Annotated in this window: 119 protein-coding genes, 1 tRNA gene and 1 pseudogene (2 of these 121 cut by a window edge); 49 read left to right on the top strand and 72 right to left on the bottom strand. The window is 67.5% G+C overall.

Annotation, left to right across the window (positions count from 1 at the left end; all coding sequences use genetic code 11):
- The 17 genes from recO to DEH84_RS07415 all read right to left on the bottom strand — a co-directional run.
- Positions 1-8, bottom strand: the 5' portion of a protein-coding gene (gene recO, locus DEH84_RS07495) for a DNA repair protein RecO (protein ID WP_109036186.1). It extends 823 nt beyond the left edge of the window; only the first 8 of its 831 coding nucleotides appear in the window; the start codon lies at positions 6-8; its stop codon lies beyond the left edge, outside the window.
- Between the two features lie 3 nt (positions 9-11).
- Positions 12-1,061: a GTPase Era gene (era, locus tag DEH84_RS07490; RefSeq protein WP_109036184.1), complete on the bottom strand. Its 1,050-nt coding sequence runs from the start codon at positions 1,059-1,061 to the stop codon at positions 12-14.
- A 57-nt stretch (positions 1,062-1,118) separates the two neighbouring features.
- Entirely contained in the window at positions 1,119-1,934 is an 816-nt protein-coding gene (gene rnc / locus DEH84_RS07485) for a ribonuclease III (protein ID WP_109036182.1), read from the bottom strand.
- 64 nt (positions 1,935-1,998) lie between these two features.
- Positions 1,999-2,376: a DUF4845 domain-containing protein gene (locus DEH84_RS07480; RefSeq protein ID WP_109036180.1), complete on the bottom strand. Its 378-nt coding sequence runs from the start codon at positions 2,374-2,376 to the stop codon at positions 1,999-2,001.
- Positions 2,377-2,387: 11 nt separating this feature from the next.
- Positions 2,388-3,359, bottom strand: a complete 972-nt coding sequence (gene lepB, locus DEH84_RS07475) for a signal peptidase I (protein WP_109036178.1) — start codon at positions 3,357-3,359, stop codon at positions 2,388-2,390.
- Positions 3,360-3,398: 39 nt separating this feature from the next.
- Positions 3,399-5,207: a translation elongation factor 4 gene (gene lepA, locus DEH84_RS07470; RefSeq protein ID WP_109036176.1), complete on the bottom strand. Its 1,809-nt coding sequence runs from the start codon at positions 5,205-5,207 to the stop codon at positions 3,399-3,401.
- Positions 5,208-5,563: 356 nt separating this feature from the next.
- Entirely contained in the window at positions 5,564-7,087 is a 1,524-nt protein-coding gene (locus DEH84_RS07465) for a DegQ family serine endoprotease (RefSeq protein WP_109036174.1), read from the bottom strand.
- A 206-nt stretch (positions 7,088-7,293) separates the two neighbouring features.
- Positions 7,294-7,980 carry a sigma-E factor negative regulatory protein gene (locus DEH84_RS07460; protein ID WP_109036172.1) on the bottom strand — a complete coding sequence of 229 codons (687 nt, stop codon included), beginning with the start codon at positions 7,978-7,980 and terminating at the stop codon, positions 7,294-7,296.
- A 130-nt stretch (positions 7,981-8,110) separates the two neighbouring features.
- Positions 8,111-8,767 (bottom strand): RNA polymerase sigma factor RpoE, encoded by a 657-nt coding sequence (rpoE, locus tag DEH84_RS07455; RefSeq protein ID WP_508607930.1) that lies wholly within the window; start codon positions 8,765-8,767, stop codon positions 8,111-8,113.
- 852 nt (positions 8,768-9,619) lie between these two features.
- Entirely contained in the window at positions 9,620-10,864 is a 1,245-nt protein-coding gene (gene fabF / locus DEH84_RS07450; protein ID WP_109036168.1) for a beta-ketoacyl-ACP synthase II, read from the bottom strand.
- Between the two features lie 78 nt (positions 10,865-10,942).
- Positions 10,943-11,182 carry an acyl carrier protein gene (gene acpP, locus DEH84_RS07445; protein WP_109036166.1) on the bottom strand — a complete coding sequence of 80 codons (240 nt, stop codon included), beginning with the start codon at positions 11,180-11,182 and terminating at the stop codon, positions 10,943-10,945.
- 111 nt (positions 11,183-11,293) lie between these two features.
- Positions 11,294-12,040: a 3-oxoacyl-ACP reductase FabG gene (gene fabG, locus DEH84_RS07440; RefSeq protein ID WP_109036164.1), complete on the bottom strand. Its 747-nt coding sequence runs from the start codon at positions 12,038-12,040 to the stop codon at positions 11,294-11,296.
- Positions 12,037-12,984: an ACP S-malonyltransferase gene (gene fabD, locus DEH84_RS07435; RefSeq protein ID WP_109036162.1), complete on the bottom strand. Its 948-nt coding sequence runs from the start codon at positions 12,982-12,984 to the stop codon at positions 12,037-12,039. Before fabD ends, fabG begins: the two co-directional genes overlap by 4 nt.
- 38 nt (positions 12,985-13,022) lie before the next feature.
- Complete coding sequence (locus DEH84_RS07430) at positions 13,023-14,054, bottom strand: beta-ketoacyl-ACP synthase III (protein WP_109036160.1); 1,032 nt, start codon at positions 14,052-14,054, stop codon at positions 13,023-13,025.
- Positions 14,055-14,065: 11 nt separating this feature from the next.
- Positions 14,066-15,109 (bottom strand): phosphate acyltransferase PlsX, encoded by a 1,044-nt coding sequence (gene plsX / locus DEH84_RS07425; protein WP_245932756.1) that lies wholly within the window; start codon positions 15,107-15,109, stop codon positions 14,066-14,068.
- A gap of 254 nt (positions 15,110-15,363) precedes the next feature.
- Entirely contained in the window at positions 15,364-15,546 is a 183-nt protein-coding gene (gene rpmF, locus DEH84_RS07420) for a 50S ribosomal protein L32 (protein WP_109036156.1), read from the bottom strand.
- 233 nt (positions 15,547-15,779) lie between these two features.
- A complete protein-coding gene (locus DEH84_RS07415; protein WP_109036154.1) occupies positions 15,780-16,358 on the bottom strand; it encodes a YceD family protein in 579 nt (192 codons plus the stop codon).
- A 58-nt stretch (positions 16,359-16,416) separates the two neighbouring features.
- Between DEH84_RS07415 and DEH84_RS07410 the strand changes: the two genes are divergently transcribed.
- From DEH84_RS07410 to DEH84_RS07390, 5 genes are all read left to right on the top strand, one after another.
- Entirely contained in the window at positions 16,417-17,040 is a 624-nt protein-coding gene (locus tag DEH84_RS07410) for a Maf family nucleotide pyrophosphatase (protein ID WP_109036152.1), read from the top strand.
- Positions 17,041-17,088: 48 nt separating this feature from the next.
- Positions 17,089-17,889, top strand: coding sequence for an SAM-dependent methyltransferase (locus DEH84_RS07405; RefSeq protein ID WP_109036150.1), 801 nt, complete (start codon positions 17,089-17,091; stop codon positions 17,887-17,889).
- Positions 17,890-17,987: 98 nt separating this feature from the next.
- On the top strand, positions 17,988-18,494 hold the full coding sequence (locus DEH84_RS07400; RefSeq protein WP_245932708.1) for a DUF3429 domain-containing protein: 507 nt from the start codon (positions 17,988-17,990) through the stop codon (positions 18,492-18,494).
- A 7-nt stretch (positions 18,495-18,501) separates the two neighbouring features.
- A complete protein-coding gene (locus tag DEH84_RS07395) occupies positions 18,502-20,301 on the top strand; it encodes a M61 family metallopeptidase (protein ID WP_109036149.1) in 1,800 nt (599 codons plus the stop codon).
- Positions 20,301-21,539, top strand: a complete 1,239-nt coding sequence (locus DEH84_RS07390; RefSeq protein ID WP_109036147.1) for a DUF3108 domain-containing protein — start codon at positions 20,301-20,303, stop codon at positions 21,537-21,539. Before DEH84_RS07395 ends, DEH84_RS07390 begins: the two co-directional genes overlap by 1 nt.
- 3 nt (positions 21,540-21,542) lie before the next feature.
- Here the strand turns inward: DEH84_RS07390 and DEH84_RS07385 are convergent, their stop codons facing one another.
- Positions 21,543-22,310 (bottom strand): DsbC family protein, encoded by a 768-nt coding sequence (locus DEH84_RS07385; RefSeq protein ID WP_109038267.1) that lies wholly within the window; start codon positions 22,308-22,310, stop codon positions 21,543-21,545.
- 38 nt (positions 22,311-22,348) lie between these two features.
- The gene (locus DEH84_RS07380; RefSeq protein ID WP_109036145.1) at positions 22,349-23,506 is read right to left on the bottom strand and encodes an FAD-dependent monooxygenase; all 1,158 of its coding nucleotides are present in this window, start codon (positions 23,504-23,506) and stop codon (positions 22,349-22,351) included.
- 132 nt (positions 23,507-23,638) lie between these two features.
- On the opposite strand from DEH84_RS07380, the gene DEH84_RS07375 reads away from it, so the two are divergent.
- The 4 genes from DEH84_RS07375 to DEH84_RS07360 all read left to right on the top strand — a co-directional run bounded on the left by DEH84_RS07375 (position 23,639) and on the right by DEH84_RS07360 (position 29,123).
- The gene (locus DEH84_RS07375; protein WP_159098901.1) at positions 23,639-25,510 is read left to right on the top strand and encodes an ATP-binding protein; all 1,872 of its coding nucleotides are present in this window, start codon (positions 23,639-23,641) and stop codon (positions 25,508-25,510) included.
- Between the two features lie 91 nt (positions 25,511-25,601).
- Positions 25,602-26,696 (top strand): redox-regulated ATPase YchF, encoded by a 1,095-nt coding sequence (gene ychF / locus DEH84_RS07370; RefSeq protein ID WP_109036141.1) that lies wholly within the window; start codon positions 25,602-25,604, stop codon positions 26,694-26,696.
- A gap of 150 nt (positions 26,697-26,846) precedes the next feature.
- Entirely contained in the window at positions 26,847-28,403 is a 1,557-nt protein-coding gene (locus tag DEH84_RS07365; protein ID WP_109036139.1) for a methyl-accepting chemotaxis protein, read from the top strand.
- Positions 28,404-28,526: 123 nt separating this feature from the next.
- Positions 28,527-29,123, top strand: coding sequence for a chemotaxis protein CheW (locus DEH84_RS07360; RefSeq protein WP_109038266.1), 597 nt, complete (start codon positions 28,527-28,529; stop codon positions 29,121-29,123).
- A gap of 78 nt (positions 29,124-29,201) precedes the next feature.
- On the opposite strand, the gene DEH84_RS07355 is transcribed toward DEH84_RS07360, so the two are convergent.
- Entirely contained in the window at positions 29,202-31,829 is a 2,628-nt protein-coding gene (locus DEH84_RS07355) for an ABC transporter permease (protein WP_109036136.1), read from the bottom strand.
- Between the two features lie 68 nt (positions 31,830-31,897).
- Between DEH84_RS07355 and DEH84_RS07350 the strand changes: the two genes are divergently transcribed.
- The gene (locus DEH84_RS07350) at positions 31,898-32,626 is read left to right on the top strand and encodes a YoaK family protein (RefSeq protein ID WP_109036134.1); all 729 of its coding nucleotides are present in this window, start codon (positions 31,898-31,900) and stop codon (positions 32,624-32,626) included.
- Between the two features lies 1 nt (position 32,627).
- Here the strand turns inward: DEH84_RS07350 and DEH84_RS07345 are convergent, their stop codons facing one another.
- Entirely contained in the window at positions 32,628-33,683 is a 1,056-nt protein-coding gene (locus DEH84_RS07345; RefSeq protein ID WP_109036132.1) for an adenosine deaminase, read from the bottom strand.
- 213 nt (positions 33,684-33,896) lie between these two features.
- Here DEH84_RS07345 and DEH84_RS07340 point away from each other — a divergent pair, with 213 nt between their 5' ends.
- Complete coding sequence (locus DEH84_RS07340; RefSeq protein WP_109036130.1) at positions 33,897-34,616, top strand: hypothetical protein; 720 nt, start codon at positions 33,897-33,899, stop codon at positions 34,614-34,616.
- Here DEH84_RS07340 and DEH84_RS07335 read toward each other — a convergent pair.
- From DEH84_RS07335 to DEH84_RS07310, 6 genes are read right to left on the bottom strand one after another with little or no spacing between them, the layout of a single operon-like run.
- Complete coding sequence (locus DEH84_RS07335; RefSeq protein WP_109036128.1) at positions 34,605-35,768, bottom strand: BMP family ABC transporter substrate-binding protein; 1,164 nt, start codon at positions 35,766-35,768, stop codon at positions 34,605-34,607. The genes DEH84_RS07340 and DEH84_RS07335 overlap by 12 nt on opposite strands.
- A 59-nt stretch (positions 35,769-35,827) precedes the next feature.
- Positions 35,828-36,763: an ABC transporter permease gene (locus tag DEH84_RS07330; protein WP_109036126.1), complete on the bottom strand. Its 936-nt coding sequence runs from the start codon at positions 36,761-36,763 to the stop codon at positions 35,828-35,830.
- A complete protein-coding gene (locus tag DEH84_RS07325) occupies positions 36,760-37,821 on the bottom strand; it encodes an ABC transporter permease (RefSeq protein ID WP_109036124.1) in 1,062 nt (353 codons plus the stop codon). Before DEH84_RS07325 ends, DEH84_RS07330 begins: the two co-directional genes overlap by 4 nt.
- Complete coding sequence (locus tag DEH84_RS07320; protein WP_109036122.1) at positions 37,808-39,358, bottom strand: ABC transporter ATP-binding protein; 1,551 nt, start codon at positions 39,356-39,358, stop codon at positions 37,808-37,810. Before DEH84_RS07320 ends, DEH84_RS07325 begins: the two co-directional genes overlap by 14 nt.
- Positions 39,359-39,396: 38 nt before the next feature.
- Entirely contained in the window at positions 39,397-40,752 is a 1,356-nt protein-coding gene (gene guaD, locus DEH84_RS07315) for a guanine deaminase (RefSeq protein ID WP_109036120.1), read from the bottom strand.
- Between the two features lie 25 nt (positions 40,753-40,777).
- A complete protein-coding gene (locus DEH84_RS07310; protein WP_109036118.1) occupies positions 40,778-41,803 on the bottom strand; it encodes a LysR family transcriptional regulator in 1,026 nt (341 codons plus the stop codon).
- A 126-nt stretch (positions 41,804-41,929) separates the two neighbouring features.
- On the opposite strand from DEH84_RS07310, the gene xdhA reads away from it, so the two are divergent.
- From xdhA to DEH84_RS19740, 5 genes and pseudogenes are all read left to right on the top strand, one after another.
- On the top strand, positions 41,930-43,459 hold the full coding sequence (xdhA, locus tag DEH84_RS07305; protein ID WP_109036116.1) for a xanthine dehydrogenase small subunit: 1,530 nt from the start codon (positions 41,930-41,932) through the stop codon (positions 43,457-43,459).
- A 16-nt stretch (positions 43,460-43,475) separates the two neighbouring features.
- Complete coding sequence (xdhB, locus tag DEH84_RS07300) at positions 43,476-45,845, top strand: xanthine dehydrogenase molybdopterin binding subunit (RefSeq protein ID WP_109036114.1); 2,370 nt, start codon at positions 43,476-43,478, stop codon at positions 45,843-45,845.
- Between the two features lie 6 nt (positions 45,846-45,851).
- The gene (gene xdhC, locus DEH84_RS07295) at positions 45,852-46,781 is read left to right on the top strand and encodes a xanthine dehydrogenase accessory protein XdhC (protein ID WP_245932707.1); all 930 of its coding nucleotides are present in this window, start codon (positions 45,852-45,854) and stop codon (positions 46,779-46,781) included.
- 290 nt (positions 46,782-47,071) lie between these two features.
- On the top strand, positions 47,072-48,655 hold the full coding sequence (locus tag DEH84_RS07290) for a methyl-accepting chemotaxis protein (RefSeq protein WP_109036112.1): 1,584 nt from the start codon (positions 47,072-47,074) through the stop codon (positions 48,653-48,655).
- A gap of 197 nt (positions 48,656-48,852) precedes the next feature.
- A pseudogene (locus tag DEH84_RS19740) lies at positions 48,853-48,960 on the top strand (PEP-CTERM sorting domain-containing protein); the annotation flags it as partial.
- Between the two features lie 48 nt (positions 48,961-49,008).
- Here the strand turns inward: DEH84_RS19740 and DEH84_RS07280 are convergent.
- On the bottom strand, positions 49,009-50,235 hold the full coding sequence (locus DEH84_RS07280) for a urate hydroxylase PuuD (RefSeq protein WP_425428994.1): 1,227 nt from the start codon (positions 50,233-50,235) through the stop codon (positions 49,009-49,011).
- Positions 50,236-50,238: 3 nt separating this feature from the next.
- Positions 50,239-50,637 carry a hydroxyisourate hydrolase gene (gene uraH, locus DEH84_RS07275; protein WP_109038263.1) on the bottom strand — a complete coding sequence of 133 codons (399 nt, stop codon included), beginning with the start codon at positions 50,635-50,637 and terminating at the stop codon, positions 50,239-50,241.
- A 243-nt stretch (positions 50,638-50,880) separates the two neighbouring features.
- Between uraH and DEH84_RS07270 the strand changes: the two genes are divergently transcribed.
- The 5 genes from DEH84_RS07270 (at position 50,881) to DEH84_RS07250 (ending at position 56,574) form a co-directional block, all read left to right on the top strand.
- Positions 50,881-51,570, top strand: coding sequence for a GntR family transcriptional regulator (locus tag DEH84_RS07270; protein WP_109038262.1), 690 nt, complete (start codon positions 50,881-50,883; stop codon positions 51,568-51,570).
- A 26-nt stretch (positions 51,571-51,596) separates the two neighbouring features.
- Positions 51,597-52,544, top strand: coding sequence for an allantoinase PuuE (gene puuE / locus DEH84_RS07265; protein WP_109036108.1), 948 nt, complete (start codon positions 51,597-51,599; stop codon positions 52,542-52,544).
- On the top strand, positions 52,541-54,349 hold the full coding sequence (uraD, locus tag DEH84_RS07260) for a 2-oxo-4-hydroxy-4-carboxy-5-ureidoimidazoline decarboxylase (protein WP_109036106.1): 1,809 nt from the start codon (positions 52,541-52,543) through the stop codon (positions 54,347-54,349). Before puuE ends, uraD begins: the two co-directional genes overlap by 4 nt.
- A 31-nt stretch (positions 54,350-54,380) precedes the next feature.
- Positions 54,381-55,634 carry a M20 family metallopeptidase gene (locus DEH84_RS07255; RefSeq protein WP_109036104.1) on the top strand — a complete coding sequence of 418 codons (1,254 nt, stop codon included), beginning with the start codon at positions 54,381-54,383 and terminating at the stop codon, positions 55,632-55,634.
- A 76-nt stretch (positions 55,635-55,710) separates the two neighbouring features.
- The gene (locus DEH84_RS07250) at positions 55,711-56,574 is read left to right on the top strand and encodes a CHAD domain-containing protein (RefSeq protein ID WP_109036102.1); all 864 of its coding nucleotides are present in this window, start codon (positions 55,711-55,713) and stop codon (positions 56,572-56,574) included.
- 21 nt (positions 56,575-56,595) lie between these two features.
- Here DEH84_RS07250 and DEH84_RS07245 read toward each other — a convergent pair whose 3' ends face one another.
- Genes DEH84_RS07245 through DEH84_RS07235 form a run of 3 tightly spaced genes read right to left on the bottom strand, consistent with a single transcriptional unit; the run spans position 56,596 to position 59,973 of the window.
- Positions 56,596-57,363 (bottom strand): hypothetical protein, encoded by a 768-nt coding sequence (locus DEH84_RS07245; RefSeq protein WP_109036100.1) that lies wholly within the window; start codon positions 57,361-57,363, stop codon positions 56,596-56,598.
- Positions 57,364-57,375: 12 nt separating this feature from the next.
- Positions 57,376-58,212 carry a PEP-CTERM sorting domain-containing protein gene (locus tag DEH84_RS07240; protein WP_109036098.1) on the bottom strand — a complete coding sequence of 279 codons (837 nt, stop codon included), beginning with the start codon at positions 58,210-58,212 and terminating at the stop codon, positions 57,376-57,378.
- 42 nt (positions 58,213-58,254) lie between these two features.
- Positions 58,255-59,973, bottom strand: a complete 1,719-nt coding sequence (locus tag DEH84_RS07235; RefSeq protein ID WP_245932706.1) for an alkaline phosphatase D family protein — start codon at positions 59,971-59,973, stop codon at positions 58,255-58,257.
- Positions 59,974-60,070: 97 nt separating this feature from the next.
- On the opposite strand from DEH84_RS07235, the gene trhO reads away from it, so the two are divergent.
- Together trhO and DEH84_RS07225 are read left to right on the top strand one after the other, a co-directional pair.
- Positions 60,071-60,949 (top strand): oxygen-dependent tRNA uridine(34) hydroxylase TrhO, encoded by an 879-nt coding sequence (gene trhO, locus DEH84_RS07230; protein WP_109036094.1) that lies wholly within the window; start codon positions 60,071-60,073, stop codon positions 60,947-60,949.
- Complete coding sequence (locus tag DEH84_RS07225; RefSeq protein ID WP_109036092.1) at positions 60,946-61,875, top strand: pseudouridine synthase; 930 nt, start codon at positions 60,946-60,948, stop codon at positions 61,873-61,875. Before trhO ends, DEH84_RS07225 begins: the two co-directional genes overlap by 4 nt.
- 10 nt (positions 61,876-61,885) lie before the next feature.
- Here DEH84_RS07225 and DEH84_RS07220 read toward each other — a convergent pair whose 3' ends face one another.
- Together DEH84_RS07220 and asd are read right to left on the bottom strand one after the other, a co-directional pair.
- A complete protein-coding gene (locus DEH84_RS07220; RefSeq protein WP_109036090.1) occupies positions 61,886-62,620 on the bottom strand; it encodes a c-type heme family protein in 735 nt (244 codons plus the stop codon).
- A 275-nt stretch (positions 62,621-62,895) separates the two neighbouring features.
- Positions 62,896-63,735 (bottom strand): archaetidylserine decarboxylase, encoded by an 840-nt coding sequence (asd, locus tag DEH84_RS07215; protein ID WP_109038261.1) that lies wholly within the window; start codon positions 63,733-63,735, stop codon positions 62,896-62,898.
- A gap of 180 nt (positions 63,736-63,915) precedes the next feature.
- On the opposite strand from asd, the gene DEH84_RS07210 reads away from it, so the two are divergent.
- From DEH84_RS07210 to DEH84_RS07170, 9 genes are read left to right on the top strand one after another with little or no spacing between them, the layout of a single operon-like run.
- Positions 63,916-64,971, top strand: a complete 1,056-nt coding sequence (locus DEH84_RS07210) for an ABC transporter substrate-binding protein (RefSeq protein WP_109036088.1) — start codon at positions 63,916-63,918, stop codon at positions 64,969-64,971.
- A 33-nt stretch (positions 64,972-65,004) separates the two neighbouring features.
- Positions 65,005-65,832 (top strand): ABC transporter ATP-binding protein, encoded by an 828-nt coding sequence (locus tag DEH84_RS07205; RefSeq protein WP_109036086.1) that lies wholly within the window; start codon positions 65,005-65,007, stop codon positions 65,830-65,832.
- Positions 65,829-66,602, top strand: a complete 774-nt coding sequence (locus DEH84_RS07200; RefSeq protein ID WP_109036084.1) for an ABC transporter permease — start codon at positions 65,829-65,831, stop codon at positions 66,600-66,602. Before DEH84_RS07205 ends, DEH84_RS07200 begins: the two co-directional genes overlap by 4 nt.
- A gap of 56 nt (positions 66,603-66,658) precedes the next feature.
- Positions 66,659-67,660, top strand: coding sequence for an ABC transporter substrate-binding protein (locus tag DEH84_RS07195; RefSeq protein WP_109036082.1), 1,002 nt, complete (start codon positions 66,659-66,661; stop codon positions 67,658-67,660).
- A gap of 21 nt (positions 67,661-67,681) precedes the next feature.
- Positions 67,682-68,623, top strand: a complete 942-nt coding sequence (locus DEH84_RS07190; protein WP_109036080.1) for an isopenicillin N synthase family dioxygenase — start codon at positions 67,682-67,684, stop codon at positions 68,621-68,623.
- The gene (locus DEH84_RS07185) at positions 68,598-69,377 is read left to right on the top strand and encodes an ABC transporter ATP-binding protein (RefSeq protein ID WP_109036078.1); all 780 of its coding nucleotides are present in this window, start codon (positions 68,598-68,600) and stop codon (positions 69,375-69,377) included. The genes DEH84_RS07190 and DEH84_RS07185 overlap by 26 nt, the downstream gene beginning before the upstream one ends.
- Positions 69,374-70,171, top strand: coding sequence for an ABC transporter permease (locus tag DEH84_RS07180; protein ID WP_218929770.1), 798 nt, complete (start codon positions 69,374-69,376; stop codon positions 70,169-70,171). The genes DEH84_RS07185 and DEH84_RS07180 overlap by 4 nt, the downstream gene beginning before the upstream one ends.
- A complete protein-coding gene (locus tag DEH84_RS07175) occupies positions 70,168-71,559 on the top strand; it encodes an amidohydrolase family protein (protein ID WP_109036076.1) in 1,392 nt (463 codons plus the stop codon). The genes DEH84_RS07180 and DEH84_RS07175 overlap by 4 nt, the downstream gene beginning before the upstream one ends.
- A 14-nt stretch (positions 71,560-71,573) precedes the next feature.
- Positions 71,574-72,098 carry a nucleoside deaminase gene (locus DEH84_RS07170; RefSeq protein WP_109036074.1) on the top strand — a complete coding sequence of 175 codons (525 nt, stop codon included), beginning with the start codon at positions 71,574-71,576 and terminating at the stop codon, positions 72,096-72,098.
- A gap of 12 nt (positions 72,099-72,110) precedes the next feature.
- Here DEH84_RS07170 and DEH84_RS07165 read toward each other — a convergent pair whose 3' ends face one another.
- Positions 72,111-72,494, bottom strand: coding sequence for a hypothetical protein (locus DEH84_RS07165; RefSeq protein WP_109036072.1), 384 nt, complete (start codon positions 72,492-72,494; stop codon positions 72,111-72,113).
- A 305-nt stretch (positions 72,495-72,799) separates the two neighbouring features.
- Entirely contained in the window at positions 72,800-73,051 is a 252-nt protein-coding gene (locus DEH84_RS07160; protein ID WP_109036070.1) for a hypothetical protein, read from the bottom strand.
- A gap of 128 nt (positions 73,052-73,179) precedes the next feature.
- Here DEH84_RS07160 and DEH84_RS07155 point away from each other — a divergent pair, with 128 nt between their 5' ends.
- Positions 73,180-73,563 (top strand): CopD family protein, encoded by a 384-nt coding sequence (locus DEH84_RS07155; protein WP_159098900.1) that lies wholly within the window; start codon positions 73,180-73,182, stop codon positions 73,561-73,563.
- A gap of 33 nt (positions 73,564-73,596) precedes the next feature.
- On the opposite strand, the gene DEH84_RS07150 is transcribed toward DEH84_RS07155, so the two are convergent.
- Entirely contained in the window at positions 73,597-74,079 is a 483-nt protein-coding gene (locus tag DEH84_RS07150; RefSeq protein WP_109036066.1) for a DUF2231 domain-containing protein, read from the bottom strand.
- Between the two features lie 33 nt (positions 74,080-74,112).
- Here DEH84_RS07150 and coxB point away from each other — a divergent pair, with 33 nt between their 5' ends.
- From coxB to DEH84_RS07125, 6 genes are all read left to right on the top strand, one after another.
- Positions 74,113-74,781, top strand: coding sequence for a cytochrome c oxidase subunit II (gene coxB, locus DEH84_RS07145; protein WP_109036064.1), 669 nt, complete (start codon positions 74,113-74,115; stop codon positions 74,779-74,781).
- Positions 74,778-77,333 carry a cytochrome c oxidase subunit I gene (gene ctaD / locus DEH84_RS07140; protein WP_109036062.1) on the top strand — a complete coding sequence of 852 codons (2,556 nt, stop codon included), beginning with the start codon at positions 74,778-74,780 and terminating at the stop codon, positions 77,331-77,333. The genes coxB and ctaD overlap by 4 nt, the downstream gene beginning before the upstream one ends.
- Complete coding sequence (locus DEH84_RS07135) at positions 77,330-77,680, top strand: hypothetical protein (RefSeq protein ID WP_109036059.1); 351 nt, start codon at positions 77,330-77,332, stop codon at positions 77,678-77,680. Before ctaD ends, DEH84_RS07135 begins: the two co-directional genes overlap by 4 nt.
- Positions 77,671-78,528 (top strand): cytochrome c oxidase assembly protein, encoded by an 858-nt coding sequence (locus DEH84_RS07130; RefSeq protein WP_218929769.1) that lies wholly within the window; start codon positions 77,671-77,673, stop codon positions 78,526-78,528. The genes DEH84_RS07135 and DEH84_RS07130 overlap by 10 nt, the downstream gene beginning before the upstream one ends.
- Before the next feature lie 75 nt (positions 78,529-78,603).
- Positions 78,604-78,732, top strand: coding sequence for a hypothetical protein (locus DEH84_RS19630; protein ID WP_281262566.1), 129 nt, complete (start codon positions 78,604-78,606; stop codon positions 78,730-78,732).
- Entirely contained in the window at positions 78,729-79,148 is a 420-nt protein-coding gene (locus DEH84_RS07125; protein ID WP_109036057.1) for a VOC family protein, read from the top strand. Before DEH84_RS19630 ends, DEH84_RS07125 begins: the two co-directional genes overlap by 4 nt.
- Positions 79,149-79,414: 266 nt before the next feature.
- On the opposite strand, the gene DEH84_RS07115 is transcribed toward DEH84_RS07125, so the two are convergent.
- The 13 genes from DEH84_RS07115 to DEH84_RS07055 form a co-directional block, all read right to left on the bottom strand.
- Positions 79,415-79,654, bottom strand: a complete 240-nt coding sequence (locus DEH84_RS07115; protein WP_109036055.1) for a hypothetical protein — start codon at positions 79,652-79,654, stop codon at positions 79,415-79,417.
- A gap of 198 nt (positions 79,655-79,852) precedes the next feature.
- The gene (locus DEH84_RS07110; RefSeq protein ID WP_109036053.1) at positions 79,853-80,494 is read right to left on the bottom strand and encodes a glycoside hydrolase family 19 protein; all 642 of its coding nucleotides are present in this window, start codon (positions 80,492-80,494) and stop codon (positions 79,853-79,855) included.
- The gene (locus tag DEH84_RS07105) at positions 80,479-81,234 is read right to left on the bottom strand and encodes a hypothetical protein (protein ID WP_109036051.1); all 756 of its coding nucleotides are present in this window, start codon (positions 81,232-81,234) and stop codon (positions 80,479-80,481) included. Before DEH84_RS07105 ends, DEH84_RS07110 begins: the two co-directional genes overlap by 16 nt.
- Complete coding sequence (locus tag DEH84_RS07100; RefSeq protein WP_109036049.1) at positions 81,234-81,638, bottom strand: hypothetical protein; 405 nt, start codon at positions 81,636-81,638, stop codon at positions 81,234-81,236. Before DEH84_RS07100 ends, DEH84_RS07105 begins: the two co-directional genes overlap by 1 nt.
- A gap of 63 nt (positions 81,639-81,701) precedes the next feature.
- Complete coding sequence (locus DEH84_RS07095) at positions 81,702-81,950, bottom strand: hypothetical protein (protein ID WP_109036047.1); 249 nt, start codon at positions 81,948-81,950, stop codon at positions 81,702-81,704.
- Positions 81,951-81,973: 23 nt separating this feature from the next.
- Positions 81,974-83,713, bottom strand: coding sequence for a hypothetical protein (locus DEH84_RS07090; RefSeq protein ID WP_109036045.1), 1,740 nt, complete (start codon positions 83,711-83,713; stop codon positions 81,974-81,976).
- Positions 83,714-83,751: 38 nt separating this feature from the next.
- Positions 83,752-84,411, bottom strand: coding sequence for a UCP028438 family phage-derived protein (locus tag DEH84_RS07085; protein ID WP_245932705.1), 660 nt, complete (start codon positions 84,409-84,411; stop codon positions 83,752-83,754).
- A gap of 10 nt (positions 84,412-84,421) precedes the next feature.
- Positions 84,422-85,432 carry a baseplate J/gp47 family protein gene (locus DEH84_RS07080; protein ID WP_245932704.1) on the bottom strand — a complete coding sequence of 337 codons (1,011 nt, stop codon included), beginning with the start codon at positions 85,430-85,432 and terminating at the stop codon, positions 84,422-84,424.
- Between the two features lie 84 nt (positions 85,433-85,516).
- On the bottom strand, positions 85,517-85,882 hold the full coding sequence (locus DEH84_RS07075) for a phage tail protein (protein ID WP_109036041.1): 366 nt from the start codon (positions 85,880-85,882) through the stop codon (positions 85,517-85,519).
- Entirely contained in the window at positions 85,879-86,553 is a 675-nt protein-coding gene (locus tag DEH84_RS07070) for a phage baseplate assembly protein V (protein WP_159098899.1), read from the bottom strand. Before DEH84_RS07070 ends, DEH84_RS07075 begins: the two co-directional genes overlap by 4 nt.
- On the bottom strand, positions 86,550-87,656 hold the full coding sequence (locus DEH84_RS07065; RefSeq protein ID WP_109036037.1) for a phage late control D family protein: 1,107 nt from the start codon (positions 87,654-87,656) through the stop codon (positions 86,550-86,552). The genes DEH84_RS07070 and DEH84_RS07065 overlap by 4 nt, the downstream gene beginning before the upstream one ends.
- On the bottom strand, positions 87,649-88,605 hold the full coding sequence (locus tag DEH84_RS07060) for a LysM peptidoglycan-binding domain-containing protein (RefSeq protein WP_109036035.1): 957 nt from the start codon (positions 88,603-88,605) through the stop codon (positions 87,649-87,651). The genes DEH84_RS07065 and DEH84_RS07060 overlap by 8 nt, the downstream gene beginning before the upstream one ends.
- 3 nt (positions 88,606-88,608) lie before the next feature.
- Positions 88,609-90,456: a phage tail tape measure protein gene (locus DEH84_RS07055; RefSeq protein ID WP_109036033.1), complete on the bottom strand. Its 1,848-nt coding sequence runs from the start codon at positions 90,454-90,456 to the stop codon at positions 88,609-88,611.
- Between the two features lie 11 nt (positions 90,457-90,467).
- Between DEH84_RS07055 and DEH84_RS07050 the strand changes: the two genes are divergently transcribed.
- Positions 90,468-90,710: a hypothetical protein gene (locus DEH84_RS07050; protein ID WP_159098898.1), complete on the top strand. Its 243-nt coding sequence runs from the start codon at positions 90,468-90,470 to the stop codon at positions 90,708-90,710.
- On the opposite strand, the gene DEH84_RS07045 is transcribed toward DEH84_RS07050, so the two are convergent.
- From DEH84_RS07045 to DEH84_RS06955, 22 genes are all read right to left on the bottom strand, one after another.
- Positions 90,707-91,231: a phage virion morphogenesis protein gene (locus tag DEH84_RS07045; RefSeq protein ID WP_109036029.1), complete on the bottom strand. Its 525-nt coding sequence runs from the start codon at positions 91,229-91,231 to the stop codon at positions 90,707-90,709. The genes DEH84_RS07050 and DEH84_RS07045 overlap by 4 nt on opposite strands.
- A complete protein-coding gene (locus DEH84_RS19625; protein ID WP_281262565.1) occupies positions 91,231-91,362 on the bottom strand; it encodes a hypothetical protein in 132 nt (43 codons plus the stop codon). The genes DEH84_RS07045 and DEH84_RS19625 overlap by 1 nt, the downstream gene beginning before the upstream one ends.
- 17 nt (positions 91,363-91,379) lie before the next feature.
- Positions 91,380-91,763 carry a hypothetical protein gene (locus tag DEH84_RS07040; protein WP_109036027.1) on the bottom strand — a complete coding sequence of 128 codons (384 nt, stop codon included), beginning with the start codon at positions 91,761-91,763 and terminating at the stop codon, positions 91,380-91,382.
- A gap of 15 nt (positions 91,764-91,778) precedes the next feature.
- On the bottom strand, positions 91,779-92,210 hold the full coding sequence (locus DEH84_RS07035) for a hypothetical protein (RefSeq protein ID WP_109036025.1): 432 nt from the start codon (positions 92,208-92,210) through the stop codon (positions 91,779-91,781).
- A 93-nt stretch (positions 92,211-92,303) separates the two neighbouring features.
- Positions 92,304-93,833 (bottom strand): phage tail protein, encoded by a 1,530-nt coding sequence (locus DEH84_RS07030; RefSeq protein ID WP_109036023.1) that lies wholly within the window; start codon positions 93,831-93,833, stop codon positions 92,304-92,306.
- A 67-nt stretch (positions 93,834-93,900) separates the two neighbouring features.
- The gene (locus tag DEH84_RS19100; protein ID WP_159098897.1) at positions 93,901-94,053 is read right to left on the bottom strand and encodes a hypothetical protein; all 153 of its coding nucleotides are present in this window, start codon (positions 94,051-94,053) and stop codon (positions 93,901-93,903) included.
- Positions 94,054-94,057: 4 nt separating this feature from the next.
- Positions 94,058-94,918, bottom strand: coding sequence for a hypothetical protein (locus DEH84_RS07025; RefSeq protein WP_109036021.1), 861 nt, complete (start codon positions 94,916-94,918; stop codon positions 94,058-94,060).
- The gene (locus DEH84_RS07020; protein WP_109036019.1) at positions 94,918-95,583 is read right to left on the bottom strand and encodes a hypothetical protein; all 666 of its coding nucleotides are present in this window, start codon (positions 95,581-95,583) and stop codon (positions 94,918-94,920) included. Before DEH84_RS07020 ends, DEH84_RS07025 begins: the two co-directional genes overlap by 1 nt.
- Position 95,584: 1 nt before the next feature.
- Positions 95,585-95,965: a hypothetical protein gene (locus tag DEH84_RS07015; RefSeq protein WP_109036017.1), complete on the bottom strand. Its 381-nt coding sequence runs from the start codon at positions 95,963-95,965 to the stop codon at positions 95,585-95,587.
- Positions 95,965-96,198, bottom strand: a complete 234-nt coding sequence (locus DEH84_RS07010; protein ID WP_159098896.1) for a hypothetical protein — start codon at positions 96,196-96,198, stop codon at positions 95,965-95,967. Before DEH84_RS07010 ends, DEH84_RS07015 begins: the two co-directional genes overlap by 1 nt.
- Positions 96,199-96,266: 68 nt before the next feature.
- Positions 96,267-97,616, bottom strand: coding sequence for a DUF4043 domain-containing protein (locus DEH84_RS07005; RefSeq protein ID WP_109036013.1), 1,350 nt, complete (start codon positions 97,614-97,616; stop codon positions 96,267-96,269).
- Positions 97,617-97,785: 169 nt separating this feature from the next.
- Positions 97,786-98,397, bottom strand: a complete 612-nt coding sequence (locus tag DEH84_RS07000; RefSeq protein WP_109036011.1) for a phage scaffolding protein — start codon at positions 98,395-98,397, stop codon at positions 97,786-97,788.
- A 6-nt stretch (positions 98,398-98,403) separates the two neighbouring features.
- Positions 98,404-98,700, bottom strand: a complete 297-nt coding sequence (locus tag DEH84_RS06995) for a hypothetical protein (protein WP_109036009.1) — start codon at positions 98,698-98,700, stop codon at positions 98,404-98,406.
- Positions 98,701-98,782: 82 nt separating this feature from the next.
- Positions 98,783-99,211 (bottom strand): hypothetical protein, encoded by a 429-nt coding sequence (locus DEH84_RS06990; protein ID WP_109036007.1) that lies wholly within the window; start codon positions 99,209-99,211, stop codon positions 98,783-98,785.
- 9 nt (positions 99,212-99,220) lie between these two features.
- The gene (locus DEH84_RS06985; RefSeq protein ID WP_109036006.1) at positions 99,221-99,850 is read right to left on the bottom strand and encodes a hypothetical protein; all 630 of its coding nucleotides are present in this window, start codon (positions 99,848-99,850) and stop codon (positions 99,221-99,223) included.
- Positions 99,850-101,331, bottom strand: coding sequence for a phage portal protein (locus tag DEH84_RS06980; protein ID WP_109036004.1), 1,482 nt, complete (start codon positions 101,329-101,331; stop codon positions 99,850-99,852). Before DEH84_RS06980 ends, DEH84_RS06985 begins: the two co-directional genes overlap by 1 nt.
- A 12-nt stretch (positions 101,332-101,343) precedes the next feature.
- Positions 101,344-102,603: a PBSX family phage terminase large subunit gene (locus tag DEH84_RS06975; RefSeq protein ID WP_218929768.1), complete on the bottom strand. Its 1,260-nt coding sequence runs from the start codon at positions 102,601-102,603 to the stop codon at positions 101,344-101,346.
- Positions 102,603-103,133 (bottom strand): hypothetical protein, encoded by a 531-nt coding sequence (locus DEH84_RS19095; RefSeq protein ID WP_159098895.1) that lies wholly within the window; start codon positions 103,131-103,133, stop codon positions 102,603-102,605. Before DEH84_RS19095 ends, DEH84_RS06975 begins: the two co-directional genes overlap by 1 nt.
- A gap of 465 nt (positions 103,134-103,598) precedes the next feature.
- Positions 103,599-103,674: transfer RNA gene (locus tag DEH84_RS06965), tRNA-Trp, on the bottom strand.
- A 147-nt stretch (positions 103,675-103,821) separates the two neighbouring features.
- A complete protein-coding gene (locus tag DEH84_RS19090; RefSeq protein ID WP_159098894.1) occupies positions 103,822-103,968 on the bottom strand; it encodes a hypothetical protein in 147 nt (48 codons plus the stop codon).
- Between the two features lie 93 nt (positions 103,969-104,061).
- Positions 104,062-104,526: a hypothetical protein gene (locus DEH84_RS06960; RefSeq protein ID WP_109036000.1), complete on the bottom strand. Its 465-nt coding sequence runs from the start codon at positions 104,524-104,526 to the stop codon at positions 104,062-104,064.
- Positions 104,523-105,266 (bottom strand): phosphoadenosine phosphosulfate reductase, encoded by a 744-nt coding sequence (locus DEH84_RS06955; protein WP_245932703.1) that lies wholly within the window; start codon positions 105,264-105,266, stop codon positions 104,523-104,525. The genes DEH84_RS06960 and DEH84_RS06955 overlap by 4 nt, the downstream gene beginning before the upstream one ends.
- A gap of 485 nt (positions 105,267-105,751) precedes the next feature.
- On the opposite strand from DEH84_RS06955, the gene DEH84_RS06950 reads away from it, so the two are divergent.
- The 9 genes from DEH84_RS06950 to DEH84_RS06910 form a co-directional block, all read left to right on the top strand.
- Entirely contained in the window at positions 105,752-106,999 is a 1,248-nt protein-coding gene (locus tag DEH84_RS06950) for an AAA family ATPase (RefSeq protein WP_109035998.1), read from the top strand.
- Between the two features lie 50 nt (positions 107,000-107,049).
- Positions 107,050-107,865: a DUF7192 family protein gene (locus tag DEH84_RS06945; protein ID WP_109035996.1), complete on the top strand. Its 816-nt coding sequence runs from the start codon at positions 107,050-107,052 to the stop codon at positions 107,863-107,865.
- A 131-nt stretch (positions 107,866-107,996) separates the two neighbouring features.
- Positions 107,997-108,482, top strand: a complete 486-nt coding sequence (locus DEH84_RS06940; RefSeq protein WP_109035994.1) for a hypothetical protein — start codon at positions 107,997-107,999, stop codon at positions 108,480-108,482.
- A 9-nt stretch (positions 108,483-108,491) separates the two neighbouring features.
- Positions 108,492-108,737, top strand: coding sequence for a hypothetical protein (locus DEH84_RS06935; RefSeq protein ID WP_109035992.1), 246 nt, complete (start codon positions 108,492-108,494; stop codon positions 108,735-108,737).
- Positions 108,734-108,952, top strand: a complete 219-nt coding sequence (locus DEH84_RS06930) for a hypothetical protein (protein WP_109035990.1) — start codon at positions 108,734-108,736, stop codon at positions 108,950-108,952. The genes DEH84_RS06935 and DEH84_RS06930 overlap by 4 nt, the downstream gene beginning before the upstream one ends.
- Positions 108,949-109,137, top strand: a complete 189-nt coding sequence (locus tag DEH84_RS06925; protein WP_109035988.1) for a hypothetical protein — start codon at positions 108,949-108,951, stop codon at positions 109,135-109,137. Before DEH84_RS06930 ends, DEH84_RS06925 begins: the two co-directional genes overlap by 4 nt.
- Positions 109,138-109,148: 11 nt before the next feature.
- On the top strand, positions 109,149-109,493 hold the full coding sequence (locus tag DEH84_RS06920) for a hypothetical protein (RefSeq protein WP_109035986.1): 345 nt from the start codon (positions 109,149-109,151) through the stop codon (positions 109,491-109,493).
- Positions 109,486-109,782 (top strand): hypothetical protein, encoded by a 297-nt coding sequence (locus DEH84_RS06915; protein ID WP_159098893.1) that lies wholly within the window; start codon positions 109,486-109,488, stop codon positions 109,780-109,782. The genes DEH84_RS06920 and DEH84_RS06915 overlap by 8 nt, the downstream gene beginning before the upstream one ends.
- 2 nt (positions 109,783-109,784) lie before the next feature.
- Positions 109,785-109,947: the 5' portion of a hypothetical protein gene (locus DEH84_RS06910; protein ID WP_159098892.1), read on the top strand. The gene runs 143 nt beyond the window's last position; 163 of the gene's 306 nt are visible here — the first part of the coding sequence; the start codon lies at positions 109,785-109,787; its stop codon lies beyond the right edge, outside the window.

The following is a 109,947-nucleotide window of genomic DNA, read 5'->3' as shown; positions in this document are numbered from 1 at the left end:
CGTGCCACCGCTTATTCGTAGCCGTAGGTGCGCAGGCGGGTTTCGTCGTCGGCCCAGCCCGAGCGCACCTTCACCCAGACCTCCAGGAAGACCTTCACGCCGAGCAGGCGCTCCAGCTCCGTACGGGCCTCGGTGCCGATGCGCTTGAGGCGCTCGCCCTTGTCACCGATCACCATGCCCTTGTGCTGTTCGCGCTCGACGATGATGGTCGCGGCGATGCGGGTCAGGCCCTTGGCACGCGGCTTGTCGGGCGGCGGCGGCTCTTCGGCGTAGGCGTCGATGACCACGGTGGAGGTGTAAGGCAGTTCGTCGCCGGTGAGGCGGAATAGCTTCTCGCGGATGATCTCGCTGGCCAGGAAGCGGTCCGTGCGGTCTGTCAGCGCCTCGGCGTCGTACCACCAGCCCTGCTCGGGCAGATAGGGGCGGACGATGCCCAGCAGACGGCGGGTGTCCGCCTCCTTCTGGGCCGACAGCGGCACGAACTCGGCGAACGGGTGGTGGGCCTGCATGGACTGCAGCCACGGGAACAGGTCTTCGCGGCGGTGCACCAGATCCAGCTTGTTGGCCACCAGAATCACCGGCTTGTCCTTGGGCAGCAGGGCCACCACCTTGGCATCGTCCGGACCATAACGGCCGGCTTCCACCAGGTACAGCACCACGTCCACGTCCGACAGCGTCGACTGCACCGTCTTGTTCAGGTTGCGGTTCAGCGCCGCGGTGCCCCGCACGGTGTGGCGCGTCTGAAAGCCCGGCGTGTCAACGAAGACGAACTGGGTGTCGTCCTGGGTGCAGATGCCGGTGATGCGATGCCGTGTCGTCTGCGCCTTGCGCGAGGTGATCGACACCTTCTGGCCCACCATCGCGTTCATCAGCGTCGATTTGCCAACGTTCGGGCGACCGACGATGGCGACCAGACCGCAACGCTGGCTGCCCGAGGCAGCGGCCTCCCCGCCCCCCTGGCGAGCCAGGGCCATGCCGGAGAGCATGGCCTCCAAGTCCGGGTTGACGGCGTCGGTCTGGGGGCTCGGTGTGTCGGGGGTAGAAGCAGGCTTGCGGGGCATGGGGGGTGTTCAGGCGGGGCACGGCGGCCCACAGAAATAAACGGGGACGAAGCGGGGTCAGCCAGCTGCGCCTTCATCATCGGGTGTGCACGTCGGGCGAGCGCGCGCCTTGCGCACCACCACTGTCGGTGCAACGCGGGCCGGCTTGGGCAGATCCCGTGCGGGCGTGGCCTGCAGGCGGGTCAGCACCGCCTGGGCGGCAGCCTGCTCGGCTGCACGACGCGACAGGCCCTCGCCGGTCTCGCTCATTTCCATGGCGGGCAACTCGCAGGCCACCACGAACACCTGCTCGTGCGCGCGCCCCCGGGTCGAATCGATGCGGTAGGTGGGCACGGCCATCTTGCGCGCCTGCAGCCATTCCTGCAAGGCGGTCTTGGCATCCTTGCTCCAGCCTTCCATGGTGGTCTCGGCCACCAGGGGCTCGAACAGCCGCAGGACCAGGTCACGCGCGGCCTCAAAACCGGCATCGAGGTAGACCGCCCCGATGATCGCCTCCAGGGCGTCGGCGAGAATGGAGGGGCGCTGTGCGCCGCCGCCCTTGGCCTCGCCCTCGCTCAGGCGCATCACGTCCGGCAGGCCCAGTTGGACGGCCAGGCGGTGCAGCATGTCCTGGCGCACCAGGTGAGCGCGCACGCGGGTCAGGTCGCCTTCATCACTGCGGTCGAAGCGCCGGTACAACAGGCCCGACACCCCCAGGCTCAGCACCGCGTCTCCGAGGAACTCGAGCCGCTCGTAGTGCTCGGCCCCGAAACTCTTGTGCGTGACGGCACGCGCCAGCAGGCGGGGATCGGCAAAAACGTGCCCCAGCCTCGCCTGCAGCGCCTGCAGGGGGGGCGGCACCGAGGTGCCACGGGACGGGTCAACAGCAGCCATCAAAACAAAGCGGGCCTGAAGCCAGGCCCGGTGCAGAAAGAGAAGCCCACACGGGGCGAACAGATCACTTCGACTGACCTTCGAACTTGATCAGCAGGTAGACCGGCGAGATCAGTTCGATTTCCCGGTCGTAAGCAAAACGCACCACCACGGTCTCACCTTCCTTGGTGATCTCGAGATCCCGGCCGGTCAGTGACGTGACGCCGTACTCGACCTGGCGCGAGCGCTCGAACGACGCGCGGATCTCGGGCACGGTGCTGCCCCCCTCCTTCGCCACCTTGTTCACCATCGAGACGATGGTCCGGTACTCCGTCACTGCCGGGATGACCTTCATGATCACCAGGGCCGCCGAGCACAACAGCACTGCCCAGAAAAGCAGACCGATCAGCGTCACGCCCTGCTGGGCGCGGGAGGAAGGAACGGAACAGGACGTCGAATGCATGCTGCGAGTGGTCAGTTGAAGAAGCCGATCCGCTTGAAGTCGCCGAAGTTCATCCAGATCACGAAGGCCTTGCCGACGATGGCATCGTCCGGCACGAAGCCCCAGAAGCGGGAATCCTGCGAGTTGTCGCGGTTGTCGCCCATCATGAAGTAGTGGCCCGCGGGCACCTTGCAGACCACACCCTCACCACTGTAGCGGCAGAGTTCCTTGTTCGGGAAGTCGAACACGGCCTGCGGAGGCACGAACGGCGGGCGGTCCTTGTCGACCAGGATGCGATGCTCGACCTGGCCCAGCTTCTCGCTGTACTGGTCGAAATAGCGCAGGGTGTCCTCGTCGTAGAACTGGGGCAGTTGCGATTGCTCGACCGGCTTGCCGTTGACCGTGAGCTTCTTGTTGATGTAGGCCACCTCGTCACCCGGCAAGGCGACCACACGCTTGATGTAGTCCAGGCTCGGGTCCACCGGGTAGCGGAACACCATGACGTCGCCACGCTGCGGCTCGTTGTTCGAGATGATCTTCTTGTTGATCACCGGCAGGCGGATGCCGTAGTGAAACTTGTTCACCAGAATCAGGTCGCCGACCAGCAGCGTCGGGATCATGGACCCCGACGGGATCTTGAAGGGCTCGAACAGAAACGAGCGCATCAGGAACACCGCACAGATCACCGGGAACAGGCCCGCGGTCCAGTCCAGCCACCAGGGCTGCATCAGCAGGCGTTCACGTGCCTGGGTGATGTCGGTGTCGACCTGCGTGATGCCCTGCGCGGCCAGCTGGGCACGCCGAGCGTCGTTCTGCTGCGCCAGCTGGGTCGCCGCGGCCTCGCGGGCCGGCTTGAAGCGGTAACGCTCGGCCAGCCAGTAGCCCAGCGTCACCACCGTCAGCACGAACAACAGCAGGGAAAAGTTTCCATGCCACCGACCGGTATACCAGCCCCCCAGATACACGGCCAGCGCCGCGTACAGCAATCCGGTGATCAGACTCATTGATGCATTTCTCGTTGTTGTCTCGTGCCGCGCGCGGGATCAGTCGTCGACCTGCAGAATGGCCAGGAAGGCTTCCTGCGGAACCTCGACCGAGCCGATCTGCTTCATGCGCTTCTTGCCGGCCTTCTGCTTCTCCAGCAGCTTGCGTTTGCGTGACACGTCGCCGCCATAGCATTTTGCCAGCACGTTCTTGCGCAGCGCCTTGATGTTCTCGCGGGCGATGATGTTGCCGCCGATGGCCGCCTGGATGGCCACGTCGTACATCTGGCGCGGAATCTGTTCGCGCATCTTGGCGGCCACGGCACGGCCGCGGTAGGCGCTCTGCGCGCGGTGCACGATGATGGACAGCGCATCGACGCGGTCGCCGTTGATCAGCAGGTCGACCTTCACCACGTCGGAGGCGCGGTACTCCTTGAACTCGTAATCCATCGAGGCATACCCGCGCGACACCGACTTCAGCTTGTCGAAGAAGTCCAGCACGATTTCGGCCAGCGGCATTTCGTAAGTCAGCATGACCTGACGACCGTGGTAGGCCATGTTCAACTGCACGCCACGCTTCTGGTTGGCCAGCGTCATGACGGGGCCGACGTAGTCCTGCGGCATGTACAGGTGCACGGTGACGATGGGCTCGCGGATCTCCTTGATGCGCGCCACTTCCGGCATCTTCGAGGGGTTCTCCACCTCGATGACGTCGCCGCCGTTGAGTTCGACCTCGTAGACCACGCTCGGCGCGGTCGTGATCAGGTCCTGATCGAATTCGCGCTCCAGGCGCTCCTGCACGATCTCCATGTGCAGCAGGCCCAGGAAGCCGCAGCGGAAGCCGAAGCCCAGCGCCTGCGACACCTCGGGCTCATAGCGCAGCGAGCTGTCGTTGAGCTTGAGCTTTTCCAGTGCGTCGCGCAGCTGGTCATACTCGCTCGCTTCGGTCGGGTAGAGACCGGCGAACACCTGGGGCTGGATTTCCTTGAAGCCGGGCAAGGCCTCGGTGGCCGGGCCGGCGTTGTTGGGCAGCTTCTTCTCAAGGGTGACCGTGTCGCCGACCTTGGCGGCGGCCAGCTCCTTGATGCCCGCGATGATGAAGCCCACCTCGCCCGCGCGCAACTCGTCACGCGGCGTCGACTTGGGCGTGAACACGCCCAGGTGCTCCGCCGGGTAGACGGTGTTGGTGGCCATCATCCGGATGCGCTCGCCCTTCTTGAGCACGCCGTCGACCACGCGCACCAGCATCACGACGCCCACATAGTTGTCGAACCAGGCGTCAATGATCATGGCACGCAGCGGCCCATCGGCATTGCCTTTCGGGGGCGGCATGCGCTTGACCACGGCCTCCAGAATCTCGTCGATGCCCATGCCGGTCTTGGCCGAACACGGGATCCCGTCGGTGGCATCGATGCCGATGACGTCCTCGATCTCTTCCTTGGCGCGCTCGGGGTCGGCCTGCGGCAGGTCCATCTTGTTCAGGACGGGCACCACCTCGACGCCCAGGTCGAGCGCGGTGTAGCAGTTGGCCACCGTCTGGGCCTCCACGCCCTGGCTGGCGTCCACCACCAGCAGTGCCCCCTCGCAAGCCGACAGCGACCGGCTGACTTCATACGAGAAGTCGACGTGCCCCGGCGTGTCGATGAGGTTCAGGTTGTAGACCTGGCCGTCCTGCGCCTTGTACTGCAGGGATGCCGTCTGGGCCTTGATGGTGATGCCGCGCTCTTTCTCGATGTCCATCGAGTCCAGAACCTGGGCTTCCATCTCGCGGTCGCTCAGGCCACCACAGCGCTGAATGATGCGGTCGGCCAGGGTGGACTTGCCATGGTCGATGTGCGCAATGATCGAGAAATTACGGATGTGGTTCATAAAAAAAAGGCACGTCAAAAGGAGTGACGCGCCTTCCAACAAAAACGTATGGCAACTGCTTGTTGGACTTTCATTGTATCGAAAAGCCCTTCCAGGCAAGCCGCGTCCGTGCCGTACCCGGGGTCGTTGCGACCCGCCAACATGAAAGTTGCCCACACTTTATCCACAAATCCTGTTGTCAATTTGTGGACAAGAAGGCTCTCCTCCCTCGGAGGTTGGCGGGGGCGAAGCGGCCGATTGTATCGGCATTCCGCTGGTGTCAGCGGGCCCGTTTCACGGCCCCCCGCTCGCGCCAGCAAAGGTACAAGACCCTTTGGGGCGCCGGGTTATCGCACCGATTGCCCGGCGTCGCCCGGTCAGCGCGCCTGCGGGCGGATCACCACGTACTGCGCCCACTCTCCACGGCGCACCAGCACGCTCAGGGGCCGGGTCTTGTCGACCTTGGCGAGCATGCCTTCGAACTGGCGGGTGTCGGCCACCTGCACATTGGCGACCGCCAGGATGACGTCGCCCTGGCGCAAGCCCGCGCGGGCAGCCGGCCCCGTGGCGGCCTCCACCATCACGCCGCCGTTCAACCGCAGGTCGCGTTTCTGCGCCGCGGTGAGGTCGGCCAGCGACAGCCCCAGCGAGTCTGCGGCCAGCTTGGCGGGCGCCTGGCTTTCGGCCTTCGGCTGCTGAGCCGCATCCAGTTCAGCCACGGTGATCGACAGGTCCTTGTAGGCCCCGCGGCGGAACACCTGCAGCGTGGTGCGGGTGCCGGGCTTCGTGCCTGCGACCAGGCGCGGCAGATCCTGGGCTTTCTCGATCGTCTGCCCGTTGAACTTGGTGATGATGTCACCGGCCTCGAGCCCGGCCTTGTCTGCCGGCGTGCCCGCCTCGACACCCTGAACCAGCGCGCCTGCCGGTTTGCCCAGGCCAATCGACTCGGCGACTTCCTTGGTGACCGGCGCGATCGACACCCCGATGCGGCCCCGGATCACCTTGCCACCTGAGCGCAGCTGCTCGGCCACCTTGACGGCGTCGTCGATCGGGATGGACAGCGAAATGCCCATGAAGCCCCCCGAGCGGCTCAGGATCTGGGAGTTGATGCCCACCACTTCGCCACGCATGTTGATCAGCGGCCCGCCCGAGTTGCCCGGGTTCACGGCCACGTCGGACTGGATGAAGCGGATCTCTTCACCCGTGTCACGCGCCTTGGCGCTCACGATGCCAGCGGTGACGGTGTTCTCCAGGCCGAACGGCGTGCCGATGGCCATCACCCACTCACCGACCTTCAGGCGCCCAACGTCACCGACCGTGACCGCAGGCAGGCCCTTGGCTTCGATCTTGAGCACGGCCACGTCGGTGCGCTTGTCTGCACCCACCACCTTGGCCTTGAACTCCCGCTTGTCCGTCAGGTGGACGTAGACCTCGTCTGCGCCGTCGACGACATGCGCGTTCGTCATCACATAGCCGTCGCCGCTGAGGATGAAGCCGGAGCCCACGCCGCGCGGCCGCTCCTCGCCCGGCTGGTTGCCAGGCTGGGCGCGCTTCGGTTGGCTGGGCAACGGGGTGCCGAAGAAGCGGCGGAAGAACTCCCGCATCTGGGCGTCGGCCTCGTCACTGCCATCATCGGAGTCCGTGACACGCTGCGTGGTCCGGATGCTGACCACCGACGGGCCGACCCGGTCGACCAGCTCGGTGAAGTCCGGCAGGCCCTTGACCAGCGTGGGCGCGTTCGGCGCGGCCGGGATACCCAGCGCGGCGGCCGGCTGCTGGGCCTGCGAGGCATGGGGAAACAGGCTGGAGCTCAGAACCAAGCCGACGGCCGATACCACGGCACCCACAACCAGGGTGCGACGGATGACCGAAGGGGTGCCAGGCTGAGAAGAAAACGTCATGCAGTAGACCTCGTGAAACGAACAAGGAATGAAACCACAACGTTGGAGACAGATCACCCGATGACAGTTCTCGGGCAACGTTCGCTGTGACGGTAAATGCTCGTAAAGGAGCGCAATGCAAACAGGGCGGCATCATGCCACCCTGTTCGTGAACTGCAAGTCGGTGAGGCGGTGCGCGCACCGTCCGACCGATGCCGGCCGGCGTCTCAGGGCGCGGTGTAAACCGCCTGGCGCGCCAGGCCGCCCGTCGACGAGAAGGTGACGGCCCCGCCTTCGACGCTGCGGGCAGAAACCGGCTCTTCGGCGCGTGGATCGCGCAGAACGTGCACGGGGGTGACCGCACCGCCGGCATCAGGGCGCGAGAAGCTGGGTGCCCGCTCAAGGCTGGCGCCGGCCACAGGCCAGGCACCGGCGCCCTGCCCGGCATTCAGCGACAAGGTGCCACCCTGACCACTGGAAGCCATGTCGACACGGCCATCGCCCAGATCCACCCCGGTGTTGAGCAAGGCCGCAACCACCGCAACAAAGCTGGCGGCAACGGAAATCGGGCCGGCCCAGCGGCGGCGATGCAGGGCCAGCGGCGCCGCCATGTCCGGCCGCGGATCCTGAACCGGTGCTGCGGCCGCCACGCGCCCTGGAGCCAGCACGACGGGCTCGGCGGCGAGCCGCTCACGGAAGCGCGCGAGGAAAGCGTCGCCGCGCGCCTGCGCCCCCAACTCTTCGGAGCGCATCACGTCGCCGATCAGCTGGTACTCGGCCCAACGGGCGCGCTGGTCGGCGTCGTGGGCCCAGCGCGAGCAGGCGTCAGCGACTTCTGCGCTGGTCGCCTGCCCGTCCACCAGGGCGGACAAGGCTTCGGATCGGGCGGCGTCAGATGGAATGCGGTCGGTCATGGAACGGGCTCCGGCTTCGCGGTGAGAACGAAGGTGCCGCAATCAGACCTGCTCAATGCAACAGTGCGGCGTCTCTTGTCCGATGGACCACCGAGCGCCACAAAAGTTCACCGGGCGTTTCACAAAAACTTCACCATCTTTCGCCCTGTTTCGTGTCCAGCAGAGGGCGAAGGCGCTGTGCGATGGTTTCGCGGGCCCGGAAGATCCGCGACCGCACGGTGCCGATCGGGCAGTTCATCAACTCTGCGATCTCGTCGTAGCTGAGGCCCTCGATCTCTCGCAGCACGATGGCCTGCCGAAGGTCTTCCGACAGCGACTCGATCGCCTCATTGACGGCCTCGGCCACCTGCCGACTGGCCATCACGGACTCGGGCGTTTCGCCATCGCTGAGTTCATTTTCGACGCGGGAGCCATCGGCATCCTCCTCATCCAGCGAGGCCAGCGCGGACTCGGTCATCACCGGGTCGCGCTGCAGACCGATGATCGCCTTCTTGGCCGTGTTGACCGCGATGCGGTAGAGCCAGGTGTAGAACGCGCTCTCACCGCGGAAGTTCGGCAGGGCCCGATAGGCGCGGATGAAGGTTTCCTGCGCAATGTCTTCCACCAGATCGGTGTCCCGCACCATGCGGGCGATCAGGCGTTCGATGCGGCGCTGGTATTTCACCACCAGCATCTCGAATGCACGCTGGTCCCCTCGCTGCACCCGCTCGACCAGCGCCGCATCGACGTCCGGCGTCACGGGGCCGGTGCGACCGAGGTCCGCCACATCGGGCGCAATCGGTTGCACGGCCGGAGCCTCCGCCGGCGGCGGAACATCACGCGGCATCACCGCCCCCTCCGATCCGACTCGATCTCGGTGGGCGGAAAGAGCGACGAGGGCGAGAACCCGCGCTGACCGTGCGACTTCCCTGGCGTCGCGCGACCTGAGTCGGCGCCACGAAAGCGCCTGAAGGCTTGAATCATGTGTTGGCGTGCAGTCGGAGAGGCCGGCAACCCGGCCACCGGCAGTGATGATGCCATCATCCTCCCCGCTTCGCCCTCCCCGATTGGTGTCGAGGTGCGTCGGGAGGCGCCCCGCGCCGAGAGCGACAGCAGGACCCTTAGCCGATGCACTGCAGAGCCTTGTCGATCAGGAACCAAGCACCAGATCGGGCGCCGCGCTGGAGCAGACCGCGGCGTGACTTTCAGAAGCATCCACTGCTGCAGGTCCAGTATCCGCTCCACCTCGGCGTCGACGCCGCAATCGGGCAGCCGCCATGGCGACGAGCTCGCGTCGCTCGAAGCTGGATCGGCGGATGCAACGGCGGACCATTGCAGCAACACGGTTTCGGTCTTGCCGCCTCGAAGGGCTCGCCACACAGGGCGGACCACCGTCCACGCCCATGCCAGCATCCCAAGGGTGGTCAGTGCCATCCAGACACCATGCGGTCCCTGCCCTCGACGCCACCCTTCCAGGGTCGACCACCACCAGGCACAGGCCAGCGCAATGAGGCTCAGGACGCAGAGACGGGCGGCCCGGCGCCATCCCGGCGCCGCCGACAGCCCGACCGGCAGATGCCATTCAGCGGGCTGGGCCAGCTCGGCAGGCAGGCGGGACATGATCAAGCTCGCGCCTGTCAACCCGACCTGCCGGGCGCGATCACGCGCGCTTGAAGACCAGCGAGCCGTTGGTGCCGCCGAAACCGAAGTTGTTCTTCAGGGCGGCGTCGATCTTCATCTCGCGTGCGGTGTTGGCGCAGTAGTCCAGGTCGCACTCGGGATCCTGGTGGAAGATGTTGATCGTGGGCGGCGAGATCTGGTTGTGGATGGCCAGCACGGTGAACACCGACTCGATGCCACCCGCGCCACCCAGGAGGTGGCCGGTCATGGACTTGGTCGAGTTGACCACCAGCTTCTTGGCGTGGTCGCCGAAAGCGAGCTTGATCGCGTTCGTTTCGTTGACGTCGCCCAGCGGGGTCGAAGTGCCGTGCGCGTTCAGGTACTGCACCTCGTCGGCGTTCAGGCCGGCGTTGCGCAGCGCATTCAGCATCGAACGCTTGGGGCCGTCCACGTCGGGCGCGGTCATGTGGTAGGCATCGGCGCTCATGCCGAAGCCCGCCAGTTCGGCGTAGATCTTGGCGCCACGGGCCTTGGCGTGCTCGTACTCTTCCAGCACCATGACACCGGCGCCCTCGCCCAGCACGAAGCCGTCTCGGTCCTTGTCCCAGGGGCGCGAGGCCGTCTTGGGGTCGTCGTTGCGGGTGGAGAGTGCACGGGCCGAGGCGAAGCCGCCAATGCCCAGCGGCGACACGGTCGATTCGGCGCCGCCGGCCACCATGACGTCGGCATCGCCGTACTCGATCATGCGGGCGGCCTGGCCAATGGCGTGCAGGCCGGTCGTGCAGGCGGTGACGACGGCCAGGTTCGGGCCCTTGAAGCCATACTGGATCGACACGTGGCCCGAGATCATGTTGATGATCGAGGCGGGCACAAAGAACGGCGAAATGCGACGCGGACCGCGGTCGGTGTAGTCCTTGTGGGTGGCTTCGATCATCGGCAGACCGCCGATGCCGGAACCCACGAGCACACCGATGCGCTCGGCCTGTTCAGGCGTCAGGGCCTCGCCCGTGGGCAGGCCCGCATCACGGACGGCCTGCATGGAGGCTGCCAGTCCGTAATGGATGAATGTGTCCATATGACGGGCCTCCTTCGCGGGGATGTAATCCTCGATGGAGAAGCCCTTGACCTCGCCAGCAAACGTGCAGGCGAGCGCCGAAGCGTCAAATTTGGTGACGGTGTCGATACCGGACTGGCCGGCGATCAGATTGGTCCATGCATCCTGCACGGTGTTACCGACAGGCGTGATCAGGCCCAGGCCTGTGACAACGACGCGACGACGGGTCATGCTTGACTGTGTGCTAAGTATTCGGTTGTGAACAAGGCCCCGCCTCGTGGCGGAAGCCTTGTCACGGACACGCGAAGGTCAGGCCTTGGCGTGGGCCTTTGCGTAGTCGATCGCCAGCTGAACAGTGGTGATCTTCTCGGCTTCTTCGTCGGGGATCTCGATGCCGAACTCGTCTTCGAGGGCCATCACCAGCTCGACGGTGTCCAGGGAGTCTGCGCCCAGGTCGGCCACGAAGGCCTTTTCGTTGGTGACTTCAGACTCGGCCACACCGAGTTGTTCGGCAATGATCTTCTTGACGCGTGCTTCGATATCGCTCATGACTCCTCCAGGAGGTGGTGCAAACAAACCAGGGATTTTAGCTGCTCAGCGTGTCAAATCGCTGAAGCCGCTTTGGAAACGAAATTGAGATTCCCCAGAAACATCTCAAATTCAATTCATGAACATGCCGCCATTGACATGCAGTTCGGTGCCGGTAATGTAACCAGCCTGGGGCGAAGCCAGGAAAGCCACCGCTTCGGCGATGTCTTCCGGCTGCCCGAGGCGACCCAGCGGAATCTGTGCCTTCAGGGCAGTGTGCTGCTCGTCCGACAGGGACTTGGTCATGTCGGTGTCGATGAAACCCGGGGCGACGCAGTTGACCGTGATGCCACGGCTGCCCAGTTCGCGGGCGAGCGCGCGGGTCATGCCGGCCACACCGGCCTTGGCGGCTGCGTAGTTGGCCTGTCCAGGGTTGCCGCTGGCACCCACCACCGAGGTGATGTTGACGATGCGGCCGTAACGCTGCTTCATCATCGGGCGCATCACCGCGCGGCTCATGCGGAAGACGGCCTTGAGGTTGGTGTCGATCACCGCGTCCCAGTCGTCGTCCTTCATGCGCATCGCGAGCGTGTCGCGGGTGATGCCGGCGTTGTTGACGAGCACGTGCAGCGCGCCGTGTTCCTTGACGATGGCGTCCAGGGTGGCGTCGACCGCCGCAGCGTCGGTCACGTTCAGCACGAGGCCCTTGCAGCCCTCGAACGCCGACAGCCCCTCGGTGATGGCCTGTGCGCCGGATTCGGTGGTGGCGGTGCCGTACACCTTCACCCCGCGCTGGGCGAGGGCCACGGCAATGGCGCGGCCGATGCCGCGGCTGGCGCCGGTCACCAGCGCGATCTGTCCTGTGTACTCGTTGCTCATGCTGCGTTGCTCAGTAGGGCCTGGGCCTCGGCCAGCGAGGCCGGGTCGAAGATGGTGGTGGTGACGAGGTCGCCGTCGATGCGCTTGACCATGCCGGCCAGCACCTTGCCCGGCCCACACTCGATCACGTGCGTGAGACCTCGGGCCTTAAGGGCCTGGATGGCCTCGACCCAGCGAACCGGACCGAAAGCCTGACGGTACAGCGCATCGCGCAGGGCGTCGGCTTCATTGACCACGGCCACATCGATGTTGTTGATCACCGGCACACCCGGTGCGGCGAAGGCGGTGGCGGCCAGCTTTTCCTTCAGGCGCTCTGCGGCCGGCTTCATCAGGCTGGAGTGGAACGGTGCGGAAACGGGCAGCGAGAGCGCCCGCTTGGCGCCCGCGGCCTTCAGCACTTCACAGGCTTTCTCGACACCTGCCTTGGTACCGGCGATGACGATCTGCCTGGGATCGTTGAAGTTCACGGCCTCGACAGCCTCCCCCACCTCGGTAGCAGCCTGGGCGCAGCCGGCCTTCACGGCTTCGGCGTCCAGCCCCAGGATGGCGGCCATGCCGCCCGTGCCGACGGGCACGGCTTCCTGCATGGCCTGGGCACGGAAGCGCACCAGTGGCAGCGCGTCCTTCAGGCTCAGGGCACCGGCTGCCACCAGCGCGGTGTACTCGCCCAGCGAGTGGCCGGCGACGGCGGCCGGCGTCAGGCCAGTCTCGGCGAGCCAGGCGCGCCAGCAGGCCACGCCCGCGGTCAGCATCACGGGCTGGGTGTTGGTGGTCAGGTCCAGGGCTTCCTTCGGGCCTTCGGCAATCAGCTTGCCGATGTCTTCGCCAAGGGCCTCGGAGGCCTCGGCCAGCGTCTCGCGCACGGCGGCGTGGTCGCCCCAGGCGTTGAGCATGCCGACGGCCTGCGAGCCCTGGCCCGGAAACACGAATGCAAATGCGGTCATGGATGTCCTCGTTCTTGTTACTGCTTGGCGGCCGTTGCTCAGAAATCGATGAGCGCCGCGCCCCAGGTGAACCCGCCACCGACGCCCTCGAGCAGCAGGGTCTGACCACGCCGGATCTGGCCGGTGCGCACACCATGGTCGAGCGCCAGCGGCACCGACGCAGCGGACGTGTTGCCATGCTGGTCGACGGTGACGATGACCTTGTCGCTGGACAGCTTCAGCTTCCTGGCGGTGCCCTGCATGATGCGCAGGTTGGCCTGGTGAGGAATGAGCCAGTCGATGCACGACGCATCGCGACCAGCCTTGTCAAGGACCTCGTGGGCAGCCTTGTCCAGCACATTGACCGCGAGCTTGAACACGGCCTGTCCGTCCATTTTAAGGGTGGCATCGCCCAGGATTTCGCCACCGCTGACGTTGCCAGGCACATTGAGGATGCCGATGTGCTGACCGTCGGCATGCAGACAGGTTGAGACGATGCCCGGGGTGTCGGAGGCCTCGAGCACCACGGCCCCTGCCCCGTCGCCGAACAGCACACAGGTCGTGCGATCGTCGAAGTTCAGCAGCCGGGAGAAGACCTCGGCGCCGATGACGAGTGCGCGACGGGCCGACCCGGATCGGATCATGGCGTCGGCGACGGTCAGGGCGTAGAGGAAGCCGGAGCAGACCGCCTGGACGTCGAACGCAGCGCAGCCGGCGATGCCGAGGTTGCGCTGGATGTGGCAGGCGGTGGAGGGAAAGACCAGATCCGGGGTGGACGTGGCGCAGATGACGAGGTCGATGTCGGCGGCGGTGATGCCGGCGGCCTCGATGGCCTGGAGGGCGGCCTGGGTGCCGAGTGCGCTGGATGGCACATCGGGTTCAGCGAAGTGGCGAGCCCGGATGCCGGTGCGCTCGACGATCCACTCGTCTGATGTCTCGACGCCGCGCTGAGCGAGCTGGTCGACGAGATCCTGGTTGGTGAGGCGTTTCGGGGGGAGGTAACTGCCAGTACCCGCTATGCGAGAAAAGCGGGACCCCGCAGTGGCTGCCGGAAACGAAGAAGGTGTCTGTTTCGTCTGGCTGGATGACATTGAGAAATGGATCAGGCCGCCTGCCCCACACCCGCCGCGCTGTCCTGGTCTCCTGATGGGAGGCTGTCCAGCGTGGCCGCGATCTGGTCGTGTACCCGATCCAACAAGCGATGACGGGCGGCATCATACGCGCGATTCAAGGCGTGCTCGAACGCGAAGGCATCTGCGGAGCCATGGCTCTTGAAGACCAGGCCTCGCAGACCAAGCAGCGCGGCACCGTTGTAACGACGGTGGTCGACGCGCTTCTTGAACTGGTTCAACACCGGCATGGCCACCAGGGCGGCCATTTTGGTGAAGATGTTTCGGGTGAATTCCTGCTTGATGAAGGTCGCCATCATCATGGCGAGGCCTTCGGAGGTCTTCAGGGCCACATTGCCGACGAAACCGTCGCAGACGACGATGTCGGACGTGCCCTTGAAGATGTCGTTGCCTTCCACGTTGCCGTGGAAGTTCAGCAGACCACGCTCGTGCGCGGCGCGCAGCAGCTCACCGGCCTGCTTGATGACTTCGTTGCCCTTGATGACCTCTTCGCCGATGTTCAGCAGGCCCACAGTGGGGTTGTCCTTGCCGTCGACGGCGGCCACCAGGGCGCTGCCCATCACGGCGAACTGCAGCAGGTGCTCGGCCGAGCAATCGACGTTGGCACCCAGGTCGAGCACGGTGGTGAAGCCGTCCTTCTGGTTGGGCATCACCGTGGCAATGGCCGGGCGATCGATGCCTTCGACGGTCTTGAGCAGGTAGCGCGCCACCGCCATCAGGGCACCGGTGTTGCCGGCCGACACACAGGCGTGCGCCGCGGCAGGCTGGTCGGCCGTGGCCTTGACCTGCGAAATGGCCACGCGCATGGACGAGTCCTTCTTGCGGCGCAGCGCGACCTCGACGGGATCGTCCATCGTGACGACCTCGGAGGCGTTGACCAGCGTGACGCGGGGCCAGTGGGCCGCAGGCCGGATGGCCTCCGGCAGACCGACCAGAACCAGTTCGGCGTCGGGGTGGCGAGCCAGGAAGGCCTGGCAAGCCGGCAGCGTGATCGACGGACCGTGGTCACCGCCCATGCAGTCAACGGCAATGCGAACGGGCGACAGCACGCCAGAAGCGGTGCGGCCGGCGGACGAGTGCGATGACAAGGCGGAGGACGGAGTGACGGTCATGGGCTGGATCGGCGTTCGGAAGAACTGCGGCGGTCAGAGCGCGGCGCAGACTTCCCGTCAGGCAAGGCAGGTGGTGCCAAAAAACAAGGGCTGGCGAACCGACAGATCGGTTGTCCAGCCCTGTGCAGCACCGAACCCGGGGGCCGGGCTCAGGCAGATCAGGCGTCGGCCTTGGTCTTGAGGACCTTGCGACCACGATAGAAGCCGGTGGGGCTGATGTGGTGACGCAGGTGGGTTTCGCCGGTGGTGGCCTCAACCGCGGTGCCCGGGGTGACCAGGGCATTGTGCGAACGGTGCATGCCACGCTTGGAGGGCGACTTCTTGTTTTGCTGAACGGCCATGATGGACTCCGATGAGGGCGGACAAACGCCCGCAATTGTCAGACCACACCCGTTGCCGACGAATCAGCCAGCCGCACCCTGTGTTGCCACAGGCCTGCCTGCCACTGCCGTCAGCCGCCTTGCAGTCCGCAAGTGTTGAAGACAACCGGGCCGCTGCCTGAATTCGCCATGAATGCAAGGCGGGCAACCCGGAAAACCATAGATTCTAGCACGGCTTCATTGCCGCATTCAAATCAGCTGCCGCCCTTTTTCAATTGGGCCAGGACCGCAAAGGGATTCTTGCGCTCGCCCGACTCGGCGGATTCCTCCGCGTCGGCGCTGTCGTCGTCCTCGCTGCGCATATGTCGCTCGACATCGGTCGGGCAGCGATCATGGCGGGGCACGATGGGCGAGGCCATGATCAACTCGTCTTCGACCAGCTCGATCAGGTCGAACTGACGCGCCATGGCCAGGACATCGTCATCCGAATCGGCATCGAGCTCGGCCGCTGCGGCCTCGTCGGCCACAAAACGGATGGAACGTTCGATGGCGACCGGGAGTGTCACCGCATGCAGACAGCGCTGGCACTCCCAGGCGAACTCGCCTTCGGCCCGCAGATCGAGCCAGCGTTGGGGAGCACCCACGCGCTGCGGCACCGTGCGACCCACAGCCTGCCAGCGCACCGGCGGCAGCGCGGACAGATCGGCGTCTTGTGCCAACCCCTCGGCAAGGCGGGCCAGATCGGCCACCGCCGTCTCGCCAGACAGGCTTTCGCCCGATTCGATGAAGGCCCCGATGTCCAGCTTGCGGGGCGCCCAGGTGCGTGCTTTCATGGCAGAAGTGTAGGACAAGCGCTGCAGCAGGCACCCGTATACCGGGGACAATGGCGGGATGAACCTCCCCCCCGTGTCTCCTGCGGCGCCGCCGCGGCTCGTGCTCGGCTCGACCTCGGCCTACCGCCGTGATCTGCTGCACCGGCTGGGCTTGCCCTTCGAGGTTCGTTCGCCTGGCGTGGACGAGGCGGCGCAGGCCGGCGAAGTCCCCAGGACCCTGGCCGGACGGCTGGCGCTCGCCAAAGCACGGGCGGTGGCCGCTGCCCTGCCGGACAGCGACGTCGTGGTCATCGGCTCCGACCAGGTCGCCGACCTGCACGGGCAGGCGCTCGGCAAGCCGGGCGACCACTCCGGCGCGACCGCCCAGTTGCGCGCGATGCGCGGGCAGACGGTGCACTTTCACACGGCGTTGACGGTGTACCGCCCCCGGACCGGCTACGAGCGGACGGTGATCGAAACCGTGTCGGTGGACTTTCGCGACCTGAGCGATGCCGAGATCGAGGCGTATCTGCAACGCGAGCAGCCGTACGACTGCGCCGGCAGTGCCAAGGTGGAGGCGCTCGGCATCACGCTGCTGTCACGCGTGGCCTCCAACGACCCCACCACCCTGATCGGCCTGCCGCTGATTGCCCTGTGCCAGCTGCTGCGCGAAGCAGGACTGGACCCGCTCGCGAACGCCTGACCCGGCCGACCGCCCCCCCTTCTTGCCTTTCTTTCTTGAAGACACCCCATGAGCCAAGCCTCTTCACGCCGCACCGGCCGCCTGCTGCTGATTCCCAACACCCTCGATCTGGGCCACGCCGAGGAGGACGGCCCGCTGCCGGACATCCGCATGGTGATTCCGCATGGCGTGATCGAGACGGCGGCCTCGCTGAGCCACTGGGTGGCGGAGAACGCCAAGACGACACGCGCCTTCCTGAAACGCGTGTCGGAGGTGGTGCCGCTGCAGACGCCGATGCAGGAGCAGCGCATCGAGGTGCTGCCGCGCCCGGCCAAGGGCGGCGCCAAGGGGGGGCAAGGCGATGCGGGCGAGGTGCTGCTCAACCTGTTGCTGCCGGCACTGGAGGGGCACGACATCGGGCTGATCTCCGAAGCCGGCCTGCCGGGTGTGGCCGACCCGGGTTCGGCGCTGGTGAAGGCGGCACACCAGGCCGGCATCGAGGTGGTGCCGTTCTCGGGGCCGACCTCGCTGCTGCTGGCCCTGGCCGCCAGCGGCCTGCACGGCCAGAGCTTCGCGTTTGCGGGCTACCTGCCCACCGAAACGGCTCAACGCGCGCAGCGGATCAAGGACCTGGAGACGCAGTCTCGCCGCGCCCACCAGACGCAGATCGCCATCGAGACGCCCTATCGCAATGTGGCGCTGTGGGAGGCCCTGGTGCAGCACCTGCAGCCGACGACACAACTGAGCGTGGCCTGCGGCCTGACGCTGCCCGGCGGCTTTGCCCGCACGGCCACCGTGGCGCGCTGGCGCGAGCAGCCGTTGGCCCTGCCCGACAAGGTGCCGGCCGTATTCAGCTGGCTCGCGGCGTGAGCCAGGAAGCCAGCCTGCGTCGCACAGGGACACGGGCTTCTTGACACAATGCGAAGACCGATTTTCCGGCGTTGAACCCAATCAGAAAGCGTGACATCGTGAGCACGACCCCCCCTACCCTGACCCTGCCCACCGACCCTCACCATCACAGCGAACCCGGCGAACTGGCCAACAAGCTGGGCTACGCCGGGTTGATCCCGTTCGTGGCCGGCGCCCTGTTCGTCTGGCTGCTCGTGGGGCGCGTGGAAGAAGAGCCCTTCATTTTTGTCGTGCGGGCGCTCACCAGTTACGCCGCGCTGATCGTGTCCTTTCTGGGCGGCATCCCGTGGGGGCTGGTGATGCTGCGCAATGCGGCAGGCGAGGCCGAGCTGCCCAGCCACCATCGGGCGCTGTGGGCTGGCATCGCGTTTTCGCTTGCGGCCTGGGTGGCCCTGCTGATGCCACCGCATGCCGGTCTGGTCGTGCTGGGCGGGTTGCTGATCGGCTGCTACCTGATCGACCGCAAGCGTTATCCGGAGCTCGGCGCGGCGGGTTGGCTGACCCTGCGCTTTCGGCTCACGGTGTTCGCCAGCCTGAGCTGTTTCCTGGCCGCTGCCCAGATCTGAGGTCTGCATGATCGACTACCGCATCGAGGTGGGCGACGCCCACGCCCACCGTTTTGTCGTGACGCTGAAGGTGGCGCAACCTGCCGCCGAGCAGGTGTTCAGCCTGCCGGTGTGGATTCCGGGCAGCTACCTCGTGCGTGAGTTCGCGCGGCACCTGTCGCCGATCACGGCCACGCAGGGCGGCCAGCCTTGTGAGGTGCGCTGCCTCGACAAGGCCAGCTGGCAGGTGCGCTGTGCAGGTGAGGGCGCACTGACGCTGCGCTACGAGGTTTATGCCTTCGACACCTCGGTGCGGGCGGCGTTCCTGGACGCCTCGCGCGGCTTCTTCAACGGCACGAGCGTGTTCCTGAAGGCCCACGGCTTCGAGGCCCAGCCGCACCGGGTGAAGATCACCGGGCTGCCGCGGGGGTGGTCGGTGGCGACGGCGCTGCCGGCGGTCAAGGTCAATGCCCAGGGCGTGGGCGACTATGTGGCGGCGGACTACGACGAGCTGATCGACCACCCCGTGGAGCTGGGCACCTTCTGGCGTGGCGCGTTCACCGTGCGGGGCGTTCAGCATGAATTCGTGGTGGCGGGCGCCCCGGCCGACTTCGACGGCCAGCGCCTGCTGGACGACACCCGCAAGGTGTGCGAGGCACAGATCGCGTTCTGGCACGGGCGGCGCAAGGCCCCGTTCCAGCATTACGTGTTCATGCTGAACGCCGTGGAAGACGGCTATGGCGGCCTGGAACACCGGGCCAGCACGGCCCTGATCTGCAGCCGCAAGGACCTGCCACGCCAGGGCCGCCCGCTGAACCAGGACGCCTACACGACCTTGCTGGGCCTCATCAGCCACGAGTACTTCCACACCTGGAACGTGAAGCGCCTGAAGCCCGTGGCCTTCGATCCGTACGAGCTCAGCCGCGAGAACCCCACGCGCATGCTGTGGTTCTTCGAAGGCTTCACCTCGTACTACGACGACCAGTTCCTGCTGCGCACCGGGCTGATCGACGCGGCGACCTACCTGAAGCTGCTGGCCCGCACGGTGAACCTCGTGCTGGCCGCACCGGGGCGCCTGCAGTACAGCGTCGGGCAGGCCAGCTTCGACGCCTGGACGCGCTATTACCGCCAGGATGAAAACACCGCCAACGCGACGGTGAACTACTACACCAAGGGCTCGCTGGTGGCGCTGGCGCTGGATCTGAGCCTGCGTGCGCTGCCCGCACGCGGCGATGGCCAGCTGCCATCGCTGGACGGCGTGATGCGCCGGCTGTGGGCACTGGGGCGGGCGATCACGGAAGCCGATGTGACGCAGGCCCTGGCCGACGAAGCCGGTGCCCCACCGAAGGGTGCGAAGACCACGGACGCCCTGGCCGGCTGGCAGACCGCGCTGCACGCCTGGACGGAAGGCACCGGCGACCTGCCACTGCCAGAACTCCTGTCGGAGCACGGTGTGGCCTGGTCGACCAAGGCGGGCAGCCTGGCCCAGCAGTTGGGCGTGAAGCTCAGCGAATCGGGCGGCGCGCTGAAGGTGCAGGCCGTGATGCACGGCGGTGCGGGCGAGGAAGCCGGCCTCAGCGCAGGCGACGAGCTGCTGGCCCTGGCTGGCTGGCGTCTGCGCAAGGCGGACGACCTCACCACCTGGCATGACGCGAGCCGTGCCCAGCCTCTGCTGCTGGCGCGGGATGGTCGCGTGCTGACAGTGAGCCTGCCTGCCCTGCAGGGCCGCGCCCTGTCACCCGCCGCGGCGGACGTGGTGACGCTGATGCCGGCAGACAGCCCGCAACCCGAGGCACTGCAACGCAGGCGGGCCTGGCTGACACGCTGATGACGAATGGAGCCGCCCGCCCGGCGGAGCGCCCCCGGAACGCACCGCGCCGGCTGCGCCGACACGCCACCTGGCTGACCGCGCTGGTGGTGGCGGTGACGCTCGGCCATCTGTGGCTGACGGGCGAGGTGGCCGAGCGCCTGCAGGTGGACCCGGGCGAGGAAGCGCGGCGCATTCAGCGCATGGAGGCCGTTTACGTGAGCGAGATGCGCCTGACGGCCCCGCCGGTGGCTGCAGCGCCCCCGGCGCCGCCTCCTGCGCCACGCCGGGCGCCGAAGCCACGCACGAAGCCCAAGGTGGCGCCGCCACCGGCCGAGGCTGCCAGCGCGCCGCTGGATCCGGCTTCGGCTGTGGCCCAGGCCGAGGCGGCCTCTGAAGCCGTGTCGGAAGCCGCGCTCGCGGACGAGGCCTCGGCAGCCCAAGCCGCCGCCTCGGCTGCCAGCCCGCCGGTGTCTGTGGCGGCAGCCAGCGCCCCCACCTCGGTCGCAGCCGCGGCCTCAACACCGTCGCAGGCCGCCAGCGCCCCGGGCTTTGTCTGGCCCACGGCGGCCCGGGTGCGCTTCAAGATGACGGGCAACTACCGCGGCCCCATCCAGGGTCAGGCGGCCGTGGAGTGGGTGCGCCAGGGCGAGCGCTATCAGGTGCACCTGGACGCCATCGTGGGCCCCAGCTTCGCGCCGATCGGCTCGTGGAACCTCAGCAGCCAGGGGCGGATCACGCCGCAAGGACTGCAGCCGGAACGGTACGAGAACGTCAACCGTCTGCTGATCCGCAGCGGCAAACCCAAGGTGGTCCAGATCGACGGCGACGAGGTTCAGTTGCCGGATGGGAGCCGCGTGCCCCGCCCCCCGGCCCTGCAGGACCCGCTCAGCCAGATGATTCACCTGGCCTACCAGTTCATCACCCGGCCGTCGCTGGTGCAGGCCGGCCAACGCATCGAGTTGCCGATTGCCTCGGCACGCAAGATCGAAGTGATTGCCTACGACGTGCTGGGCGAAGAGGTGCTCGATACGCCGATCGGCGCGGTACCGACCGTGCACGTGCGCCCGCGGCGCCTGGTGGAAGACAACAACAACCTCAGCCTGGAGCTGTGGTTTGCGCCCGGCCTGCAGTACCTGCCCGTGCGGATGATGCTGCGCCAGGGCGACGCCAACTTCATGGAACTGCGCATGAATGGCGCGCCCCAGATGGGCAGGCCCGCCGCAGTGAATGGCGCGGGCTCGGTGCCTGCGCCTTGAGGTTCAGCCGCCTCGCGCCTGGGCCTTGAGGATGCGCTGCTCGATCGTGGCCGCGCTGGCGGCACCGGGCACACGGCTGCCGTCGTCGAAGAAGATGGCAGGCGTGCCGTTGACGCGCAGGCGCTGCGCCAGCGCCCCGTTGCGCTGGATGGGCGAGTTGCAGGCCCCCAGCACGCGCGGCGGTGTGACGCCGTTGAGCATCCAGTCGCGCCAGGCCTGCGTCCGGTCCTTGGCGCACCAGATGGCCTCGGCCTTCTGGCGGGAGTCGTCGCCCAGGATGGCCACGACGAAGTTGTAGACGGTGACGTCCTTCACCTGCTGCAGTTCGCGCTCGAGGCGCTTGCAGTACCCGCAGTTGGGATCAGCAAACACAATCAGGCGGCGCTTGCCGTTGCCGCTCTTCCAGACCACCGCATCCTTCAGCGGCAACTGGTCGACGTCGACCTTGTTGATCTCGTCAAGCCGCTCTTCGGTGAGGTTGCGGCGGCTGCGCGTTTCCAGCACGTTGCCGTCGATCAGGTACTCGCCATTGGCATCCGTGTAGAACACGTGCCCGCCCCCGCGAAGCTCGATGAGGCCGGGCACCGGTGCGGGGCGCGCGCCTTCGATGGGCGGCAGATCCGGCAGGCGCTGCGCGAGCTTCTGCCTCAGCGTGTTGAGCTGCGCGGCTGGCAGGTCGGCCGGCTGCTGGGCAATGGAGGGCAGCGGTGCAGCCAGGCCCGCGACGAGCGCGAACGCCAGCGCGGTGGGACGGAAAACGGTCAAGGGCATGAACGATGGGTTCCGGTGGGGTGAGGAAGGGCCGCGCATCAGGCGTCGAGCGCCCGACCCACCAGCCAGTGTTTCAGGGGCCCCATGCCCTCCACCACCCGCATGCCTGCGTTGCGCACGGCCTTCAGCGGCGCGCGGTCATCGGCAAACAGGTGCAGCAGGCCGTCGGTCAGGGTCGACATCGCGACGGTGGGCCACTGCCGCTGGCGCACGTAGCGCCGCAGTGTCCGTTCGTCCCCGGCGTGGCGCCAAGGTTCCGTGGCACGCGCATCGCGCAGCACCGAGACGAGGGTGTCCACATCGGCCAGCCCGAGGTTGAGTCCCTGTCCGGCCAGCGGATGCACCTGGTGGGCCGCATCGCCCAGCAGCACCCAGCCGGGGCCGCTCCAGCGTTGCGCGCGGGCCAGGGCCAGCGGCCAGGCCGCCACTTCGGACGAGAGCGTGAGGGTGCCGACCTGTTCGGCGGCTTCGGGGTCGCTCTCGCGCAGGGCCTGGGCCAGCGTCGCTTCGAAGTCGGTGGGCGACAGGGCCATGAGCTGCTCGGCACGTTCGCGCGGCACCGACCAGACCAGCCCGTACGAGGCGCCCGGCTGCGGATCCTGGAAAGGCAGCAGCGCGAGGATGTCGGGCGAGCGGAACCACTGGCGCGCCAGGCCGTGATGCGGCACGCTGGCCTTCAGCCGGGCGGCCACGCCCCAATGGCCATAGTCGCGCCGGTCAAAACCCACGCCCAGTGCGGCGCGGGTGTCGGAGTGCTTGCCTTCGCAGATGGCCAACAGGTGCGCGGGCACCGGCGGCGTCGTGCCTTGCAGCGCAGGCACGACCTCGACGCGCGGGGCAAAACGCAGCGCTTCGCCGAGCAGGCGCTCGAGAGCCGCCGCGTCAACGATCCACGCCAGTTCGCTGACATGCTGAGCCCAGCTGGAAAACCGCAGCAGGCCTTCACCATCACCGCGGATGGCCATGTCCGTGACGGGCGTGGCATGGGCTTTCAAGGAAGGCCAGATGCGCAGACGCTCGAGCAGGTTCACCGCGCGCGCATTGAGTGCGTAGGTCCGCACATCGGGGCGAGGGTTCACCGGGGGCGGCGCCTTGGCCCAGGCCACACGCCAACCTTCCGCCGACAGCGCCAGGGCCAGGCTCATCGCCACGGCACCCGAGCCACTGACACACACATCAAACGCACCATCCACCATGGAAAACCCGCCATCAAATGCGCCCTCGCCGCCTGTTCAATACAGCGTGGTCAAAGGCATCCCGTAATCTAATACGGGATTCACGCAAAACAAGATCATGGGGTGGGAATGTCGGATCTGCGATCCGCCGGGATGGACCCTGCGTCCCTGGAAGGGGATTCGGCGCTGTCGTTGATCGAGCGCAAGACCGCGCTGCGCATCCTGCTCATCGGTGCGCTCGCGACGTTGGCGTTGTGGATCGGCGAAGGCGCGATGGGCGTCGCCGCCTCACACGACGTGTGGGCCCAGCCCGCCCTTGCCTGCTTCCTGCTGTGGCAACACGTCCGCTTGCGCCGCGACCACGGCGCACTGCTGTCCGCCCAGCGTCAGGCTGCGGGCGGCGTGGCCACCTACTTCATGCTGGCGACCGTCTTTGCCCTGGCGCTCAACCCGGACGGGGTGACGACGCACTGGCTGGCCACCAACTTCATGTGGCTGCCCGTGATCTCGCTCCTGATGCATCTGACGTTTCCGTGGCGCTGGGCGGCCTCGATCTCGGTGCTGCTGACCGGCGCTGCCGCCCTGCCAGCGGTGTGGCTGTGGTGGTACGGCGCCCCGGGCTTCCACAGCGACACCACCCGTTCGCTGATCGTGAACGGCTTGCTGATGCAGATCACTTTCCTCGTCAGCCTGATCGTGGTGGAGCGCTTCCGGCACGGCATCGGCCTCATCGTCGCCGGGGAGCGCGATGGGCCGACCGATGCGCGCCAGGCGCTGGCCGCATGGCTCAATACGCACACCGAGGAACTCGCGCGGGCGCGTGATGCCGCCGAGGCCGCGTCGAAGGCGAAGTCGCGCTTCCTGGCGGTGATGAGCCATGAGCTGCGCACCCCGCTGCACGCCATGCTGGTCTCGGCAGACCTGCTGGCAGACAAGGGCAGCCTGGTGGGCGATGCCGCCACGGAGGCCCGGCTGCTGCGCACCATCCAGAGCAGCGGCCAGCATCTGCTCAGCCTCATTGACCAGGTGCTGGAGATGTCACGCATCGAAGCGGGGCGCGTCGAAGCCGCCCGGCACCCACTGGACCTGCGCCAACTGGTTCAGCGCGCGCAGGCCGCGGTGAGGCCGATGGCCGAGCTCAAGGGGCTGGCGCTGGAGGCGCGCATCCCTGACGCACTGCCCGCAATGCGGCTGGGCGACGAATTGCGCCTGACGCAGGTGCTGATCAACCTGATGGCCAATGCCTGCAAGTTCACCACGCAAGGCCATGTCCGGCTGACGGTGGACGCACTGCCGGAGACGGAGGTGGCGCAAGGGTGGGTGCGGCTGTCTGTGGAAGACACGGGGCCCGGCATGGACGAAGCCGAGCAAAGGCGGGTGTTCGAGCCGTTCTACCAGGCCGACACGAGGGCCACCCGCCAGCATGGTGGCGCGGGACTGGGCCTGACCATCAGCCGGGAGCTGGTGCTGTTGATGGGCGGCCGCATCACCTTGCACAGCCGGCGCGGCCACGGCACGTGCCTGCAGGTCGACCTGCCGCTGCCCGTGCTGGACGAGACGTTTCCCGCTCCAACGCCCCCCGCCGTGTCTGGCCCGTCGCTGCAGGGACAGCTGGTTCTGGTGGTGGACGACGATGAGGTGAACCGCATGCTGATCGGCGAGGTGCTCCGAGGCGCCGGCGCCCGTGTGCACACGGCAGACAACGGTCAGGCAGCGCTGGACCACTTGCGAAGCCACCGGCCGGCGGTCGTGCTGATGGATTGGCGCATGCCCGGCATGGACGGCCTGACTGCAACGCTGAAGTTGCGCGAAGGCGAGGCGGGTGAACTCAGCCGCGATGTGCCCGTCATCGGTCTGACCGCCAATGCATTTGCGGAAGACCGCCATGCCTGCCTGGCCGCCGGCATGAACGAGGTGATGACCAAGCCCGTGGATCGCCATCGATTGCTGGCCGAACTGGCGCATTGGGCGGAAACCGCTTCACCGCCGGAGGTGCTGCAACCGCGCGAGCTGGGCCCCGGGTAAAATGCGCGTTTCGGGCTGCGTGCCGTTCACGCGGGCTGCGCTGCCTGAAGGCGGCTTCCAGCAGGCCCTCCCATCACTTCCAGGAATATCCATGAGCCTCAAGTGCGGCATCGTGGGCCTGCCCAATGTGGGCAAGTCCACCCTGTTCAATGCCCTGACCAAGGCCGGCATCGCGGCTGAGAACTACCCCTTCTGCACGATCGAGCCCAATGTGGGCGTCGTCGAGGTGCCGGATCCGCGTCTGCAGGCCCTGGCCGAAATCGTCCAGCCCGAGCGCATCCTGCCGGCCATCGTCGAGTTCGTGGACATCGCGGGCCTCGTGGCGGGTGCCTCGCAGGGCGAAGGCCTGGGCAACCAGTTCCTCAGCCACATCCGCGAGACCGACGCCATCGTCAACGTGGTGCGCTGCTTCGAGGACGACAACGTGATCCACGTGGCCGGCAAGGTCGACCCGATCGCCGACATCGAGGTCATCCAGACCGAGTTGTGCCTGGCCGACCTGGGCACCGTGGAAAAGAGCCTGCACCGCTACAACAAGGCGGCCCGCTCGGGCAACGACAAGGAGGCCGCGGCCCTCGTGAAGGTGCTGGAAAAGTGCCAGGCCGCGCTCGACCAGGCCCAGCCGGTGCGCTCGATCGACTTCAGCAAGGAAGAGCTCGTCATCCTGAAGCCGCTGTGTCTGATCACGGCCAAGCCCGCGATGTTCGTGGGCAACGTGTCGGAAACCGGCTTCGAGAACAACCCGTTGCTGGACCGCCTGCGCGAGTACGCTGCGGCCCAGAAGGGCGAGGTGGTGGCCATCTGCGCCAAGACCGAAGCCGAGCTGTCGGAGATGGACGACGAAGACCGCGCCATGTTCCTGGCCGAGATGGGCCAGAGCGAACCGGGCCTGAACCGGCTGATCCGCGCCGCCTTCAAGCTGCTGGGCCTGCAGACCTACTTCACGGCCGGCGTGAAGGAAGTGCGTGCCTGGACCATCCACATCGGCGACACCGCACCGCAGGCCGCGGGCGTGATCCACACCGATTTCGAACGCGGCTTCATCCGCGCCCAGACGATTTCGTTCGAGGACTACATCCAGTACAAGGGCGAAGCCGGCGCCAAGGACGCGGGCAAGATGCGCGCGGAAGGCAAGGACTACGTGGTCAAGGATGGCGACGTGCTGAACTTCCTGTTCAACGTCTGACGGGTGCTGCGGCCTTGTGCCGCGTCAAGCCCGTGACACAAGGCGACTTCGGTCGCCTTTTTTATTGCTTAAGCGCGGCTGAGACTTGCCGATACAAAGCAGATTCAGGTGAAACCCTGACACCTGGTTGAACAAGAGCGAGTAGCAGTAATGTCCTTGATGACGCAGATGCGGCGCTTCACCATCCGGACCCGGATGCGTGGGGCGATTGCGGTGGTGATGGTTCTCCTGGCCACCGTGGGTGGCGCGGGGCTGTATGGCATGGTGTTCACGCAGCAGGCGCTCGATGCCTTCCGCCATCACGCCTACGAAGAGCTCCGTTCGCTGAACCACCTGTCTCAACAGCTGAGCGCGGTGCGGCGCCATGAAAACACCATGGTGATGCAGGCCGGACAGGCCGAGGCCGTGGGCGCGGCGGCCGAGCAATGGCGAGGCCGCGTGGCCGCCGTGCGCGAAGCCTCACAGGCCATGCTGGCCGGGGAAGAGGACGCCGACAACGCCCTGGTGCGCGACCTGCTGACCCAGCTGCAAGGCTATGAACAGGGTCTGGCTGGCGCGGTGCCCAGGCTGGTCAGTGGCGAGCTGGCCGGGCCCCAGGCGCTGGAGGCCCTGGCCCCCGTGCTGGGCGGGCTGCAGCGCATGGAAGAAATCGGCGCTCGCCTCGACCAGTCGCTGCAGGCCGAAGCCACCGCGTCGGCAGAGGCGCAGGAGGAAATCACCCAACGCACACGCCTGCTATTCGGGCTGGCCGTCGTGGTGGCGCTCCTGATCGTGGCCCCGACCACGGTGCTGAACGAACACGCCATCACGGCACCGCTGAGTCGCGCGGTGGAGGTCGCCAACGGCATCGCCGCCGGCCGGCTCCAGCAACACATTCCGACCAGCGGCCACGACGAAACTGCCGACCTGATGCGGGCCCTGCAGGCCATGCAGGCTGCCCTGCGCAGCATGGTGGCCGAGGTGCGCAGCTCGGCCGACTCGATCTCGGTGGCGTCGTCGCAGATTGCCAGCGGCAACATGGACCTCTCCAGCCGCACCGAAAACACCGCCACCAGCCTGCAGGAAACCGCCAGCTCGGTCGAGCAGCTCACTGCCAACGTGCGCCAGAGCGCCGAATCGGCCAACGCGGCCAATGCGCTGGCCCAGGGTGCAGCCCGGGCCGCCGAGCGGGGCGGCCGCATCGTCGGCGAGGTGGTGACCAACATGGGCGAGATCGGCGCAACCAGCCGTCGCATCAACGACATCACCGGCGTCATCGACAGCATCGCGTTCCAGACCAACATCCTGGCGCTCAATGCCGCGGTGGAAGCCGCTCGCGCGGGCGAGCAGGGCCGCGGCTTTGCAGTGGTGGCCGCCGAGGTGCGCTCGCTGGCACAGCGCTCGGCCACGGCCGCGCGCGAGATCAAGCAGCTGATCACGACCTCGGGCGACACGGTGGCCTCCGGCACACGCCTGGTCGAAGAGGCCGGCGCCGCCATGCAGGAAATCCAGTCGTCGGTGCAGAAGGTGTTCGAGACGATCACCGAGATCAGCCGGGCCTCGTCGGAGCAGAGCACCGGCATCGGGCAGGTGAATCAGGCCGTCAACGGGCTGGACCAGATGACGCAGCAGAACGCGGCGCTGGTAGAGCAATCGGCGGCGGCGGCCTCGAGTCTGGAGGATCAGGCCCAGAAGCTCACCCGCTCGATGGCGGCCTTCCAGATCTGAATCTGATCGGCCCGAGCACGGCCCTTCAGTTTCCGGCGGGGCGTCCGATATCCCCCGTAACGCCCCGCCTGAGGGGCACGGTGTGCGCCCCGCATGGCGCAGGACGAAATCGAGAGGCTGTTCATGGACACCCTGCAAGCCACCGCCCCCCTGGGCACCGCGACCACCCGTGCCGAGGGCAGCACGCCCGCGCCGGGCCTCGCGCTGCGTAACAAGCCGAGCGTGGCTGGCCAGGTCCGCCACGTGGCCGCCGGCCGGGAATACCTGACCTTCCGCCTGGGCAGCGAGGAATACGGCATCGACATCCTGAAGGTGCAGGAAATCCGCTCGTACGAGCCGCCCACGAAGATCGCCAACGCCCCCGCTTACCTCAAGGGCGTGGTGAACCTTCGCGGCGTGATCGTGCCCATCGTCGACCTGCGCGTGAAGTTCAACTGCCTCAATGACGAGGGGCAGGCCGAGATCAACAGCTTCACCGTCGTGATCGTGCTGAACGTGCGTGGCCGCGTGGTGGGTGCGGTGGTGGATTCGGTCAGCGACGTGATGCAGCTGGCCGAGCAGATGATCCAGCCGGCGCCGGAGATGAGCAATGCCGTGGTGGACACCACCTACATCACGGGCATCGCCAACGTGAGCGACCGCCTGCTGATCCTGATGGACATCGAGTCGCTGATGAGCAGCGCCGAGATGGGCCTGATCAACAGCCTGAGCACGCACTGAAGCGCACCGGGTGCGGCTGTGGCCGCGCCCGAAACACACCGAGGGCAGTGAGGCGGTTTCCCGCCCCTGCCCTTTCTTTCATTCTGCCTGTCGCAGCGTGAGGGCCACGGGCCGGTGGACGACACCGCGCAGGCTCCACCAGCCCGCCAGCCACGCCAGCAGGGCGCCGGTGGCGGCCCCAGGGAGCACCGCCCACCACGGCGCGTTCCACACGAAGTCGAAGACGCGCGACGCCAGGATCCAGCCGATCACGAGCGCGGCCGTCGCCGCCAGGCCGCCCGCCAGCGCCCCGGTGGCCAGCAGCTCCAGGCGCTGCACCCGCCCGATCACCGCCTGCGTGGCCCCGAGCGAACGCCAGATCGCCCAGTCGCGGGAGCGCCGCTCGCGCGAGGTCAGCAAGCCCGTCATCAGCACCACCAGGCCGGCGGCCAGCGTGAACAGGAAGAGGAACTCGACCGCGGTGATGACCTGCTCGAGCACGCCCTGCAGCTGCGCCAGCGTGGCCGACACGTCCACCACCGTCACGTTGGGGAAGCGCTGGACCAGCAGGCGATCGACTTCACCCGAGGCCGGCGCCTTGAACGAGGTGATGTAGGTGTCCGGCCAGGTCGGTTTGTCGGCCTGGGGCGCCATCACGAAGAAATTCACGCGCATGGATGACCAGTCGACCTTGCGCAGGCTGGTGATGCGGCCTTCCTCCATCTGCCCGGCCATGTCGAAGCGCAGCCGGTCGCCCAGTTTCAGGCCCAGCGTCTGGGCCAGGCCCTCTTCGACGCTGAAGGCGCCGGGCTCTTCCGGCGTGTAGCGGCCGGCCACCACCTCGTTGTGGCGGGGTGCGGCAGCGGCGTGGCTGAGGTTGAACTCGCGGTCCAGCAGACGCTGAGCGCGGTCGTCCTCGTACGACTGGGGGCGCACGGGCAGCCCGTTGATGGCCACCAGGCGCGCCCGGGCCATCGGATACCAGTCGAAGCGCTCCACACCGGCCGCCTTCAGCGCGGCCTGGAACGAGGCCACCTGATCCGGCTGGATGTTGATGACGAAACGGTCTGGCGCGTCGGCGGGGGTGGCCTGCCGCCAGCTGGCGATCAGGTCGGTGCGGATCAGCACCAGCAGCATCAGCGCGAGCAGGCCGAGCCCGAGTGCGCAGACCTGCACGACCGTCTGCAGCGGCTGCGCGGTAAGTTGGCGGGCCACCAGCGTCCAGGCCAGGGGCAGGCGGGAGCCCAGCCGCGCGGCCAGCGTGCGCAGGGCCCATACCGCGCCCAGCGACACCACCGCGAACACCAGCACCGCCCCGGCAAAGCCACCCAACGCGATGCCACCCAGGCGTGCATCGCCCGCAACCAGCATCAGCAGGCCCAGCAGCGCACCGCCGCCCAGCAGCCACACCAGGGCAGAGCCCATCTTGATGCCGCCCAGGTCCCGGCGCAGCACCCGCAGCGGTGGCACCCGCGCCAGTTGCAGCACCGGCGGCAGCCCGAATCCCAGCGTGAGCAGCACGCCCACGCCCAGCCCCAGCGCGTACGGTGGCCAGCCCGCCGCCGGCAAGGCCACGCCGACCAGATCGGCCAGCAGCGCCACGAACACCAGGTGGCACAGCCAGCCCGCCAGCAGGCCAAGCGCGCTGGCCAGTACGCCCACCGCCGCAAATTGCAGGGCATACGTCCAGGCCATGGTGCGCTGCGAGACACCCAGCACGCGCATCAATGCGCAGTCGTCGAGGCGGCGCTGGGCGAAGTCGCGCGACACAAGCGCCACGTCCACGGCCGACAGCAACCCGGCCAGCAAGGCCACCAGCCGCAGGAAGAGCCCCGCGCGGTCGAGCGTGGCCCGCATCTCGGGCCGGCCCTGGTCCAGGCTGTCGACCCGCACGCCGCGCGCGGTCTCGGCGGTCTGGCGGGCGGTCACGGTGAACTCCGAAAGCGCCCTCGCCTCGCCGCCTGCGGGGCGAGACGGCGTGTCGGACGTGGTCTCGGCCGCAGCGGCAGGAAGGGCGTCCCCCTTGCGTGCTGGCCCGGCCACCAGCAGACGCCACGTGACGCGGCTGGCGGGCTGCACGAGTTGCGTGGCAGCCAGGTCGGCCATGCGGATCATCACCCGAGGAGAGAAACCCAGAAAGCCCGCGCCGCGGTCGGGCTCGGACTGGATCACGCCCGATACCGTGAACAGGGCGTCGCCCAGCCACAGGCCCTGCCCGACAGTGAGGTCGAGTGCCGCCAGCACGCTGCGCTCGACCCAGACTTCGCGAGGCCCGGGACCGCCGGCGGGGGCCGGGCGGGCATCACGCCAGCCGCCATTGGCGGACGGTGTGGCCAGCGTCAGCCGGCCACGCAGGGGATAGGCCGGCTCCACCGCCTTGAGGGTGATCAGACGGGTGCGCCCCCCGAGCTCATCGGGCGCGCGCGCCATGCTGGGAAAGACCGCCGTGCGTGTCTGGCGCAGGCCCAGGTCTTTCGCCGCGGTGCGCAGCGACTCGGGCACGGGCTGATCGGCCACCACGACCACATCCGCCCCCAGCAACTGCGCCGCGTCGCGGTTCAGGCCGCCCTCGATCCGGTCGGCGAAGAAGGCCACGGCACTCAGGGCCGCCACGGCCAGCACCACGGCCACCAGCAGAAAGCGCATGCTGGCGGCGCGCAGGTCACGGCGGGTCTGGACCAGGGCCCAGTGCCAGGCGGCGGGCGACAAGACAGGGGCAATCGTCATGCGTTCGGACTTGAATTTGGCGCGATGATTCAGAGGTATACCACCGGTGTCATCCCCTGCTGTCTGCCATGCCCATTGCCTACCTGCGCGCCCTCACTGCCCCGGAGCGCACGCGCCGCACCAACCTGCATCTGGGTATCTCGCTGGCCTTCATTGCCGGTGCGATCAACGCCGGCGGCTTTCTGGCCACCGAACGCTACACCTCGCACGTGACCGGGCTGGTGTCGAGCATGGCCGACGATGTGGCGGTGGGCGAGTGGGCGCTGGCCGCGACGGGCGTGGTCGCGCTGCTGGCGTTTCTGGGCGGGGCGGCGCTGTCGGCCATCCAGATCAACTGGGCGCGGCGCAACGGCTCACGCCACGTGTGCGCCCTGCCCTTGCTGACCGAGGCCGCGCTGTTGCTGGGCTTTGGCGTGCTGGGGAGCCTGCACCACATCATCGGCACGCAGCTGCTGGTGACGGTGGGCCTGCTGTGCTTCGTGATGGGGCTGCAGAACGCCATGATCACCAAGATCTCGCACGCCGAGATCCGCACCACCCACCTCACGGGGCTGGTGACGGACATGGGGATCGAGCTGGGCAAGCTGCTGTACTGGAACGCTGGCGCACCCGGCGAGGCCCGCGTGCAGGCCAACCAGGCGCGCCTGAAACTGCAGGGCAGCCTGGTGCTGGCCTTCTTCGTCGGCGGCGTCGTGGGGGCGCTGGGGTTCAAGCACCTGGGCTATGCCTTGACGGTGCCGCTGGCCATCGGCCTGGCGGCCCTGTCGTCGGTGCAGTTGCTGCCGCCGCGCGACTGATTCAGGCGGCGAAACGGGCGAAAGTCTCGTCCAGCTGGCGAATCCAGCCGGCCTTCACCTCGTCGGACACAAAGCTGGCTTCCAGGCTGTTGCGGGCCAGCGTGTAGGCATGGCCGGCGTCGAGGTCGAGTCCCTCGAAGGTGGCGAGGAAGTTGGCGTGCAGGTAGCCGCCGAAGTAGGCCGGGTCGTCCGAGTTGATCGTGACCTTCAGCCCCTGATCCAGCAGCGTCTTCAGGTTGTGCTGCTCCATCTTGTCGAACACGCACAGCTTGATGTTGGACAGCGGGCACACGGTGAGGGCCGTGCCATGCTCGGCCAGGCGCTTGACCAGCGCGGGGTCTTCCACGCAGCGCACACCGTGATCGATGCGCTCGACATGCAGGATGTCCAGCGCGTTGATGATGTACTGCGCCGGGCCCTCTTCGCCGGCATGGGCGACCAGGTGCAGGCCCAGTTCACGGCAGCGGGCGAACACGCGGGCGAACTTCTCGGGCGGGTGCCCACGCTCGCTCGAATCCAGCCCCACGCCGATGAAGAGATCGCGGTAGGGCAAGGCCTCTTCCAGCGTCTTCAGGGCGTCTTCCTCGCTCAGGTGGCGCAGGAAGCACATGATGAGCGAGGCGCTCACGCCCAGCTCGGTGCGCGCCTGTTCGCACGCGCGGGTCAGGCCCTTGATCACCACCTCGAACGGGACGCCGCGCTCGGTGTGCGTCTGCGGGTCGAAGAACAACTCGGTGTGAACGATGCCGTCTTCCTTGGCCTTGAGCAGATAGGCCCAGGCCATGTCGAAGAAGTCGGCCTCCTTCAGCAGCACGGAAGCACCCGCGTAGTAGATGTCGAGAAAGCTCTGCAGGTCGGTGAAGGCATAGGCCGCGCGCAGCGCCTCGACGCTCGGGTAGCTGAGTTGCACGCCATTGCGCTGCGCCAGCGCGAAGATCAGCTCGGGCTCGAGCGAGCCTTCGATGTGCATGTGCAACTCGGCCTTGGGCATGGCCTTCAGCAAGGCGGGCAACGCATCCCGCTCGACGCGGAAAGTGGGAAGAGGATGGGAGTTCATGGCGGACAGAAAGAAAGCATCACGGGATGACAGGACAGGATGATGCCAGCCCGGGGACCGCGACGGGCAAACCGCAGACCCGATGGCAGTGACAGGCGGCCGGTTCCCCTAGCGCTAGGGGCGAGCGATTGCGACCCGGAGAAGCGACCGATAGGGTGTCCAGGCTGTGTGCCGTACCCCATCCACCGGCTGTACCACCGAAAGGGCCTTTCCATGCTCCGCCTTGCGCTCACCGCCACTGCACTTGCCGCTGCCTCTGTCGTGCACGCTGCACCCATCAGCATCGACTACCGGGTCGACTACCAGCGTGCGTTCGAGCACCTGACAGCCACCACCACGGACCTGTCCGGCCAGTCGGCCACTGGCCGCATCACCTTCGACACGGCCAACCTGCTGGCGTCGACCTCGGACGGCATCAGCCAGACCTTGGTGTATGCCAGCGACACCACCCTCGCGCCGTACAGCCCGTTTCCGGTGCCGCCGTCGAACACGGGCGACACGCTGACCTTCACGTTTTTCCTGACTGGCGCCCTGGCCGGCACCGTGTCGGTCCAGAGCGGCGTGGCAACGGCATGGACTACCCCACCGGGGCAGGACCACGAGCGCGCCCAGACGCTGAATTTCGGGAGCACCTTCAGTGCGGCGAATCCGGCTGCGCCGACCACCGCCGAACTGGTGAGCCTGCTGCAGGGGGCCGCGGGCGCACCGGGCGGCGCGTTCGGGCTGTACCGGCTCAGTTCGCTGGACACCGGCACGATTTCCTACTCCGACCTGTTGGGCACCGCCACGGTGGTCAATGTGTCGGCCATTCCGGAAGCCGACACGCTGACCCTCACCGTGGCCGGTCTGGCCTGTGTGGTGTCGCTGGCACGGCGCCGCCGCTCGGCCGAGGCCGATGGGCCGCGGCGCCGTCGCCTGGCCTTACTTGCCTGACGGGATCGAGCCTTCCACGCCCTTGACGTAGAAGTTGATGCCGCCCAGGAACTTGTCGTCGGCAACGGTGTCCTTGGCGACCATCTCCTTGCCGTCCTGGGCGACGATCGGGCCCTTCCAGATGGCGAAGCTGCCGTCCTTCAGACCGGCCTTCACGGTATCGACCTTGGCCTTCACTTCGGCCGGCACGGCATCAGACACCGACACCAGGTCGATCGCGCCTTCCTTCACGCCCCACCAGACGCCACCGGTCTGCCAGGTGCCTTCCAGGGCGTCCTTCGTGGCCTTCACGTAGTACGGGCCCCAGTTGATCACGGCCGAGGCCAGGTGCGACTTCGGACCGAACTTGCTCATGTCCGAATCCCAGCCGAAGGCGTACTTGCCTGCCTTCTCGGCCGTCTGCAGCACGGCGGCCGAGTCGGTGTTCTGGAACAACACGTCGGCGCCCTGGTTCAGCAGGCTCTGTGCGCCTTCGGTTTCCTTGGGAGGATCGAACCAGGCATTGACCCAGACCACCTTGGTCTTGACCTTGGGGTTGACGCTCTGCGCACCCAGCGTGAAGGCGTTGATGTTGCGGATGACTTCCGGGATGGGGATCGAGCCCACGACGCCCAGCGTGTTGGACTTGGTCATCGAGCCGGCGATCACACCGGCCATGTAGGCGCCCTCGTACGTGCGCGAGTCGTACGTGCGCATGTTCGGTGCGGTCTTGAAGCCGGTGGCGTGCTCGAACTTCACGCTGGGGTTGTCGGCGGCGACCTTGAGCATGGGCTCCATGTAGCCGAAGGTGGTGCCGAACACCAGGATGTTGCCCTGGCCGACCAGGTCACGGATCACACGCTCGGCTTCGGGGCCCTCGGGCACCTTCTCGACGAAGCTGGTCTTGACCTTGTCGCCGAATTCCTTCTCGATGGCCAGACGGCCCTGATCGTGGGCGTAGGTCCAGCCGGCGTCTCCCACCGGGCCGACGTAGGCGAAGGCGATCTTCAGCGGGCCGACCGCAGCGGCCGCCGATGCGGCGGCCGAGGCCTCGGAGGCGGCCGGGGTGGCGGCCTCCTCCTTCTTGCCGCAGCCCACCAGGGCGGCGGTGGCGGCCAGGGAAGCCCAGCCTGCCAGCTTCAGCAAGGAACGCTTGGACAAATTCGAGGACATGTCATCTCCAGGGTTGAGAACTGCTTGAATCCACGGACATCAGCAACGATCATGCCGAGTCACGCGCCGGGATGGAAGGGTTTGCCGAGCGAGGCCGGCATGTTGATGCGGATCCACGTCGGGTTGCGCGAGATCAGCACCAGCACCACGATGGTGGCCACGTAAGGCAGCATGGTGAGGAACTGGCTGGGGATCTGCACCCCCTGCCCCTGCAGCTGGAACTGCAGCATCGTGACGCCGCCGAACAGGTAGGCGCCCAGCAGCACACGGCCGGGCCGCCAGGTGGCAAACGTGGTGAGCGCCAGCGCGATCCAGCCCTTGCCCGCCACCATGCCTTCCACCCACAGCGGGGTGTAGGCCAGCGAGATGTAGGCACCGGCCACGCCACACAGCGCGCCGCCGGTCATCACAGCCAGCAGACGGATCGGGCGGACGGCGTAACCCAGCGCGTGGGCCGACTCGGGCGACTCGCCGACGGCGCGCAGCACCAGCCCCCCGCGCGAGCGCATCAGGAACCAGCCCAGCCCGATGGCCAGCGCGATGGTGATGTAGACGAGCGGGTGCTGCCGGAACAGCGCAGGCCCCACAAAGGGCAGATCGGCCAGACCGGGGATGGCGAAATGCGGCCGCTCGGGCAGGCGCTGCTGCGTGTAGCTGATGCCGACGAAGGCGCTGAGGCCAGCACCAAAAAGACTCAGCGCCAAGCCGGTGGCGTACTGGTTGGTGTTGAGCCAGATCACCAGCGCGCCGAAGGCGCCGGCCATCAGGGCACCGGCCGCGGCACCGGCGGCAAAGCCCAGCCAGTCGCTGCCCGTGTTGACGCCCGTGGCGAAGCCCGCGATGGCGGCCACCAGCATCATGCCTTCGGCGCCCAGGTTCAGCACACCGGCGCGTTCGTTGATCAGGAGGCCGAGTGAGGCGAGCGCCACCACGGTGCCCGCATTCAGCGTGGCAGCCAGCAGCAGGGCCAGGGATTCAGGGGTCAGTCCGGTCATTTGGTGCTCACCCAGCGCAGGCGTTGGTGGATGAAGGTGTCACAGGCCAGCAGCGCAAACAGCAGCAGGCCCTGGAAGACGCCGGTCAGGGCCTTGGGCAGCCCGAGGCGCGACTGCGCAAGCTCGCCGCCGATGTAGAACATGCTCATCAGCACGGCCGAGAACACGATGCCGATCGGGTTCAGCCGGCCGACGAAGGCGACGATGATGGCCGCGAAGCCGTAGCCCAGCGGCACATACGGTGTGAGCTGCCCTTGTGGGCCGGCCACGTCCAGCGCCCCGGCCAGGCCAGCCATGCCGCCCGACAACAGCAGCGCCGTCCACAAGGCCCTGCGGCTGGAGAAGCCGGCATAGCGCGCCGCTGCCGGCGCCAGCCCGCCCACCTGCAGCTGAAAGCCCGCGTAGGTGCGATACAGGAAGATGGCGAAGCCCGCCACCGCCGCCAGCGCGATGAACATGCCGATGTTCATCCGGAAGCCGGTGATGAGCTTGGGCACCCGCGTGGCCTCGAGAAAGGTGATGGTCTGCGGGAAGTTGTAGCCGGCCGGGTCCTTCCACGGTCCGTAAACCAGGTAGCTGAGCAGCATCTCGGCCACGTAGACCAGCATCAGGCTCACCAGGATCTCGTTGGCATGGAAGCGGTCACGCAGCAGGGCCACGATGGCCGCCCACAGCATGCCGCCGAGCACACCGGCCAGCAGCACGGCCCCGATGATCCAGCGGCCCGTCTCGGGCGTGGCGTGCATGGCGACGCCGCCCGCACAGATGGCGCCCAGCACGAACTGGCCCTCGGCGCCGATGTTCCACAGGTTGGCCCGAAAGCAGACCGCCAGCCCCAACGCGATCAGGATCAGCGGCGTCGCCTTCAGGCTCAGTTCGGCCAGGGCGTAACCGGTCTTGAGCGGCTCGACGAAGAACATCTGCAGGCCGGCGAGCGGGTCCTTACCCAGCGCGGCAAACAGCATCACGCCCACCACCACGGTGATGGCCAGCGCGATCAGGGGCGACGCCAGCATGAGCGCCTTCGACGGCGCCGGGCGGGGCTCAAGCTTGAACATGCGCGCCTCCCGGGTTGCCCGCGGCCGGTGTCGCAGCCGGGGTCGATTCCCACAGGCCGCTCATCCACGCACCAATCTGTTCCACCGTGGCCTCGGCCGTCGGGATGGACGGCGACAGCCGCCCCTGCGCCATCACCATCAGGCGGTCGCTCACTTCGAACAATTCGTCCAGCTCCTCGCTGACCACGAGCACAGCACAGCCGGCATCGCGCAGCTTCAACAACTCGCCGCGAATCTGCGCCGCGGCACCCACATCCACCCCCCAGGTCGGCTGAGACACCAGCAGCACCCTGGGCAAGGCATCAATCTCGCGGCCCATGATGAACTTCTGCAGATTGCCACCCGACAGGCTGCGCGCCAGCGCGTGCGGCCCGGCCGCCTTCACGTTGAAGCGCTGGATCAGCTCCTGCGCCATCCCCACGATGCCGGCGGAACGCAGCCACCCGCCCGGGCCCACCGCGTCGGTGCGGGTCAGCAGCGTGTTCTGGGCAAGCGACAGGGTGGGCACGGCACCTCGGCCCAGCCGCTCTTCCGGCACGCTGTGCAGCCCCTGCTCGCGGCGCTGGCGGGGCGACGCGCGGCTGATGTCGCGGCCGAACAGCGTCACGCTGCCGGGTGCGGCACGGGGGTCTTCGCCACTCAGCACCGCCATGAGCGCCTGCTGACCGTTGCCGGACACGCCCGCAATGCCGACGATCTCGCCGGCACGCAACGAGAAACCCACCTGGCGGAGGTCGGTGCCGAACGGGTCCGGGCTGCTGACGTTCAGGCCCTTGACGCTGAGCGCCACGTCACCGAGCACCGGGGCGCTGCGCTGCAGTTCGGGCGGCTCGCTGCCGATCATCAGGCGAGACAGGCTGGCGTTGCTCTCGGCACGCGGGTCGACCTCGCCCGTGACCTTGCCGCCACGCAGCACGGTGCAGTGGTGACACAGGTTGCGGATCTCGTCGAGCTTGTGGCTGATGTAGAGGATGGAGCAGCCTTCGGCCGCCAGCTGACGCAGGGTCACGAACAGCTTGTCGACCGCCTGCGGCGTGAGCACCGAAGTGGGCTCATCCAGAATCAGCAGCTGCGGCCGGGTCAGCAGCGCACGCACGATCTCGACGCGTTGACGTTCGCCCACGGAGAGCGAATGCACGTGGCGCGCCGGGTCGACCTCCAGCCCGTATTCGCGCGACACGGTGAGGATGCGCTCGGTGACCTCGGCCAGGCTCAGGCTGCGATCCAGGCCAAGCCACACGTTCTCGGCGGCCGTCAGGGTGTCGAACAGCGAAAAATGCTGGAACACCATGCTGATGCCGAGGGCCCGCGCCTCTTGCGGTGAGCGCACCTGCACCGGCTGACCATTGAAGAGAATCTCACCGGCATCGGGCTTGACCGCGCCGAAGATGATCTTCATCAGCGTGGACTTGCCGGCGCCGTTTTCGCCGAGCACCGCGTGGATCTCGCCGGGACGCACCTTCAGGCTGACCGCGTCGTTGGCGCGCACGCCAGGGTACTGCTTGGTGATGTGCCGCAGTTCAAGTCGAAGGGACATGCTGGGGGATGAAATGGGGGGCGGCCCGGTACGGGCCATTACATGACGGATGCAGATTGGAACACCGTTTGGCCCGCCACCAGCGTGGCCGCGAGGTTCCGTTCGTCGCCGAGTGTCATCCAGGCGAACACCCGCTCGTGCAGGGACCCATGCGAGCCGCGTGCCAGGCTGTCCCGGTGGTGCGCCACATCCCCGTGCGACCAGTTCCAGATCGCGAAATCGGCCATGCGTCCGGGCTCGATCTGGCCGATTTCGTCGGCCAGGCCCAGGGCCTCGGCCGAACCGAGCGTGGCCGCGTGCAGGGCCTTCCAGGCGCTGAGGCGGGTGCCCTGCATCGCCTGAATCTTGTAGGCATCGGCCATGTTGCGCAGCATGCTGAGGCTGGTGCCGCCACCGACGTCGCTGGCCAGGCTGACGTGCAGCCCTTCGCGCTGCGCCTGCGCCCAGTCGAACAGCCCGCTGCCCAGAAACAGGTTGGACGAGGGGCAGTGCGCGATCTGGGCACCCCGCTCGCGTAACACGGCGTGGTCGCGTGCATCCAGCCAGATGCCGTGTGCCAGCACCGAGCGCGGGCCGATGAGGCCGTCGCGGTCATACACGTCGAGGTAACTGCGGGCGTCGGGGAAGAGTTCGCTCACCCACTGCACCTCGCTGCGGTTTTCGGCCACATGGGTCTGCATGTAGACGCCGGGCTGGCTGCGGCACAACTCGCCCGCCATCACCAACTGCTCGGGGGTGCTGGTGGGGGCGAACCGAACGGTGACGGCGTAGGCCTGCCGGCCGTTGCCATGCCAGCGGGCGATCAGGTCCAGACAATCGCGCTCGGCCTGCTCGACGTCGTCCAGCAGCCCTTCGGGTGCGTGGCGGTCCATCAGCACCTTGCCGGTGATCAGGCGCATGTCGTGCGCATGGGCGCGCTCGAACAGGGCATCGGCGCTGACCTTGTGCACCGTGGGAAAGACGACGGCGCTGGTCGTGCCGTGCGCCCACAGCGCGTTCAGAAAGCGCTCGGCCCCGATGCGCGACACCTCGGGATCGGCATAGCGACGCTCGGCGGGGAAGGTGTAGGTGTTGAGCCAGTCCAGCAACTCGGTGCCAAAGCTCGCAATGACATCCAGCTGCGGGCAATGGACATGGGTGTCGATGAAGCCGGGCATGAGCAGGCGGCCACGATGGTCCTGCTCGGGCGCCCCCTCCCACCCTGTCGGCAAGGCTTGGTCGGCCGGCTGGACGGCCACGATGCGGCCAGCGTCGATCAGCACGCGGTGGTCGGTCCGCCAACGCACGCCGGGGGCCTCGTGCGGGGCGGCAAAGCCGGGGTCGGCCGTGAAATCGAGCAGATCACCTCGGAGGACAAGGCGGCCGGGCGTGCCCGGGGATGCGGGGAGGGTCATGTGGGGCGTGGGTTGGATGCCGGGCTCAGGCCACCCGGGCAGGAGATGAGGGAGGGGCCGCGGGGCTGTCGGCGCCGTCGCGCACCGGAGGCCGCACCTGATGCAGCCCGCGCACCACGTCGCGCACCTGTTCGCGCAGCCAGCGGCTGGCGGCAGAGTGGTGCGTGAGGTCGTGCCACAGCTGGTAGTAATTCAAGGAGGGAAAGCTCACCGGGCAACGGATCAGGCGCACCTTCAGGTCGCGTGCATAGCGCTCGCAGAATCGCCGGCCCGTGGTGAGCACCAGCAGCGAGCCGGCCACCATGTAAGGCAGCTGGGCGAAATGCGGGTTGCGCACCACGATGTTGCGGCGCAGGCCCTGCATGGCCAGGTGCTCGTCGATGATGCCGACGGCACCCGGGTGCAGGGGCGGCGGCGCAATGTGTTCGGCCGCCAGGTACTGCTCGACCGTCCAGGCCCGCTTGCCTTCCTTGGGCAGACGCGCGGCCGGATGGTCTTCGGACACCAGGCAGACCACCTCGTCGGTCAGAAGCCGCCCGAGGTGCAGTTCGTCCGAAGGTTCCAGCCAGTTGCCGATGACCAGGTCCACCTCGCCACGCGCCAGACTGCGCCGGTAGTCCAGATCCGACGTGAGCGGCACCACCTCGACGCGCACATGGGGCGCCAGCCGACGCAGGCGCAGCGTCAACTCGGGGAGGAAACAAGGATCGAGGTAGTCGGTGGCGGCGATGCGGAAGGTCAGCGTCGTGGTGGCCGGGTCGAACTCGCGCACCGCGCTCTTGTGGCCGAACATGGCCTGCGCATGCTGAAGGATGGCCGAGGCCGGCTCGAGCAGGCTGAGCGCCACATCGGTGGGCGCCATGCTCTGGCCGCAGCGCACCAGCAGCGGGTCGCCCGTGAGCTCGCGCAGGCGGCGCAACTGGGCGCTGACCGCAGGCTGGCTGGATTGCAGGCGGATGGCCGCCCGGGAGACGCTGCATTCGGTGATCACGGTGTGCAAGACCCGGATGAGAGACAGGTCGATCTTGTCGAAAAGCGCGCTCTTGCTCATACGCCGGCATGGATCCTTGCTATAAGCGGGATGGTATACCCCTTGCATCACCACGCGGTACCCTTTTGATGGCTGACGCACGACCGTGCGCCCTGCCCCGCACCGCCTGATGATCCGGAGCCCCGCATGAACGACCTTTCACCCCGACCGATCCGCTTTGTGCACCAGGGCCAGATCCGTGACGTGAGCGGGCTGCCGCCCACGACCACCGTGCTGCAATGGCTGCGCGAGCACGCCCACTGCACGGGCACCAAGGAGGGCTGTGCCGAAGGCGACTGTGGTGCCTGCACGGTGGTGGTGGCCGAAACCGACCCGGCCACCGGCGAGCTGAAGCGCCGCACGGTCAACAGCTGCATCCAGTTCCTGCCGACGCTTGACGGCAAGGCCCTGCTGACGGTCGAGGATGTGAGCCGCAGCGCGGGCCCGGATCGCCTGCACCCCTGCCAGGAGGCCATGGTGACCTGCCATGGCTCGCAATGCGGGTTCTGCACACCGGGCTTCGTGATGTCGCTGTGGCACAGCTACGAAACCCATGCCGAGCCACTGCCCCGCCCTGCCCTGGCCGATGCCCTGTCGGGCAACCTGTGTCGCTGCACCGGCTACCGCCCCATTCTGGATGCGGGCGAACAGATGTACCAGGCGCCCCGCGTGACGATGGACATGACGCCGGTGCGTGCCCTGCTGAGCGATCTGCATCGCACCGGGGCAGCCAGCCTGGTCTACGAAGGCCCGAACGCTGCCTGCCCGGGCGCCGTGCAACGCTTTCACGCCCCGCGCACCCTGTCCGAACTGGCCGCGCTGCGGGCCGCGCGGCCAGAAGCTCGCCTGCTGGCCGGCTGCACCGACGTCGGCCTGTGGGTCACCAAGCAGTTCCGCGACCTGGGCGAGGTGATCTACCTGGGCCGGGTGGATGAACTGCAGCAGATCTCGTACAGCACCAGCCCAAGCGGCGCCCCTTGCCTGGACATCGGTGCCGGCGTGACGCTGGAAGAAGCCTGGAGCACCTTGAGCGAAGCGATGCCGGCCCTGCGTGAAGTGTGGTTGCGCTTTGCATCACCCCCGGTACGCCACGCCGGCACGTTGGGCGGCAACGTCGCCAACGGCTCGCCCATCGGCGACAGCAGCCCCATCCTGCTGGCCCTGGACGCCAGCGTCGTCCTGCGCCACGGCCACACCACGCGCGAGCTGCCGCTGCACGCCTTCTATCTCGACTACATGAAGAACGCCATGCAGCCAGGCGAGTTCCTGCAGTCCATCCGGGTGCTCCTGCCCAACGCAGCCGGCGAGCGCCTGCGGGCCTACAAGATTGCCAAACGCCGCGACAGCGACATCTCTGCCGTGTGTGCAGGCCTGTGGTTGGCATTGGATGGCGACACCATCACGGCGGCCCGGCTGGGGTGGGGCGGCATGGCCGCCACCGCGCGGCGCGCCGTGGCCACCGAGGCCGCACTGATCGGCCAGCCGTGGACCGAGGCCACGCTGCGCCGCGCCCAGGCCGCGCTACGGCAGGATTTCCAGCCGCTGAGCGACCTGCGCGCCACGGCCGACTACCGCCTGCGTGTGGCGACGAACCTGCTGGAACGCTTCTGGTTGGAAACCCGCCCGGATGCCCCGCTGCCTGCCGCACAGGCGCAGGTCTGGCCTGCCACCTGCTGACCCGAGAGGCCTCGCCATGAACCAGCCCACTGAAGCCTTCCTGACCGGTCAAAGCGCCAGCAATGCGGCGCCGAACGCCGTCACGAGCCCGACCGCCGCGGGCCGCCCCTTGCCTCACGAATCGGCCCGCCTGCATGTGGCCGGCGAAGCACACTACATCGACGACCTGCCCGAGCTGGCCGGCACGCTGCACTGCGCGCTGGGCCTGTCGCCGGTGGCCCATGGTCGCCTGCTCGGCATCGATGTGGCGGCCTTGAAGGCCGAATCCGGAATCGCCGCCGTGATCACCGCCGCCGACATCCCGGGCACGAACGACTGCGGCGCCATCGTGCACGACGACCCCATCCTGGCCCAGGGCACGGTGCACTACCTGGGCCAGCCCGTGTTTGCCGTGTTGTCAGCCGACCGCGAGACCGCCCGGCGCGTGGCAGCGCGGGCAGCCTCCTTCCTGCAGATCGAGCCCCTGCCCGCGGTGCTGACGCCCGAGGCGGCCCATGCCGCTGGCAGCTACGTGGTGCCCCCGATGCGACTGCAGCGGGGGAATGCTGCAGACGCAGTCGCCCAGGCGCCGCACCGCACATCGCGCACGCTCAAGCTGGGCGGCCAGGAACAGTTCTACCTCGAAGGCCAGATCTCGTATGCCATCCCCAGGGAGGGCCGCGGCATGCATGTGCACTGCTCGACCCAGCACCCCTCCGAGATGCAGCATGTGGTGGCCCACGCACTGGGGGTGCATGCCCACGATGTGCTGATCGAGTGCCGGCGCATGGGCGGTGGTTTTGGTGGCAAGGAATCGCAGTCGGCGGTGTTTGCCTGCGTGGCGGCAGTGGCGGCGCGCCGCCTGGGGCGCCCCGTGAAGCTGCGGCTCGACCGCGATGACGACTTCCTGATCACCGGGCGGCGCCACTGCTTCGTCCACGAGTGGACGGTGGGGCACGATGACGAAGGCCGCGTGCTGGGTGCCCAGGTCGAGATGGTGTCACGCGCCGGTTTCTCGGCGGACCTGTCGGCCCCGGTGATGGCGCGCGCCCTGTGCCACTTCGACAACGCCTACTGGCTGCCCCACGTCGACGTGCAGGGCTTCTGCGCCCGCACGAACACGCAGAGCAACACCGCCTTCCGCGGCTTTGGCGGCCCGCAAGGCGCCTTCGCCATTGAATACATCCTCGACGACATCGCGCGCGCACTGGGCCGCGATGCGCTGGACGTGCGGCTGGCCAACCTGTACGGCACCACCCAGCACAACACCACGCCCTACGGGCAGGTGGTGGAAGACAACGTGCTGCACCCGCTGATCGATCAGTTGGTGAGCGAGAGCGCCTACCGCGCTCGCCGCGAGGCGGCGACCGCCTTCAACCAAAACAGCCCGGTGCTCAAGAAGGGGCTGGCGCTGACGCCGCTGAAATTCGGCATCTCCTTCAACGTCGTGCACCTCAATCAGGCCGGCGCGCTCGTGCACGTCTACACCGACGGCAGCATCCTGGTGAACCATGGCGGCACCGAAATGGGGCAAGGCCTGAACACCAAAGTGGCGCAGATGGTGGCCCACACGTTGGGCGTGAAGCCAGAGCGCGTGCGCGTGACGGCCACCGACACCTCGAAGGTGGTGAACACCTCGGCCACGGCCGCGTCGACCGGGTCGGACCTCAACGGCAAGGCCGCGGCCGACGCGGCACAGCAGATCCGCACGCGCCTGGCTCAGCACCTGAGCGAGCGGCACGGCTTGCCCGCCGACGCCGTGCGCTTTGCCGACGACCAGGTGCACGTGGGCGAGCTGGCCCTGGCTTTCGAAGATGTGGTGATGGGCGCCTACATGGCCCGGGTGCAGCTGTGGTCCGACGGCTTTTACGCCACACCCAAGCTCCACTGGAACCGCGAGACCATGACCGGCCGGCCCTTCTACTACTTCGCCTATGGCGCGGCCGTCAGCGAGGTGCTGGTCGACACGCTGACCGGCGAATGGAAGCTGCTGCAGGCCGATGTGCTGCATGACGTCGGTCAGTCCATCAACCCGGCGCTGGACATCGGCCAGGTTGAAGGGGCGTTCATTCAGGGCATGGGCTGGCTGACCAGCGAAGAGCTCTACTGGCACCCGCAATCCGGCAAGCTGATGACGCACGCGCCGTCCACCTACAAGATCCCGACCGCGAGCGACCTGCCGGAGGCCTTCAACGTCAAGCTGTTCGCCAACCGCAACGTCGAGGACAGCATCCATCGGTCGAAGGCCGTGGGCGAGCCCCCGTTGCTGCTGCCGTTGTCGGTGTTCTTCGCCATCCGCGATGCGGTGTCGGCCGTGGGCAGCCACCGCGTGAGCCCGCCACTGCGCGCGCCGGCCACGCCAGAGGCCATCCTGGACGCGGTGGACGCCGTGAAAGCCGCCCTGTGAGCCGACATGACCCTGCCTGAGTCACACCCGATGCCGCCGCGCCAGGGGCCGAGCGCCCTGCATGCGCGCGCGCTGCGGGCCACCGCCCGGCGCCACATCGAGGCAGGCATGCCCTGCGTGGTGGTGCGCGTCGACCACATCAAGGGCTCGACCCCGCGCGAGGTTGGTGCGCGGATGCTGGTCAGCCTGCCCTCGCGGGGCCGCGCGTCCACCGCCACCGTGCAGGGCACCATCGGCGGCGGGCACCTCGAGTGGCAGGCGATCGAGCTGGCCCGCGAGGCCTTGCGCAAGGCGCCGAGTGGTACACAGCCGGCACCATGGCAGCAGACCTTTCCGCTGGGGCCCACGCTGGGTCAGTGCTGTGGCGGCGTGGTCACCCTCGCCTTCGAGCCGCTGACCGAGACGCTGCTGACCGACTGGCAACTGCCCCCGGCCCGGTTTCACCTGGAACTGCATGGCGCCGGCCACGTCGGCCAGGCCATCGTGCGGCTGCTGGCAGACATCGACTGCACGGTCCGGTGGATCGACGAGCGCCCCGATGCCGAGCACGACGATGGCGACACCCCAGGCCTGCCCTCGGCCGAAGCGCTGGCCGCCCTCCCTGCCCACATCACTTTCGTGGAGACGGATGCGGCCGACACCGAAGTGGCCGAAGCGCCGCCTGGCGCGTGCCATCTGGTGCTCACCCACCGGCATGACCTCGATCTGCGCATCGTCCACGCCGTGCTGCGCCGTGGCGACTTCGCGTTCGCCGGCCTGATCGGCTCGCAGACCAAGCGCGCCCGCTTTCTGCACCGGCTGGCCGAGCAGGGCGTAGACGACGGCGCCCTGGCCAGGCTCACCTGCCCGATCGGACTGCCCGGCCTCACGGGCAAGGAGCCCGCCGTCATCGCGATCGCGGTGGTGGCCCAGCTTCTCCAGCGCACGTCGACATGAACCGCCGGCACTGAAGTCCATTAAAAATCCGTTAAATCGCTTCGCATGCGTGCAACGGACGGCGTTTGATCTGAATCAGGTCGGGCCACCCACCAACCGTTCACGTCGTGAACAAACGCACGCTGAAGCCGGTTTCGCACGCGAGCAGGCACGATGAACCATCAGGTACCACCCGGGGTACACCGATAGAAGGAATGGGTGCCCTCGATGGCTGATCGGTTTGTTCTGAAAGGCGCCCTGCCCCGCTGTCCCTGGCGGGTGCCCACTTCGAACAAATGGAACGTGCAGCCATGCGCCACCTCGACAAACTCACTCTCTCCCGCAAGCTCGCCGTGCTGGTCGGCAGCGCCCTGGCCGGCATCCTCGTGCTAACCGCCCTGTTTCTGGTCTCGGAACGAAAACTCATCCTGGGCGAGCGCCAGACCAGCGTGCGCCAGACCGTCGAGGTTGCCCACGGCCTCATTGCGCACCAGCATGCGCTGGCCACCAAGGGCCTCATCACCGAAGCCGAGGCCAAGCAGCGTGCACTCGATGCGCTGGGGGCCCTTCGGTACAGCGGCGACGAGTACTTCTGGGTCAACGACATGGGCGCCCGCATCGTGATGCACGCGGTCAAGCCCGAGCTCGACGGCAAGGACATGTCGGATTCGCGCGACCCGAATGGCAAGCCGCTGTTCAAGGCCTTCGTCGACATCGTGAAAGCGCAGGGGTCGGGTTTCGTCTTTTATGAGTGGCCGCGCCCGGGCGACGTGCAACCCGTGCCGAAGGTGTCCTTCGTGCAGGGCTTTGCGCCGTGGGGCTGGGTCGTGGGTTCGGGCGTGTACATCGACGCCGTGAACGCCACCGTCATTCAGCGCAGCCTGCTGATGTCCGGCGGCACGGTGATCCTGGGCCTGGCACTGCTGGGCGTGGGCCTGCTGATCGGCCGCAGCATCCAGCGTCAGCTGGGCGGTGAGCCGGCCCTGGCTACTGCACTGACCCGTCAGCTCGCAGACGGTGACCTCAGTGTCCACATCCCGCTGCGGCCCGACGATCGTCACAGCCTGCTGCACGCCATCGCCACGTTGAAGAACAACCTGTCGGGCATCGTGGGCCGGGTGCGCGACAGCGCCGAGTCGGTCGCCACAGCCAGCTCGCAGATCGCGCACGGCAACCTGGACCTGAGCCAGCGCACCGAGCAGCAGGCCTCGGCCCTGCAGCAGACGGCGGCTTCCATGGAAGAGCTGAGCGCCACCGTGCGCCAGAACGCCGACGGCGCGCGCACCGCCAACGACCTGGCGCAGGACGCAGCCAACGTGGCGGGCGCTGGCGGGCGCATCGTGGGCGAGGTGGTCGAGACAATGAAGGAGATCAACAGCAGCTCGGGCCGCATCGCCGACATCATCGGCGTGATCGACGGCATCGCCTTCCAGACCAACATCCTGGCGCTCAATGCCGCGGTGGAAGCCGCCCGGGCGGGTGAGCAGGGTCGCGGCTTCGCGGTGGTGGCCTCCGAGGTCCGCAGCCTGGCCGGCCGCTCGGCCAGCGCGGCCAAGGAAATCAAGACCCTGATTCGGGACAGCGTTGATCGCGCCTCCAAGGGCTCGGCACTGGCCGACCAGGCGGGCAACACGATGAGCGAAGTGGTGGGCGCCATCCAGCGACTCAACCACATCATGGCCGAGATCACCGCGGCCAGCAGCGAGCAGAGCCAAGGGGTGGCGCAGGTGGGCCAGGCCGTGAACCACATGGATCAGGCCACGCAGCAGAACGCCGCGCTGGTGGAAGAAAGCGCCGCTGCGGCGGAGAGCCTGAAACTGCAGGCGCACGCACTGGTTCAGGCCGTGTCGGTGTTCCGCCTGAATGGCGAAGGTGGGGGACAGCGCCGCACTTGAGTTCTGGAGCCCGCGGCCTGGCTGGCGGCGGCACCGCCCTGTATGCCCCCATGATTCAAAACTGTTGCACCTCGCCTTCCGCTGGCTTCAGCACCGCAGGGACCTACCACTTCGGTGTACTGAACGCCGGAGACGTTTTCGGCTTCGTGATTCGGGGGCGCAACGCTGACTCGACCGCCGTGCTCCAAGGCAAGCTCGACGTCTCGGTGTCGGCCGTGCCCGAGCCCGAAACGTTCGCGCTGGCGGCCGCAGGGCTCGGCGTGCTCGTTTCGGCACGTCGCCGTCGCACCGCTCTCCGGGTGTGAGTGTGGCCGGTGCGGCGGTCCGCACCGCGTGAGGCGGGCTCAAGGGCCTCAACGCGACGCCGTCGAAGCCCGATACCACCGCCCCAGCAACGCCCGCTCGTCTTCGGTGATCTGCGTGGCGTTGTTCATCGGCATGGCCTTGAGGACCACGGCCTGCTGATGGATGGCCTGGGCCTGGGCGTCGATGGCGGCCGCGGTGTCCAGCCGGACGCCCTTGTTGGCCACCTGCGCGTTGTGGCACAGCACGCAGCGCTGCGCCACAACGGTATGGGCTTGCGCCGTCAGGTCGGCCGGGCTCTCCACCGCGGACGCAGCGGCTGATGAAGGCGCCGAAGCCGGCGCCAGCCACACGGCCACCCCGAGCAGCACGGCCACACCGGCCACCGCCCAGCCCCAGGGCGCCCGTTGCCCGGCCACCTCGGTTTTATGCCGCGCCACGAAGAAGCGCCGGATGAGTGCACCAGCCAGCATGATGAGCACGAGCACCAGCCAGTTGTGCGCATGGCTGTAGACCCAACCATAGTGGTTGCTCAGCATCGCAAACAGCACCGGCAGCGTGAAGTAGGTGTTGTGCACGCTGCGCTGCTTGCCGCGCAGGCCGTGCACCGGGTCCACCGGCTGCCCGGCCTTCATCGCGGCCACCACCTTGCGCTGGCCCGGAATGATCCAGAAGAACACGTTGGCGCTCATGGCGGTGGCCATCATGGCGCCGACCAGCAGAAAGGCTGCCCGGCCGGCAAACAGCTGGCACGCCAGCCACGAGGCGAACACCACCACCACCGCGACGACGGCACCCACGATGGCATCGCCCTTCGGGCCACGCCCCAGCGTGCGACAGATCACGTCGTAGACCAGCCAGAAGCCGGCCAGAAAGGCAAGCGCGGTGTGGACAGCCACCACCGGGGCCCAGTCGTGCACCGTCTTGTCGATCAGGAAGGTAGCTGCGTTGAACAGGTACAGCGCCGTGAAGAGCGCGAAACCCGTGAGCCACGTGGCGTAGCTCTCCCAATAGAACCAGTGCAAGTGGGCCGGCAACTGCCGCGGCGCGCCCAGGTACTTCTGCGGGTTGTAGAACCCACCGCCATGCACGGCCCACAGTTCACCGCCCACGCCCTTGTCGAGCAGGGCCTTGTCGACGGGACGCGTCAGGGTGTTGTCCAACCACACGAAATAGAACGACGAGCCGATCCAGGCGATGGCGGTGATGACATGCGCCCAACGCAGCAACAGGTTGACCCAGTCGAGCGCGTAGGCCAGCAAGGGTGAAACGTCCATGACTCAGCTGCCGCGGTAGGTGGAATAGGACCAGGGGCTCACGAGCAGCGGCACGTGGTAGTGCGCGCCGGCATCGCCAATGCCGAAGTCCAGCGGCACCTGGGTCAGGAAAGGCGTTGCGGGCAGCGGCGTGCCGCGTGTGCGGAAGTAGCCGTCGACATCGAACACCAGCCGGTAGTGCCCCGGCTTGAAGTCTTCCCCCTGCAGGAGCGGACCATCCACGCGGCCATCGGTGTTGGTCACCACGCTGCGCAGCAGGAGCCAACGGCCGTCGGCACACCCGTCAGGCGAGGGCTCGCGCACATACAGCGCAATCGACATGCCGGCGGCCGGCGTGCCATGCACGGTGTCCAGCACGTGGGTGGTGAGTCGGCCCGTGGCGGGGGGATGGGTGTCGCTCATGAGATGGTCCTGGCACGACATGTGCCTGTTTCGGGAATGCAAGTCGCGGGCCGCGGTGTGTCCGGCGTCGAAGCCGGTTGCCAGCATCGCGAAAAAGCTGTATACACTTTAACCACGATGAGCGCCGCACGCAAGCCGCCCCCCTTCCCCGAGACCGTTGCCACCGCCAGTGTGTCGGTCGAAGCCGACGTGGCAACAAGCCGGCGCCCGCCGCTGACCAAGGCCGATGCCGAGGCCATCCCGATGCCTGTCGCGGATGCGGAAGGCGCCGACAGCCCCACCAGCACCGAGCACATCGTGCACGCCGTCACCCGGGCCATCGTCGAGCACCGCCTGCTGCCCGGGGCCAAGCTGGTCGAGCAGAAGATCGCCGACCGCTTCGGCGTGTCGCGCACCATCGTGAGGCAGGCGTTCAATCGGCTGTCGGAACTCAAGCTCGTGCGACTGGAGCCGGCCCGTGGCGCCTTCGTGGCAGCGCCGTCCATCGAAGAAGCGCGCGAGGTCTTCGCGGTGCGGCGCATGGTGGAAGGGCAAATGCTGCGCGAGCTGATCACCCGCATCAAGCCGGGCGACCTGCGTGAACTGAAGGCCCACCTCAAGGCCGAACGCGAAGCCGTCAAACGCATCGACGTGCCCACACGTTCCAAGCTGCTGTTCGATTTTCACGTGGAGCTCGCCCGGGTTCTGGGCAACCAGGTGCTGGTCGACCTGATTCAGGAACTCGTGTCACGCTGCTCGCTGATCACGCTGATGTACCAGTCGGCCGATGACGCCGAAACCTCGCACGCCGAGCACATCGCCATCCTGCAGGCCATCGAGGCGCGGGACGCCGACCGTGCCGCGGCCCTGGTGGATGCGCACCTGCTGACGGTCGAACGCCAGCTGACCCAGCGACCGCGCGCGCCTGGCGTGCCGCTGGGGTCCCCCGCCTGACCTTGCCGACCCGACCGGATCACTTCATGAGCCAGACCGCCCACTACCCTCGCGACCTCATCGGACACGGCCGCAACCCGCCGCACGCACAGTGGCCCGACGCGGCCCGCATCGCCGTGCAGTTCGTGCTGAACTACGAGGAAGGCGGCGAGAACTGCGTGCTGCATGGCGATGCGGGCAGCGAACAGTTCCTCAGCGAGATGTTCAACCCGCCAGCCTTCCCGGACCGGCACATGAGCATGGAGTCGATCTACGAGTACGGCTCGCGGGCCGGCGTGTGGCGGCTGCTGCGTGAGTTTGAACAACGGGGGCTGCCGCTCACGGTGTTCGGCGTGAGCATGGCGCTTCAGCGCCATCCCGAGGTGACGCAGGCCTTTGTCGAGCTGGGCCACGAGATCGCCTGCCATGGCTGGCGGTGGATCAGCTACCAGCAGGCCGACGAGGCGACCGAGCGCGAGCACATGCGCATCGGCATGCAGATCATCGAGGAACTCACGGGCCAGCGTCCGCTGGGCTGGTACACCGGCCGCGACAGCCCGAACACCCATCGCCTGGTGGCCGACCACGGCGGCTTCGAGTACGACAGCGACCACTACGGCGACGACCTGCCCTTCTGGATGCCCGTGCAAAAGAGCAATGGGGACGTGGTGCAACAGCTGATCGTGCCCTACACGATGGACACGAACGACATGCGCTTCAGCCTGCCGCAGGGCTTCTCGCAAGGCGATGATTTTTTCACCTACCTGCGCGATGCCTTCGACGTGCTGTACGCCGAGGGCAACCCGAACGGCCTGAACCGCCCCAAGATGCTGAGCATCGGCATGCACTGCCGGCTGCTGGGGCGCCCGGGCCGCATGCGGGCACTGCAGAAGTTCCTGGACCACGTCCAGGCGCACGAGAAGGTGTGGGTGTGCCGACGCATCGACATCGCACGCCACTGGCGCGCCACGCATCCGTTCAAGGCCGCAGCATGAGCGCCTCCCTCCCCCTCGCCTCGTTGAATGCGGCCGACCAGCCCGGCTTCGTGGCGCTGCTTGAAGGCATCTACGAACATTCGCCCTGGATTGCCGCGCAGGCCTGGTCGCAGCGGCCCGCTGGCGGCTTTGTGTCGCTGGATCAGCTCAAGTACGCGCTGGCTCAGGTGGTGCGACAGGCACCGCGCGAGGCGCAACTCGGCCTGATCCGCGCCCACCCGGAACTGGCGGGCAAGGCTGCGGTGGCCGGGCAGCTCACGGCCGAGTCCACCGACGAGCAGAGCCGCGCTGGCCTCACCCACTGCAGCCCCCAGGAGTTCGCCACGTTGCAGCGCCTGAATGCCGACTACAACGCGCGCTTTGGCTGGCCGTTCATCCTGGCGGTACGGGGCCCGCGCGGTCAGGGGCTGACCCGTGCAGACATCATCCGCACGTTCGAACGCCGTCTGCACAACAACCCGGCATTCGAGCTGGCCGAGTGCCTGCGCAACATCCACCGCATCGCCGAGATCCGGCTGAACGACCGGTTCGGCGCGGTGCCCACCGAAGGCAACCAGGTCCTGACCTGGGCCGAGGAACTGGCTCGGCACACCGAAGGCACAGGTCCCAACGGCCTGGATGACCAACCGCCGCTGACCGTCACCTACCTCACGCCGGCGCACCAGGCGTGCGCCGCGCAGCTGCAGGCGTGGATGCGCGACTGCGGTTTCGATGAGGTCGAGCGCGACGCCGTGGGCAATGTGGTCGGCCGCTACCGGGGCAGCGATGTCAGCGCGCCCTGGCTGTTGACCGGCTCACACTATGACACGGTGCGCAACGGCGGACAGCACGACGGGCGGCTCGGCATCTTTGTGCCCATGGCTTGCGTGCAGGCGCTGCACCGCGGGGGCCGGCGCCTGAAGCACGGCATCGAGGTCGTGGCCTTTGCAGAAGAGGAAGGCCAGCGCTACCGGGCCACCTTCCTGGGGTCCAGCGCGCTCGTCGGCGAGTTTCAGCCCGCCTGGCTGGATCTGGCCGACGAACAGGGCATCACCGTTCGCGAGGCGATGCGCACTGCCGGGCTGCCGGCCGACATGACCGCCATCCAGGCGATCCGGCGCGATCCCCAACGCTATCTGGGCTTTGTCGAAGTCCACATTGAACAGGGCCCGGTGCTGGACGAACACGACACGCCATTGGGCATCGTCACGTCCATCAATGGCAGCCTGCGTTTCGCGGGCGAGGCCATCGGCGTGGCGTGCCATGCCGGCACCACGCCCATGCCGATGCGACAGGACGCCGCCGCGGCCGTGGCCGAGATCGTGCTGTACGTCGAGCGCCGCGCTGCGCAGGACGCGGCCTCGCCCGTCGGCGGATCGGTGGGCACCGTGGGCGTGCTGCAGGTGCCTCAGGGTTCACTGAACGTGGTCCCCGGACGCTGCCGGTTCACCCTCGACCTGCGCGCCCCCACGGACGCCCAGCGCGACGCCCTGGCCCGCGACGTGCTCGCCTTCATCGACGAGGTGGCCACGCGCCGGCAGGTGCGCATCCCGGTGGAGCCCACGCTGGCGGCCTCTGCCGCGCCGTCCGACCCGGCCTGGCAAGCCCGCTGGGAAGCCGCCGTGCAAGGCATGGGTCTGCCTTTGTTCCATCTGCCCAGCGGCGCCGGCCACGACGCGATGAAGCTGCACGGGCACCTTCCGCAGGCCATGCTGTTCGTGCGGGGCGGCCACGCCGGCATCAGCCACAACCCGCTGGAAACCGTCACCAACGACGACGCACAGCGTGCCGTCCAGGCCTTCATGAACCTGCTGGATGCGCTCTGACGCGCGCCCGGCCCCACTCCATCTGCCCACCATGAGCACCCCGATCGACACGCCAGACCACGCTGCCCTCGACGCCTGGATCGACGCCCACTTCGACGACGAGGTGCGTTTTCTGCAGGCGCTGGTGCAGGTGCCGACCGACACGCCGCCCGGCAACAACGCCCCCCATGCGCAACGCACGGCCGAGCTGCTTGCCGGATTGGGCTACCAGGCCGAGGCCCACCCGGTACCCGAGTCGGAGGTGCACGCCTATGGCCTGCAAAGCCTCACCAACCTGATCGTGCGCCGCCGCTTCGCCGAGGTCGGCCCCACCATTGCGCTCAATGCCCACGGCGACGTGGTGCCGCCCGGCGAAGGCTGGACGCACCCCCCCTATGGCGGCGAGATCGTCGAGGGCAAGCTGTATGGCCGCGCGGCCGCCGTCAGCAAGAGCGACTTTGCCACTTACACCTTCGCGCTGCGCGCGCTGGATGCACTGCGCGAAAGTGGCACGGCGCTGAAGGGCGGTGTGGAGCTGCACTTTACCTACGACGAGGAGTTCGGCGGCGAGCTGGGGCCCGGCTGGCTGCTCAGGCAGGGGCTCACCCGGCCTGATCTGTTGATCGCCGCGGGCTTCAGTCACGAAGTGGTCACGGCCCACAACGGCTGCCTGCAGATGGAAGTGACGGTGCACGGCACGATGGCCCACGCGGCCATCCCGCACACCGGGGTCGATGCCCTGCAAGGCGCGGTCACCATCCTGAATGCGCTGTATGCGCAGAACACGCGCTACCGCCAGATCACCTCGCAGGTGCCCGGGATCACGCATCCCTACTTGAACGTGGGCCGCATCGAAGGCGGCACCAACACCAATGTCGTGCCGGGCAAGGTGGTGCTCAAGCTGGATCGCCGCATGATTCCCGAAGAGGACCCGGTGGCCGTCGAGGCTGACCTCCGCCAGGTGATTGCCGATGCAGCGGCCAGCTTCCCGGGCATCACGGTCGAGATGCGCCGCCTGCTGCTGGCGCACGCGCTCAAGCCGCTGCCGGGCAATGCGCCGCTCGTGGCGGCACTGCAGCGGCATGGCGAACAGGTCTTTGGCGAGCCCATCCCCACCAGTGGCACGCCGCTCTACACCGACGTGCGGCTGTACTGCGCGCAGGGCATCCCCGCCGTGATTTATGGTGCCGGCCCCCGCACGGTGTTCGAATCGAACGCCAAGCGGGCCGACGAGCACCTGGTGCTGGACGACCTGCGCGGTGCCACCAAGGTCGTGGCACGCGCACTGTTCGACCTGCTGCACTGAGGGCTGTCACGGCGACGGCATGCAGATGTCACACGCGGCGCGTACGCTGTGAGCGACGCCCGCCTGCCTGACCGCCATGTCGAACGCGCACCACCGACTGCACACCCTGCCCGACGCCGACGCCACCCTGTTGCGTTGGCTGCAGACGTGCCTGGACGACCTGCGCGACCCGGTGGCCCGGATGGCAGAGGGACAGGTGGACGTGGAGGCGGTGCACCAGTGCCGCAGTGGCTTGCGGCGCCTTCGCAGTGCGTTCGACCTCGCACGGGGCGCGCGGCACACGGCGCCCGAATCGCTGGTCTGGACGCAGACGTTCCGCCTGCTGGGAGCCTCTCGCGACGAGGACGTGCTGCGCGAGTTGCTGGGCGACGTGGCCTGGCAACAACTCGCGCCCTGGCTGGCCACGCACGACAGCGCCACGGTCGCCCTCGCCCGAGACGACCTGCCGGCGTGCTTTGCGCCGGACGCGCCCTTCATGCGCGCCTGGCACGAACTGGCTCAGTGGCTGAACACGGCGGCCATGGCCCCGCTGGCCCACGAGGAACGGGACGCCTGGCGTCGTCACCTCGTTCGCCGACTGGACCGATGGCATGCCCGCATTACGGATGCCGCCCGCACTGGGCACACGCTGGACGACGATGCCCTGCACAGCGAGCGCAAGCGGTGCAAGCGCCTGCAGCAGGCGCTGCTCTGGCTGCGCCCGCACCTGCCGGAAGCCGCGCGCAAGGCCTACATGCGACGCCTGCGTGCGGCACAAAGACAGCTGGGTGAATGGCATGACCTGCACATGGCCACGCAGCGCTGTGAAGGGGCGCCCCGCACGCTGGGCGCCGACGTCTCCGCCCGGCTGGCGTGGATCGCGCACCGGCAGAGTCTGGCGCGCAAGGAGGCCATACGGGCACTGCGCCGGCTGGCCCGCGCCGCGCCGTGCTGGCGCTAGGCGGGCAGCCAACGCCACAACTCAGCGCGGCGTGCGCTCTGCTTTCAGCTCCACGTCGTCGATGGCCAGGCCGTGATCGAAACCGTGGTTGTTGACGACCACCCAGCGCAGCCACAGCTTCGCACCAGCCGGCCACACGGTCGGCAAGGTACCGCCCAACTGTGCGCTGGCAAGCGGATCTCGCCCGTTGACCACCTGCCCTTCCGGCGTGCCGATCAACGGCGAGGGTGAATCGAAGTCGAAGCCCTTGCCCGGACGCACCCAGTTCACGTGCCCGAACACCTCGCCCACGCCGTACTCGAACGCCATCGTGTTGAGGTTGTCACTCGCTCCCTGACGCCACTGCTGTCCCTGAAAGCGCACGGCGATGCGGTCCAGATCCTGCCCCGACAGGTTGCGAAAGGCCACGGTGATGTAGCCCGCCAGCGCACCGGGTGCCGGCGTGCCGAAGTACGCGCTGCCGGATCCCAGGGCACCCAGCGCCCGGTTGGCATCGCCTTCGAGGCCATAGCTGTAGAAGCTGCCCGAACCGTCGTCACCGATGTCACCCCGGTAAGTCGGCGTGACGAGCGGCTGCTCGACGAAATTCAACAGCGACCAGCCCGGCAGGGTCTGGTTGTCGACCCAGTCGTACGCACGGCTGACCGCGCCCAGGCTGTTGAAGTCCTGACGGTACACATAGCGCCCGCTCGCATCCAGCTTCACGGGCAGTTCGGCCCGCGCTGCCGGCGCAGCGGCCAGGCAGGCCAGCGCCAGCAGCGCCCCGGGCCCACGGCAAACCAAGCTCATGCCAGTCCCCTCTCAGGCGCGCTGGGCGCGGCGGCGGGCCACGCCGGCCACCAGGCCCAGGCCAATGAGGGCCAGCGCTGCCGCCTCCGGCTCCGGCACGGCGGCCACGGCCGTGCTCACGTACACGTTGTCGATGGCCAGGCCATGGTCGTTGCCGGCGCTGTTGTAGTCGATCCAGGTCAGCCACAGGGTCTGGCCGGGCTGCCAGTCCAGGGCAATGTCGCCGCCCAGAGACACGGCGTTGGTATTGCCGTCCAGCGCTGCGCCTGCACCCGACGTGGTGTTGACCACCGGCGAGTTGTACTTGAAGGACACGCCCGGATTGACCCACGTGCTCACGCCCTTGAACGTGTCGCCCAGGCCATAGCGGAAGTCGAGTGCATCGCTGCCCGGGTTGCCCTGCCCCAGGCGCCATTGTTCGGCATCCCAGTAGACGCCCACGCTGCTCAGCGCCTGGCCAGAGTCGTTGCGCAAGGCCAGCGTGATGTAGCCCGACAGCGCGCCCGACGCCGGCGATCCCCAGTAGGTGGCGCCCGATCCGACTGCACCCAGAGCGCGGTCTGCCGAGTTGCCGTAGCTGTAGAAGCTGCCTGCCGTGTCGCTGCCATTGTTGGCGCGGTAGGTGGTCTTGGCGGCCTTGGTGCTGTCGAACAGCGACCAGCCCGCCAGCGTGCTGTCGTTGGCCCAGGCCAGGCTGGTGCCCGTGGCCGGGAGGCTGTCGAACGACTGTGCGTATTCGAAAGCGGCCAGGCCGCCGGCCTCGGGTGTCAGCGTGACGCTCACGGCGGCGTGGGTCGAAGGCAGCACGGCGGCCAGCGCCAGCAGGGCCAGATTCTGTTTCAAGCTCATGATGTGATCCGGTAAAGCAGAGGATGGGAAAACAGGAGGGGGTCAGGCCAGGGGCAGCAGGCGGCGCTGGTCGGTGCCCGGCAGGGTCTGCCAGGTCGGGCCCGGTTCGATCCGGTAGCGGTCGGACTTGACCGTGTCGACGAAGTACCAGGTCGACTGGCAGGCCTCACGCGTGGCCGAGACCACCATGAAGCCGCGGCGGCGCGTCTCGGCGTAGCGCAAGTGAGGCACGTTGCCCACCATCCAGCGCGCGAGTTGATCGGGGTCGTCCGTACGGCGGGACGCTTCCATGCCTGGCGATGACACACCGGGCGTGGCGAACTCGACGCCGATCGGCTGGCCGCTCTGGTCCACCAGGTCATTGGCCCAGGCGTTGTGCGTGTCACCGGCCAGAACGACCAGGTTGCGGTCGAGGCGTCGTGCAGCCGCGAACACAGCCTCACGCTCGGCGCCGTAGCCGCTCCACGCGTCCAGACTCCACGGCACCACCGGCTGGTCGAGGATGTAGCGCTCGGCCCGCGTGAGGTCGCCCGGGTTGTCAGTGGCCTTGCGCGTCAGCGCCTCGTAGCCGCCCACCGAGATCTGCCCGAGCCCGATCGCGGCCGGAATGTCCATGTGCCCCATGAGCACCTGCTGGCCCAGCACCTGCCAGGTGGCACGCGACCCAGCCATCTGCTCCTGCAGCCACGCCAATTGCGTGCCGCCCAGCAAGGCCCGATCAGGTGCGTTCGCCGCGGCATACAGGGCGGCCGCATTGATGCCATCGGGGCCGACAAAGTCAGCGGCAGACAGCTGCTCCGTGCGCGCCAGCAAGCGCGTCTCCAGCATGTGCAGCGACAGCACGTCGGCAAAGTCGAACGAACGGTAGATGCGGCGCAGATCGCCCGTGTCAGGCGTGCGCACGGGCAGCCACTCGTGGTACGCCTTCAGAGCAGCGTCGCGACGGGTCACGTAGTCGCCCTCGACCCCGGCCGTGTGGTTCGCAGCCCCAGTCCGATAGGTGTTGTTGCACACCTCGTGGTCGTCCCACACGGCAATCATCGGCACGCTGGCCATCAGGGCCTGCAGGCCCGGGTCGGTGCGGTACTGCGCATGCCGGATGCGGTAGTCGGACAGGCTCACGCACTCGTGCGGCGGCAGAACCTCGCGCCCCATGGCGGCCGCATCGTCCGAGGCATACCCGCCCCGTCCATACTCATAGATGAAATCGCCCAGGTGCACAGCGGCATGCAGGTCGGCCATGCGGGCAGCCTGCGCATAGGCATGGAAGTAGCCTGCCGGGTAGTTGGAGCACGAGAACACGGCCAGCCGGATCGCCTCCCGCGCCACGACCGGCAGGGTGCGCGTGCGCCCCACCGGCGAGCGCGTGCCGTTGTAAGTGAACCGGTAGTGGTAGACCGTGTCCGGGCTCAGGCCATCCACATCCACCTTCACCGTGAAATCACGCGTGGCGCTGGTGCGGACGAGGCCGCTGCGCACCGAGCGCGTGAAGGCGGCGTCCAGCGCCATCTCCCACTGCACGCGGGGGTTCGCGTCGCCCGAGACGGTCACCCGCGTCCACAGGATCACGCGTTGAGCCAGCGGGTCCCCACTGGCCACGCCATGAACGAAGGGCGGTGCAGCCGCTTCTGCGCGCGGGGCGCCGAGCAACACCGGCATCGCCAGCGCGGCGGCCCCCAGGCCACCGATGAACGCCCGGCGGTCGGCAAACTTCTGGTCCATCTCTGTCTCGATCCACTGCAACAACAACGAAGCCGCCATGCTGCGCAGAAACGATGACAAGCCTCACCGTGCGACCCGCCACCCCGTAGTCCGAACGTACTCCGGCGAAGCGGACAAACCTTGCGACAATTGCGTGATGCCTGCCCCCGCCGACACCGCCCTGGTCCACACCTCGTTCTACCGATTCGTGCCACTCGCCGACCCGGACGCGGTGGTGGCCGTGCTGCGCGAACTGGTTCAGCCGCTGAAGGGCAGCGTGCTGGTGGCCGAGGAAGGCATCAGCGGTGCACTGGCAGGCCCGGTCGATGACGTCGCCGCCTTCGAGCAGGCCGTGCAGCACGACGCCCGCCTGGCCGGAGCCTTTCTCGGCATGCCGTTCAAGCACAGCGCCTGCCGCACCCGCCCTTTCTGGAAAGTGCGTGTGCAACGCAAGAAGGAGATCGTGGCGCTCAACCTGCCCGGGGTGACGGGTGCCGTGCCCGACCGCGCCACTGGACAGCATCTGGCGCCCGAGGCGTGGCGTGAGCTGATCGCCCGCGACGATGTCGTGGTGCTGGACAACCGCAACAGCTTCGAATACCGCCTCGGCCATTTCCAGGGTGCGGTCGACCCCTGCGTGGGCAACTTCCGCGACTTCCCAGCCTACGTGGCCGAGCACGCTGCGCATTGGCAGGCCGAGGGCCGCAAGGTGGCCATGTACTGCACGGGCGGCATTCGCTGCGAGAAAACCAGCGCCTGGATGCAGCAGTTCGGCCTGGACGTCTACCAGCTCGACGGCGGCATCCTCAACTACTTCCAGCAACTGCCCGATGCCGACCGCGACTGGCAGGGCGAGTGCTTCGTGTTCGACAACCGCGTGGCGGTTGACACCTGCTTGCAGGAAACCGACACCACGGTCGACCAGGTCTACGGTGACAGCCCTGATGAAGCCTGGCGGCTGGAGCGGGCCCGCCGGCTGGAGTCGGCCCAGCCCAAGCAAGCGAACGCCATCCCTGCGCAGGACAATCCGACGTGAGCCGTCCGGCCCGCCCGGCCCTGCCGACCCGGGATGGCGTGAGCGCCAGCTGCGTGGCCCTGCCCACCGGCGCCTGGCTCACCGTGCTCGACTTCCTGTGCGAACGCATCCCGGCCGTGTCGCGCCCCGACTGGCATGCCCGGATGGCCCAGGGCGACGTGGTCGATGCACAGGGGCACCCCATCCCCCCCGATGCGCCCTACCGGGCCCAGACGCGCTTGTATTACTGGCGCCAGCTCGCCTTCGAGCATCCGATCCCGTTCGAGGAACGCATCGTCTTCCAGGATGCCCACCTCGTGGTGGCCGACAAGCCGCACTTTCTGCCGGTGACGCCGAAGGGCCGCTACGTGCAGCAGACGCTGCTGGTGCGACTCAAGCGCAGGCTGGGCATCGACACGCTGGTGCCCATGCACCGGCTGGACCGCGAGACCGCCGGTCTGGTCATGTTCACCGTGCAGCCCGCCGCGCGGCACGCCTACCAGTCGCTCTTTCGCGACCGGCAGGTGCACAAGGTGTATGAAGCCATTGCAGCCCACCGGCCCGAGATGACGTTCCCGCTGACACGGCGCAGCCGGCTGGCCGAAAGCGAGCGCTTCATGGCCATGCAGGAAGTCCCCGGCGAGCCCAACGCCGAGACCCGCATCGAGTGCGTCGAAACCCAGGCCGGTCGGGCGCGCTATCGCCTTCTGCCCACCACCGGGCAGAAGCACCAGCTTCGCGCCCACATGAACGCGCTGGGCCTGCCCATCGAAGGCGACCGCATCTACCCCGTGCTGCAGCCGGATCTGGCAGAAGGCGAGGCCCCCGACTACCGACACCCTCTGCAGCTGCTGGCTCGCACGCTGCGCTTCACGGACCCGGTGACCGGCCAGGCGCGCCATTTCGAGAGCACGCTGCGGCTCGACTGGCCCCTGGCAGGCACCTGAGCGAGCGGGCTCAGGCCGTCTGGTCCGGTCCGCGGAACAGGCCGCCCAACCCCACGCCCAGCAAACCCAGCGCCGACAGCGCCGCCACGGCCAGTGCCGCCATCGACATCGGCGACAGGCTCTCGCTGACCACGGTCTGAACGGAGGGCAGCGGCACCGTCACGCTGATGACGCCCACCGGCTGCCCGGCCTTGTAACCAAAGCCACCACCGCCATTGAACTGGTGGTTGGTGCGGATGAAATCGGGCGCGCTGCCCGGCGCATCGTGGCACTTCAGGCAGCTGGCCTGGGCCATCACGGCGCGCGCATACAGCAGCCGCCCGGCCTCCACGCGCCAGTATTCGAGCGGCGCCGGCTGGCTGATGCCCGGCACCCGCTGGGGTGTGACCAGCGCCTCGGCCTGGGCAGGCGGCAGCTTGGCAAAAGCGGCCTGAACCGCCTGGATGGCCTCGCGTTCGAAGGCGTTCGGGGCGTTGTTGCGGTTCAGCACCGACCCGGCCGTGAGCCGGTACTGAGAACGGCTGCCATTGGCGGCCAGCACATCGGCCACCTCGCGCTGCACCAGGGCCGGGTTCTTCCAGTGGTAGGCCTCGACGCGCTCCATCGCCTGCCGCTCGCTGAGCCGGTCCTCGGTCCTGCTGCCTTGCAGCACACCCGAATCGCCCTGCGACACGGCGTAGACCGAGCGCGTGAGGAAGGTGCCGGGCAGGCTGGCGTTCGCGCCCCTGCGTGCGCGCGTGGACACCGCCGTACTGCGAGGCCCATCGCCCCACGTTCTCGGCCATGTCGGCCACGGTGCGGCCCTCGTTGACCGTTCGGGTCAGGATCAGGCTTTCAGCGGCCTGCCAGCCACCCAGGGCCAGTGAACCCGACAGCAGGGCCGCAAAGCCCAGCACCATCACACCAGAAGAACGTCGCACTGCAAATACCTCTGTACAAACGAGGTGCCCCTGCAGCTGAAGCACCCGGGTAACCGGGCCCTGCCCGGCGGAAAGCGGCCGGGGCCGCGAAAAAACAGGATCAGGCCACCATGGGCTCGCCCATGCGGATCGGCTGCCCTGGCACCCAGTGCGGGTTGAAGGCCAGTTCGCCCTTCGGGAACAGCATCACCACGGTCGATCCCAACAGGAAGCGCCCCATTTCCTCGCCCTTGCGCAGCACGATCTGCTGGTCGGCGTAGTGCCATTCACGCACCTTGCCCGGACGCGGCGGGTTCACCACGCCATGCCACACCGTGGCCATGCTGCCCACCACCGTGGCGCCCACCAGCGTCAGCACGAAGGGGCCGTTCTCGCCTTCGAACACGCACACCACACGCTCGTTGCGCGCAAACAGCCCGGGCACGCCGCGCGCGGTGGCGGGGTTCACCGAGAACAGCTCGCCCGGCACGTAGATCATGCGGGTCAGGCGCCCCTCACAGGGCATGTGGATGCGGTGGTAGTCCTTCGGGCTCAGGTACAGGGTGGCGAAGTGACCGCCCTCGAACTGCGCGGCCAGCGCACGGTCGCCGCCCACCAGCGCCGTGGTGGAGTAGCTGTGGCCCTTGGCCTGGAAGATCTGGTCTCGGTCGATGGGGCCGCACTGGCTCACGGCGCCGTCCACCGGGCACACCAGCCGGGTGGTGGCAATGGGGCGCGCGCCCGGCTTGAGGGGCCGGGTGAAGAATTCGTTGAAGCTGGTGTAGCTGCTCAGTTCGGGCTGCGCGGCCTCGGCCATGTTGACGCCGTAGCGTCCGGCAAACCAGCGAATGAAGGCCGTGGTGAGCGCCCCCCCCTGGGCCGAAGCCCCCCAGCCAGCCAGGCGGGTCAGTGCCACCTTGGGCAGGATGTACTGGGACAAGACAAAAAGACGATCAGACACCACGGATTCCAGTCGATGAAACCGGTCGATTTTATCGGCTGGCTCCACGGGCGCGGGATGTCCATGTCCCCGTCCGCCCCCATTTCCAGGGTGCCGGCACCGCCAATCGGGCAGACGCCGCTGGCACGCTTCTCGCAAACATGAACTGTATACAGTTTTGCCACCCTGGAGCCCCTGCCCATGACCGCGATTTCGCGCCCCCGCCGCACCCTGCTGTCCACCCTGGCCGCTGCCACCGCCCTCACCTGGGGCGCCCTGGGCACCACGGCGGTGCACGCCCAGACCGCCATCAAGTTTCAGCTCGACTGGCGCTTCGAGGGCCCTGCCGCCCTGTTCCTGCAACCTGCGGCCAGGGGCCACTTCAAGCAGGCCGGGCTGGACGTGACGATCGACGCCGGCAACGGCTCGGGCGGCACCGTGACCCGGGTGGCCTCGGGTTCGTACGACATGGGCTTTGCCGACATGGCGGCCCTCATGGAGTTCCACGCCAACAACCCGGACGTGCCCAACAAGCCGGTCGCCGTCATGATGGTCTACAACAACACGCCGGCTGCCGCGTTCGCGCTGAAGAAATCGGGCATCAAGGCCCCGGCCGATCTGGCTGGCAAGAAGCTGGGCGCCCCCGTGTTCGACTCAGGGCGCAAGTCGTGGCCCATCTTTGCCAAGGCGAACAAGCTCGGTGCCGTGACATGGATCACCATGGACCCGCCCCTGCGCGAAACCATGCTGGTGCGCGGTGACGTCGATGCGATCACCGGCTTCTCGTTCACCTCGCTGCTGAACCTCGAAGCCCGCGGCGCCAAGCCGGACGAGATCGTGATGTTCCCGTACGCGCAGCACGGGGTGAAGCTGTATGGCAACGCCATCATCGCCTCGGCCAGGATCCTCAAGGAGAACCCGGAAGCCGTGAAGGCCTTCCTGAAGGCCTTTGCCAAGGGTGCCAAGGAGGTGATGGCCAACCCGTATGCCGCCATCGACTCGGTGAAGGCCCGCGACGGCATCATCAACGTCGAACTCGAGAAGCGCCGCCTGAAGCTGGCCATCGAGCAGGTGGTCAACAGCCCCGACGCGCGCGCCGAAGGTTTCGGCCAGGTGAAGCTGCCGCGCCTGGCGCTGATGGCCTCGCAGGTGGGCGACGCCTTCAACACCAAGACCCGCGTGAACCCCGAGGCTGTCTGGACGCCGGCCTACCTGCCCGCTGCGGCCGACCTCAATGTGCTGCCCGCCAAGAAGTGAAGCGGCTCGCGCGCACGCTGCCAAAGGACCACGATGACTGCGTTTGTTGATTTCCAGAACGTCTGGCTGGCCTACAACGACGAGCTGCTCGCAAAGAAGCAGTTCGCCGTCGAGGACATCAGCCTGCAGATCAGGAAGGGCGAGTTCGTCGCCATCGTCGGGCCTTCGGGCTGCGGCAAGTCCACCTTCATGAAGCTGACCACGGGGCTGAAGATGCCCTCGCAGGGCCGCATCACCATCGGCGGCGAGCCCGTGACGGGGCCGCTGAAGATCACCGGCATGGCGTTTCAGGCGCCCTCGCTGCTGCCCTGGCGCACCACGGTCGACAATGTGCTGCTGCCGCTGGAGATCGTCGAGCCCTATCGCTCGAACTTCAAGGCCAAGCGCAAGGAGTACGAAGCGAAGGCCCGCGCGCTGCTGCAGAGCGTGGGGCTGGGGGGCTACGAAGACAAGTTCCCGTGGCAGCTTTCCGGTGGCATGCAGCAACGCGCCTCGATCTGCCGCGCGCTGATCCATGAACCCCAGATGCTGCTGCTGGACGAGCCCTTCGGTGCGCTCGACGCCTTCACGCGCGAGGAGCTGTGGTGCGCCCTGCGTGATCTGCAGGCCGAGCAGGGATTCAACGTCATCCTGGTGACGCATGACCTGCGCGAAGCCGTCTTCCTGGCCGACACCGTCTACGTGATGAGCCGCAGCCCGGGGCGCATCCTCGCGCGCCGGGAGATCGAACTGCCGCGGCCACGTGATCTGGAGGTCACGTACACGCCCGAGTTCACCCACATCGTGCACGAACTGCGCGCGCACATCGGTGCCCTGCGCAAGCCGACCACCATCCAGACCACCGCGGAGATTGCGCAATGAGCCTCTCGTCCAGGCAAATGGAGCGCTGGGCCCCCTGGGCCTTGCTGCTGTTCGTCATCGCCCTGTGGCAGGTGCTGTGCACCGCACTCGATGTGTCGGAGTTCATCTTCCCCAGCCCTGTCCGCATCGCCTCACAGATTGCGGAGTTCCACAGCGAACTGCTGCGTCACGCCTGGCACACCTTCTGGGTGACGATGGTGGGCTTTGCCATCGCGATCGTGGTCGGCGTGCTGCTCGGCTTTCTGATTGGCAGCTCTCGGCTGGCCTACGCGGCTGTCTACCCGCTCATGACCGCCTTCAACGCCCTGCCCAAGGCCGCCTTCATCCCGATCCTCGTGGTCTGGTTCGGCATCGGCGTGGGCCCGGCGGTGCTCACGGCCTTTCTCATCAGCTTCTTTCCGATCATGGTCAACATTGCAACCGGCCTGGCCACGCTGGAGCCGGAGCTGGAAGACGTGCTGCGCGTGCTCGGCGCCCGCCGCTGGGACGTGCTGATCAAGGTCGGCCTGCCTCGCTCCATGCCTTACTTCTACGGCTCGCTGAAGGTCGCCATCACGCTGGCCTTCGTCGGCACGACGGTGTCGGAGATGACCGCTGCCAACGAGGGCATCGGCTACCTGTTGATCAGCGCCGGCTCGGCGATGCAGATGGGCCTGGCCTTCGGCGGCCTGGTCATCGTGGGCGCCATGGCGATGATCATGTACGAAGTGTTCTCGGTGGTGGAAAAGCGCACCACCGGCTGGGCCCACCGCGGGAGCCAGAATCACTGAGTGAGCCTCCCCGCACCTGCATCCTCTTGCCATCCCCTTTTCTGACAGGAGCCCCGATGAACCCGATCCGACCGCTGTCCCGTGTGGCCGCCCCGGCCCTCGCCCTTCTCGCCGTGCTGGGTGCCGGCACGCAGGCCCGCGCCGCCGACAAGTTCACCTACCTGACCAACTGGTACGCGCAGGCCGAACACGGCGGCTTCTACCAGGCGCAGGCCACCGGGCTCTACAGCAAGGCCGGGCTCGACGTGACGATCAAGATGGGCGGCCCACAGGTCAACCTCATGCAGTTGCTGGTGGCGGGCCAGGCCGACTGCATCATGGGTTACGACGTGCAGACCATGAAGGCCTGGGAACAGGGCATCCCCGCCGTCACGGTGGCGGCCGCCTTCCAGAAGGACCCGGCCGTCATCATCGCCCACCCCGAGGTGCGCCGCTTCGAAGAGCTCAAGGGCAAGACCCTGCTGATCGGCAGCGCGGGCATGGTCACCTACTGGCCTTGGGTGAAGAGCAAGTACGGCTTCACCGACAGCCAGATGCGGCCCTACACCTTCAACATCCAGCCCTTCCTGGCCGACAAGAACATCGCCCAGCAGGGCTACCTCGCCTCCGAGCCCTTCAGCATCGAGAAACAGGGCGGCTTCAAGCCCTCGGTGTTCCTGCTGGCCGACCTGGGCTGGCCGCCCTACGCCACCACCATCGTGTGCACGGCCGACACGGTGAAGAACAGGCCGCGTCAGGTGGCGGCCTTCGTGAAGGCGTCGATGGAAGGCTGGAAGAGCTACCTCACGGCCGATCCGGGCCCAGCCAACGCGCTCATCAAGAAAGACAACCCGAACATGACGGACGACCTGATCGCCAATGGCATTGCCAAGATGAAGGAAGTCGGCATGGTGTTCGGGGGCGATGCCGCGAAGCTCGGCGTGGGCGTGATCACCGACGCGCGCATGAAGCAGACCTACGACATGATGGTGGCCAACAAGCTGCTGGACCCGGCCAAGGTGGACGTGAAGAAGACCTACACCACGCAGTTCGTGCAGCAGCTGAAAATCATGCCCTGAACCTTCGGAGCCCACCCGTCCATGCGCCACAGCCTGCCCGTCATCGACCTCAGCCAGCGCGACGGCCTGCCCGAGCGGCTGGATGCCGCCTGCCGGCACGAAGGGTTCTTCTACCTCATCGGCCATGGTGTGGACCCGGCACTGCGCGCAGCGGCCTTCGACGCGGCTCGGCGCTTCTTTGCACTGCCTGACACGGAGAAGGCCCGCTGGCACATCGAGCGCAGCGGCATCCACCGCGGCTGGGATCCGGTGGCCTGGCAAGCGCTGGAGCCCGGTCAGCCGGGTGACCTGAAGGAAAGCTTCTACCTCGGGGTCGACCGCGGCCCGGATGACCCGCTGGTGCAGGCCGGCACGCCGAACCAGGGCCCGAACCAGTGGCCAGACGAGCACCAGGTGCCCGGTTTCCGGCAGGCCGTGCAGGCCTACGAGGCCGCGCTGAGCCAGCTGGCGCGGCGCGTGCTGTCCTTCATGGCGCAGGGCCTGGGCCTCCATGCCCGCTGGTTCGACGCCTGCCTGCAGGATCCCATGCCGGTGCTTCGGCTGCTGCACTACCCGCCGCAGCCGCCTTCCGAGGCCGTGCGGCCCGGGCAAATCGGCTGTGGGGCCCACACCGACTGGGGCAGCATCACGCTGCTGGCGCAGGACGACGCGGGGGGCCTGCAGGTGCAGGCGGCCGACGGCACCTGGTTCGATGCGCCGCCCATGCCGGATGCCTTCGTGGTCAATCTGGGCGACATGATGGCGCGCTGGACCAACGACCGCTACCGCTCCACACCCCACCGCGTGTTCAACCCGCACGGCCGCGAACGGTATTCGCTGGCCTACTTCTTCGACATCGATTACCACGCCGAGGTGCAGGCCCTGCCCGGCTGCTTCGACGAAGCCAACCCGCCGCGCTACCCGCCCACCACAGCCGGCGAGCACATCATCGAGATGTATGAACGCACCCGCGCCAGCCATTGAGATCCTGTCCGCCGAGCAGGTCTACCCCAACGGCACCCGGGCGCTGATGCCGGTGTCGCTGACGATCGCGCCCGGCGAGTTCGTCAGCCTGCTCGGCCCCTCGGGCTGCGGCAAGAGCACCCTGCTGAAGATGGTGGCCGGCCTGCTGGCTCCGAGCGACGGCCGCATCCTGCTGTCACGCCGGCCCGTGCACGACGCGGGCCACGACCCGCAGCTGTCCTTCGTGTTCCAGGAGGCCACGCTCATGCCCTGGGCCAGCGTGGCCACGAACGTGCGCCTGCCGCTGGATCTGGCCGGCGTGCCGCGAGCCGAGGCCGACGCCCGCGTGGCCGAAGCACTCGAACTGGTCGGCCTCGGGCGCTTCGGCGCGCACCGCCCGCGCGAGCTTTCGGGCGGCATGCAGATGCGGGTGTCCATCGCGCGCGGCCTTGTCACCCGACCGCGCCTGCTGCTGATGGACGAACCGTTCGGTGCCCTCGATGAAATCACCCGCAACCGCCTTGACAGCGACCTGCTTGCACTGTGGCGCCAGCAGGGGCTCACCGTCGTGTTCGTCACCCACAGCATCAGCGAGGCGGTGTTCCTTTCGACCCGTGTGGTGGTGATGGCTGCGCGGCCGGGTCGCGTGGTGGAAGACCTCCGCATCGAGGCGCCGTGGCCGCGTGACGAGGACCACCGCACCTCGCCGCAATTCAACGAGCAGGTGCGCCATCTGCAGCGCAGCCTGAACGCCGCCAGCCAGGAGACCGCATGAGCGTCGCCCTTCACCGCAGCACCGCCATGCAACAGTACGTGCTGCCCGTGCTGCTGGCGGCCTTTCTGATCGGCTTGTGGCAACTGTGGACGGTGGCGGCGCAGGTGCCCTCCTATCTGGTGCCCTCGCCGGTCGACATCGCGAAGACGCTGGTGGCCGACTTCGGCCTGCTGATGGGCGCGCTGTGGGTGACGGTGAAGATCACGGTGCTGGCCTTCCTCAGCGCCGCCGTGCTCGGCGTGCTGATTGCCTTTGCCTTCGTGCAGAGCCGCTGGATCGAGGCCGCCTTCTTTCCGTACGCCGTGCTGCTGCAGGTGACGCCCATCGTCGCCATCGCCCCGCTCATCATCGTGTGGGTCAAGGACCCGACGGCGTCGCTCGTGGTGTGCGCCACGCTGGTGGCCCTGTTTCCCATCATCAGCAACACCACCGTGGGGCTGCGCAGCGTGCACCCCGGTCTGGCGGCCTACTTTCAGCTGCAGCGCGCCTCGCGCTGGCAGGTGCTGCTGCGGCTGCGCATCCCGTCGGCCCTGCCCTATTTCTTCGCCGGCCTGCGCATCTCGGGGGGGCTGGCCCTCATCGGTGCGGTGGTGGCCGAGTTCGTGGCTGGCACGGGCGGCACGGGCACGGGGTTGGCCTATCAGATCCTGCAGTCAGGCTACCAGCTCAACATCCCGCGGCTGTTCGCTGCACTCGTCCTCATCTCGCTCACCGGTGTGGCCGTGTTCGCCGCCCTGGCGTGCCTCACACGCTGGGCGCTGGGCGGCTGGCACGAAAGCGAGCTCAATCGATGAGCCACTCCTCCCTTCTGATTCGCGGCGCACAGGCGATCCTCACGGGCCGCGCGGGCGACGCCATGCGGCATGACGTGCGATCCCACGGGGCCGACATCCGTGTGCGTGGCAGCCGCATCGACGCCATCGGCCACCTCACGCCCGAGCACGGCGAACGCGTGATCGACGCGCACGGCTGCATCGTCATGCCGGGATGGGTCAACACCCACCACCACCTGTTCCAGAGCCTGCTCAAGGGCATTCCGGCCGGCATCAACCTGGGCCTGATGGGCTGGCTGAGCGCCGTGCCCGTGTCCTACCGGCGGCACTTCGACCACGAAGCAGTGATGCGGCTGGCCGCGCGCCTGGGCCTGGTCGAGTTGCTGCTGTCGGGCTGCACCACCGTGGCCGACCACCAGTACCACTACTACCCGGGCATGCCGTTCGATGCCTCGCAGGCGGTCTTTGATGAGGCCGCCGCACTGGGCCTGCGCTTCGTGCTGTGCCGCGGTGGCCAGACGGTCACCCGCAGCATCGACGTCAACCCGCCCCCACAGGTTCAACCGGAGACGCTGGAGGACTTTCTGGCCGCCGTCGAGCACGACGTGCAACGCTTTCACGACCCGGCGCCCGATGCCCTGCGCCGCGTGGTCTGTGCGCCCACCACGCCCACGTGGTCGGTGCCGGTCGAGCACCTGCGCCCCATCGCGGACGAGGCCCGCCGACTCGGTATCCGCCTGCACAGCCATCTGAGCGAAACGTCGGACTACGTGCGCTACACGCACGAGGTCCATGGCTGCTCACCGGTGGATTTCGTGGAACAGCATGGCTGGGTGGGCGAAGACGTCTGGTATGCGCACCTGGTGCACCTCTCCTCTGCCGAAGTGACCAAGCTGGCCCGCACGGGCACCGGCATGGCGCATTGCCCGCAAAGCAACTGCCGGTTGGGCTCGGGTGTGGCCCCAGCGCCGGCCCTGCACCGAGCGGGCGGTCGGGTCTCGCTGGCTGTCGACGGCGCAGCCTCGAACGAGGCCGCCGACATGCTGCACGAAGCGCACACCGCCTGGATGGTGCACCGGGCCGTCGGTGGGCCGGATGCCATCACGGCCGAGGAAGTGCTCCACATGGGCACGGCCGGGGGCGCGCGCGTCCTCGGGCTGGATGCCGTGGGCACCCTGGCCCCGGGTCAGGCGGCCGACATCGTGGTCATGCCGCTGAACGAGCCGCGGCAGTGGGGTCTGCATGACCCGGCCATGGCCCCGGTGGTGAGCGGCGCCGGACGCCCCAGCCATGTCCTGTGCCACGGTCGGGTCGTGCTCGACAACGGCCAGATTCCCGGGCTGGACCTGCAAGCCCTTCGCGCTGAAGCCCAAGCGGCGGTGCGTGTCATGCAGACCGCACGATCCTGACACTGAACTGATCCATGCCTGTGCCCCCACCCCGCTACCCCGCCCTGCCTCCGCTCAGCGAGGCACAGATCACCTCGCTGCTGCGCCGCGCCAATACGGTGGCCGAACGCGCACGCAGTCTTGGCCGCCATCCCTTCGGGGCCATTCTGGTGGGGCCCGACGGCCACACGGTGCTGGCAGAGCAAGGCAACGTCGACACGGTGAACCATGCCGAATCGGTGCTGGCGCGCACCGCGGCCCTGAACTACAGCCCCGAGGTGCTGTGGCAGTGCACCCTCGTCACGACGGCCGAGCCGTGTGCCATGTGCGCTGCCACCCAGTACTGGGCCAACATCGGGCGCGTGGTGTATGGCATGACCGAGCACCGGCTTCTTGAACTCACGGGCGACGCCAGCGAAAACCCGACCATGAACCTGCCCTGCAGGGACGTCTTCGCCCGCGGGCAGAAGCCGATCGAGGTCATCGGCCCCGTGGCTGCCATGGAAGAGGACATCGCCGCGCTGCACCGCGGCTTCTGGCATCGCGAGCACGGAGCCTGACGGCCCGCTCGCTCACTTGAGGGCCGCGCGCGCCTTGGCCATCACGGCCGCAGTGGCCGCCTGGTCGGGCGGGCCACTGATGAAATCACCCAGGCACCCCGAACCGGCACACACGAGGTACTGCGGCTTGTCGCCACACTTCCACGCCGCCCACATCTCCAGCGGCATCAGGCTCACTGACTTCACGAAGCCCGTGCCCGTGCCGCCGAACTGGGACGGAATGCAATTGAACGCCGAGCCGACTTCGCTGACGTGGCACTGCTTGGCCTCGCCTGGCGCCGGATCGCCGCCCAGGGTGGCCGCATCGCATACGTAGGTACCCGTGGCCGCCACCGAGGCGCTGCGCCACTTGCCCGGCACGCCGTACCAGACGAACTGGCCGGCCTTGGCCGCCACCCGTCCGCCCTCAGGAACCTGCGCTCCCGCCGGAGTGGCCCAGACACCGACTCCGAACGCAAGAGCCCAACACGCAAGCCGCATCTCCCGCTCCTTGTGCACCACGACGCAGCATGCACGGCAACCAGCGTGCCTGCCCTCCTGTCCGGGCTTGTGATCGCACGTTCCATGTCCGGTGACCAATCCTCACCCATCCCGTTTCACAATGCGACGGATTGCAGGGCAATGTAAGCAAGCTCATCGCTTGCAACCCGGTGTGGTGTTTTGTACCGATGCCCGTCAGCCTTGCGCGTAGCGCGCGCTTGTCATGGGTGCGCGGCCAGCCATGACTTCCCGGCAGCCAGCGCCGAGAGCGGCGAGCCAAACCCGGCGCCCACCGGAATCTCGCCGTCCCATGCGGTCTCGGGCGGATCGCCATCGATCGCGACCGCCTCCACCGACACCGACCACGTTCCCGAGTCGCTGTGGCGCTTGGCCGTCACGAGATAGCTGCAACCACTCACGTCCACGGTCTCATCCACCTGGCTCGGGTTGAGCTGTTCGCATGCGCTTCCCATGATTCACCTCCGTGCGTCAAAGGACACAGGACCATGTTGCGCATTCTGCATGCCTGCGGACACCGGCCTTTCCCTAGCCCGCGGGCACACGGTTTGCCGCCCGGCGGGCCATGCTCTGGTTGAAAACAATGCACCTTGCCGCGCTGGTGTGCTGGTGCGGCGCGCTCTTGGGCGTCGTCGCCGCGCTCGGCCGCCCGGGTGGCCCCCCGGACACGCAGGAAGCGGCCGCACCACAGCGGACCCTGTTCCTGCTCATGGCCACGCCCGCTGCGCTGGTGGCCATTGCCACGGGCACGGGCCTCTTCGCCCTGGTGGATGGCACGCCGACCTGGCTGGCCGCGAAGCTGTTTGCGGTCACGTTGCTCGCCACGTGTCACCTGCTTGCCGGGTGGGCCCTGCACCGCGAAGAGCACGGCGAGCCCCTGCCCTCATCGCCGCATCTCGGCCTGTCTGCCGCCACCGCCTCAGCCATGGTCGGCACGCTGTGGCTCGTGCTGGCCAAACCTGCGTAAGGCCGTGCGATGAGGGAGCGTCGCTGCGCCACGCTACCTCGCCGTCACCACGCCCACCGCCTGCTCGTAAACCAGCCGGCCGCCCAGCAGGCTCGCCAAGCCGACCAGAAACGCCGCCAACGCACTGAGTGCCACGGTCATCCACACCGGCTCGCCGGAAGGGGCGACCTGCAGCCGCCAGAACCAGCTCAGCGTTGCCACGGACAGCATCATCACCGCCGCCACGCCGTGGCACGCCGCGACCAGCATGCCCCGGATGCGCCGCACCAGCACCCAGTCGGCCGTGCCCACCACCGCCGCAAACCAGCCGCCCCAGGCCCCCACCCCGGCGAGCCACAGGGCGGCGCGCTGCCAGAACACATCGGCCGTCCACCAATGCGCGGCGTCGGCCCCCAGAACGGCCAGCAGCATCGCCACCGGAAAGTGCACCACCATGGGATGCAGCGGGTGCCCCGCCAGCCGTACATGGCTGTGGATCGGGTCGATCACCGTCGTTCTGCGTCTGCGTGCTGCCATCGGGCGTCTCCGCTAGTCCTGATTCTGGCCACGATGCCGCTGGCCGGCTTGAGCGCCTGTGCCGGGCCGCAGTCCATCCTCGACCCCGCCGGCCCTGCGGCCCGCACGATCGCCGCGCTCTGGTGGGGCATGCTGGCTTACGGCACCCTCGCGCTCGTGGTGGTGGCGGCCTTGTGGTGGCGCGGCCTGCATCGTCGCCACGCGCCCCCGGCTGACACAACCCGGCCCGCCTGGGCCTCGCGGTGGCTGCTGGTCGGCGGCGTGCTCTGGCCCACCTTCAGCATCGTGGTCCTGCTGGCATTCGGCATGCCCGCCGGCCATGGCATCCAGGCCCTGCCCCTGCCCGCCGGCGCACCGCGCATCACGGTCGACGTGCACGCCAGGCGGTGGACATGGCTGGTGCACTATGCCGGCCGCACCACCCCGCTGGTCAACGAATTGCGCATGCCGGCCGGTGTGCCGGTGGACGTCCGCGTGCACGCCGACGACGTGATCCACAGCTTCTGGGTGCCACGCCTGCAAGGCAAGGTCGACGCCATCCCGGGCCGCGTGAACGCGCTGCGCCTGCAAGCAGACACCCCGGGCGTGCACCGCGGGCAGTGCGCCGAGTTCTGCGGCACCGGCCATGCGCACATGGTGCTGAACGTCATCGTGATGCCCCCCGCGGACTTTGCCCGCTGGATGAAGGAGCCTGCGCCATGAGCCCCGAGTCGGCCGACAGTGGGCCCGGCCGCGACCCCGAGGTCCTGCATGCCGAGATGGAAGCCGTCTGGGGCAACCCGACGGGCTGGCGCACGGCGTCCGTCGTCAACCATAGCAGCATCGGGCTGCGCTTCATGGGAACGGGGGCGGTGTTCTTTGTGGTCGGTGGACTGCTGGCCATGCTGGTGCGAGCGCAACTCGCGCGCCCGGGCGCCACGGTGATGGACGCCAGCGCCTACAACCAGGCCTTCACCATGCACGGCAGCGTCATGATGTTCCTGTTTGCCGTGCCGGTGCTGCAGGGCCTGGCTTCCTACCTGATGCCCAAGATGCTGGGGGCGCGCGACCTGGTCTTCCCGCGGCTCAGCGCGCTCGGCTACTGGTCCTACCTGTTCGGCGGCGTGATCCTGCTCTCCAGCCTCGTGTGGGCGGTGGCCCCGGACACCGGCTGGTTCATGTACGTGCCGCTCAGCAGCCGCCCCTACAGCCCGGGGCCCAACGCCGACTTCTGGCTGCTGGGCATCACCTTTGTCGAGATCGCCACCATGGCCTCGGCCATCGAGATGGTGGTGTCCATCCTGCGCACCCGCGCGCGCGGCATGACGCTGCCCCGCATGCCCATCTTCGCGTGGTACATGCTCGTGACCTCGCTGATGATCATCGCCGGCTTCCCACCGCTCATCCTGGGCAGCATCCTGCTGGAGCTCGAACGCTCGGCCGGCTGGGCTTTTTTCGATGTCGCACGCGGCGGTGACCCGATCCTGTGGCAGCACCTCTTCTGGCTGTTCGGCCACCCCGAGGTCTACATCATCTTCCTGCCCGCGGCGGGCATCGTCTCCACCATCCTGCCGGCACACGTGCGCCATCCGCTGGTCGGCTACACCTGGTCGGTCATTGCCGTCATCACCACGGGCTTCATCAGCTTCGGCCTGTGGGTGCACCACATGTTCACCATCGGCCTGCCGCATCTGGCGCAGGCCTTCTTCTCGGCGGCCAGCATGCTGGTGGCGGTGCCCACCGGCATCCAGGTCTTTGCCTGGCTGGCCACCCTGTGGGCCGGGCGCCCCCAGCGCACGGTGCCCATGCTGTGGCTCACCGGCTTCCTGCTGATCTTCGTGGCCGGCGGGCTGACGGGCGTCATGCTCGCCCTCGTGCCGTTCGACTGGCAGGTGCACGACACCCACTTCGTCGTCGCCCACATGCACTACGTGCTCGTGGGCGGCATGCTGTTTCCGCTCGTGGCTGGGCTGTACCACTGGCTGCCCCTGTTCAGCGGCCGCATGCCGTCAGAGCGCCTCGCACGCTGGGCGTTCTGGGTCACCTTCATCGGGTTCAACGGCACCTTCCTCATCATGCACTGGACCGGCCTGCTCGGCATGCCGCGCCGGGTCTACACCTACGAAGCCGGGCTGGGTTGGGACCTACCGAACCTCGTGTCCTCCGTCTTCAGCTTCGTCATGGCCTTCGGCGTGGCCATGGTCTTCATGGACCTGTTCCTGTCGGTGCGACACGGCCGGCGCGCCAGCCCCAATCCCTGGCAGGCCGACACGCTGGAATGGGCCTGCGACATGCCTCCCCGCGCCTACAACTTCGCCAGCCTGCCCACGGTCACCAGCCGCCATCCCCTGTGGGACGAACCGGACCTGCCAGAGCGCATGCGCGAGGGGCAGCTGGCCCTGCCCCGCGCAAACCACGGCCGGCGCGAAACCATGGGCAGCGACCCGACTCAGGGCACCCCGCGTGAGGTGATCCATCTGCCCGGCAACAGCTTTCTGCCGCTGCTGCTGGGGCTGGCCCTGGGTTGGGTGTGCGTGGCCCTGCTTGCGAAGGCGTATGGGGTGGCGGCCCTGGGTGCGGGGGCGGCGGCCGGTGTGGCATTGCGTTGGTCATGGGTGAATGGCGCCCACCCGGGGGCCGCGGCCGAAACCCACGGCTTGCCGGAAGGCCTTCTGCTGCACTCGCGCACCGCCGACGGGCCGGGCCTCTGGGGCATGGGGATGACGCTGCTGGCCGATGGCGCCCTCTATGCGTCGCTGCTGTTCGGGTGGCTGTACCTCTGGACGGTGTCGCCCGCCGCAGCCAGTGCGCCCCTGCCGACTCCGCTGCTGGCCCGGCTGACACCGACCGGCCTGGCTCTGGGCGGGACGGCGCTGACCACGGCCGCGGTCGGGCTGGCACTCATGCGACGAGCCAGTCAGCGACTCCAGCGCGGGCACGATGCGGGGCTCGTGCCGCAGACGCTGGGCGCCGGCCTGCTGGGCCTGCTGTCTGTGGCCTGCCTGGCCGTCCTGCTCCGCGTGGTGCCGCTCGCGCCGCAACAGCACGCGCACGACGCCATCGTCTGCACGCTGTTCGCCTTCCAGCTGCTGCATGGCCTGATCGGCTCGGTCGCCAGCCTGCTGCAGGCCTGGCGTGTGGGCCACCGCTACGTCGGCCCGCACGCCCCCTACGAGCCGCTCGTGGTGACCCAGTGGTGGGGCTTCGCCGCGGCGACCCTGTGGGTTACCGCGGGCGTGGTGTTCGGGGTGCCCGCCCTGTGGAGCGCGCCATGAGCCGGCTGCTGCACGCGACGCACCCCTTGCAACTGGTCTGGGGTCTGCTGCTGTGGACTGTGTGGTTCGTGCTCATCTACACCGTCCAGGCGCTCAGCTGTGTGTCACCCGCGCCGCACGCTGCCGTTCATCCCACCGCCGTCAACACCGCCCTGCTCATGATCGGCGTCGGGTTCGCGGCGGTGATGGTGTGGATGATGTGGCGGTGTCTGCGCGCGAGCCGGCAGGCCGCGCTGCCGGCTACGGGGCGCTTCATCGCGTTGACCGCGGCCGTGTTGCATGGCACGGCCGCGTTCTCCACGTTGTTTGTCGCGCTGCCGTTGTGGCGCCTGCCACCATGCCTGTGATGCCCGACACAGGCTGCCTCCGATGCAGGTTGTTCCTGCGCGGGTCACTGACCGCCTCGGTGCTGCTGGGCATGAGCGGAGCCCAGGCCCACACACCGGTCGGCCTGGCCGGCCAGCAGGTGTGGCCCGTGTGGCTCAGCTGGGTGCTCTACCTCACCGCCTGGTGGCTGTACCTGCTCGGAGCCCTGCGCGTGCGGCCAGACCGCCGCAGCCGCGCGGCCTTCCACAGCGGCATGCTGGTCTGCGGATTGGCGCTGTTCGGTCCCGTTGACGAGGCCGCAGCCCACAGCACCGCCATGCACATGCTGCAGCACATGCTCCTGATTGCGGTGGTGGCACCGTGGATGGTGGTGGCCCGGCCGCTGGTGCAATGGCGCGCCGCCCTGGGCCCGCGACTTGACCCGTGGACACGGCCAGTGCTGGGCAGCTTGCGGTATCCGCTGGGCTGGGCGCTGGCGCACGGGGCGGCACTGTGGGTGTGGCACATGCCGCGGCCCTACATGGCGGCTCTGCAGCATGAGGCCTTGCATGCGATCGAGCACGCCTGCTTCCTCTTGAGCGCCTGGGGCTTCTGGTGGGCGGTGCTGCGCGCCCCGCCCCCTGTGAGGGCCGCCGCCATGCTGTCGCTGTGGCTCACCCTCATGCACACCGGCTTTCTGGGTGCGGTGCTCGTCTTCGCGCCGCGCCCCCTGTACTTCCCTGAATCCCGGACGCTTGACGACCAGCAGCTGGCCGGGCTGCTGATGTGGGCACCCGGCGGCGCGGTCTATGTGGCGGCGGCGGGTTGGCTGGTCAGCCGCTGGTTGAAACCGCCCGTCGCGAGGCAGCCACCTCCTCAGACCTGTTGATCGACACGCCGCCGGGCAGAATCGCGTTCACCCGCACCTTGCGCACACCAAACTCCACCGCCTGCCTCCACGACGATGTTCAAGACCACAAGCCTTCTCCAGGCGCCGCCCTCCGCAGCGTTTGTCGCCGTGGGAATGAACGCCCTCATCGAGCCCGCCCACGCCCTGGACCGGCTGAGCGCCACGCTCGCCCTTGCGCCATGAAGCCCCATGTGTCGGTCATCACCCTCGGCGTCGACGACCTGCCCCGCGCCGTCGCCTTCTACCGCGACGGGCTGGGTCTGAGCACCCAAGGCATCGTCGGCGCGGAGTTCGAGCAGGGTGCCGTCGCCTTCTTTCGCCTTGCGGGTGGGCTCAGACTCGCTTTGTGGCCGCGAGCCAGTCTCGCCCGCGACACGGGACTTCCCATGGCCGCAGCGGCACCGACGGCCATGAGCCTCGGGCACAACGTGAACTCGGTTGAAGAGGTGGACGCGGTGATGGCCCAGGCGCAGGACGCAGGGGCAAGAATCATCAAGCCGGCCCAGGTCACTTTCTATGGCGGCTACGCTGGCTACTTCCAGGACCCCGAGGGCCACCTGTGGGAAGTGGTCTACAACCCCGGGCTGGAGGCCCTCTGACGCAACCCCAGAACGACAAAGGCGACAAGCACCTGAATGCTTGTCGCCTTTGAACTATTCGGTGGGGTGGCTGATGGGACTCGAACCCACGACAACCAGAATCACAATTTGGTTTTCGTGCCTTTAGAATCAACAGCTTACGCCAGCTTTTGGAAAAAAACCAGCGTACACCGTGAGCAATCAATGCTGTCTGTCGGGTATGGTTTCCACGGCGTCGATGCATTCCTGGCAGGCAGCAGTGATGCCGCCTTGCAGGCCGTTGACCTTCACGGCGAGCCGGTCAGCTTCACCCGCCAGCCGTGCAACTTCTCCCCCGCATTCAGCGAGTAATCCACCTTCTCCGGCTGCATCAGCTCCCGGCTGATCTTGGGGCGCTGCGCCTCCCGCACCTCCGGCAGCTGCAGCCCCTTCCCGGCGTCGACGCAGGGCGAGCCGCAGGCTGTCAAGTTCAGCAGCAGCGGCAGCGCGATCACGGTCAGCAGCAGCCGCAAGGCGTTGGTTTTCATCTTCGGATTCCTTCATCTGTTGGGCGCGCTTGGCGTCTTCGACGCGGCGCTGTTCGGCCAGGCGCACGGCCTGGCGGGCTTCTTCGGTGACGCGGGCCAGGTATCCCTGGTGCTCCCGTGCGTCCCCGTATCGGTTGACGGCCAGCCAAGCCAGGGCGAGCGTCCCGGCAATGGCCAGCACGACAGACAGGGCTGTTTTCATGCTGTGTCGGTGGTGGTGTTGAGGATGGCCAGCATCTCGTTGGCCTCGGTTCGGCGTCGGGCGGCCTGGTCCATGGCCGGCCCGTTGATCGCCTTGGTGATGGCGTCCAGCTGCCGCGCATCGGCCAGCTCGTTGCAGCCGCAGACCTTCCAGTACCAGGCGGCCGACAGGCAGGCGTCAGACGGCTGCAGCAGCAGATCCGGCTGTTCAAGGTAGGGGCGGCCCAGCTCGCGGCCGGCGCGCTCGTACCAGGCCCGGCCCGTGAGCTGGAAGATGCCGCGGCCATGGAAGCGGTAGCCGTCGCCGCTCGCCTCATCGCCGTTGCCGTTCTTGCCGGCGTAGACGCAATTGGCGAAGGCCACAGGCTTGCGCACCAGGCTCTGCGCCTGCGCCAAGGTCTTCACCCGGCTGGGGAACAGATCGAGGATGCGCTGGGCGCTGGAATAGGTCAGCACCTCATCGAGCCGGACGAAGCCCGACGACTCCACGATGGCCTGGCCAAGAAAGGCCGCCAGGCGGCCCTTGGTGTCGATGGCGTGCAGCGCGCAGGCGGCGCGCAGCGGGTCCACCATGCGCTTGGCCAGCGTGGGCGGCACGCCCGACGCCAGCAGGTGATCGAGCGTCAGCGCGAAACCCATTCCGGCCGCCCCTTCACGCTCAGATTCAGCTTGATGCCGAAGGCCCCGCCCGTTCGCCAGCCCAGGTAGAACTTGCAGTAGGGCGAGAGGTAGGACACGAACGGCAGGGACAGCCACCAGCGGTTGCACACCAGCACGTCGGTCCAGCACGTCAGCGCCCCGCCGCCCGGCTTGTGGATCCGCGGCACCCACCGCCCTGTCACGATGCGCTCGCGGTCTGCCACGCCGATCAGGTACCACGTCAGGTTGTGGCACGGGTTGCGCAGCCACCAGAGCACGGCCAGGCCAATCGACTCGGGCCGGCCTGCGCGCCAGGTGGCGTCACCGTACCAGCCGTCATCCTCGTTGCCGAACAGCAGCCAGATGGGGTCGATTTTTTTACGCCACCCCACGACATGCCGGCGCGCCGGTAGCGTGACGCTCCAGACCTGGCCGCGCTTGGCCGGTGGCCAACCCTCCCCTGCCAGCAGCGCGCTGATGCGATGGCCGCGGAACAGCAGCAGGACGGCCAGCAGCAGCGCCACGGCGAGCGCCGGCATGCTGTCGTGCCCGTGGCCACCCAGGGGGATGGCGGCGAGCCATGCACCCCACGCCACCAGGCCCGACAAGGCCCAGCGCACCGGCCGCGGCGTGCGCGCATCGGTTGCGGACATGGCCAGGGCCAGGCCGCCCAGCATGATGGCCAGGCCGCACAGCACCTGCAGCCAGCCGAGGAAAGTGTGAACAGTCGGAACAGTCATCACGCACCCCCCGCCTTGCTGCGCAGAAAGGCCAGGCCCAGCGGCAGCAGCTCGCGCTGTCCGATGGCGGCCAGGATGGCCGTGCACAGCGGGTTTGCTGCGTCATCGGCCAGGTGAAGGGACAGGCCCGGCAGGCTGTTGAGCAGCGCCACCAGCACGGGGCCGGCCAGCTTGCTGCCAGCCCAGATGCCGAGGCCCAGCGACATGCAGAACGTCATCGCCATGGCGAAGACGCTGCGCGCAGACATGACGGCACGATCAGATGCGCCGACAGCCGTAGCCGCGCCCAGGATCGCCGCCATGACGACGGGCGGGGGCACCCCCATGGATGCGGCCAGGAAGCCCATGGCCGAGGTGAAGGCGCCGACCGATGCGAGCAGCGCCGTGGAAGTGGGTTCAGCCATCAATGGCCCTCCAGAAATGAAAAACCCGCCTCATGGGCGGGTGTGGTTGCGGGGCGGGTTCGGTCAGGTGAGCGTGGCCAGCTCGGCGCGCAGCTTGACGGCCTGCGCCTCAAGGTCCACCAGGCGCGACGTGTCGCCAGTCAGGGTGGACTCGCGCACGGCTCGCGGCGTCTTGGCGTCAACCGCCAACAGCTCGAGCTTGATTGCGGCGATACGGTCGGCTTTCGCCGTGTCGGGCGGTGGAGGCTGCGTAGCCTGCCAAAACTCATGCTCAAGGCAGTCGGCCTCCGATGCGGCGGCGCGCCATCCCATTCCATCCTTACGGACTGCGTAACTCACAGGTTGTCCTCCCAGCCGACAAATACGGCGTTGCACGAAGCGTTGTCACCGGCATAAAAAAGGTAATCCGACTCCAGCAGAACCTCACCCAGCACGGTGAATCCATTTCCGGACGCGGTGGTGGTGTTACTCACCGTGAGCGGCGCACGCAGGTGGTTGGTGCCCGAGTAACCGCCATAAGATGCAGACGGCGCCACCATGGCGGTCATGCCGGCGGCCGAGGACGTGCCCACCATGAGGGCTGCTTTTCCGGCGGTCGGGGGAAGCGCAACCCCCGTGCTCAATCCGCGCACCCGGGAGGATGCCCAGGTGGGCGTGGTGATGTTGCCCTGGACGCCATAGAACAGCCCAGGGAAGCCTGCAGCCAGCGCGCCGTCGCGTTTGAGGCGAACGGTGCGCCCGTATTGGACGAACCCGTACGGGTATTTATTGGCGGTGCTATCGGTGTAGATCCAGCCGACGCGGGTCTTGAAGGTGTAGCCGGCCGGCATTGTTGGCGCCGTGCCCGACATCGAAATCAGGCTTGCGACTGTCGAGCCGTTCCAGATCACCCACAGGCTGTACCACGTAGAGGCGGCGAGGGTGCCGGTATCAAGCCCGTTGACACCCGTTCCGGCGCTGTTTAGCGCAACCGCCACCCCGCTAAGGGTCTTGTAGCTGCCGGATGCGTTCGACAGCACAAGCTCATCGGCGCTGATGCTCACGGCGGCCGATGAGCCAGTTGCGGATGCCTGCAGGTTCTTGGCGCCGCCAGTTATGGCAGGGGCGGCAATGCCTGTCGCGGGGTTCTGAAGCGTCCACTTGTCCAGCGTGCTGTCGTAGGTCATCTCCAGCCAATGGCCAGCGCCTGCAATGTCACCTGGCGCCAAAGGCAAGTTGTTGCCCTTCACGATGGCCTTGGCGGCGACCGTGCCGGAGTTTGGCGTGAACGTGGGCGTGGTGGATGTGTTTGCCAGGTTGGCTCGCACGAACAGCGTCAGGCCGTTGGTCAGGGTGCTGATGTTCGGGTTGTAGATCCCCGTGAGCGCGTCGGCCGTGCCACCCGCAGCTGATGCAATGGTGCCGCCCTGTTGGATCGAGCCAACCAGCAGCCCGGCGTCGGGGATGTAGGGCGCCCACGCATAGCGGCTGATGTTCCCGGCGGTGATTGTGGTTGCGCCATAGGCCACCGTAACGACCCAAAGGCCGATGTACCCGGCGTCAGGTGCCGGGGTGACCTGCGATCCCGTAGCGGCCGCTGCGCCCGCCTTGGCGGCCAGCGTGACGGATACCTTGCGGTTTGTGGCTTGCGCCTGCCCGGAGTTGCTGGGCCCCGAGTAGGCCGCCGCCGGGTTGCTGCTGTTGTAGTACGGCAGCACGGTGGCGCCGGCGTCGGCCTCCGCAAGCGTGGCCTGAATCAAGTAGTTGATCGACTGGCCAGCCGTGCCGGGAGCGGAAAGCGTCAGATACGTGGCATCGAGGTTGATCCCTTGCTTGACGATCTGGTGCGTGGTGTCCGCGGCCAGCGAGCTGTAAGCGGAGCTGTCGAGGTTGGCCAGCTGGTAAATGTCGCCGGGGCCGATGGCCACACGCATCGAGGCGGGCGAGTCCGGCGTGGCAGCCAAGCCAAACGCCATGGTGGTGGATCCGAACAGCGCAGCGCACAGCTTGGCCAAGCCAACGAGCGCGTTGCGGTTCGTGCTGAGAAGGTCAGTCTCCAAGGGGATCTGACCGGGGTAGACGATGGGACGGTCCATATTTTTGATGGCTACCTTTTAGAGCGCATTGCGCCCGATTATGAGGCGATGTTGACCCACACCGTTGCGCCGGCGGGCCGCACCGATTCGACGGCTGCGTAAATGTCGGCATCGGTCACGGCGCCCGACACATCGGCCAGGGTGGCGTACTTGCTTTGGCTGGGCGTGCTGTAGGCCAGCGCGGGCTTGCCATAGCCCCCCACCATCGGGATACCGGCCGAGCTGGGCCGCTTCGCTTGCACGAAGCACTGGAACGGGAGCGCCATGGAGCCGTACGCGCCAGCAGATCCGTACCCGGCCACGGGGGCGCCGTATCCGCCGCAGTCGGTTGGCCGGGCGGGCTCGATGATCGTGGGCTCTCGCCCCGTCAGATCTACCAGCACCCGGCGCAGCGCGGCGCGGGTGGCGCGCTCGCGCAGAAGCGACAGCAGGATGCGGGTGCGCAGGCTGGTGTCGGACTGGTTGATGGCGCGCACCAGGGAGCTGCCGAAGAAGTCGGCCGCGATCATGTCAAGCCAGCCATCTGTTGCGGTCTTGATGCGCGTCTGCAGGCCGGCGTAGCTCACCAGGGAAAACAGACCCGCGTGCACGCTGGCCAGGCCCGACAGCAGGCCGTCGACGACGGGCGAGCTGTCCGGGAACCAGCGGGGCAGCACGGCCTTGAGCCGCGCAAGCATGTTGGATTGGTCACCGATCATGGGCACCTCATCAGGAAACAGTGATGGCGCCGGCCTTGATGACCTGTTTGGCTGTTGCCGCCAGATCTGCCGTGCCGCCGTTCAGGGTCAGGGTGGCCGCGTTGGTCACACCCGGGCTGGCGTCATAGATCACCTGCATGAGTCGGCTGTAAGGCAGGGCCTGGCCGAGACTCAAGCTGTTGATGTAGCTGGCCAGCGCGAGCTGCACGGAAGATCGCACCGTGGCCGCGTCGTACCCGCCGGCCACCGTCACGATCACGGACACATTGGCCGTCAGGACAACGGGGGCGAACACCGCAAAGGTGCTGGTCAGTCCGCGGGCCGCCTCCACTGCCGAGCCAACACTGGCAAGCAGGCCGGCCGACGGGGAGCCGGTGCCGTCATCGACCACGACGAAGAAGTGGCCAGGCTGGGCGGTGCCGGCATAGGTCACGTTCTCGGTGATGGTGTAGGTCAACCCGGCTTTCACGGCGCCGATGGCCGCGCCGATGGCCGAGCCGGTCGCCTTGCTCAAGCCGTTGACCCACACGACGAATCGCGCCCGATAGGCTGCATCGGTTTCGGCGTCAGCGCCGCCGACGAACGCCGCGGCGTTGGTCACCGTGTCGACACCGGACAGGCCGCCCACGATGGTGGACACCGCGCCGATTGCGGCATTCCCGCCGGCGCCAGGGGTCGATGCAGCCACGGAAACCTGCACCGTGTTCTGCGTCGGCGCCAAGGTTGCCGGCGCCGTGGTGGTGTACTGCCAGGCCCCGTCGGCGGTCTGCACAGTCGTGCCGGCGGGGATGGTGACCGAGGCCCCGGCTGTGAAGCGCGAGAAGGCCACCACGCCGCTGGCGTACTGCGCGCCGAGCCGGGCAAAGCCGTAATCGGCCATCCAGCTGTCGAGGTCCGATCCGGTGCTGGTCGACGCCCGCGAGCGCGCCAGCACGCCGAGCACCAGGCTCTGCAGCCACAGCGCCATGGCGGCGTTGGCCTCAATGAATGCCCGGGTGATCGAGCCCACAGACACGTCCACCAGGGCCTTGGCCGAGGCTTGGATGGCGGCGGCCTGCTGTCGAATCAGGCTGGTGAAGAATCGTAGGTGGTGAGTGCCATGTTGTCAGGTGGTCACGTTGAAGGAAAGGGCCACAGGGGCCCCGGTGGATGCGTCCGCGTAGCTGATGGCGCACTGCACCCCGCCGCTGATGAGCGTCACCGTCACCGACGGCTCGGGCTTGGCGGCCACGCACGACTCCAGAAGCATCTGGCCACGCACCAGCGCCTTGATGCGGCCGACGTCTGCGACGGCGCCGACCAGGCGGGCCAGGCCGGCGCCATAGTCCGGGTGAAACGGGTAGTCGCCCGGGTTGGTCAACAGTCGACGCAGCACGCGCTGACGCCCCATTTCCACGCCGCTGACGGCGGCCAGGTCGCCCGTCGAGCTGGTGCCCACGTCGCTGAAAATCACATGGGATAGATCACTCATTGAGCCACCCCCGTGATGCCGCTGCCGGTGCTGACGCCGCCGTGCTTGTGGGTCTTGAGGCTGATGGCGTCAGCCGTCACGTCCCCGCCGGTGACCTTGAGGGTGCCGGCGATGGTGGCCGAGCTGCCGCCGGTACCGCCGCTGATGGCCATGCCACCCTGCCCGACCAGCTGCTGCTTGATTGTGGTCACGCCGTCGATGGTCATGGGGCCCGTGTGGCTCCAGGCAGCGGCCTGGCTGGTGATGGTCCCATTGCCCGCCAGCTTCACCGTGGCGCCATGGCCATCGGAGAACGTGGCCGCGCCGTCGTTCGTCAGTTTGAAGAATGCGCCCGACTGGTGAACCATCCACAGCTCGCCGGATGGGCAGGCTAAAGGCCGGTCCTCATCGCTGAACAGCCGAAGGGAAGCAATGCCCGCCTCCGGGTGCCCCTCTTGAAATTCGACGTGCACCATGTCGCCCACCGCTGGCGGCGAGAACAGCCCCCAGCCATTGCCAACCCACGGCGAGCCGAGCGGGATCCAGCCGGTTTCCACGCCCTCCGGTTGAAGGCTGACCTTCACGCTGTAGTCGTTGGGGTTGTAGCTGGTCACGGTGCCCAGGCGCGTGACGCCGCGGCCGGCGTTGGCCATCAGGGCCTGCAGCCGCATCGTGTTCAACAGTTGTTTCACAGGGTCACCTCGTTGTCAGGGGAGCGGTTCTTGGCGCGCAAGGTCATGAGGTAGCCGTCCGTCATGCTCATGCGCCGCGTGATCGACTCCGGGTAATAGGTCTGGTCGAAGGCGGTGCCGGTGCCGCGCAAGGCAACAGGCACCGTCGTTGTCAGAAGCTCGTCGGCGGGCAGGGTCACGTCCAGCTTCATTTCGTGGGCCGTGATTTCTGCGTGGATGGCTTGGGCGCGCTGGATCGCCTGCTCATGCGTCAGGCCGGGGATGTTGCGCACGTAGCCATCTGGCTGCGATGCGCCGCTGGTGCCCGCAGCCGCCCCCTTGTGCTTGCCCTTCGGGTAGGTGGCCTCAACGACCTTCTTGCCCTTGGCCGACCAACTGCGCACGGTCACGGTCACGTCGCGGGCCACCGTGAGGTTGCGCGACAGCCGAAGATCCATGCCGGTGAACGAGGGCGCCCCGTCGGCCGGTGGCGTCCACTGCAGCACATAGGGCGCCCCCTTCTCGGACGGCTTGGGCTCGAAATGCAGCTCACTGCCGGACACGTAGACCGCAAAGCCCTCTTGCCGGGCGAGCCAGGTCAGCAGATCCCATTCGCTCACCTCTCGCGTCATCAGCGCGTGGTCGATGGCGTAGTAGCTGCCCACCAGCTTCGCGGTGTCCTTCACCACGGGCAGCAGGCCCACGCGAGCGGCCAGCACGCGAGCAATGGCGCCGGCCGTCATGTTGGCGAACTTCTCCGTGGTCTTGCGGTCGATGAACAGGCCGGTGAAGTCCCGGCCCGACAGCTCCACCATGCCGCGGGCATAGTCCACGCTGACGTCATCGGCGCGGCCGGTGATGAGGTGCTGCAGCTGCGCCACCGACTTGTCGGCACCGATGCCGGCGCGCACCTGCACGCGCAGGCTCTTGCCGCTGGCCAGCGTGTCCACCGGCAGCTCGGCCGGCAGGGACGACAGCGGGAGCCACACGCGGAACTCGTCGGCATCAAATGTGGTGTTGTTGGTGACCTCGAAAGACTCCCAGGGCACCAGCACATCATTGACCAGCACGGCCCCACGGGGCTGGCGCGCAACCGGCGTCGGCTGGGTGTTCAGGTCAGACATTGGTCACCCCTCCCATGCCATCCGGCTCGGCCGGCAGCGACAGCGTGGACACCCCCGACAGCATCGGGTCAGTCAGGCCATTGGCGCGGGCGATGGTCGACCATTCGGATGCGTCACCGTATGCGTCGGCCGCCAGGTCGAACAGGTTGCCGCCGGCCACCGTGGTGGTGGATCCGCTGCGCGCCTGGCCGACGTTGGCAGCGATGCGCCCCACTGTCGAACTGAGCTGCAGCAGCAGCGGCGCCTGCGTCATGGCGGCCACTTGCCCCGTGAGTCGTGCGGCCTGCGCCGCCACGGGGTTGTTCGGCAGGATCCCGCCGACCGTCGCCACGCTGTTGATCGTGTTGGCCGCGGTGGCCAGCATGGTTTGCGCAGCAGACTGGACGGCCTGCACGGGGACCAGCACCGAGTTGATGGCCGCCTGGCTCGCTGTGGCGAAGTTGGAAACAGCCGCGGTCGCCGACTGCATGGCGGCCACCAGCTCGGACAGCTTGCTGTCCCCGATGGCGTCGGCCAGGTTGCCGGCCGCTTGTGCGTCCTGCTGCACCCACACATCCACGCCGGCAGAAGGCGCCGACGTCACCGGCTGACTGTCGAAGCTCACCACCTCGCAGCTGATGCTGTAGGGGATGTTGTAGGCCAGCTCAAAGGATGCGCGGAACGAGCGAACGATGACGGTGTAGCGCAGCTCGGACCACGCCAGCGTCAGCGGGGTGCCGCGCATGCGCAGGTTGTCGAGGTAGCGGGCGCGCTTGAGCGCATCGGCGCCGAACAGCACCCCGGACCAGTCCACGGGGGCAGGGTCGGGGCCCATGGCGTCGATGATCCGCTTGCCGCCCACCAGTCGGTGCACGACCAGCGCCTGGTCACCACCGAACGGCAGGCGCTCGGGGATTTCGGTGCCGGAAAACGTGAAGTCTCCCAGCGTCAGCGTGGTGGATGGTTGCATGGCTTATCGCAGGTTGGAGAGGGCGAGCGGGGCCAGGCCCTGGTTGGGGTCGAAGCCACCGGCAGATGCGAACGGGCGGGATGCCTCGTTGGCCTGGTGCTTGGTGACGACGGAAGCCACCTTGCGGCCGTCGAGGTTGATCTGTGTGGACACCTGCACGGGCCGGCCGCCGCCGCCTCGCACGAAGCGATCGGGCTTGGCCATGGGGTCGCTGTGCGTGGCGTCGTAGACCCAGCCGCCGAGGGTCTGCCCCTTCTGGCCTGAAAGCCACTCAACGCCGGGGTTCACCACGTTGTCGTTGAGCCAGGTGCCGGCCTTGTAGCCCACATACCCAGCCCCGGCGAGCAAACCCGCCTTGGCCGCGATCAGGCCCAGGCCGGACGCGGCGCCAGTCAGCAGCGCGCCCAGCGTCGATGCGGTTCCAGCGCCCAGCGCCAGGCGCACCGCCATCAGGCCGCCCTGCATCAGCAGCAGGCCGCCGCCGACCATGGCCAGGCCCGACACAACGGCCAGCGACAGCGCGATGGCCTTCGTCAGCTTGGGATGCTCCCGCGCAAAGTCGGTCAGGCTCTGCAGCGTGTCGCGCAGCTTCTCGGCCGCCTTGATGGCGATGGGCAGCACGACCAGGCCCAGCTCTTTCTGCGTGTCGCGCCACTTGGCCGTCAGGTCAGCCATCTGGCCGTCGGTGGTCTTCTTTGCGGCGCCAATGGTCTTGTCCACGCCCATGGCCTGCTGGATGAATTTGGAATCCCGCATCACCTGCACCATCTGCAGCGCCACGCCCGTGGCCAGGTTGGAGCCGGTGCGGTCAGAGAACAGATCGTTGATGATCTTGGCGCGCAGCTGGTCGGCCTTCTCGGTGTCGTCGGACGCCTTGAGCCCCAGCTTGCTGTTGATGGCGGGCATCATGTACTTGGACAGCGCCATCACCGGGTCCGTGCGCATCAGCGCCAGAAACTCGGGGTTCACGTTGGTGACCATGCGCGTCTGCGTCTTGCCGCCCACCTCGCCAATCTTGATCTGCTCAAGGTTGGCCAGCCCCAGGTTGGCCAGCGCGTGCTGGGCCTGCTTCGTTGCGCGGCCGGCGACGAGGTTCTGGTACATGGTCATCAGCGCCGTGCCGGTGCGCGAGCCGCCCATTTCCTGCATGGCCGAGCCCAGGTGCACGATACCCTCATCAGACAGCGACTTGAACGCGGTGCCGCCGGTTTTTGCGAACGCCTCAAGGTCGTTGAACTTGAGCGAGCCGCCGGAGCCGGTGACCATGCGCTGCGCCAGGTTGAGCGTCTTGAAGAAGTCTTCCGGGCTGTTCGTTGCGCCGCGCATGTCGGCGAAGCGCATCAGCGACTTGGTGGCGGCGCCGTCGATGGCGCTGACGCGCCCACCGAACAGCACCGCGTTGGCCGCGTTCAGCTCACCGATCTTGCCGGCGGCAAACTGCGCCTGGCTCATGTTGCCAAAGAACGCATAGGACTCGCGGAACGTGTCCATCATCTGCGCCGCGCTGGTGCCGAACTTGTTGGCGCCGCGGGCGAAGCTGTCGGCCTGTTGGTTTACGGCATCACCCAGGTTCAGGGTCTTGAATCGGGCGTAGGCCGTTTCATACTCGCGTGCCGCGTCCAGCGGACCCTTGAACAGACCGAGCCCGAAGCCCCCGACAGCAGCCAGCGCGCCGCCGGCAACAGTCAGGCGAGAGATTCGCAACAGTTGACTTTCAATCTGCGACAGCTGACGCTGCGAACCATTAAGGTGGCTGTTGAACGTCTGGAACTGGCCGATGATCGAGGTCAGCCCGGAGGTGACGTTGTTGATGAGGGACAGCCGGACGCCGATTGCATAGGCTTCAAACATTGGACACCGCCATGAGTAGTTGGATGGGGCGCGCTGCGCAGCGCGCACATGAATGGGCAGCTGACCGTTTCAGCTTTGTGCAGTACCCGCGCATCCGGCCAGTGACGCCGGCCGCGGCACCGATGACGCCTGGCCAGTACCTTGTGCGCCTGCTGGCCGGCCTGGTTGGCGTGGTGCTCACCCTGGCCGGCGCAATGCTGGTGCTCGGCGGGGTTGTGACCATCGGCATCGTGCTGATGGGCGTGTTCGGTTAACCGAAGTACCCGCCGGCCTCGGTGATCTGGCCGCCCAAGATCCCGTCGCGTAGCGCGTCACCCAGCAGCCGCTCGATGGCCTTGCGGTTGCGGAAGACGGCCGGCCCCAGCACAGGACGCGGCGGCATGCGCGACGTGCCCAGCTCATGGAACACCATGGTGGGGTCCGTGGCGCCCACAACGGCCTCCAGCCCGCGCACGGTGCGGCCGATGCTGTCGCGCATGTCCCCGCTGCGCACCAGGGGCGAATTGGCCGGGAAGCCAGCCGCCACCTTCTTGGCCTCGTACGACGCCGACAGCGGCGCCCACGCGGGGAACGGGCCGACGGCGGGCTGGTAGTTGCCTGGCCGCCCCCTGGCGTCTTCTTCGATCAGCCTGGCGGCGCGATCAAGGCCACGGCTTGCGTGGGCTTCGATGTTGCGCTGCACAGCGATCATGTGGCTCACGAACGCCCCAACGGGGTCATTGCCGCCAAACACGTGCGCCACCCGTGGCGCGCTGCGTGCGGTTGTCGGAAGCATCACGACTCCTTGAACTTCATGGCAGACCAGTCGAACTGGTGCCCCTCCATTTCGGAGAACGCGATGCACCAGCCGGCGGCTGTGACCTCATCGAGCGAAAAGGCCACATCGAACGGAACCCCGTTCTTCACCAGCCAAAGCCGCTCCCTTATTGGGGCGGCTGTTGCGACTTTTTTAGGGCGGCCTTGTCTGCCTCGGGGTCCGAAGCGCCAAAGACCTCGTCCACCTTGGCCATGATGGCGGCCACGCCCTCCTCGCCCAGCCGGTTGATAAGCGCCTCCAGCTCGGACTTGCGTGCGATGGGTTCGACGTCCTCGCCGTCGATGGATGCGACGAACAGCAGGGGCATGCACATGCCCATGTAGACGGCATTCTTGGCGGCATCGCCGACGGCTTCGACCAGCCGGAACTGCGCGAGCACGCCGGGCTTGCGCAGCTTGATGGCGCGGCCGGCGCCGTCGATCACCTCGGCCTCGCGCACGGCGGCGGCAATGATCTGCTGGGTGGGGGTGGTGTTGATGGTGACGTTCATGGTGTGTCCCTGGTGTTACGCCAGCTTGAGCTTGCGCGATGCGATGAAAGAGAGGCGCTGTTTCACCGACGCATCGCCGGTCCAGCTGCCCGCGTCGTCCAGCTTGAGCAGCACGCCGGTGTAGCGGTACTGCGTCACGCTGCCGTTCGGCTCGGTGATGGTTTCGGTGATGGTCGCCGGGGCCTCGTTCTGGCCGGCGTAGTAGTTCGCCTCGAGCTGGGCAAAGTAGTCATCCACCGTGCTGTCCTGGCGCTCCACGTCGAACGAGCCGGACCAGCCATCAGGGAATCGCAGGTGACGGGTCACGCCGTCCATGCCCTTGATCGGCTGGTCTTTGGTGTTGGGCTTCGCGGAGAAGCCGGTGATGAGCGACAGGCGCAGCGGGCCGCTGGCAGTCACGATGGAAAGCGAAACGTCGCGGCCGACGGAAAAGCCGTTCACGGGCATGTGGGGTTCTCCTGAAAACAAAGAGCCCGCCGGCAAGGGGCCTGGCGGGCTCATGGCGCCGTTTTCACGGCACGGTCAAGGGGCTGGAGTGGGTCAGGTCAGCGAAGCGGTCTGACGGTTGATCTGCACAGACTGGCCGCCTTCGACGTTCACGATGAACTTTTCGACGATGGACAGATAGCGCACCTTCACGTCCATCTGCGCATAGCCCAGGGCCACACGGTTCTGCGGGTTGTTGCTGCTGTCGATCTGCACGCTGTACGGCACGCTGCCGTCGGCGCTGCCGATCATCCCCTGCTGCCACATGCCATCGAGGAAGGCCGACACCGTGGCGCCCGCCTCCAGCCGGAACTGCGGGGTGTGCAGTCGACCGATGAACAGGCCCATGCCGCTGTTGAGCGTGTAGGCGATGTAGTTGGTCATCCGGGTGTAGTTGTCCCCGTTGGTCACCGCGTTGGAACTGGTGTTGTGGCCAAAGCGCGCCGAGAAGTACGAGCCGCCGGGCGACGGGTTCGTGATGACGTCGATGCCGGCCTGGCCGAGCTGGGTCAGCTCCGCGCCGGAATAGACCAGGCCCTTGTAGGACTGCTGGGTGCCGACGACGCCGTACAGCGGCTTGTTGAGGCTGGACTGTTCGGGCGACAGGTTGGCCAGGCGGCCGGCGATGAAACCCTGCGGGCTCACCAGGCGGACGTAGCCGTTCACGGTGTCGTTGAAGTACACCCAATCGCCAAGCAACAGTTTCATGGCATAGCTGTCGATGCCGGCCGTGCTCTTGGTGCTCACTGCGTTGGTGATGCTGTCGCCGGACGGGCCGGTGGCGATCATGTAGATGCCTTCGGCCAGGCCGAAAGACACCTGCGTGCTCCACGTGGTCGAGTCGTCGCAGTCGACCAGCATGGCAATGCTGGTGAAGGTGTTGCGCAGCGCGTACATGCCCTTGCGCGGCACGGTGTCCACGCCCACCAGCGTGCTGCCGGTGATAGTGGTGGCGCCATCGGTGCCGCCGGCCAGCGTGTAGGTCGTCAGCGAGGGGGCGGTGGTGCCGGCGCCGGCGGTGGCCACGATCAGGTCAGACGCGCCACGCACGCCGGCCTGGCCGTTGTTGATGGCCGCGGCGATGTTGACCCACAGCGCGTTGCCGGTGCCGCTGATGTTGTCGAACACCTCGGGCACATAGCCTGCGCGGGCGACCGTCACCTTGTAGGTGCTGGCCTTGGTGCCGTTGGCGATGGTCACCGTGTCACCGTTGGCCAGCGTGCCGCTGTACTTCGAGGTGAAGGTGATGCAGTTGGTCAGCACCACGATGCTGGCGGCGACGTCGGTGCCGTCGGTCACGCGCACGCATCGGAAGTTGTTCGCGCCCTGCAGGACAGCCGCGGCGACAGCCGTGCCCATGTCGTATTTCCGGGCCTGGATCGCGCCGAACTGGCGCGAGTAGCCGGCCATGTCGCCGATGGTCACCGGGTTGTTCACCGGGCCCCACTGCGCCGTGCCGACGATGCCCAGGATGTTGGTGGGCAGGCCGTTGAGCAGCGTGACGCTGGGCGGGACGATTTGGACGTAGAGATCCGGGACGATCAGCGCGGTGGTGTTGATCGAGCCCTGTTGCACAACAGGCATGCGTTGCTCCTATGGCAGAAACGAAAAAGCCCGCCAGGTGGCGGGCTCATGGGCGGGCTGGCTGGCCTTACTCGGCCGGCTCGGGGTCGGGTGCGTTCACCTTGACCACGTTGGTGGCGTTGTCGCCGTCGAGCACGGCCGCGATGGCCTCGGGCTCGGTGATTTCGCAGCCTCGGGGGTAGTCCCCAAACTCTTGGGTAACGATCAGCTTGATGGCCATGGCGTCACAGGTTGGTGGTGTTGATGGAGAGCGTGCCCACAGCAGGGTCAGCCCCTTGCGTGGTCACGTTGATGGCTTCGACAGCGACGGTCGTGGTGGTCGACACCAGCGTGGTGCTGTACTCAGCGAGGTAGACCAGATCACGCCGATAGGCGCGGTCCTTCTGTCCTGCGTCCGTCGTGGTGGATCCGCGATAGGACAAGCGGGCCTTCTGGTCTGCCAGGTTCAGGAAGGGAGCTGCTGCCAAGGCCACGTCGATGGCCGCGGCAACGTCCTTCCGGTCCTGCGGCGACGGCGCCCACACCGTGATCTGCACGGGGAAGGTCTGCGTGCGCAGGGTCCGGCTGTAGGTGCCGGTGGTGGCCACCCGGGCGGCGCCGATGCGCCCTGCAATCGGCAGGGTGAGCACAGCGCCTGCAGCCGCAGTGCCCGGCACGTCGACCGCCACCAGGGCAGCGAGCGCCGAGGCCGCGGTGGCCAGCGTGTCGGTGGTCTTCACAGCGTAGGCGTACGACTTTCCGCTGACGATGAGCACCAGGGTGTGCGGGTCGGCCGCCGTCGGGATCGACCCGGACAGCGTGATGGCCTGCCCCGCAACAGTCAGGAACAGCTTGGCCGGGCTGGTCGACAGCTCGCGCTCGTTGCCGTTCAGGTAGCGAGAAGTGACAGCCTCCCCGGGCAGCGGGAAGACCGACACGTGGGTGATGCCCGCGCCCAGGTCAGCATCGAGCTGCTGCGGCACAGGCCAGCCGGGATAGACCCGGGCGCCACCGCCAGCCACGGCGGGCTGGCTGGTGCCGTTCGGGTAGACCGCGGCGGCGATGGACGCCACCAGGGCGTCGAGCACATCGGACTGGTCAGCCATCAGGCGTGCACCTCCGTTGCGTTGATGCGCCAGCCAAGCTCGGTCAGCTCGGGCGCGGTGATGATGAACCGGCGGCCCAGGTCGTCATAGACCAGATCACCGGCAAGCAGCGTGACAGGCACGGATGGGGGCAGCAGGATCCGGCGCCCGGCCGGCATCACGCCGCCAGGCAGGCCCAGGCCCTGCCCTCCCCCGCCGCCACCCAACAGGATGGAGGCGGGCCAGTGCGTGGCCGGGTCAGTGGAGCCGATCACCGGCACCTCGGCGGCCGTTTGCAAGCCACCATAGCCAACTGCCCCGACAGCCGCCTGCAGCTGTTGGCGCACCACCCGGATGGTCCGGGTGCACTCCACCATCAGCACCGGCAGCAGCGGCTGCTTGGCCGCCACGAAGTAGGTGCCCGTGCCGTTGGTGATGTAGTCCCCGGCCTGGATGGCCGATGCGTTGATGAGTGCGTACCACGTTGCATCCCCGTATTCGTTCGGCTTGTGGAAGCCGTAGGAAGGCGAGCTGTCCAGCGCGGCCAGGATGCTGGCCACCTTGTTTCCGGCGGCCAGCGGACTGTCGGCGCCTGCTGGCCGGTACTGGTCGAACGACGTGCCGATGATGGCCGCCGCCTTGGCATAGCCGGCGTACACCTTCTGTTGGATTGCGGCGCCGTCCATGTCACACCACCAGCGTCAGGCCGCCGTCGCCCAGCTCGGGGCCAGGCGGGATGCCCAGGAACGAGCAGAACTCGCGGCGCTGCTGGCGATACAGCCGGGTGCGGTCGCGGACCTCGTTAGGGTTGCGCGTCCACACCGCGGCCGATGCGGTGTCAAGGTTGGCGCCCGCGGCCACCACGGCAGTCTCGAGCTGTTGCAGGTTGGCCAGGAACGTGCGGGCCACGGCTTCCTCGGCCGTGCCCAGCGTGTTCATCTTGTATTCCAGCGTCCCGTAACGGGTGCTGAAACGGTAGCCCGACGCCGGCAGGGGCTGGCCGCCGCCATAGGCGCCATACCCACAGAAGCGTCGAATGTCCACCTTCTCGGCGTCGGTGAAGGCCATTACACGGGCTCCCCGTAGGCCGTCACGGGCGCATCACGCAACAGCAGCAGCTCGATTTCTGCCGGGTCGGTGACGACCGCGCCCGGCGACCACATGCGCAGATCGCCGCCGTTTTCTTCGTCATAGAAGCCGTACAGGCTTTCCACCACAACGCGGGTCACGGTGAACTCCGGCATGGGCTCGCCGTTGAGCTTGGTGGCCGGCTCGGCCGCCTTGGGATTCTTCGATGCCATGGGCATTCCTCGGTCGATGGTTGAACCAGGCAGGGGCCGAAGCCCCCGCCATCACGTCACGTCAGCGATCAGACGTGCTCGATCACCACGGCGCGCTTGAGGTACTGAGCACCAGCGGTCGGGATGATGTTGCTGTTCGCCGTCGCGTCGGTCGGGGCGACGAAACCACCGATCCAGAACCACGATTGCGAAACGATCTGGCTCAGGCGGTCCAGCGGGCCGCGGACGACTTGCGCCACGCCGTCGACCATCTGGATTTCGCTGTTGATGCCGGCCGTTTCGCTGGCCTTCTGCGTCATGCCCGCGAAGTCGCCTTCGACCAGAGCGCCAGGCGCCACCAGCACCGGGCGGCGCACCGTCAGCGTGGTGGTGACTTGGTGCTGCTGCACCGGCGCCTCGGTCGTCGGGATGAAGTTCACGCCCATCAGCTGGAACACCTGGCCGCGCTTGGCTTCGGTGCTGCCGTACTGACCTTGGTACAGCTGCTTGAAATCGGCATCCGAGAACAGCTGACGCATCGACACGTTGTCGAGGTACAGGTTGAACATCTGATCCATGATGCCGGTGTTGTTGCGCAGCTGGGCCACCGCGTCCTCGATCACCGACAGGGTGAGCACGTCGGTCGAGGCCAGGGCGCGCTGGGTGGTCGTGCCGCCAAAGGCCGAGCCGCCGGACCACTTGCCGTTGGGGCGCAGCAGCACCGGGGCATTGGTGTGGTAGACCACGTTGCCCAGCGTGCCGTTGGCAGTCGTCACGTTCGTGGAGAACGTCAGGGTGCCCGAAATGCCGCCGAAGGTGGTGGACACGTTGGTGCCGTCGCGGGTGACGCCGGTCAGGGTGTAGGTGGTCGAGCCAACCAGCACCGTGGCAGTGTTGGTGCCGGACACGCTCACGAACTTGCCGCCCACCAGCACGTTCTCGAAGCCGCGCACGTCGTCCACGCTGATGGTGGCAGCAGCGGCGCCAAGCGAGACACGCACGAAGGTGTTGCCGCCCTGGTAGGCCGCGAACAGCGCATTGCGGGCCAGGCGGTCGAGCGACTGGCGGGCCTGCGTGCCGTTGGTGCGGGCGTTGGCCAGGAACTGGTTGGCGATGCCCACCTGGCTGGTGACCACGTTCAGGTCGATGGTGTCAGCGTACTGGTCGATGCCCAGGGTGTACTGCTCCACGGTGAACGAGCTGGCGGTGAGGCCGTTGTCCAGCCCGGTGTTGGAGCTGGGCGTCATCGGCGTGGTGACCGGAGCCTTGAGGCCGCGGCGGGTCTTGGTGACCGTTTCGCCGACGTTGATGTTGACCACTTCGCGGTCAGCGATGGCGCGGAAGCCGAGGCCCGACGTCAGGCCGTCTTGGAATTCGCGCTCGAGGAAACCCTGCTGGATTGCAGCTTGCAGGGCGGTGGGCATGTTCTGGATAGCCATGTGGTGTGCTCCAAAGGTGTGATGAAGAAGTCACTCCCCTGGGCGTCAGGCCCCGATGGAAGGTTGCGCATGCGTGGCGCTCTCAGGAAGAACGAAACCGCACCCCCGCCAAGCCGTCAGGCCGGGCGCTGGTGCGGTTTTCGTGGGTGGGTGAAGGGCTGCGGGTGGATCAGCTGCCGAACTGCGCCAGGAACTGCGATTTGCTCGCGGCGTACTGGCCCGGGTCGGTGATGGTCTTCGCGTTGGTGGCGGCCGGCGGCGTGCTGGCCGGCGGGGTGGCCGGGGTCGAGGTGCTGGCCTGGCCGAACAGGTAGGGCTTGGCTTCCTTGAGGCCCTTGAACAGATCTTCGGCGCCTTCCACTTCGCCCTGGTCGTTCAGCTTGACTTTGGACAGATCTGCCAGCTTGAGCGCATCGAGGTCGACCAGGCCGGCCTTGATGGCGTGGGCCTTCAGCTCGGAGCGCAGGATGCGGTCGTTGGCCGCCTTCTCAGCAGCGGTCACCTTGCCGTCGGCATCCTTGCCGGCCTTCTCGGCGGCTTCCTTGAGGGTGGCGTTCTCGCCTTTCAGCGTCTGGTACTTCTCGCGCCAGCTGCGGTTTTCTTCGCGCAGCTCGCGGACGTACTCAGCGGAGAAGGTCTGCGCCTGGCCGGTCGAGGCAGGCGGCGTGCTGGCGCCACCGCCACCGCCACCGGAGCCGCCCTCGCCACCGTTGGCCTGCTCCATGTAGACGGCCATGCTGGCGGCCATGAGTGCGAATCGTGCAAATCGTGCGACGTACATGCTGGGTTACTCCTTGTTGGTGTCGATGACGTGCTGCAGCTCTGCAGCCTCGGGGCCGGCGTGGCCTGCGCGCACAGCGTCGTAGTGCTGCGACAGGTTGATGTGAATGCCGATGGACAGCATTTCGTTGGCGCGGGCGTGGTTCACGCCATGGGCCGCCAGTGCCACGGTGCCGTCTTCGTTGGACAGCAGCACGATGCAGCCAGGCACAGCCAGCTTCTTGCACAGGAAGGGGGCGACGTTGCCCATGTGCAGGTCGGGGGCGCCGGCGATCAGCTCGGGCGAGGGTGCAGAGTTCGTCATCAGGACTTTCTCGGTTGCAATGAAAAAGGCCCGCATCAGCGGGCCCGGTGGGGAACAGTCGCGGCTGTTGCCGCCTGTTGGGTCAGAGGTCGTACAAGCTCACGGACAGCACGCACTGCGCCGGCACGGAGGTGGCCAGGGTCAGCGCAATGCGCACCTTCTTGCCGACGGGGTACAGCTGCATCATCACGGAGCTGGCTGCGGCGCTGGACGTGCTGCCGCCGGTCTGCACCTGGCTTGCCGTCTTGATCGCCAGCATCGGCTGGATGGCCGGGCCGCTGTCCACGCAGGTGACGGTCAGCGTGTCGGCGTTGGCGGTGTTGGTCCGCTTGCTGGCCACGATGGTGCGGCACCAGTCGGGCACGTCGACGTCGAAGTACACGGTGTCGCCGACGGCCAGGCCGCCCTGTGCGAGCACGTTCACGTGCCGCTCATAGCGGTAGGCCAGCTGCGGCTTGAGGACTTCCAGCACCGTGGCGCTGGCGTTTTGGGTGAGGTCGTAGGTGGCCATGCGTCAGCCTCAGAAGGGGTACCACGTCGTGGCGGTGGAGTTGGCCGGCTGGCCTGCTGCGTTGTTCCAGACCAGCTCGATGGACTCACCAGCGGCAAAGCTCGTTTTGGCCAGCGGGCTGACGGATCCGGTGGAGGCCGCCCAGGTCACGGTGCACGCAGCGCCGAACACGATGCGGCGGCGCTCGCCATCCGCGTTGCCGGTGGCCATGGTCACCGTGATGGCCGCTGCCGGCGAGGTGATGAGGGTGGACAGCTTGCCGCCGGTGATGGTGATGGCCGCATTGCCGGCCGTCACATCGACCACGCGGGCGGTCGAGTAGGTGCGCTGCTCAGACGACGCCGTGGCGCCGCTGACGTTGAGGCCGCCGTTCGCCGAGAGCGACTGGTTGAACGTCTTGGCGCCCGTGATGGTCTGCGCGCCGGCGATGCTGACAAAGGCGCCGGTCACCCACGACTGCACGCTGTTGATGAAGGTGCGCCACCAGCTGGGCGTGGTGTCGGTCGGCAGAATGGCCAGCTCGCTGGCGATGGCTGCGCCGTCGTCATAGAGCTGCTTGGCCTGCGCGTCGGTCACGTTCTGCGTGGTGCCGACGGCCAGGCTGTATCGGTTGGTCTGCGTGATGAAAACAGAGGGCATCAGTCTTCCTTCCCTGGCTCATTGCCGGGTTTGGGTTCGGGGTCGGGCTTCGCGTCGGGCATCGGGCCGTCTGCCTTGATCTGGCGCAGCTCGTCGGCCGCATCCGCGACCTCGTAGCAGGTGGCCAGGGCCTTCACGGCGGTTTCCTGCGACAGCAGCTGACGGCCCCCGGTTGCATCCTTGAGCGTGGCCACCTCCAGCTGTTTGTCGCTGTAGGTGGGCGCGTACCAGTGGGGCCAACGCAGCGTGAGGCGGTCGCCGCTTTTCAGCTCCGGCACCTTCTCGCCCAGGCTGTCGACCAGCTCATGCTTGGCCCGCGCCTGCATGGCCATGCGGAGCAGGCGCAGCAGCGCCGTGCCGTAGCTGGTGCGCAGCTTGTCGGCCAGCCAGATGAGAGACTGATTCATCAGCTCCATGGCCCGGCCGGACTGTGCAGCACTCAGCTTGTCGGCGTTCGATCGGTTGCCGTGAGCACCCTCCAGGGCCAGCTCGCGGCAGGCCCGGACGTACTCAAGAACGGCCGCCGCGGCGCCGCCTGTGATTTCCAGCATCTTGGCGTCACCCTCGGGGCCCACCACCACGGCATTGCCGGCGCTGCGGATCACCTGGCCGTCGTTGTCCACGGCGGGCTCTCGGATCATCAGCGTGGGGTCGCCGGCGTACTTCAAGGCCCGGCCGGCCTGCGACAGCTGGTAGTCCAGCTCGATCATGGTGTCCACGGCTTCGTCGGGGAACGTGCATGCCCCGTCGACGCCGTTGCCGCCTGGCAGGTTCTTCACCCACACCAGCGGGACGAAGCCCAGGCCGTGCGTCGTGGTCTTGGCGGCGTCCACCGGCCAGTCGGCCGCCTCAGCTTCTGGCGTGCCGCACTTGACCGGCATGTGCCACACCTCGGCGGCGTCGGTGAAGTCGCGCCGAAACCAGTAGTCGCTCTCGGCGTCGTCCTTGGGCACGGTGTAGCCCATGCCCGCCAGCACCTTGCCCTTGACCTTGTACTGCTCGCGCACCATGGCCAGCGTGTCCGGCGCGTCTGCGCGCCAGGTTGGCGCCAGAAACTGCGTGTCATAGACAGCCCAAAACAGCCGGCCGGACAGCACGCGCATGTGGATGGCCACCGAGCCCACCGAGCCGCGGGTGGCTGCGTCGACCATGATGGCGGGCAGCTCCGTGTCGCGGACCAGGGCCGTGAGGGCATCACGGGTCGCCTCATCGGTGCACTCGATGGCCGGGAAGTGGCCGTCTGCGAACAGCAGGGAAACGCTGTCATCGACCACCACGCGGCACAGGTTGTAGCGCACCGAGGGGCGGCGCTGGCGCAGCGGGATGTACTGGCCGGAGTCGTCCTTTTCGACGTGGAACGGTCGAATCAGGCTGGCATACAGCTGGCCGTCACGCACCGCGATGCGCATGGCCAGCTCATGCTGGCGCTCGGGATAGTCCCGGTCGCGCCGCGCCGTCTGTTTGAAGTCTTGAAAGTCCATGGCGTCAGCCCGTCACCGGGCCATGTGGTAGTTCGGCACGGCCTTCATCGGCTCGCGCTTACGGATGAGGGGCTGCAGCGCGTAGCGCACCGCATCCCACCAGTGGTTGTGCGCATCGACCAGCACCGGCAGCACGTCGCTGGTCAGCTTGTCGACCTTGTAGGACCACAGTCGAGCCTCTTGAATGACGTTCTTGCACCGCTCATGGATCACGATGGCCTTGAGGCCACGCAACCAGGCAATGCCGTCTTCCACGCTGCCGGGCCACTTGTCGGCCGCGATGATGCGCAGCCCCGGGTTGCCCTTGCGGTCAGGCTTGGCGACGTGAGAGATGGTTTCCGGCCGACTGTTGTCTGCGCGGATCACGCGACTGTCGGCACCAGGCAGGCGCCGGATAACCGTGTTCAGCTCGTCCAGCTCGATGCCCTGCCCGCCCACCTCGTAGTCGATGAAAAGCGTGTTGTCCTTGATCCAGCAGCGCACGCCCGCCGACGGGTCGACCGAGAAACCCCAATCCATGCCGTAGTACGGGCCATCAGCCCCGGCCATGTCCTTGTCGGTGAAGCTGTCAATGCGCCACTTGCCGTTGAGCACCTGGGCATCGCTGCGCTGGCGTGGCTGGCCGCACCAAACATGCAGATAGGCGTCGGTGTCGACGCTGCGCAGGTACTCCATTTCCTTGCGCAGCTCGTCGGGGAACCATGGGTTATCCCAATAGTTGATTTCGACGCGCCGCATGTCCGGCGGCGTGCCCAGCACGAACCGCTTGTAAGTCGGGTCGGCCTCGTCTGCCGGGTTGAAGCTCACCCACAGCTCGGATCCGGGCTTGCGGATCGTGGGAATCAACAGCTCCCAGGATGCATCGGAAACCTTCTCGGCTTCCTCGATCCAGGCAATGTCGATGCCCTCCATCGACTTGATGTTGCGGACGTTGCGCGCCAGGCCCTCGAAGACAAACCGGCTGTCGTTGAACAGGCACGTTATCTCGCGCTTCTGAACCTTGAAGTACGGGCCCAGGCCCATGGCGTCGATCTGGTCGACCAGCAGCCGATACACCGAGTCTTCGATGCTCGTCTGGAACTCCCGCGTGCACAGCACCCGGGTCGACTGCATGATGGCGCGCAGCAGCAGCCGGCGGGCGAAGCCCCATGACTTCGCACCACCCCGGCCGCCGTGGGCCACCCGGTAGCGTGCTTTGCCGTCGAACAGCGCCGTGAGCTTGGCCGGCTCGTTGAGCTGTTCATGCACAGCCATGCGAACGGCCGCAACCATCAGGCGCTCCCGGCCTGGCCAGCCATCGTGTGGGCCTTGCCCGTGGTGTTGGCCGACAGCAGGTGATCCAGAGAGCCCTGCGGCGCCTGGCTGTTGATCGTGAAGACGACCGGCGGCGGCGGCGGTGGCGGCGGCGGTGGGTCTTCCTTCGGCATCTTGATGCTGATGCCCTTGCGCGTGGCGTGCAGGAAGACCAGGGCGGCGTAGTTGCCCTCAAGGGCCAGCGCGCACATCGCATGCTGCAGGCGCGCATCCATCGACGCGGCACCGTTGGCCAGCTCGTCGCCGAAATACTTGCGCAGCGTTTCGTCGCTGATCTTCACGCCCAGCTCGGCGGCCAGCACACCCACGATGGTGTCGTGGCTGCAGCCGGCTCCCGCGCATTCCTTGACCAGCTCGCGCATGTCGTCCGTTGGCTGGAACGGCGGGCGCCCTGGCTTGCGCTTCTCGGTCGTGGCGGCTTTCGCCTTCTTGGTGGCCGCCTTCCTCGCTGGACGCGGCTTGTTCGACGTGTCCATATCTTGGCTCATGGCGGTGAACAAAAAGATGAGCAGACAGCCCGCCATCCGGCTTGCCGCTGCTCGCTGTTGGGTGCCATCCCCTGCCGCGTCCCCGGTGTTGGTGTCCCGGGCGCTCGTCTATCCACATGGATGGCTGCTGGCGTTTCTGGTGCGCCACCTCACCCTGACGGGCTGGCCAGCAATGGCGCGTCCCCTGCCTGCGCTGCCTTCCTCCCTCCCGGGGGTTGGCGCTCGCCCGATGCCCCGAGCGGGCAAGTGCTGGGCGATGGCGCGGCCTGGTGGGGCTGCTTTCTTGATCCTGTTTTGATCGAGGGCGCCGGTGCTGATACTCCGGCCCGCTTCAAGGTCGCTGGATGTTTGTGGTTGCGAGGTGCCCGCGTTGCCCCCTTTTGGGGGTGTCCAAGCGGCAAGGGCCGCCCCGCTGCACCCATTGCGATCCGAGCGCATGCAGCTACATGCGTCTGCCCTCACGTATGGCAACGGCCCTTGGACTCGAACCAAGACCGCACGGGTTTGGAGCCCGGCATCCTGCCAATTGGACTAGGCCGTCATGGCATACGTGAGGGGGCACCCAGGGGAATCGAACCCCTGTCATTCGCCTGGCTGTGCAAAGCCGTTGGCCAGGTTGCAAACCTGCAGTGCCATGAAAGAAGCCGGCTAACAGTTGCCTGTTGCCGGCTGTTGGTGCGGCTGTTGGTCAGCTACCCGAGCTGCGGGCCTTGCCACCACCCGAAGCCTTGGGGGCCTTGCGCTGCGGGTTCATGTAGGGCTTGGCGTAAGCCGGCACCCCCTTCATGCCACCCACACCGCGGCCCTTCGGCTTGATGAGGAACTTGGAAGCCATTTCGGTTCTCCGTGTGAGCACGACAAAAAGCCCGCAGGGCTCTCACCCGGCGGGCACCAATGGGGCGGGAGCATCCCCGCCGGTATCAGCCTGTTATCGCGCCAGGCCGAGCCATGTCTTGTCCAGCTTGCTGCTGGTGTTGTAGGGCACTTCCACGCGATCCAGCTCGATGCCCAGCGCCTTGGCCAGCATCCAGCCGTCGATGTACTTGTCCCCGTCGTCCTTCAATCCGAACTTCTCGCGCAGCGCGGCCAGGAACTGGTCTTTCTGGCTGCGGGACTGGAAGCACGTGGCAAACCAGTATTCGGTGTCGGTGGCCAGAAAGAACCGATCGGTTTCATTGCGCGCCCGATCCCGGAAACCCGCCTCCGCTTCGGTCAGCACCTCGGCGGCGTGTTCTTCCAGCGTCTGGTCGTCTTCGGGCTCCGGCTGCTTGCCCTTGCCGATGCCCAGCGTGCCGGGCCCACCCGACAGGCGGCTGGTGGCGCCTGCGCCGCCGAATGAGACTTTGACGTTGCCCAGCTTGGCCGTTGCCTTGCCGCTCAGAAACTTGCTCATGCCTGTGCCCTCTTGTCGTACCGGTACAGCTCCAGCTCGGCCAGCGGGAACCAGTCAAGGATCCGCTGGAAGTCGCGGGGGAAGTGCTCGCGGATCTGGATGAGAAACCGCAAGTCGATGCCGTCGAAGGTGCGGCCAAACAGCCGGTAGTCCACCGGGAGCTTCACGCCGGCGCGCTCGATGGCCTCGGCCAGCCTGGCCTTGTTCCAATCGAACACCGGGTAATACTGGCCCTTGGTCCACGTGATGGCGCCGCGCTTCTTGAAGTGCATGTACCGCAGCGGCGAGTCGGCGGCACGCACACCGCTGGCCGTCAGCACCTCATCGCCCATGCCCAGCTCGGCCTTGATGGCGTCCGTCACTTCCTTGTAGTCGTGCTCGGCCATGTCGAGCCGGTCAAGCACAGACACACGATCAGGCGGCTGGAACACCAGCGCATTGAGCATGCGGGGCAGCGACGGGTGAGGCAGTCGGATGATGCGGCGCCCGCCGAACAGCGTGCGCTCATAGTAGTCCAACGACTCATCCACGAACTCGAGGCCCGGGACGAGATAGAGGTAGTACGGCACCACCTCATCGAAGTGATCCCGGATGGCCAGGTGCGCGCCTATCGCGTCCTTGCCGCATGAGAAGGACAGCAGCGTGCGCGGCGACATGGCCCGCACCTTGGCAATCACCTGCTCCGACGTTTCGGAGAAGCGCGACAGCCCGCCGCCGTCTGGTGGCTCGGTTTTGTTCATCTTGGGTTGCTTGGTCTGACCCCGGATCCCGGGGCATGGGCAGCAGTCTGCCGGCCGGCCGCCCCGCTGGCCACTGTCGACCAGGGCGAAACCACACCAGCACCCCGCGGGATACAAAAAAACAACGAATTCTGTCGCTTTACAGCAACATTGCTACCCCTTGGGAGCATTTATTTCGCATCCATCCGGGTTGCATTGCTACCTGCCGGGTATATTTGAGTCCTGGCAGCAATGCCGACGCTCTTTAACAACCAGCACACAGCAATGACCCCTGCGCCCGGGGTGCGCCATGCGAAAGCAGGCGGCCGGGCAAGCGCCGAGGGCTCCGGGTGGAGTCGCAACGCTACAGGCGCAGGGCAGCTAACCGGCGGCAAACCATGTAAGCCCGCCGGCCCAAGGGGCAACCCTTGAATGCTTCCGCACGGGGAGCATTCAAGGAGTGCTCACAGAAGCACGTTCCACAACCCGCACAACCGGAGTGAACCATGACTGTGCAAGTTTTCAATCTGTCGAACATCACCAAAGACGGCCTGGTCGAGCTGGCAAGACACCTGGGCGTCAAGCGCGACTATGACCGCATCCTGAAAAGCGAGCTGGTCGCCATGCTGCGCAGCTTCGGCACCGAGAAGCTGCTGGACGCAGCCCGCGCCGTCTGCGAAGCCGAGGGCGAGGCGTTCGACGCCGACGACTGGCTGACCGACGAAGCCGACCCGCAGGAAATCGTCGACGACGAGCCGCCCAAGGCGGCCGCACCGAAGGCGAAGACCAAGCCGGCGCCTGCCGCGTCTGCCGCCCCCGATGTTGGCCATGTGGCCACGATGCTGGCGCAGCTGCTGGCAGCGGGCAGCGTCAACGAAGACGGCGTGCGCGCCATCGTTCGCCCCATGCTGGACGAGCAGGCGATTGACCTGTGCAACCGACTCGGCGCCGCAACGCATGAGGTCGTGAAGCAGGCCCTTGCCGGCATGCCGCCCCGCGAGATTCTGGTGAAGTCGGAGCGTGCCGAAGTCAAGCTGACCGGCCGCCAGCACAAGAATTTCGAGCAGCTGCTGCAGGTTGCCGCAGCACGCCAGCCGGACGGCCACCGCCTCAACGTGTGGCTGTATGGCCCCCCGGGCACCGGCAAGACGACCGCGGCCCGCAACGTGGCCAAGGCCCTCGGCCTGGCGTTCCACTGCAACGGGGCGCTGGCCACCAAGTACGAGCTGACCGGCTTCATCGACGCGCAGGGCACGTACCAGGGCACCGAGTTCCGCAAGGCATGGGAGCACGGCGGCGTGTACCTGTTCGATGAAATCGACGGCAGCGTGCCGGCCGCGGCGGTCGCGTTCAACGCGGCGCTGGCCAACGGCGTGATGGCCTTCCCTGACGGGATGATCGAGCGGCACCCCGACTGCGTGGTGATCGCCGCAGCGAACACCATTCACGGGGCCACAGCCGAGTTCACCGGCCGCATGAAGCTGGACGCCGCCACCATCGACCGTTTCGTGATGCTGGATTGGCCGATTGACGAGCAGCTTGAGGTCGAGCTTTCCGGCAATACCGAATGGGCCCGCTTCGTTCAGCGTACGCGCCGCAAGGCCGCCGAGCAGGGCCTGAAAGTGGCCATCACCCCCCGCGCCACGATCTACGGCGCTTCCCTGCTGGCGCAGGGCCTGCCCGTCGACACCGTGAAGTCCATGGTGCTGCGCAAGGGCATCAACGATCAGCAGTGGCACGCCATCACGGCCTGACACACCCCCAACAGTCAACAGCCCGGCGCGTGCCGGGCGATGGAGCAAGCATGTTCGACCGTCCCGAAGTTAACTACCTCAGATTCGACAGCACCGGCGAGCTGGTGCGTTTTGCAGACGAGCGCATCGCCATGTCGCCCGACGTGCGGGCCAATGCGCTGTACGGCGACACCGGCCGCGTGGAAGAAGCGCAGAAGCTGATGGAGCAGTTTGCCGCCGAGCTGGCCACGACGTTCACGACCGACGAGGCGTGTGTGGCCGGCGCGTTCCCCATCGTGCCGGAGGCGCTGATGGGTGAGCCGGAGTGCATGCGCATGCCGACCGAGCAGGCCGGCGAGCTGGCCCCGCTCACGATCTTCGTGGACCTGACCACCAGCGGCGGCATCCCGGCCCAGGAAATCATGATCCGGGGGACGTCGACCCTGGCCCTGGTCATGGCCCTGTCGGCACAACGGCCGGTGAGCCTGGAAGTCGGCTGCGCCATGGATGGCCGCCGCGCCGCCTCGGGACTCCGGGCCGGCGAGCGCCTGTCCGTCATCTCCACCGTGATCGACACCGCGCCGCTCGATGTGGCCACGGCGGCGTGGTACCTCACATCGGCCGATGCCGCCCGCCGCCTGATCTACAGGCTGCAAGGCCACAGCCGCGTGCACAACTCATCAGGGGGCTGGCCGCGCCTGGACGGCGTGCCGTACGGCGCCCCATCCGACCCGAAAGCCGAAGCCCGCATGCGCGAGATTCTGGATCTGCCGGGGGAGGCGCTTTTCCTGCCGGCTGTCAGCGCCTACCAATCCGAAGACATGCGCCGCCAACTGACCGACCCGGTGGGCTGGATCCGCGAAAAGCTGGAGCAGTTCGGCAAGTGAACCAGGGGCCCACCAGGGCCCTAGATCGCGCCATGGCGGGCCGAACGGCCGGCCGGCGCACCCTGACCACCCCAAGGGCCGCAGAGCCCGCAAATCGCCCCGCAGGGGCAAACAACCGGAGAACCCGCGCCATGAGCGAGAACCAAACCGCGGCCACTGTTGCCGCCTTCCTGATCGACCCCCACGCCCGGACTGTCACCGAGGTGCAGACCACCGGAAGAACCGAGGGCCCGGCCGGCCTTTATGAGCTGCTGGGCTGCGCGTACGTCGAGCGCGTCGAGTGCGGCCACGGTTTCAGCGTTTGGCTGGACGAGGAAGGGATGTTGAAGCCATGGGAGGACCAGGCGTTTTGCCTGACGCCGTTCTACCCCGAGCCCCTGGCCGGCAAGCTGCTGCTGATGCGCGAGCGCGTGGACGGCGAGGATTACCGGGCCGTGAATCACGGCCTGAAACCCGGGTTCGCCGACTGGCTGGCCATCGCCGTTCGCTGGATCGCGCCCAAGGCCGTCGAGGTGCCGGCGCCTGTGTTCATGACCCAGGAAGCAGACGGCAGCATCACAGCCGAGTCGCTGGGCGGCGACAGCCGCGGCATGTGGACGATCAACCACCAGCCGTAAGGGGGCGCCATGTGCCAGCTGACCAAAGACGACGCCGCCGAAATCCTGGCGCGTTACGACGACAGCGTGCCCATCGGGTCGCTGTACGACGACGAGCCGAACGTGCGGGAGGCGCTGGGCGTCCTGATCCCGGGATTTGAATACCCGGATTGGGACGGCCGGACCCTGGCCGACGTCCTGCAGCGCCACCGGCGCGGCGGCTTCACGCTGCCTAGGCGCACGGCCCCCGGCCGCCTGGCCCTGCCGTGGCCATGAGCCGCGCCGACGTCCTGGACTGGATGCGCATTGCCGGCTACCACGCCGACATGCGCACCTTCCTGCGCCTCTACACAGAGAACCGAATCAGCAAGCGCGTGGCCGATGAGGCGTACCGCACCGGCACCAGGCAGAAGCTGGCCGGCATGCGCTGCATGTGCCACGAGTGCACGAAAGCTCCCACCAGCACCACAACCGGAGAACCCGAGAAATGAGCACCGAACGCAAGACCGTCAAGCGCGCCCACCTGTCGCCCCTGCACATGGCAGCAGGCGCCGAGCGCAAGCACCCCCGCGTCATCGACGCGGGCCACGTCAAGGAATGGGTGGGCATCGGCTGGATTGAAGTCCGCGAAGCCACCAAGGCCGATCTGGCCGCCTATCCCCACGTCATCGACTGAGCGAGGACACCATGACCGTTCAAGCACCCAAGACCACCTTGCAGCAGCGCCTGGTGCGCATCTACAACATCCCGCCGAACGTCACCTTTCACTGCCCGAAGCGCGTGGCGCTGACGAACACGCAGACGTTCGGCCAACTGCTTTCGTGGGAGCCCACAAAAGACGGCGACAAGTGCCCAGCATCAGGCGCCGAGCTTCTGGAATCCATCGTGCTGGCACAGAAGGAAATTGAGCGCATCCAGGCCGCCATCGACAACATGGTGAGCATCATGGAGCAGCAGGACGCCGAGCACGACGCGGTAGCCCACCTGTGCGCGATTGCCAAGGCCGACCAGCAAGGGGGCGCCGATGCCTAACGTGCCCGATGAGCTGATGGACAACCGCGACAAGGCCGTGCTGGCCGAGCGGGTCACACAGAAGATCAAGGCCGGGCTGTCCGGCGTGCTCGATGAGCCCTCGTACCAGGCCCTGGAATGGGCGCTGTTCATCCTGGCCGAAGTGCGACACGCCGCGCAGTGCGCCAGCGAGCTGGTGGACCCGAACGGCGGCGACTACGAGCGCAGCGAGCGAGAGCACAAGAAGGCCGAGATTCTGGAGCGCCTTTGGCGAGCCGTCGTCACCGACGGCCTGGACTGCGAGGTGTAACCATGTCACGCAGCAGAACAGTCACCGTCAGCGTGGACGTCGGCGACGTGGATGTGGAGGTGAACCTCCGCGACATACCGACCGATGACATGGTTCACGAACTGGAGCGCCGCCGCAAGGCGGGCACTGGCGAAACCGACGACGAAGCCGAGGGCGTCGGCGCCT

This window comes from Aquabacterium olei (assembly GCF_003100395.1).
In the GTDB taxonomy this organism is placed as follows: domain Bacteria; phylum Pseudomonadota; class Gammaproteobacteria; order Burkholderiales; family Burkholderiaceae_C; genus Aquabacterium; species Aquabacterium olei.
Note: the sequence above shows the minus strand (reverse complement) of the source record. Positions and strands in the feature narration are given on the sequence as shown.

Excerpts from the sequence above, each read along its gene's own strand:
- era (WP_109036184.1), bottom strand. The coding sequence starts at position 1,061 with ATGCCCCGCAAGCCTGCTTCTACCCCCGACACACCGAGCCCCCAGACC.
- rnc (WP_109036182.1), bottom strand. The coding sequence starts at position 1,934 with ATGGCTGCTGTTGACCCGTCCCGTGGCACCTCGGTGCCGCCCCCCCTG.
- DEH84_RS07480 (WP_109036180.1), bottom strand. The coding sequence starts at position 2,376 with ATGCATTCGACGTCCTGTTCCGTTCCTTCCTCCCGCGCCCAGCAGGGC.
- lepB (WP_109036178.1), bottom strand. The coding sequence starts at position 3,359 with ATGAGTCTGATCACCGGATTGCTGTACGCGGCGCTGGCCGTGTATCTG.
- lepA (WP_109036176.1), bottom strand. The coding sequence starts at position 5,207 with ATGAACCACATCCGTAATTTCTCGATCATTGCGCACATCGACCATGGC.
- DEH84_RS07465 (WP_109036174.1), bottom strand. The coding sequence starts at position 7,087 with ATGACGTTTTCTTCTCAGCCTGGCACCCCTTCGGTCATCCGTCGCACC.
- DEH84_RS07460 (WP_109036172.1), bottom strand. The coding sequence starts at position 7,980 with ATGACCGACCGCATTCCATCTGACGCCGCCCGATCCGAAGCCTTGTCC.
- fabF (WP_109036168.1), bottom strand. The coding sequence starts at position 10,864 with ATGACCCGTCGTCGCGTCGTTGTCACAGGCCTGGGCCTGATCACGCCT.
- acpP (WP_109036166.1), bottom strand. The coding sequence starts at position 11,182 with ATGAGCGATATCGAAGCACGCGTCAAGAAGATCATTGCCGAACAACTC.
- fabG (WP_109036164.1), bottom strand. The coding sequence starts at position 12,040 with ATGAGCAACGAGTACACAGGACAGATCGCGCTGGTGACCGGCGCCAGC.
- fabD (WP_109036162.1), bottom strand. The coding sequence starts at position 12,984 with ATGACCGCATTTGCATTCGTGTTTCCGGGCCAGGGCTCGCAGGCCGTC.
- DEH84_RS07430 (WP_109036160.1), bottom strand. The coding sequence starts at position 14,054 with ATGTCATCCAGCCAGACGAAACAGACACCTTCTTCGTTTCCGGCAGCC.
- plsX (WP_245932756.1), bottom strand. The coding sequence starts at position 15,109 with ATGGGCGGTGACCACGGTCCGTCGATCACGCTGCCGGCTTGCCAGGCC.
- rpmF (WP_109036156.1), bottom strand. The coding sequence starts at position 15,546 with ATGGCCGTTCAGCAAAACAAGAAGTCGCCCTCCAAGCGTGGCATGCAC.
- DEH84_RS07415 (WP_109036154.1), bottom strand. The coding sequence starts at position 16,358 with ATGAAAGCACGCACCTGGGCGCCCCGCAAGCTGGACATCGGGGCCTTC.
- DEH84_RS07410 (WP_109036152.1), top strand. The coding sequence starts at position 16,417 with ATGAACCTCCCCCCCGTGTCTCCTGCGGCGCCGCCGCGGCTCGTGCTC.
- DEH84_RS07405 (WP_109036150.1), top strand. The coding sequence starts at position 17,089 with ATGAGCCAAGCCTCTTCACGCCGCACCGGCCGCCTGCTGCTGATTCCC.
- DEH84_RS07395 (WP_109036149.1), top strand. The coding sequence starts at position 18,502 with ATGATCGACTACCGCATCGAGGTGGGCGACGCCCACGCCCACCGTTTT.
- DEH84_RS07390 (WP_109036147.1), top strand. The coding sequence starts at position 20,301 with ATGACGAATGGAGCCGCCCGCCCGGCGGAGCGCCCCCGGAACGCACCG.
- DEH84_RS07385 (WP_109038267.1), bottom strand. The coding sequence starts at position 22,310 with ATGCCCTTGACCGTTTTCCGTCCCACCGCGCTGGCGTTCGCGCTCGTC.
- DEH84_RS07380 (WP_109036145.1), bottom strand. The coding sequence starts at position 23,506 with ATGGTGGATGGTGCGTTTGATGTGTGTGTCAGTGGCTCGGGTGCCGTG.
- DEH84_RS07375 (WP_159098901.1), top strand. The coding sequence starts at position 23,639 with ATGGACCCTGCGTCCCTGGAAGGGGATTCGGCGCTGTCGTTGATCGAG.
- ychF (WP_109036141.1), top strand. The coding sequence starts at position 25,602 with ATGAGCCTCAAGTGCGGCATCGTGGGCCTGCCCAATGTGGGCAAGTCC.
- DEH84_RS07365 (WP_109036139.1), top strand. The coding sequence starts at position 26,847 with ATGTCCTTGATGACGCAGATGCGGCGCTTCACCATCCGGACCCGGATG.
- DEH84_RS07360 (WP_109038266.1), top strand. The coding sequence starts at position 28,527 with ATGGACACCCTGCAAGCCACCGCCCCCCTGGGCACCGCGACCACCCGT.
- DEH84_RS07355 (WP_109036136.1), bottom strand. The coding sequence starts at position 31,829 with ATGACGATTGCCCCTGTCTTGTCGCCCGCCGCCTGGCACTGGGCCCTG.
- DEH84_RS07350 (WP_109036134.1), top strand. The coding sequence starts at position 31,898 with ATGCCCATTGCCTACCTGCGCGCCCTCACTGCCCCGGAGCGCACGCGC.
- DEH84_RS07345 (WP_109036132.1), bottom strand. The coding sequence starts at position 33,683 with ATGAACTCCCATCCTCTTCCCACTTTCCGCGTCGAGCGGGATGCGTTG.
- DEH84_RS07340 (WP_109036130.1), top strand. The coding sequence starts at position 33,897 with ATGCTCCGCCTTGCGCTCACCGCCACTGCACTTGCCGCTGCCTCTGTC.
- DEH84_RS07335 (WP_109036128.1), bottom strand. The coding sequence starts at position 35,768 with ATGTCCTCGAATTTGTCCAAGCGTTCCTTGCTGAAGCTGGCAGGCTGG.
- DEH84_RS07330 (WP_109036126.1), bottom strand. The coding sequence starts at position 36,763 with ATGACCGGACTGACCCCTGAATCCCTGGCCCTGCTGCTGGCTGCCACG.
- DEH84_RS07325 (WP_109036124.1), bottom strand. The coding sequence starts at position 37,821 with ATGTTCAAGCTTGAGCCCCGCCCGGCGCCGTCGAAGGCGCTCATGCTG.
- DEH84_RS07320 (WP_109036122.1), bottom strand. The coding sequence starts at position 39,358 with ATGTCCCTTCGACTTGAACTGCGGCACATCACCAAGCAGTACCCTGGC.
- guaD (WP_109036120.1), bottom strand. The coding sequence starts at position 40,752 with ATGACCCTCCCCGCATCCCCGGGCACGCCCGGCCGCCTTGTCCTCCGA.
- DEH84_RS07310 (WP_109036118.1), bottom strand. The coding sequence starts at position 41,803 with ATGAGCAAGAGCGCGCTTTTCGACAAGATCGACCTGTCTCTCATCCGG.
- xdhA (WP_109036116.1), top strand. The coding sequence starts at position 41,930 with ATGAACGACCTTTCACCCCGACCGATCCGCTTTGTGCACCAGGGCCAG.
- xdhB (WP_109036114.1), top strand. The coding sequence starts at position 43,476 with ATGAACCAGCCCACTGAAGCCTTCCTGACCGGTCAAAGCGCCAGCAAT.
- xdhC (WP_245932707.1), top strand. The coding sequence starts at position 45,852 with ATGACCCTGCCTGAGTCACACCCGATGCCGCCGCGCCAGGGGCCGAGC.
- DEH84_RS07290 (WP_109036112.1), top strand. The coding sequence starts at position 47,072 with ATGCGCCACCTCGACAAACTCACTCTCTCCCGCAAGCTCGCCGTGCTG.
- DEH84_RS07280 (WP_425428994.1), bottom strand. The coding sequence starts at position 50,235 with ATGGACGTTTCACCCTTGCTGGCCTACGCGCTCGACTGGGTCAACCTG.
- uraH (WP_109038263.1), bottom strand. The coding sequence starts at position 50,637 with ATGAGCGACACCCATCCCCCCGCCACGGGCCGACTCACCACCCACGTG.
- DEH84_RS07270 (WP_109038262.1), top strand. The coding sequence starts at position 50,881 with ATGCCTGTCGCGGATGCGGAAGGCGCCGACAGCCCCACCAGCACCGAG.
- puuE (WP_109036108.1), top strand. The coding sequence starts at position 51,597 with ATGAGCCAGACCGCCCACTACCCTCGCGACCTCATCGGACACGGCCGC.
- uraD (WP_109036106.1), top strand. The coding sequence starts at position 52,541 with ATGAGCGCCTCCCTCCCCCTCGCCTCGTTGAATGCGGCCGACCAGCCC.
- DEH84_RS07255 (WP_109036104.1), top strand. The coding sequence starts at position 54,381 with ATGAGCACCCCGATCGACACGCCAGACCACGCTGCCCTCGACGCCTGG.
- DEH84_RS07250 (WP_109036102.1), top strand. The coding sequence starts at position 55,711 with ATGTCGAACGCGCACCACCGACTGCACACCCTGCCCGACGCCGACGCC.
- DEH84_RS07245 (WP_109036100.1), bottom strand. The coding sequence starts at position 57,363 with ATGAGCTTGGTTTGCCGTGGGCCCGGGGCGCTGCTGGCGCTGGCCTGC.
- DEH84_RS07240 (WP_109036098.1), bottom strand. The coding sequence starts at position 58,212 with ATGAGCTTGAAACAGAATCTGGCCCTGCTGGCGCTGGCCGCCGTGCTG.
- DEH84_RS07235 (WP_245932706.1), bottom strand. The coding sequence starts at position 59,973 with ATGGCGGCTTCGTTGTTGTTGCAGTGGATCGAGACAGAGATGGACCAG.
- trhO (WP_109036094.1), top strand. The coding sequence starts at position 60,071 with ATGCCTGCCCCCGCCGACACCGCCCTGGTCCACACCTCGTTCTACCGA.
- DEH84_RS07210 (WP_109036088.1), top strand. The coding sequence starts at position 63,916 with ATGACCGCGATTTCGCGCCCCCGCCGCACCCTGCTGTCCACCCTGGCC.
- DEH84_RS07205 (WP_109036086.1), top strand. The coding sequence starts at position 65,005 with ATGACTGCGTTTGTTGATTTCCAGAACGTCTGGCTGGCCTACAACGAC.
- DEH84_RS07200 (WP_109036084.1), top strand. The coding sequence starts at position 65,829 with ATGAGCCTCTCGTCCAGGCAAATGGAGCGCTGGGCCCCCTGGGCCTTG.
- DEH84_RS07195 (WP_109036082.1), top strand. The coding sequence starts at position 66,659 with ATGAACCCGATCCGACCGCTGTCCCGTGTGGCCGCCCCGGCCCTCGCC.
- DEH84_RS07190 (WP_109036080.1), top strand. The coding sequence starts at position 67,682 with ATGCGCCACAGCCTGCCCGTCATCGACCTCAGCCAGCGCGACGGCCTG.
- DEH84_RS07185 (WP_109036078.1), top strand. The coding sequence starts at position 68,598 with ATGAACGCACCCGCGCCAGCCATTGAGATCCTGTCCGCCGAGCAGGTC.
- DEH84_RS07180 (WP_218929770.1), top strand. The coding sequence starts at position 69,374 with ATGAGCGTCGCCCTTCACCGCAGCACCGCCATGCAACAGTACGTGCTG.
- DEH84_RS07175 (WP_109036076.1), top strand. The coding sequence starts at position 70,168 with ATGAGCCACTCCTCCCTTCTGATTCGCGGCGCACAGGCGATCCTCACG.
- DEH84_RS07170 (WP_109036074.1), top strand. The coding sequence starts at position 71,574 with ATGCCTGTGCCCCCACCCCGCTACCCCGCCCTGCCTCCGCTCAGCGAG.
- DEH84_RS07160 (WP_109036070.1), bottom strand. The coding sequence starts at position 73,051 with ATGGGAAGCGCATGCGAACAGCTCAACCCGAGCCAGGTGGATGAGACC.
- DEH84_RS07155 (WP_159098900.1), top strand. The coding sequence starts at position 73,180 with ATGCACCTTGCCGCGCTGGTGTGCTGGTGCGGCGCGCTCTTGGGCGTC.
- DEH84_RS07150 (WP_109036066.1), bottom strand. The coding sequence starts at position 74,079 with ATGGCAGCACGCAGACGCAGAACGACGGTGATCGACCCGATCCACAGC.
- coxB (WP_109036064.1), top strand. The coding sequence starts at position 74,113 with ATGCCGCTGGCCGGCTTGAGCGCCTGTGCCGGGCCGCAGTCCATCCTC.
- ctaD (WP_109036062.1), top strand. The coding sequence starts at position 74,778 with ATGAGCCCCGAGTCGGCCGACAGTGGGCCCGGCCGCGACCCCGAGGTC.
- DEH84_RS07135 (WP_109036059.1), top strand. The coding sequence starts at position 77,330 with ATGAGCCGGCTGCTGCACGCGACGCACCCCTTGCAACTGGTCTGGGGT.
- DEH84_RS07130 (WP_218929769.1), top strand. The coding sequence starts at position 77,671 with ATGCCTGTGATGCCCGACACAGGCTGCCTCCGATGCAGGTTGTTCCTG.
- DEH84_RS19630 (WP_281262566.1), top strand. The coding sequence starts at position 78,604 with ATGTTCAAGACCACAAGCCTTCTCCAGGCGCCGCCCTCCGCAGCGTTT.
- DEH84_RS07125 (WP_109036057.1), top strand. The coding sequence starts at position 78,729 with ATGAAGCCCCATGTGTCGGTCATCACCCTCGGCGTCGACGACCTGCCC.
- DEH84_RS07115 (WP_109036055.1), bottom strand. The coding sequence starts at position 79,654 with ATGAAAACCAACGCCTTGCGGCTGCTGCTGACCGTGATCGCGCTGCCG.
- DEH84_RS07110 (WP_109036053.1), bottom strand. The coding sequence starts at position 80,494 with ATGGGTTTCGCGCTGACGCTCGATCACCTGCTGGCGTCGGGCGTGCCG.
- DEH84_RS07105 (WP_109036051.1), bottom strand. The coding sequence starts at position 81,234 with ATGACTGTTCCGACTGTTCACACTTTCCTCGGCTGGCTGCAGGTGCTG.
- DEH84_RS07100 (WP_109036049.1), bottom strand. The coding sequence starts at position 81,638 with ATGGCTGAACCCACTTCCACGGCGCTGCTCGCATCGGTCGGCGCCTTC.
- DEH84_RS07095 (WP_109036047.1), bottom strand. The coding sequence starts at position 81,950 with ATGGGATGGCGCGCCGCCGCATCGGAGGCCGACTGCCTTGAGCATGAG.
- DEH84_RS07090 (WP_109036045.1), bottom strand. The coding sequence starts at position 83,713 with ATGGACCGTCCCATCGTCTACCCCGGTCAGATCCCCTTGGAGACTGAC.
- DEH84_RS07085 (WP_245932705.1), bottom strand. The coding sequence starts at position 84,411 with ATGATCGGTGACCAATCCAACATGCTTGCGCGGCTCAAGGCCGTGCTG.
- DEH84_RS07075 (WP_109036041.1), bottom strand. The coding sequence starts at position 85,882 with ATGAGTGATCTATCCCATGTGATTTTCAGCGACGTGGGCACCAGCTCG.
- DEH84_RS07065 (WP_109036037.1), bottom strand. The coding sequence starts at position 87,656 with ATGTCTGACCTGAACACCCAGCCGACGCCGGTTGCGCGCCAGCCCCGT.
- DEH84_RS07060 (WP_109036035.1), bottom strand. The coding sequence starts at position 88,605 with ATGCAACCATCCACCACGCTGACGCTGGGAGACTTCACGTTTTCCGGC.
- DEH84_RS07055 (WP_109036033.1), bottom strand. The coding sequence starts at position 90,456 with ATGTTTGAAGCCTATGCAATCGGCGTCCGGCTGTCCCTCATCAACAAC.
- DEH84_RS07050 (WP_159098898.1), top strand. The coding sequence starts at position 90,468 with ATGAGTAGTTGGATGGGGCGCGCTGCGCAGCGCGCACATGAATGGGCA.
- DEH84_RS07045 (WP_109036029.1), bottom strand. The coding sequence starts at position 91,231 with ATGCTTCCGACAACCGCACGCAGCGCGCCACGGGTGGCGCACGTGTTT.
- DEH84_RS07040 (WP_109036027.1), bottom strand. The coding sequence starts at position 91,763 with ATGAACGTCACCATCAACACCACCCCCACCCAGCAGATCATTGCCGCC.
- DEH84_RS07035 (WP_109036025.1), bottom strand. The coding sequence starts at position 92,210 with ATGCCCGTGAACGGCTTTTCCGTCGGCCGCGACGTTTCGCTTTCCATC.
- DEH84_RS07030 (WP_109036023.1), bottom strand. The coding sequence starts at position 93,833 with ATGCCTGTTGTGCAACAGGGCTCGATCAACACCACCGCGCTGATCGTC.
- DEH84_RS19100 (WP_159098897.1), bottom strand. The coding sequence starts at position 94,053 with ATGGCCATCAAGCTGATCGTTACCCAAGAGTTTGGGGACTACCCCCGA.
- DEH84_RS07025 (WP_109036021.1), bottom strand. The coding sequence starts at position 94,918 with ATGGCTGACCAGTCCGATGTGCTCGACGCCCTGGTGGCGTCCATCGCC.
- DEH84_RS07020 (WP_109036019.1), bottom strand. The coding sequence starts at position 95,583 with ATGGACGGCGCCGCAATCCAACAGAAGGTGTACGCCGGCTATGCCAAG.
- DEH84_RS07015 (WP_109036017.1), bottom strand. The coding sequence starts at position 95,965 with ATGGCCTTCACCGACGCCGAGAAGGTGGACATTCGACGCTTCTGTGGG.
- DEH84_RS07010 (WP_159098896.1), bottom strand. The coding sequence starts at position 96,198 with ATGGCATCGAAGAATCCCAAGGCGGCCGAGCCGGCCACCAAGCTCAAC.
- DEH84_RS07005 (WP_109036013.1), bottom strand. The coding sequence starts at position 97,616 with ATGGCTATCCAGAACATGCCCACCGCCCTGCAAGCTGCAATCCAGCAG.
- DEH84_RS07000 (WP_109036011.1), bottom strand. The coding sequence starts at position 98,397 with ATGTACGTCGCACGATTTGCACGATTCGCACTCATGGCCGCCAGCATG.
- DEH84_RS06995 (WP_109036009.1), bottom strand. The coding sequence starts at position 98,700 with ATGACGAACTCTGCACCCTCGCCCGAGCTGATCGCCGGCGCCCCCGAC.
- DEH84_RS06990 (WP_109036007.1), bottom strand. The coding sequence starts at position 99,211 with ATGGCCACCTACGACCTCACCCAAAACGCCAGCGCCACGGTGCTGGAA.
- DEH84_RS06985 (WP_109036006.1), bottom strand. The coding sequence starts at position 99,850 with ATGCCCTCTGTTTTCATCACGCAGACCAACCGATACAGCCTGGCCGTC.
- DEH84_RS06980 (WP_109036004.1), bottom strand. The coding sequence starts at position 101,331 with ATGGACTTTCAAGACTTCAAACAGACGGCGCGGCGCGACCGGGACTAT.
- DEH84_RS06975 (WP_218929768.1), bottom strand. The coding sequence starts at position 102,603 with ATGGTTGCGGCCGTTCGCATGGCTGTGCATGAACAGCTCAACGAGCCG.
- DEH84_RS19095 (WP_159098895.1), bottom strand. The coding sequence starts at position 103,133 with ATGAGCCAAGATATGGACACGTCGAACAAGCCGCGTCCAGCGAGGAAG.
- DEH84_RS19090 (WP_159098894.1), bottom strand. The coding sequence starts at position 103,968 with ATGGCTTCCAAGTTCCTCATCAAGCCGAAGGGCCGCGGTGTGGGTGGC.
- DEH84_RS06960 (WP_109036000.1), bottom strand. The coding sequence starts at position 104,526 with ATGAGCAAGTTTCTGAGCGGCAAGGCAACGGCCAAGCTGGGCAACGTC.
- DEH84_RS06955 (WP_245932703.1), bottom strand. The coding sequence starts at position 105,266 with ATGAACAAAACCGAGCCACCAGACGGCGGCGGGCTGTCGCGCTTCTCC.
- DEH84_RS06950 (WP_109035998.1), top strand. The coding sequence starts at position 105,752 with ATGACTGTGCAAGTTTTCAATCTGTCGAACATCACCAAAGACGGCCTG.
- DEH84_RS06945 (WP_109035996.1), top strand. The coding sequence starts at position 107,050 with ATGTTCGACCGTCCCGAAGTTAACTACCTCAGATTCGACAGCACCGGC.
- DEH84_RS06940 (WP_109035994.1), top strand. The coding sequence starts at position 107,997 with ATGAGCGAGAACCAAACCGCGGCCACTGTTGCCGCCTTCCTGATCGAC.
- DEH84_RS06935 (WP_109035992.1), top strand. The coding sequence starts at position 108,492 with ATGTGCCAGCTGACCAAAGACGACGCCGCCGAAATCCTGGCGCGTTAC.
- DEH84_RS06930 (WP_109035990.1), top strand. The coding sequence starts at position 108,734 with ATGAGCCGCGCCGACGTCCTGGACTGGATGCGCATTGCCGGCTACCAC.
- DEH84_RS06925 (WP_109035988.1), top strand. The coding sequence starts at position 108,949 with ATGAGCACCGAACGCAAGACCGTCAAGCGCGCCCACCTGTCGCCCCTG.
- DEH84_RS06920 (WP_109035986.1), top strand. The coding sequence starts at position 109,149 with ATGACCGTTCAAGCACCCAAGACCACCTTGCAGCAGCGCCTGGTGCGC.
- DEH84_RS06915 (WP_159098893.1), top strand. The coding sequence starts at position 109,486 with ATGCCTAACGTGCCCGATGAGCTGATGGACAACCGCGACAAGGCCGTG.